Annotated in this window: 99 protein-coding genes (1 of these 99 running past the window's edge); 41 read left to right on the top strand and 58 right to left on the bottom strand. The window is 53.0% G+C overall.

Translation table 11 applies throughout. The features are described from left to right. A protein-coding gene (locus tag PsW64_RS05150; RefSeq protein ID WP_063293416.1) for a nuclear transport factor 2 family protein crosses the window boundary here: on the bottom strand, positions 1-256 show its 5' portion. 170 nt of this gene lie to the left of the window's left edge; only the first 256 of its 426 coding nucleotides appear in the window; it begins with the start codon at positions 254-256; the stop codon falls past the left edge of the window. 358 nt (positions 257-614) lie between these two features. On the opposite strand from PsW64_RS05150, the gene PsW64_RS05145 reads away from it, so the two are divergent. Then, entirely contained in the window at positions 615-2,003 is a 1,389-nt protein-coding gene (locus PsW64_RS05145; RefSeq protein ID WP_063293415.1) for a cytochrome P450, read from the top strand. Positions 2,004-2,096: 93 nt separating this feature from the next. After that, positions 2,097-3,818, top strand: coding sequence for an amidohydrolase (locus tag PsW64_RS05140; protein WP_063302918.1), 1,722 nt, complete (start codon positions 2,097-2,099; stop codon positions 3,816-3,818). 58 nt (positions 3,819-3,876) lie between these two features. On the opposite strand, the gene PsW64_RS05135 is transcribed toward PsW64_RS05140, so the two are convergent. Together PsW64_RS05135 and PsW64_RS05130 are read right to left on the bottom strand one after the other, a co-directional pair. Beyond that, a complete protein-coding gene (locus tag PsW64_RS05135) occupies positions 3,877-4,653 on the bottom strand; it encodes an alpha/beta hydrolase (protein ID WP_063302917.1) in 777 nt (258 codons plus the stop codon). Between the two features lie 188 nt (positions 4,654-4,841). Further along, positions 4,842-5,351 (bottom strand): hypothetical protein, encoded by a 510-nt coding sequence (locus PsW64_RS05130; RefSeq protein WP_063302916.1) that lies wholly within the window; start codon positions 5,349-5,351, stop codon positions 4,842-4,844. Positions 5,352-5,388: 37 nt separating this feature from the next. Here PsW64_RS05130 and PsW64_RS27545 point away from each other — a divergent pair, with 37 nt between their 5' ends. The 5 genes from PsW64_RS27545 (at position 5,389) to PsW64_RS05110 (ending at position 10,450) form a co-directional block, all read left to right on the top strand. Continuing rightward, a complete protein-coding gene (locus tag PsW64_RS27545) occupies positions 5,389-5,559 on the top strand; it encodes a hypothetical protein (protein ID WP_193757750.1) in 171 nt (56 codons plus the stop codon). A gap of 70 nt (positions 5,560-5,629) precedes the next feature. Further along, positions 5,630-6,721 (top strand): patatin-like phospholipase family protein, encoded by a 1,092-nt coding sequence (locus PsW64_RS05125; RefSeq protein WP_208980581.1) that lies wholly within the window; start codon positions 5,630-5,632, stop codon positions 6,719-6,721. Further along, a complete protein-coding gene (locus tag PsW64_RS05120) occupies positions 6,718-7,617 on the top strand; it encodes an alpha/beta fold hydrolase (RefSeq protein WP_063302915.1) in 900 nt (299 codons plus the stop codon). Before PsW64_RS05125 ends, PsW64_RS05120 begins: the two co-directional genes overlap by 4 nt. A 23-nt stretch (positions 7,618-7,640) precedes the next feature. Continuing rightward, positions 7,641-9,194: an MFS transporter gene (locus PsW64_RS05115; RefSeq protein WP_063302914.1), complete on the top strand. Its 1,554-nt coding sequence runs from the start codon at positions 7,641-7,643 to the stop codon at positions 9,192-9,194. Positions 9,195-9,493: 299 nt separating this feature from the next. Then, a complete protein-coding gene (locus tag PsW64_RS05110; RefSeq protein WP_208980580.1) occupies positions 9,494-10,450 on the top strand; it encodes a serine hydrolase domain-containing protein in 957 nt (318 codons plus the stop codon). Positions 10,451-10,459: 9 nt separating this feature from the next. Here PsW64_RS05110 and PsW64_RS05105 read toward each other — a convergent pair whose 3' ends face one another. From PsW64_RS05105 to PsW64_RS05060, 10 genes are all read right to left on the bottom strand, one after another. After that, complete coding sequence (locus tag PsW64_RS05105) at positions 10,460-11,641, bottom strand: pyridoxal phosphate-dependent aminotransferase (RefSeq protein ID WP_063302912.1); 1,182 nt, start codon at positions 11,639-11,641, stop codon at positions 10,460-10,462. 371 nt (positions 11,642-12,012) lie between these two features. Further along, a complete protein-coding gene (locus tag PsW64_RS05100; protein ID WP_063302911.1) occupies positions 12,013-13,329 on the bottom strand; it encodes an HlyD family type I secretion periplasmic adaptor subunit in 1,317 nt (438 codons plus the stop codon). After that, a complete protein-coding gene (locus PsW64_RS05095; protein ID WP_063303111.1) occupies positions 13,322-15,046 on the bottom strand; it encodes a type I secretion system permease/ATPase in 1,725 nt (574 codons plus the stop codon). The genes PsW64_RS05100 and PsW64_RS05095 overlap by 8 nt, the downstream gene beginning before the upstream one ends. Before the next feature lie 79 nt (positions 15,047-15,125). After that, positions 15,126-15,479 (bottom strand): hypothetical protein, encoded by a 354-nt coding sequence (locus tag PsW64_RS05090; protein WP_057461372.1) that lies wholly within the window; start codon positions 15,477-15,479, stop codon positions 15,126-15,128. A gap of 1,032 nt (positions 15,480-16,511) precedes the next feature. Further along, positions 16,512-17,825, bottom strand: coding sequence for a TRAP transporter large permease (locus PsW64_RS05085; RefSeq protein WP_057461373.1), 1,314 nt, complete (start codon positions 17,823-17,825; stop codon positions 16,512-16,514). A gap of 5 nt (positions 17,826-17,830) precedes the next feature. Continuing rightward, positions 17,831-18,364 carry a TRAP transporter small permease gene (locus PsW64_RS05080; protein WP_057461374.1) on the bottom strand — a complete coding sequence of 178 codons (534 nt, stop codon included), beginning with the start codon at positions 18,362-18,364 and terminating at the stop codon, positions 17,831-17,833. A gap of 62 nt (positions 18,365-18,426) precedes the next feature. Continuing rightward, positions 18,427-19,407, bottom strand: a complete 981-nt coding sequence (locus tag PsW64_RS05075; RefSeq protein ID WP_063287563.1) for a TRAP transporter substrate-binding protein — start codon at positions 19,405-19,407, stop codon at positions 18,427-18,429. A 33-nt stretch (positions 19,408-19,440) separates the two neighbouring features. Continuing rightward, positions 19,441-20,682 carry an NAD(P)/FAD-dependent oxidoreductase gene (locus tag PsW64_RS05070; protein ID WP_063302910.1) on the bottom strand — a complete coding sequence of 414 codons (1,242 nt, stop codon included), beginning with the start codon at positions 20,680-20,682 and terminating at the stop codon, positions 19,441-19,443. Next, on the bottom strand, positions 20,679-21,833 hold the full coding sequence (locus tag PsW64_RS05065; RefSeq protein ID WP_063302909.1) for an enolase C-terminal domain-like protein: 1,155 nt from the start codon (positions 21,831-21,833) through the stop codon (positions 20,679-20,681). The genes PsW64_RS05070 and PsW64_RS05065 overlap by 4 nt, the downstream gene beginning before the upstream one ends. A 5-nt stretch (positions 21,834-21,838) precedes the next feature. Next, positions 21,839-23,530, bottom strand: a complete 1,692-nt coding sequence (locus tag PsW64_RS05060) for a thiamine pyrophosphate-binding protein (RefSeq protein WP_063302908.1) — start codon at positions 23,528-23,530, stop codon at positions 21,839-21,841. Between the two features lie 206 nt (positions 23,531-23,736). Between PsW64_RS05060 and PsW64_RS05055 the strand changes: the two genes are divergently transcribed. The 7 genes from PsW64_RS05055 to PsW64_RS05025 all read left to right on the top strand — a co-directional run bounded on the left by PsW64_RS05055 (position 23,737) and on the right by PsW64_RS05025 (position 30,290). Further along, the gene (locus tag PsW64_RS05055; RefSeq protein ID WP_063303110.1) at positions 23,737-24,435 is read left to right on the top strand and encodes a GntR family transcriptional regulator; all 699 of its coding nucleotides are present in this window, start codon (positions 23,737-23,739) and stop codon (positions 24,433-24,435) included. 85 nt (positions 24,436-24,520) lie between these two features. Further along, complete coding sequence (locus PsW64_RS05050) at positions 24,521-25,282, top strand: aspartate/glutamate racemase family protein (protein ID WP_057461379.1); 762 nt, start codon at positions 24,521-24,523, stop codon at positions 25,280-25,282. Positions 25,283-25,285: 3 nt separating this feature from the next. Further along, positions 25,286-26,116, top strand: coding sequence for a pyrroline-5-carboxylate reductase (proC, locus tag PsW64_RS05045; RefSeq protein ID WP_063301290.1), 831 nt, complete (start codon positions 25,286-25,288; stop codon positions 26,114-26,116). Between the two features lie 125 nt (positions 26,117-26,241). After that, positions 26,242-26,595, top strand: coding sequence for an ArsR/SmtB family transcription factor (locus tag PsW64_RS05040; protein WP_057461380.1), 354 nt, complete (start codon positions 26,242-26,244; stop codon positions 26,593-26,595). 13 nt (positions 26,596-26,608) lie between these two features. After that, positions 26,609-27,115 carry an SRPBCC family protein gene (locus tag PsW64_RS05035; protein ID WP_063302907.1) on the top strand — a complete coding sequence of 169 codons (507 nt, stop codon included), beginning with the start codon at positions 26,609-26,611 and terminating at the stop codon, positions 27,113-27,115. Positions 27,116-27,397: 282 nt separating this feature from the next. Then, complete coding sequence (locus PsW64_RS05030) at positions 27,398-29,107, top strand: methyl-accepting chemotaxis protein (protein WP_063302906.1); 1,710 nt, start codon at positions 27,398-27,400, stop codon at positions 29,105-29,107. A gap of 148 nt (positions 29,108-29,255) precedes the next feature. Further along, positions 29,256-30,290 carry an agmatine deiminase family protein gene (locus PsW64_RS05025; protein WP_063302905.1) on the top strand — a complete coding sequence of 345 codons (1,035 nt, stop codon included), beginning with the start codon at positions 29,256-29,258 and terminating at the stop codon, positions 30,288-30,290. A gap of 32 nt (positions 30,291-30,322) precedes the next feature. Here the strand turns inward: PsW64_RS05025 and PsW64_RS05020 are convergent, their stop codons facing one another. The 6 genes from PsW64_RS05020 to PsW64_RS05000 form a co-directional block, all read right to left on the bottom strand. Then, positions 30,323-30,964, bottom strand: coding sequence for a LysE family translocator (locus PsW64_RS05020; RefSeq protein ID WP_063302904.1), 642 nt, complete (start codon positions 30,962-30,964; stop codon positions 30,323-30,325). Further along, positions 30,965-31,123, bottom strand: a complete 159-nt coding sequence (locus PsW64_RS27540) for a hypothetical protein (RefSeq protein ID WP_193757749.1) — start codon at positions 31,121-31,123, stop codon at positions 30,965-30,967. 252 nt (positions 31,124-31,375) lie between these two features. Beyond that, the gene (locus PsW64_RS05015) at positions 31,376-32,230 is read right to left on the bottom strand and encodes a class I SAM-dependent DNA methyltransferase (protein WP_063302903.1); all 855 of its coding nucleotides are present in this window, start codon (positions 32,228-32,230) and stop codon (positions 31,376-31,378) included. 270 nt (positions 32,231-32,500) lie between these two features. Beyond that, a complete protein-coding gene (locus PsW64_RS05010; RefSeq protein WP_057461386.1) occupies positions 32,501-32,791 on the bottom strand; it encodes an SCP2 sterol-binding domain-containing protein in 291 nt (96 codons plus the stop codon). A 116-nt stretch (positions 32,792-32,907) separates the two neighbouring features. Continuing rightward, a complete protein-coding gene (fghA, locus tag PsW64_RS05005) occupies positions 32,908-33,744 on the bottom strand; it encodes an S-formylglutathione hydrolase (RefSeq protein ID WP_063302902.1) in 837 nt (278 codons plus the stop codon). A 129-nt stretch (positions 33,745-33,873) separates the two neighbouring features. Next, the gene (locus tag PsW64_RS05000) at positions 33,874-34,983 is read right to left on the bottom strand and encodes an S-(hydroxymethyl)glutathione dehydrogenase/class III alcohol dehydrogenase (protein ID WP_057461388.1); all 1,110 of its coding nucleotides are present in this window, start codon (positions 34,981-34,983) and stop codon (positions 33,874-33,876) included. Positions 34,984-35,243: 260 nt separating this feature from the next. Here PsW64_RS05000 and PsW64_RS04990 point away from each other — a divergent pair, with 260 nt between their 5' ends. Beyond that, the gene (locus tag PsW64_RS04990) at positions 35,244-35,690 is read left to right on the top strand and encodes a hypothetical protein (protein WP_063302901.1); all 447 of its coding nucleotides are present in this window, start codon (positions 35,244-35,246) and stop codon (positions 35,688-35,690) included. Here the strand turns inward: PsW64_RS04990 and PsW64_RS04985 are convergent. The 3 genes from PsW64_RS04985 to PsW64_RS04975 all read right to left on the bottom strand — a co-directional run bounded on the left by PsW64_RS04985 (position 35,674) and on the right by PsW64_RS04975 (position 38,547). After that, positions 35,674-36,738: a YeiH family protein gene (locus PsW64_RS04985; RefSeq protein WP_063302900.1), complete on the bottom strand. Its 1,065-nt coding sequence runs from the start codon at positions 36,736-36,738 to the stop codon at positions 35,674-35,676. The two genes, PsW64_RS04990 and PsW64_RS04985, sit on opposite strands and share 17 nt — an antisense overlap. Before the next feature lie 158 nt (positions 36,739-36,896). Next, positions 36,897-38,099, bottom strand: a complete 1,203-nt coding sequence (locus PsW64_RS04980) for an MFS transporter (RefSeq protein ID WP_063302899.1) — start codon at positions 38,097-38,099, stop codon at positions 36,897-36,899. Positions 38,100-38,232: 133 nt separating this feature from the next. Further along, positions 38,233-38,547: an ArsR/SmtB family transcription factor gene (locus PsW64_RS04975; protein WP_063302898.1), complete on the bottom strand. Its 315-nt coding sequence runs from the start codon at positions 38,545-38,547 to the stop codon at positions 38,233-38,235. Between the two features lie 192 nt (positions 38,548-38,739). On the opposite strand from PsW64_RS04975, the gene PsW64_RS04970 reads away from it, so the two are divergent. Continuing rightward, positions 38,740-39,534 carry an alpha/beta fold hydrolase gene (locus PsW64_RS04970; RefSeq protein WP_208980579.1) on the top strand — a complete coding sequence of 265 codons (795 nt, stop codon included), beginning with the start codon at positions 38,740-38,742 and terminating at the stop codon, positions 39,532-39,534. 7 nt (positions 39,535-39,541) lie between these two features. Beyond that, a complete protein-coding gene (locus PsW64_RS04965) occupies positions 39,542-39,991 on the top strand; it encodes a VOC family protein (RefSeq protein WP_063302897.1) in 450 nt (149 codons plus the stop codon). 51 nt (positions 39,992-40,042) lie between these two features. On the opposite strand, the gene PsW64_RS04960 is transcribed toward PsW64_RS04965, so the two are convergent. Beyond that, positions 40,043-40,834, bottom strand: coding sequence for a cyclase family protein (locus tag PsW64_RS04960; RefSeq protein WP_063302896.1), 792 nt, complete (start codon positions 40,832-40,834; stop codon positions 40,043-40,045). Between the two features lie 220 nt (positions 40,835-41,054). Then, positions 41,055-41,615 carry a TetR/AcrR family transcriptional regulator gene (locus tag PsW64_RS04955; RefSeq protein WP_057461396.1) on the bottom strand — a complete coding sequence of 187 codons (561 nt, stop codon included), beginning with the start codon at positions 41,613-41,615 and terminating at the stop codon, positions 41,055-41,057. Positions 41,616-41,824: 209 nt separating this feature from the next. On the opposite strand from PsW64_RS04955, the gene PsW64_RS04950 reads away from it, so the two are divergent. The 3 genes from PsW64_RS04950 to PsW64_RS04940 all read left to right on the top strand — a co-directional run bounded on the left by PsW64_RS04950 (position 41,825) and on the right by PsW64_RS04940 (position 43,315). After that, positions 41,825-42,289 (top strand): DUF1348 family protein, encoded by a 465-nt coding sequence (locus PsW64_RS04950; RefSeq protein WP_063287541.1) that lies wholly within the window; start codon positions 41,825-41,827, stop codon positions 42,287-42,289. A gap of 205 nt (positions 42,290-42,494) precedes the next feature. Beyond that, positions 42,495-43,034, top strand: coding sequence for a pyridoxamine 5'-phosphate oxidase family protein (locus PsW64_RS04945; RefSeq protein WP_063302895.1), 540 nt, complete (start codon positions 42,495-42,497; stop codon positions 43,032-43,034). Positions 43,035-43,084: 50 nt separating this feature from the next. Further along, positions 43,085-43,315: a tautomerase family protein gene (locus PsW64_RS04940; protein WP_057461399.1), complete on the top strand. Its 231-nt coding sequence runs from the start codon at positions 43,085-43,087 to the stop codon at positions 43,313-43,315. 93 nt (positions 43,316-43,408) lie between these two features. Here PsW64_RS04940 and PsW64_RS04935 read toward each other — a convergent pair whose 3' ends face one another. The 4 genes from PsW64_RS04935 to PsW64_RS04920 form a co-directional block, all read right to left on the bottom strand. Further along, positions 43,409-44,620 (bottom strand): mandelate racemase/muconate lactonizing enzyme family protein, encoded by a 1,212-nt coding sequence (locus tag PsW64_RS04935; RefSeq protein ID WP_063302894.1) that lies wholly within the window; start codon positions 44,618-44,620, stop codon positions 43,409-43,411. 41 nt (positions 44,621-44,661) lie between these two features. Next, positions 44,662-45,456, bottom strand: coding sequence for a FadR/GntR family transcriptional regulator (locus PsW64_RS04930; RefSeq protein WP_063302893.1), 795 nt, complete (start codon positions 45,454-45,456; stop codon positions 44,662-44,664). A 306-nt stretch (positions 45,457-45,762) separates the two neighbouring features. Next, positions 45,763-48,246 (bottom strand): GcvT family protein, encoded by a 2,484-nt coding sequence (locus tag PsW64_RS04925; RefSeq protein ID WP_063302892.1) that lies wholly within the window; start codon positions 48,244-48,246, stop codon positions 45,763-45,765. Between the two features lie 105 nt (positions 48,247-48,351). Beyond that, a complete protein-coding gene (locus PsW64_RS04920; protein ID WP_063287536.1) occupies positions 48,352-48,909 on the bottom strand; it encodes a helix-turn-helix domain-containing protein in 558 nt (185 codons plus the stop codon). A gap of 326 nt (positions 48,910-49,235) precedes the next feature. On the opposite strand from PsW64_RS04920, the gene PsW64_RS04915 reads away from it, so the two are divergent. Beyond that, positions 49,236-50,297: an NAD(P)/FAD-dependent oxidoreductase gene (locus PsW64_RS04915; RefSeq protein WP_063293386.1), complete on the top strand. Its 1,062-nt coding sequence runs from the start codon at positions 49,236-49,238 to the stop codon at positions 50,295-50,297. 63 nt (positions 50,298-50,360) lie between these two features. Here the strand turns inward: PsW64_RS04915 and PsW64_RS04910 are convergent, their stop codons facing one another. Together PsW64_RS04910 and PsW64_RS04905 are read right to left on the bottom strand one after the other, a co-directional pair. Beyond that, positions 50,361-50,816, bottom strand: a complete 456-nt coding sequence (locus tag PsW64_RS04910; RefSeq protein WP_063302891.1) for a type III secretion system chaperone — start codon at positions 50,814-50,816, stop codon at positions 50,361-50,363. Between the two features lie 26 nt (positions 50,817-50,842). Next, positions 50,843-52,876 (bottom strand): hypothetical protein, encoded by a 2,034-nt coding sequence (locus tag PsW64_RS04905; protein ID WP_063302890.1) that lies wholly within the window; start codon positions 52,874-52,876, stop codon positions 50,843-50,845. 381 nt (positions 52,877-53,257) lie between these two features. Here PsW64_RS04905 and fabI point away from each other — a divergent pair, with 381 nt between their 5' ends. The 5 genes from fabI to PsW64_RS04880 all read left to right on the top strand — a co-directional run bounded on the left by fabI (position 53,258) and on the right by PsW64_RS04880 (position 59,431). Beyond that, positions 53,258-54,022 carry an enoyl-ACP reductase FabI gene (gene fabI / locus PsW64_RS04900; protein WP_057461408.1) on the top strand — a complete coding sequence of 255 codons (765 nt, stop codon included), beginning with the start codon at positions 53,258-53,260 and terminating at the stop codon, positions 54,020-54,022. A 19-nt stretch (positions 54,023-54,041) separates the two neighbouring features. Further along, positions 54,042-56,321, top strand: coding sequence for a DUF3141 domain-containing protein (locus PsW64_RS04895; RefSeq protein ID WP_063302889.1), 2,280 nt, complete (start codon positions 54,042-54,044; stop codon positions 56,319-56,321). Between the two features lie 9 nt (positions 56,322-56,330). Then, a complete protein-coding gene (locus PsW64_RS04890) occupies positions 56,331-57,713 on the top strand; it encodes a bifunctional enoyl-CoA hydratase/phosphate acetyltransferase (RefSeq protein ID WP_063302888.1) in 1,383 nt (460 codons plus the stop codon). Continuing rightward, positions 57,710-58,870: an acetate/propionate family kinase gene (locus PsW64_RS04885; RefSeq protein ID WP_063302887.1), complete on the top strand. Its 1,161-nt coding sequence runs from the start codon at positions 57,710-57,712 to the stop codon at positions 58,868-58,870. The genes PsW64_RS04890 and PsW64_RS04885 overlap by 4 nt, the downstream gene beginning before the upstream one ends. Positions 58,871-58,948: 78 nt before the next feature. Next, positions 58,949-59,431: a GNAT family N-acetyltransferase gene (locus PsW64_RS04880; RefSeq protein WP_063302886.1), complete on the top strand. Its 483-nt coding sequence runs from the start codon at positions 58,949-58,951 to the stop codon at positions 59,429-59,431. A gap of 9 nt (positions 59,432-59,440) precedes the next feature. Here PsW64_RS04880 and PsW64_RS04875 read toward each other — a convergent pair whose 3' ends face one another. Then, the gene (locus PsW64_RS04875; RefSeq protein ID WP_063302885.1) at positions 59,441-60,340 is read right to left on the bottom strand and encodes a LysR family transcriptional regulator; all 900 of its coding nucleotides are present in this window, start codon (positions 60,338-60,340) and stop codon (positions 59,441-59,443) included. Positions 60,341-60,443: 103 nt separating this feature from the next. Between PsW64_RS04875 and PsW64_RS04870 the strand changes: the two genes are divergently transcribed. The 4 genes from PsW64_RS04870 to PsW64_RS04855 all read left to right on the top strand — a co-directional run bounded on the left by PsW64_RS04870 (position 60,444) and on the right by PsW64_RS04855 (position 64,850). Continuing rightward, entirely contained in the window at positions 60,444-61,049 is a 606-nt protein-coding gene (locus tag PsW64_RS04870; protein WP_063302884.1) for an NAD(P)H-dependent oxidoreductase, read from the top strand. Positions 61,050-61,731: 682 nt separating this feature from the next. Next, positions 61,732-62,769: a helix-turn-helix domain-containing protein gene (locus tag PsW64_RS04865; protein WP_082831031.1), complete on the top strand. Its 1,038-nt coding sequence runs from the start codon at positions 61,732-61,734 to the stop codon at positions 62,767-62,769. A gap of 405 nt (positions 62,770-63,174) precedes the next feature. Beyond that, entirely contained in the window at positions 63,175-64,128 is a 954-nt protein-coding gene (locus PsW64_RS04860) for a N(4)-(beta-N-acetylglucosaminyl)-L-asparaginase (RefSeq protein WP_063302882.1), read from the top strand. Next, entirely contained in the window at positions 64,125-64,850 is a 726-nt protein-coding gene (locus PsW64_RS04855) for a copper homeostasis protein CutC (protein ID WP_063302881.1), read from the top strand. The genes PsW64_RS04860 and PsW64_RS04855 overlap by 4 nt, the downstream gene beginning before the upstream one ends. A gap of 65 nt (positions 64,851-64,915) precedes the next feature. Here PsW64_RS04855 and PsW64_RS04850 read toward each other — a convergent pair whose 3' ends face one another. The 5 genes from PsW64_RS04850 to PsW64_RS04830 form a co-directional block, all read right to left on the bottom strand. Continuing rightward, a complete protein-coding gene (locus PsW64_RS04850; protein WP_208980577.1) occupies positions 64,916-66,037 on the bottom strand; it encodes a polysaccharide biosynthesis/export family protein in 1,122 nt (373 codons plus the stop codon). A gap of 263 nt (positions 66,038-66,300) precedes the next feature. After that, positions 66,301-66,681 (bottom strand): RidA family protein, encoded by a 381-nt coding sequence (locus tag PsW64_RS04845; protein WP_057461419.1) that lies wholly within the window; start codon positions 66,679-66,681, stop codon positions 66,301-66,303. Between the two features lie 13 nt (positions 66,682-66,694). After that, positions 66,695-67,549: a pyridoxal kinase PdxY gene (gene pdxY, locus PsW64_RS04840; protein ID WP_063302880.1), complete on the bottom strand. Its 855-nt coding sequence runs from the start codon at positions 67,547-67,549 to the stop codon at positions 66,695-66,697. A gap of 72 nt (positions 67,550-67,621) precedes the next feature. Further along, a complete protein-coding gene (gene mtr, locus PsW64_RS04835) occupies positions 67,622-68,899 on the bottom strand; it encodes a tryptophan permease (protein ID WP_063302879.1) in 1,278 nt (425 codons plus the stop codon). Positions 68,900-68,981: 82 nt separating this feature from the next. Next, the gene (locus PsW64_RS04830) at positions 68,982-70,382 is read right to left on the bottom strand and encodes a tryptophanase (RefSeq protein WP_057461422.1); all 1,401 of its coding nucleotides are present in this window, start codon (positions 70,380-70,382) and stop codon (positions 68,982-68,984) included. 1,236 nt (positions 70,383-71,618) lie between these two features. Between PsW64_RS04830 and PsW64_RS04825 the strand changes: the two genes are divergently transcribed. After that, entirely contained in the window at positions 71,619-74,345 is a 2,727-nt protein-coding gene (locus PsW64_RS04825) for a TrlF family AAA-like ATPase (RefSeq protein WP_063302878.1), read from the top strand. A gap of 697 nt (positions 74,346-75,042) precedes the next feature. Here the strand turns inward: PsW64_RS04825 and PsW64_RS04815 are convergent. Continuing rightward, entirely contained in the window at positions 75,043-76,146 is a 1,104-nt protein-coding gene (locus PsW64_RS04815) for a helix-turn-helix transcriptional regulator (RefSeq protein WP_063302876.1), read from the bottom strand. 760 nt (positions 76,147-76,906) lie between these two features. Here PsW64_RS04815 and PsW64_RS04810 point away from each other — a divergent pair. Next, entirely contained in the window at positions 76,907-78,517 is a 1,611-nt protein-coding gene (locus PsW64_RS04810) for a virulence protein (RefSeq protein ID WP_063302875.1), read from the top strand. On the opposite strand, the gene PsW64_RS04805 is transcribed toward PsW64_RS04810, so the two are convergent. The 6 genes from PsW64_RS04805 to PsW64_RS04780 form a co-directional block, all read right to left on the bottom strand. After that, positions 78,478-80,010 carry a glycosyltransferase family 39 protein gene (locus PsW64_RS04805; protein ID WP_063302874.1) on the bottom strand — a complete coding sequence of 511 codons (1,533 nt, stop codon included), beginning with the start codon at positions 80,008-80,010 and terminating at the stop codon, positions 78,478-78,480. The two genes, PsW64_RS04810 and PsW64_RS04805, sit on opposite strands and share 40 nt — an antisense overlap. A 290-nt stretch (positions 80,011-80,300) precedes the next feature. After that, positions 80,301-82,448 carry a 3-hydroxyacyl-CoA dehydrogenase NAD-binding domain-containing protein gene (locus PsW64_RS04800; protein WP_063302873.1) on the bottom strand — a complete coding sequence of 716 codons (2,148 nt, stop codon included), beginning with the start codon at positions 82,446-82,448 and terminating at the stop codon, positions 80,301-80,303. An 11-nt stretch (positions 82,449-82,459) separates the two neighbouring features. Then, the gene (locus PsW64_RS04795) at positions 82,460-83,668 is read right to left on the bottom strand and encodes an acetyl-CoA C-acetyltransferase (RefSeq protein ID WP_063302872.1); all 1,209 of its coding nucleotides are present in this window, start codon (positions 83,666-83,668) and stop codon (positions 82,460-82,462) included. 70 nt (positions 83,669-83,738) lie between these two features. Further along, positions 83,739-85,322, bottom strand: coding sequence for an AMP-binding protein (locus PsW64_RS04790; protein WP_063302871.1), 1,584 nt, complete (start codon positions 85,320-85,322; stop codon positions 83,739-83,741). A 96-nt stretch (positions 85,323-85,418) separates the two neighbouring features. Further along, a complete protein-coding gene (locus PsW64_RS04785) occupies positions 85,419-86,036 on the bottom strand; it encodes a TetR/AcrR family transcriptional regulator (protein WP_208980576.1) in 618 nt (205 codons plus the stop codon). 556 nt (positions 86,037-86,592) lie between these two features. Then, positions 86,593-87,612, bottom strand: coding sequence for a LacI family DNA-binding transcriptional regulator (locus PsW64_RS04780; RefSeq protein WP_208980575.1), 1,020 nt, complete (start codon positions 87,610-87,612; stop codon positions 86,593-86,595). A gap of 263 nt (positions 87,613-87,875) precedes the next feature. Here PsW64_RS04780 and PsW64_RS04775 point away from each other — a divergent pair, with 263 nt between their 5' ends. The 4 genes from PsW64_RS04775 (at position 87,876) to PsW64_RS04760 (ending at position 92,479) form a co-directional block, all read left to right on the top strand. Continuing rightward, a complete protein-coding gene (locus tag PsW64_RS04775; protein WP_063302870.1) occupies positions 87,876-88,679 on the top strand; it encodes a TIM barrel protein in 804 nt (267 codons plus the stop codon). A gap of 103 nt (positions 88,680-88,782) precedes the next feature. Beyond that, positions 88,783-89,700, top strand: a complete 918-nt coding sequence (locus tag PsW64_RS04770) for a sugar ABC transporter substrate-binding protein (RefSeq protein ID WP_063287514.1) — start codon at positions 88,783-88,785, stop codon at positions 89,698-89,700. A gap of 168 nt (positions 89,701-89,868) precedes the next feature. Then, entirely contained in the window at positions 89,869-91,407 is a 1,539-nt protein-coding gene (locus PsW64_RS04765) for a sugar ABC transporter ATP-binding protein (RefSeq protein WP_063293359.1), read from the top strand. 58 nt (positions 91,408-91,465) lie between these two features. Beyond that, entirely contained in the window at positions 91,466-92,479 is a 1,014-nt protein-coding gene (locus PsW64_RS04760) for an ABC transporter permease (protein ID WP_063287512.1), read from the top strand. A gap of 124 nt (positions 92,480-92,603) precedes the next feature. On the opposite strand, the gene PsW64_RS04755 is transcribed toward PsW64_RS04760, so the two are convergent. From PsW64_RS04755 to PsW64_RS04685, 15 genes are all read right to left on the bottom strand, one after another. Then, complete coding sequence (locus PsW64_RS04755; protein ID WP_063302869.1) at positions 92,604-93,665, bottom strand: Gfo/Idh/MocA family protein; 1,062 nt, start codon at positions 93,663-93,665, stop codon at positions 92,604-92,606. Between the two features lie 132 nt (positions 93,666-93,797). Beyond that, positions 93,798-94,883, bottom strand: a complete 1,086-nt coding sequence (locus PsW64_RS04750; RefSeq protein ID WP_063302868.1) for an ABC transporter ATP-binding protein — start codon at positions 94,881-94,883, stop codon at positions 93,798-93,800. A gap of 11 nt (positions 94,884-94,894) precedes the next feature. Then, positions 94,895-95,746: a carbohydrate ABC transporter permease gene (locus PsW64_RS04745; RefSeq protein ID WP_206599540.1), complete on the bottom strand. Its 852-nt coding sequence runs from the start codon at positions 95,744-95,746 to the stop codon at positions 94,895-94,897. 9 nt (positions 95,747-95,755) lie between these two features. Next, on the bottom strand, positions 95,756-96,694 hold the full coding sequence (locus PsW64_RS04740) for a carbohydrate ABC transporter permease (protein WP_063293356.1): 939 nt from the start codon (positions 96,692-96,694) through the stop codon (positions 95,756-95,758). Then, entirely contained in the window at positions 96,694-97,953 is a 1,260-nt protein-coding gene (locus PsW64_RS04735; protein ID WP_063303106.1) for an ABC transporter substrate-binding protein, read from the bottom strand. Before PsW64_RS04735 ends, PsW64_RS04740 begins: the two co-directional genes overlap by 1 nt. 28 nt (positions 97,954-97,981) lie before the next feature. Then, complete coding sequence (locus PsW64_RS04730; RefSeq protein ID WP_063293355.1) at positions 97,982-99,145, bottom strand: PLP-dependent transferase; 1,164 nt, start codon at positions 99,143-99,145, stop codon at positions 97,982-97,984. Beyond that, positions 99,142-99,867: a FadR/GntR family transcriptional regulator gene (locus tag PsW64_RS04725; RefSeq protein WP_057461439.1), complete on the bottom strand. Its 726-nt coding sequence runs from the start codon at positions 99,865-99,867 to the stop codon at positions 99,142-99,144. Before PsW64_RS04725 ends, PsW64_RS04730 begins: the two co-directional genes overlap by 4 nt. A gap of 328 nt (positions 99,868-100,195) precedes the next feature. Then, positions 100,196-100,681, bottom strand: a complete 486-nt coding sequence (locus tag PsW64_RS04720; protein WP_063293354.1) for a hypothetical protein — start codon at positions 100,679-100,681, stop codon at positions 100,196-100,198. A gap of 214 nt (positions 100,682-100,895) precedes the next feature. Next, positions 100,896-101,333: a glyoxalase superfamily protein gene (locus tag PsW64_RS04715; protein WP_057461441.1), complete on the bottom strand. Its 438-nt coding sequence runs from the start codon at positions 101,331-101,333 to the stop codon at positions 100,896-100,898. A gap of 192 nt (positions 101,334-101,525) precedes the next feature. Beyond that, entirely contained in the window at positions 101,526-102,677 is a 1,152-nt protein-coding gene (locus PsW64_RS04710) for a DSD1 family PLP-dependent enzyme (protein WP_063302867.1), read from the bottom strand. A 96-nt stretch (positions 102,678-102,773) separates the two neighbouring features. Beyond that, entirely contained in the window at positions 102,774-105,173 is a 2,400-nt protein-coding gene (locus PsW64_RS04705) for a transketolase (protein WP_063302866.1), read from the bottom strand. 192 nt (positions 105,174-105,365) lie between these two features. Further along, positions 105,366-106,421, bottom strand: a complete 1,056-nt coding sequence (locus PsW64_RS04700) for an AbrB family transcriptional regulator (protein ID WP_063302865.1) — start codon at positions 106,419-106,421, stop codon at positions 105,366-105,368. A gap of 26 nt (positions 106,422-106,447) precedes the next feature. Beyond that, positions 106,448-107,965: a tripartite tricarboxylate transporter permease gene (locus PsW64_RS04695; RefSeq protein WP_063287503.1), complete on the bottom strand. Its 1,518-nt coding sequence runs from the start codon at positions 107,963-107,965 to the stop codon at positions 106,448-106,450. 9 nt (positions 107,966-107,974) lie between these two features. Beyond that, entirely contained in the window at positions 107,975-108,460 is a 486-nt protein-coding gene (locus tag PsW64_RS04690; RefSeq protein ID WP_063302864.1) for a tripartite tricarboxylate transporter TctB family protein, read from the bottom strand. Between the two features lie 66 nt (positions 108,461-108,526). Next, a complete protein-coding gene (locus PsW64_RS04685) occupies positions 108,527-109,510 on the bottom strand; it encodes a tripartite tricarboxylate transporter substrate binding protein (protein ID WP_063302863.1) in 984 nt (327 codons plus the stop codon). 108 nt (positions 109,511-109,618) lie between these two features. Between PsW64_RS04685 and PsW64_RS04680 the strand changes: the two genes are divergently transcribed. The 5 genes from PsW64_RS04680 to PsW64_RS04660 all read left to right on the top strand — a co-directional run bounded on the left by PsW64_RS04680 (position 109,619) and on the right by PsW64_RS04660 (position 114,700). Beyond that, positions 109,619-110,284: a response regulator transcription factor gene (locus PsW64_RS04680; protein WP_057461447.1), complete on the top strand. Its 666-nt coding sequence runs from the start codon at positions 109,619-109,621 to the stop codon at positions 110,282-110,284. Beyond that, positions 110,281-111,666, top strand: a complete 1,386-nt coding sequence (locus PsW64_RS04675) for a sensor histidine kinase (RefSeq protein ID WP_063302862.1) — start codon at positions 110,281-110,283, stop codon at positions 111,664-111,666. Before PsW64_RS04680 ends, PsW64_RS04675 begins: the two co-directional genes overlap by 4 nt. Continuing rightward, complete coding sequence (locus tag PsW64_RS04670; protein WP_063302861.1) at positions 111,636-112,673, top strand: ABC transporter substrate-binding protein; 1,038 nt, start codon at positions 111,636-111,638, stop codon at positions 112,671-112,673. The genes PsW64_RS04675 and PsW64_RS04670 overlap by 31 nt, the downstream gene beginning before the upstream one ends. A gap of 107 nt (positions 112,674-112,780) precedes the next feature. Next, complete coding sequence (locus tag PsW64_RS04665) at positions 112,781-113,254, top strand: GNAT family N-acetyltransferase (RefSeq protein WP_063302860.1); 474 nt, start codon at positions 112,781-112,783, stop codon at positions 113,252-113,254. A gap of 213 nt (positions 113,255-113,467) precedes the next feature. Further along, positions 113,468-114,700, top strand: a complete 1,233-nt coding sequence (locus tag PsW64_RS04660) for an MFS transporter (protein WP_063302859.1) — start codon at positions 113,468-113,470, stop codon at positions 114,698-114,700. Positions 114,701-115,343 lie beyond the last annotated feature (643 nt).

Raw genomic sequence — 115,343 nt, 5'->3', positions numbered from 1 at the left:
CTGTTTCAAACTCCAGCACTGCGTTGTCGCCACAATCCAGAATGCGTACGTATTTGAAGGTGTTGTTGACGCCCAGCACTTGCGCTGCACCGTAAAGGTACATGACTGTGATCTGCTGTCCGCGTTGCGGCGTGTGCACCACGGGGCTGTAAAACACGCAGTCCTTGGCAATCAAAGCCGACAACTTCGCCAGATCTTTGCCGCCCTCCAGCATATCCAGCCACTTTTGCAACTTCTCAGAATATGGTGTCGACATCATCTTATCCTCCCCGGTGTCTCTTTTTGTTCTCCTAAAACACAGGCAGGAGAGTCAGAGCCCCTCCAGTCAAACTTATATTGACGTAATGGTCAAGCTAGTCAGAAGAGACGGGAACAAGTGCACGCTTGCTTGAGGATTTATGAAGAGAAACTCAGATTTTTGCGTGGTTTCCTTAGGGCAGCATTAGCGAGCTAAGTGCTAGAAATATAACAGGAAGTTTTAGTTGCGTGGATTTTGAAAGGTTTATGCATTTTTTGCGTTATCTGGCGTTTTTTTGTTTTTCATGGTCCAGAGCAGAAAATGAGCAAACACAGTTGTCACGCGATCGATATGTACCGCGGAGAAGCAGCAACACATGCCTGACTCCATCCTCTATCGGCCACCGGCTCCCACGCCTTGCAAGCCACTTCGTGGTCTGCGTCTGTTTCGCGTGTTCTGGGCACGCAACGTTTTAACGTTGATCCCCGGAGAATTCTTCAACAGCCCGATGGAGAGGATCTATTTTACCAAGCGCCCTTGTTTCCTTGTCAACGCGCCTGATCTGGTCAACGAGGTTCTGGTCGAGAAACGACTGTCCTTTCCCAAATCCGATGTGATGGTGGATACGCTCAAGCCGGTGATTGGTGAGAGCACCATTCTTGTCAGTGGTCCCAAATGGGAAGAGCAGCGGGAAATGATTGCTCCGGTATTTTCCCATGTCAGCATTCGTGGTGCGTACAAGCATGTTCAAAGTGCCTGCACGCAGTTTCTGTCTTTTCTGGATCAAATGGCGCAACTCGGTAAGACCATCAGCTTGCGCGATGAAATGAACCGATTGACCGCAGATATCATCTTCCGCACTATCTTTTCGCATCCGGTTGACAATGATCGCGCACGCATGGTGTTTTCGCTGTCTTCACGTTACCAATCCATCACGACCACATGGGCGCGCAAAATGATTTTGCGCGGAACGCCAGACGCCCCCAAAACTCCGATGCCAAAGGAAGCGGAGCTTCTCCGCAATGAGTTGCGCCTCTTGCTGCGTGATCTGGTAGAGGAACATACCGCCAACCGGTTTGGCCAGCACGATGATATGTGCCAGAGGCTGCTTGATGCCCGGCACCCACAAACGGGCCAGCCCCTGAGCAAGGAACAGCTGGTCGATCACATTGCAACTTTCTTCCTTGCTGGACATGAGACAACCTCGGCAATCCTCAACTGGGCTTTTTTCATTCTTTCCCAGCGGCCTGATTATTCGGAGCGCATCAGGAGAGAGACCGACAATGTCACCAACGGTGAGAACATTGAGTACCGGCATATCTCCAAACTAAAATTCACGCGGGATGTCTTCCGCGAAACCATGCGATTGTATCCACCAATCGCTTTCATGACCCGTATGGCAGAAGAGGACAGCGCCATAGGCGGTCACAAGATTCCTCGCGGGGCTCTTATCATTATATCACCATGGATCGTGCATCGGCACAGATCCTATTGGAACAATCCGGACCACTTTGACCCGGACCGGTTTGAACGCGCTGACGACCCCGTGACCAGCGCTTTCATACCATTTGGTGTTGGCCCGCGCGTGTGTGCAGGCGCCAGTTTTGCAACGGTGCAGGCAATCGTCTTGCTGGCCCGTCTGACACGCTTTTACAGTTTCAAAGTTATGAAGCCTGACGAGGTCTTTCCGGAATCCGGTGTCGCCTTGCGGGCGGGTTCAGAAATCAGATGCAAACTCATCAAACGCCATCATATGGCACAATAGCAGGTCAAAACCTGCGAATAGCCCGAAACTATCGGGTGGCATCACCGCCAATTATATGCATCATTCCGTAAGGGTAAGAACTGGGAGGTTGGTATGCGCTGGATTGCTGGGTTGGTAATTATCATCGTCGGAGCTGCTGCGGGCTACTATTGGTACTCTCTTCCACCGACCTATCCCGGCAAATACATCGTCACCGCAGACCGCGTCTTGACCATGGACCCGGACCTGCCACAGGTGCAGGCCGTGCTGGTTGATGACAACGAGATCATGGCCGTTGGTGATGTGCGGGAGTTGGAAGGCCTTGCCGACGTGGAGATCATACGCCTCAAAGGCACATTGATCCCGGGCTTGATTGAACCCCACACCCACCCGATTGCAGCTGCCCTGCTGGGCTCAGCCACGGACATCAGCGCCTTTAAATACGACAACCGCATGCAAATCATGCAGGCCCTGCAGGATTCCGCCGATGAGTTCAGCGTAACCCCGTGGGTACTGGCCTACGGTTGGGATCCGATTGCGATCAGAGACCTTTCTCCGCCAACACTGGCGGAGCTGGACGCCATTTCTCCTGATAAACCCATGCTCGTTCTGACCCAGATGATGCACGAGGCTTACGCCAATACCGCTGCGCTGAAAGAAGCTGGTGTTGACCCGCGCCGCGGCCCAATGCTGAGAGAGCTGGAAGAGATCAACCGTGTTGTCTCTGCCATTCCCGCCCCTTCGGATGAAGCCGTCGAATTGCTGGTGCGCAAGACCTATACTGACTATGCCAAGGCAGGTTACACCACCATTGGCGTGACAGGGGCTGTAGGTCGCCATCCCAACCCTGTTGGTTTGTTGCAGCGTGTTGGGCTGGAAGACAATCCACCAGTGCGAACCTACGTTTATCTGACAGAGGATCAGCTTCCCAACTGGCGCTTTGGCGGGGATGACCGGTTCACCATCCTGGGTGCAAAGTTCTGGCTGGACGGATCACCGTTTACGGGTGGGGCCGCAATCCATGAGCCCTATGAAGATTCCGAATTGGTGCTGGAACGACTAGGCCTGTCTACGGGTCACCGGGGTGACCTCAGCATGAGTGATACAGACCTGTTGGAGAAACTCCGTGACGTACACAAACGCAGCGGGCAAGTGGCAATGCATGCGCAGGGAGAGCGCGCCATTGATCAGGCGTTGATGGCGATTGCCGCCATTCAGGCCGAAGACCCGCGCGATGACATTGAACATCGGCTTGAGCACAACGCACTTATAACCAACGAGCAAATTCAGAAAGCAGCTGATCTGGGCGTATCTCTTGGTTTCTTTGTCGATCATATCAGCCATTACGGTGATCAGCTGGAAAGCTTGTTTGGCAAAGTACGGCTGGATCGCTACATGCCTGTGCGCGATGCCAAGGATGCCGGTGCTGTCGTAACCTTCCATGGGGACCACCCTGCAACGCCTATGAACCCGATGGGAACTGTTGAGACTGCCATGTCCCGCACATCCACCAGTGGTAACACGGTGGTTGGCGCAGATCAGGCTGTGACGCTTGAAGAAGCGTTGCAGGCCATGACAGTCAACGCCGCTCGCCAGCTGGGGCAGGAAGATACGCTTGGAATGATTGCTGTCGGCATGAAGGCCGACTTCACTCTGCTCAACGGCAACCCTCAGGTTATGATGCCGCAGGGCTTGCGCCTGATCCGCCCCGCCATGACGATCCGCAATGGCCAACCCGTAGATACCCGCTTTGTGAGCTGGTTTGACCCGGAACTGGCCATCAAAGCCATTTGGAAAATGATGATGGGTGACGACAGCGAGCCCACCAGCACATAGAAAGCTCGTCGGTTTAGCTATCCTCTTGCTTCTGGCTCAACTGAAACGAGCAGTCTACTCACAGTTTCTGTCTCAACCAGTCGAGCACCTTGGCAGCTGTCTCTGGCCACTGGTCCTCAAACTGGATGTAGTGGCAGGCCCCGTTGACCGCGAGGAAATCCGATTTTTCGTAGCGCTCCGCCATCAATCGCGCGGTGCTTGGCGTCACAGCCTTGTCCTCGGTTCCTGAGACGAAAAGCAAGGGGCAAGAGACCTTGTTCGGGTCAACAAACGTGGTTTGGCGAACGTCATACATCCAGAAGACAAACTCGAAAAGCACCCGCCCAGATTCGGAGCAGAGACGCGCATGGATGTCCCGTTGCAAATTGGGCGGCAGCGTGTTGAACCCATACGTCGTCAGAAGCTCGAAATCCTGCTCCAGGGCCTGCTCCCAAAATGCGCCGGCAGAAATGAGCAGCTTGCCAAGTTCGCGCTCCCCGTCCGTCGTCGGCAAAATGCCGTTCACAATGCTGCTGTTGAGAAGAACCCCTGCTTTTATGGCGCCCTCGGCTGCCAAAAGCTGCGCGATAACCCCGCCAATCGAGTGCCCGACAACAATCGGCGCCTCGCCAATCTTTTCAATTGCTTGCCGGGCATCCTCCACATAATCCGCGATGCTCACCCCGACAAGCTTGGCATCGCGTTCCGGCCCGGGTGGCAGGTTATGATACCGATAGGTGAGGCTGTGACAGACATACCCGGAAGCCTCGAAGGACATACGAACAGTGTCCATCGTCCAGGCCGCAGCGTTGGTGCCGGTCAAAAGCAGGACTGGAGGTAAAGAGCTGTTTGGCATCTGAAGCTCCTAAGAAAGGAAGGGGCCAAACAATGCCCCCACCATAGTTGCTTTATCAGGTCAGGCTCAACGAATTGTAAGCGTTGCGTAAGATGTTACCGGTCCACCTCATCAGCAGGTTTGAGCCAGAGAGGGCTAACAAACAGCAGCATGCCGCTGCACGGAGCAACGGCTGCTATTTGAAGTCACTAGGGCTTCTTTGTCGATCGCAAAATCTTAGCCATGACCTGTTCAGCAAATACTTCAGGATTTGCCACCGCAGTGCCTACCCACTCGTCTTTAATAATGATCTTACCTGTCCTTGCCTCGATAACCGTTACTATGCCAGCCATAGAGGATGCCCCAGTACCGAAGAGAACATCATACCCCATGTTGGAAATGAAGAAGCTCCGCACCGTGACTTCAACGTTGACGCGTGTCGGGCCATGCAAGTCATTCAACTTGGTCTTTAAGGCCCTCTTTGTGGCTTTAACGATGATGTCTTTATCGTAGTCTTTGCCCAAAACGTTGTGGAGCCCTTGGTATTTCCAATCTCCAGTCACAGTCAGCTTTGCAACATTCACGCGCGCTGCTTCAATGTCTTTCGCCGTAATGGTCGTTTGGCACGCTGCCAGTGAAAGCCCAACCAGAGCGAGCACCGCTACGTTTCGCAGGTTCTTCAGCTTCTGGGCGAAGCTATATAATAGTTTGTTTTTCATTGAGTTATGACTTCATTGCATCGAGGCAGAAATTGTAATGAGCCATAGTGTCAGCGAAGGCTTGCGCCTGAGTGATTTCTCTCGCCTTTCAAAAGCACGATTTTCTGAAAGGCTTTATGTTTTCTTTGGAGGTTCGCGCCTAAGCTTCATCCGTGAGGTGGGCTTTTTCGGGCCGCTCATCATCACGTCTGTTCTCTGGGTTGGGTGAGAAAGAGGTCTTTCTCTAACAGCTGGAGTGCGCCGGGGGAATGCAGGAAACCCTGTCGGAAGGACGGTAGATGACACAAGGAGTTGGCCTTGTCATGCAAGGCGGTGGAGCTCTTGGAGCCTATGAGGTCGGTGCGCTCACCCGCATTTATCAGGCAGGCTTTGAGCCGGAAATCATCACTGGCACCTCCATTGGTGCGTTGAATGCGGCTGTCATTGCGGCCCCAAAGCTCGGCGACCCTATCGAGACCCTCCACGCCCTGTGGGAGCATCTGAGCCACGCGCCCGGTTTTATATGGCATTCCAGCCAGAAGCTGCTGCGTGCCAGCATGGGTCACCCTCGCTTTTTCAAGCTGCACCCGCCGTCTTTCATGAGTGAAAATCGCCCCAGCATCTACGACATCACCCCAGCGCTTGAGACCATGGAAAAGTTCATCGACTTTGAGCGCCTCAACAGCGAGGAGGCACCACGGTTGGTGATCACAGCAACCAACGTGGCAACGGGGCAGATTGAGCGGTTCTCCAACCGGGATCACTACCTCACCTCCAAGCACATCATGGCCAGTGGTTCTCTGCCTCCGGGCTTCCCACCAATTGAGCTGGACGGACATTATTACTGGGATGGCGGACTTTACGACAACACGCCGATCCGGTCACTTCTGCGTATACTGGATGACTACCAGGTCTCCCATATGCCAATCTTCCTGATCGAGTTGTTCTGTCCGGAAGGCATCATTCCCACCACAGTAGAAGAAGCGGTCTATCGCATGACGGAGCTCATGTTTGAGGACAAGTTCTGGCTCATGCTGGACGGCGACAAGTGCGCTCAGCATTACTCGCATATGCTCTACGATCTGGACAAACTGGTGCCTCAGGATTCTCCCATCAGAGACTGTGATCACTACCGTTCGCTCATGAAAATGCGCGCGATCTCCCACATCATCACAGTAAAGGCTGAGCACAATGCACTGACCGGTGTGGTGGATTTTGAACCCAAGAGCATCAACGAGCGCATCAAGACCGGATATCTGGCTGCGGATCAGGCGTTGATCAATTACGCCGACCGTATTGAGGCCATCATATCGGCGACGTACGAAGGCCATATGACCGACAACACCCATTCAGAGCACAAACCGCACCCGGACGAAAAGAGGTGCCAATGAGTGAGATTGACGAAAGCAAATATGACAGCGGCGCCTATGAGAGCAAATGGTTCGAGGCTTCCGACGGCATCAAGCTCAATTACCGTGTGTATGGCAATGACACCTCCCGAAAACCCGCAATCATCGCCTTGCCGGGCCTGACCCGCTGCGCGCGCGATCTGGACCCCATGGCCGTCCAACTGAGCCAGTCCTACAAGATCTACGCGCTGAACCTGCGCGGGCGGGACTTATCCGACTATGACCCGGATTACCGCAACTACAACACCACCGTTTACATCCGCGATATCTACGAGTTCTGGAAGTCTATCGGAGAACAGCCCGTAGTGCTGCTCGGCTCCTCCCTTGGCGCTTTGCTTGCCATGCTGATGGTAGAGGATCACCCGGATATGCTGGCTGGCACAGTGCTCAATGACCTTGGCGCCACAATCGAGTTCGCTGGCATGTCGCGCATTTTTGGGTATGCCGGACAGCTGGAGGACGAAGAAGAGCTGAGTGCAGTGGTCAGCACCATCAAAGAGCACGTAGGCAACCAATTTATAAACTTACCGGAGGACCAGTGGGAGCGCATGGCGCTGTCCATGTATGGTCGCAAAAACGGCAAATGGCACCATCGCTACGACGACAATCTCGGCGTTGCACTCTGCGAGAACAAAGAGAACTTCCGTGATCTGTGGCAGGCTCACCAGCGCGCCGCCGACCTTGAGCTTCCTGTCCTATCCATTCGCGGTGAGCTGTCGGATGTCACCACTGCCGTTACCATCCGCTCTATGAAGAACATGGCCCCTTACATGCAATCGGTGGATATTCCCAATCGCGGGCACTGTCCCTTGTTGGATGAACCGCAATCCATAGAAGCGCTGATGGGCTTCTTGGCTCAAATTGAAAACCGTGCCTGAACCGTAAACGAGTGGAGGCAAGCATGGCCCGCAAACATCTGGTTTTGTTGAATATGATCGGGGCACTCGCTCTAGTCATGATCGATCAGACTGTGCTGGGCATTATTCTGCCATCCCTTCAGCGAACCTATGCCTTTGGTCCGGTGCACCTGCAATGGGCGGTCAATGCCTACCTGATCGCGTTGGCCTCCATGTTGATGTGTGGTGGCTGGTTGGGTGATAAATTCGGCTACTTCACCTCCCTTCGCATCGGTGTGGCACTGTTCACAGCCGCCTCGCTCGCTTGTGCCTATGCTCCGACGGGTGACATATTCATAACCTCCCGCGTGTTTCAGGGGCTCGGCGCCGCATTGATGCAGCCTGCGGCGACGGCTCTCGTGTTTTCCTCTTATCCGGCGGATGAAAGGGGCAAGGCTCTGGCACATTATGTTGGCGCTGGCCTGGTCTTTATGGCAGCAGGGCCACTGGTGGGCGGCACGCTGGTGCAGCTGTTCTCGTGGCGGCTGGTGTTCTTGTTCAACGTACCCATTGGAGCTGCCGTCCTGATCATGGCCTTTGCCATCGGTAAGGGCAAAACCTCCAGAGAAACCGGCAATTTTGATTTTCTGGGCGCAGCCCTTTTTGTCATGGCATTGCTGGTGTTCACCGTTGCAGTTCAACGCTTGGGCGACTATCGCCTCACATTGGGGGAAGGGGTCGTCTCGCTTGGGTTCATAGCTCTGATTTGTTACCTGCTATTTGCCCGCAGGCACCGTGTCGCACAGCCATTCATCCAGTTCTCCCTCTTTGAAAACAAGGTCTATCTGGGTTGCTGTCTACTGCTCTTCTGCATTCCGTTTGGCTTGTTGGCACAGGTGGTGTTTGGCGCTGTTTTCCTGCAAAACGTCTTGAGTCTGACGCCCTTTCAAGCCGGCCTTTCCATGTTGCCCGTGGTGCTGACAATCATCATTTGCGCTCAGTTCGGGGGGCGTTTGGTGGGCAAAATCAATTTCCGCAATCTTGCAGTTTGCGGCAGTCTGGCCATGGGGGCAGGTTTCTTGATGCAGGCCCTGGTGATCCACTACAACAATCTCTGGATGCTGTTTCCCGGAATGATGCTGATGGGGGCCGGACTGGGGTTTCTCATCAGCTCCGTTTCCACGGAAGCACTTTCTCACGTTTCTCTGCTCGCCCGTGCCCGCGCCACGGCCTTGCTGCAAACCTGCCGGCAAGTGGGGGGCGTTTTTGGCATTGCCTGTGTGGGGGCGCTCATCAACTGGCGGGAAAAGACGATGATTTCCGCTGCAGCTGAGCTGATGGAGCCTAATGACAAAGACCGTGAACTGCTACAATTGCTGCTCTACAAGTTCATGGGGGATCAACCTGCCGCTGCCGCCTTGCTGCACGAGCGCTGGCCGCAATCGCTTTACATCCTCAAAGCAATCAGCAGCCGAGCACTTGCAGATGGCTTTTTCTTCAGCGCTCTGGTTTTGGCTGGTGCCGCTGTCATGTCTCTTTGGGCCTTTAAAGGCCACACACCAAGACAAAGACCACCAGCCTCAAAGACACCAGCACCGGAAAAGCCAGCAGATGATTAGTGCGAAAGTCCCCGTGTAAGGGTCGTAAGCCACAACCTGACGCATTAGCGCCATTTTACTTGCTTACAGGTTTGGCCAAAATTAACTGCTCAGACCAATCTCTCCTTCATCTTCTTAGGCGTATGCTCTCAGGGTAACCGGAGCGATGCCCCGGCGATTTGCATAAACACCTTGGCACCACCTGATTTTAAGACGGCTTCTTGATGCATCTACGGACACTAACAGTTTTGGCAGGACTTCTGGCGCTCAGTGGCTGCAATGAATCCACGCCCCTCCAAAAAACAGCCCCACAAGCAGATATGATTGCAAAGTTGGACGAGCACGCAAAAGGTATCCAGCGCGGCAATCCGGATGCAAGCCTGAGTGTGGCGGTGGTTCGTGAGGGGAAGGTGGAGTTTATCCGTCTCTACGACAAATCCAGCAGAGGCAAAACTGTGGTTGGGGCGCAAGAACCTATTTTTGAAGTTGCCTCCCTCGGTAAGCCCGTCTTCGCCTATCTGACGCTGAAACTGGTGGATTTAGATATCCTCTCGCTGGAACGCCCGCTCTACCAGTACGCCCCGGATCTGTTTGAAGGCTCTGACCCACGATTGAAGCGCATCACCGCTCGCATGCTGCTCTCTCATACCTCCGGCCTTGCCAACTTTGATGAGAAAGACCCGCTGAAGCTGCAGTTTGATCCGGGAACGGAGTTTACCTATTCCGGTTCCGGCTATGCCTTGTTGCAGCAGGTGCTGGAACGACGAACGGGGCTGAACCTTGAGACGCTGGCGCGCATTCATGTGTTCGAGCCGCTTGGCATGTCATCCACCAGCTATCTCTGGCAACGCGCCTACGATTACCGCATACGCTTTGGGTATGATGCAGAGGGGGACCGGATAAAAGACAAGCGGAAACCCACCATCGGAAATGCGGCATGGAGCCTGCACACTACAGCTGGAGACTACGCCCGCTTTCTGGTTGCCATGATGGATGAGGCGGCAGAGCCCGAGCTGAAAGAGCGCATGTTGCAAACCCACAAAACTGTGACAGGCAAGATCGGCTGGTCAATGGGGTGGGGGCTTCAGGCGACCAAGCCAAACAGCTCCATCTGGCACTGGGGCAGCAATCCGGGTTATCGCTCTTACACAGTTGGTTATCCGCAGGAGGATATGGGGATTGTTGTGCTTTCCAACAATGAGAAGCTCTTTGAGAAGATCGAACCGCTTATTCTCCATACAATAGGAGGGACACTGCCCTCCTATCATTGGTTCTAACTTACAGGGTCACACTGTTTCCCGCGCATTGGCAAGGAACGGAGACAGCCGCGCCATGGCTTCATTGAGCTGCTCATCCGTTTGCGCAAAGCAAAGGCGGAACCAACCCGGTTCCCCGACAAGGAATGCATCTCCCGGCGCGAGCCCCACCTTGGCCTTTTCAATGAGCATGCGGGCATAAGCGACGGAATCCGTCACGCCGTCCACCTTGAAATAAGCATAAAAAGCACTTTCTGGCACAGGGCAGGTCACGCCCTCATGGGCGAGCAGGCGTGAGCACACCAGATCGCGTGCGTGCTGATAGTTCTTTGCCATTTGCGCAACAAACTCCTCGCCCTGCTGAAGTGCAACCACCGCTGCGCGCTGAGAGAACGGCGGGGCACTGGCGATGGAGAACTCGGCGATCTTTTCGACAACAGGCGTCAGGCTTGGTGGCAAGGTGAGCCAGCCTAAACGCCAACCAGTCATGGCCCACGATTTGGAAAAGGAATTCACCACGATCAGGCGATCTTCCGGCTCGGACACCTCAAGAAACGATGGAGCAGCCTTGCCGGAATAAACTGTACGGGCATAAACCTCATCAGAGATCAGCCAGGTACCACGTTCGCGCAGAACTTCCATAATCCGCGCAATCTCATGTTTGGTCAGCATAAAGCCCGTCGGGTTGGAAGGTGAGTTGAGCAACACCACCTTTGCGCCCCTGGCGGTTTCCAGAAACCCCTCCACATCCAGAGACCACTTGCCGTCCTTGACCTCAAGGGAGTGGGTGACCGTGCGGGCACCTTGCAGCTTGGGAATGGAGAGCAGGTTTGGGAAGGCGGGCGTCAGCGTGACAACGGTATCGCCTTCTTCCAGCACACACTGAAAGGCCAGATTGAGCGCATTGCCGCCGGAGACGGTAACCGCAACACGGTCCACGCCGATGGGCTTGTTGTAAAGCTCGCTCATATAGCCTGAGATCGCCTCTCGCAAATAAGGCCGTCCGAGCCCTTCTGCGTAAAACGTTTCTCCCGCAGACAAGGATCGTGCCGCCTCATCACAAATGAATTTGGGGGTGGGGATGTTTGGCTCCCCAAACCACAAAGGAATAAGGCCCTCCACGCTCATGGCAGTATTTGCCAGCTCTCGCGTGATGGATGGAGGAACCTGAATTGCACGGCTTTCCAGCCCTTGTTTTGCTAAACTCGTCAATATGTTGCCCGTCCGCCCGGATTTCAAACAATGATCAACCTCGTGAGCCTCGGGGGCGAAATAAGACCCAAGGCATCACCGTCCTGAAGTCTATTCATATATCAGCAAATAGCATTTTCCAGGATAGAGATTTCGTCAAGCGTTTGCGAGGGAAAGAGCCCGTGCAGTGCTCGCACAGGGCGGCGGCATAGCACCACACGGGCCTTCACATACCCGGAATTAGGGTTCCGGGCTCTCGGGAGGAGGTTGCTGAAGCAACAGGAGCGGCCATTGCTTCAACTTCTCACAACACACTGGGGCTATGGCTTTTGGGTATATCTTTGCCTGAAAACCCATCTTTCAGAGATATGCCCGGATCAACCCCAGGAGCATCAAGTCTCTCTCATCGCATGTGCGATCTGGTCCATCATTGGCTTGATCAGATAAGACAGAACAGACCGGTCTTCTGTCTTGATAAACGCCTCAACCGGCATGCCCGGAATAAGAGATTTGCCGTCCAAACGCTCCAGTTCCTCTTCAGGAATAGCCAGCTCGGCCAGATAATAAGTGCTGCCTGTGCGCGGGTCCTCCACCAGATCGGGCGAGATGGTTTTCAGCCGCGCCTTGAGTTCCGGGGTGGTGCGCTTGTCAAACGCGGGCAGGCGAATGGTTGCTTCCTGATTGGGGTTGATCTGATCCACATCCACCGGCTGCACTTTAGCTTCCACGATGAGCTGGTCTTCTTCCGGCACAATCTTCATCACCACTTCGCCGCCCATGATGACGCCGCCGATGGTGTGAATGGCCAGATCAAACACCTTGCCGTTTTGGGGTGCTCTGATTTCCGTCCGGCGAAGCTCGTCCTGCGCTGCAATGCGTCGTTCTTCGAGCTCAGAGATCTGGGCGCGGGTTTGTTGCAGTTGTTCCAGATTGTTGGAGCGCAGTTCTTCATCTGATTGTATGATCATGACCCGGCGTTCGCTGATCGCTTCTCCAGAGCGGGCGATCTGGGCAATGATGCCGCCAAGCTCGCCTTCCAGAGAGCTGCGCTCACGCTGGAACGCCATGACACGGGACTCGGTCACCAGTTTCTTTTTACGCAAAGATTCCAAGCCACCCAATTCGGTGTTGATCAGGTCCACTTCGTTCTGTTTTGCATCCCGTTGCAGCTCTAGGCCGTCGATCTGCTTTTCGAACTGACCGATCTGGGTTTCCAGCTGCTCTTTCTTGCTCAGATGATTTTTCTGCCGCGCTTCCATCATGTTGCGCTGGGTTTCTTCAATCATCATCAGATGCGCACGGTGCAAAGGAGATTTCGCCCGTTGCTTGAACGTAATCTCAGTGCGGCCCTGTATCTCAGAGGTCAGCCGGGATTCCTGCGCATAAAGCTCATCCAGCTGATTGGTCAGCACAGCCAGATTGGAGCGGGTGAGAGTATCATCCAACCGTAGGACAAGTTCTCCGGCCTTCACCGGATCGCCGTTTTTAACCAGGATCTGGTTGACGATGCCGCCATCGCGGTGCTGCACACTCTTGGTGCTGGTTTCAACAACGATGGTTGCCGGCGCAACAACCGCGCCGGAAATTTCCGTCACAACTGTCCAGGTACCTGCACCGAAGATGAGGAGTGCTGCCAGAGCGCCGCCCCATTTGAGGTGATGGGTGATGCTTGCGCCGATATCGTAGGAATTGTCGGTATTTCTAGCCATTTAACACCACCTCCTGCGGCTTGCGAAGCGGAGCTATCACCTGCTTCATGATCTTGTCTTTTGCACCAATGGCTTCCGCTTCACCCTCATTCATCACAAGGATCTGATCGACTGCTGACGTTGCTGCCGGACGGTGTGCCACCACGATGACGATGGAACCGCGCTCACGCATGTCGTGGATTGCGTTGGTCAGCGCTGCTTCGCCTTGCGCATCCAGATTGGAGTTTGGCTCATCCAGCACGATCAGGAACGGGTTGCCATAAAGCGCACGCGCCAGTGCAATCCGCTGCCGCTGACCACCAGAAAGGCCGTTGCCAGTTGCACCGATGACGGTGTTGTAGCCTTCCGGCAAGCTCACAATCAGATCGTGTACGTTGGCCATGCGAGCGGCTTCAATCAGCTTGTCGCTGTTTTCATCCGGCTTAAAACGCTGGATGTTCTCGGCAATGGTGCCATCAAAGAGCTGAATGTCCTGTGGCAGATAGCCGATGAAGTCACCGCGATCCATCGCGCTCCATTGGTCGAGCTCCGCGCCATCAAAACGGATCGAGCCCTTCAGCGGATTGGTGATGCCAACCATCGCTCTCGTCAGCGTTGACTTGCCGGACCCGGAGTGCCCGATGATGCCCAGACCATCGCCAGCTTTCAGTTCCAAAGAAACGTTTTTGACGAAGGCTTCTTTGGCTGCGATTGGTCCACAGGACAAGCCTTCAACAACAACCGACTCCTGCGGGAACGGAATGGACACCCGTTCCTTTGGCTTTGCCTGTGAGGCGAAGATTTCCTGAAGGCGCGAAATGCCAACTCTGGCGGCAACAAAACCACGCCAGTTGACGATTGCCATCTCAACCGGAGCCAGCGCACGGGCCGTCATAATGGAGGACGCGATCATAACACCAGCAGAGACTTCCTGTTGAATGACCAGCCACGCCCCAAGGGCAAGAATACCGGACTGCAGCATGAACCGCAGGGTCTTGATCATGGTGGTGAAGATGTTGGACCGGTCAGAGGCTGCCCGCTGGCGACCAAGGAAGACATCATTGTTATCCTCCCACCGGTCACGCAAGTGGTCGATCATGCCCATGGCCTCAATGCTCTCGGCATTGCGGCGGCACGCTTCAATCAACGTAGTCCGCTTGTTGGCTTCAACAGCTGTGTTTGCAGCCGGGCGACGAGAGGACAACTCGTTCAGCGCAATCAAGGCACAGATGAACAAGGCGCCAATGAGAGCCGTGGTGCCCAAAAGCGGGTGAAACAGAAACACGATGCCCAAGTAGAGCGGCATCCATGGCATATCGAAGATCGCGGAAGGACCGGAGCCGGACAGGAACTGCCGGATGGAGTCCAGATCACTGACAGGTCTGGAGCGTTCGCCCTCAGCGCCCATAACCAACGGGACACGGGTCGATGTTTCAAAGGCCAGACCGGTGAGCTGCTCATCCACGTGTTGACCAACACGCAGCAACAGCCGGTTCCGCAGGCCATCCAGAATTCCGTAGAAGATATAAAGCACAGCCACAAACAGGCTGAGAACAACAAGCGTTGGCACAGAGCTGCTGGACAAGACGCGATCATAGATCTGCAGCATGAACAAAGGGCCAGTCAACATAAGCAGGTTGATTAACATGCTGATGCCACCAATGCCCCAAAACGCCCGATAGAGTTTGCGAAAGGCGTTGGAAATGTAGGATGTGTGCTCTTGTAACGGCTTACCCAAAATACCCTCCAGCTTGTTGTTTTTATGCTGGGTTGGTTCGGGCGCCACACCCAAGCTCGTGGCGCCCGAACCGTTCTGATTACATCAACATGTCATCAGAACCGTAGTCTGCATTGCCTTCCAGCACTGGTGCATCTGCTGCAGCAACTTCTACAGTTTCAGATGCAGGGTTGAGAGCGTCATAAACGTCCTTTACCCCTTCAGCGATGTTGGTGATGACGCTGACAACGGCCGTAACTGGGTTTGATGTTGCAACCCCCACGGCTATGTCCACGACAACGTCAACAACAGTGTCGACCACAGCTTCAAATACGCCTGCAATCTTCTGACCAAGCTCATGCTGACCAAATGCATCGGAGACGGTTTCAATCACTGCGCTAACAGCTTTGGTTACGACGTTTGCGATTGCTTTGAATGGATTCCACCAGCCCATGTCTTTATCCCTTTCAGACAAAAGTTAGATAAGTTTCACCGCTCCCGAAGCGCACTCCGAGGTACAGTGATGTTAAATTGTTGGTGTGATACCGCTGGCAGGAGGTCCTTCAGATGGCTACACGTTACGTGTTGGCTTCAAAGGGTCCCAATCCAAGTCGGTTCTCTATTTCGAAGAAGTCCCTGGACGCACCCGAACACTGCTAATGCCGCATTCAGAATGCAAGTCTACACTACGAATATATGTCATAGCCTAGCCTCCCAGCTTCGCTAAATGCTCACAATGAGCATGCCTCATAGCGACAAACGTTTTGAGTAACGTTTAGTGTCACCCAACCAACTTCAGTTACCTGAAGTTCTAATCAAATCCCCTATGCATAACTTGCATTAATCTCATCATACCACTTTGAGTACACATTACAGATACGATGCAATCCGCCAGTTACACATCCCCGTTTTGGGAGGTGACCTGATCTGAGTTCAATATTTGGCCGCAATTAGGGCGGAAATGTGGCGAACAATTTTATACTTTTAGATCTAGAATAAATGTTATCCAAATGTTTAATGCAAATACAACTCTAGGTATTATTGAAATATCAGTATTTTTATACTTAGGGTATATTAAATTTATCTTACATAAAAATTTATCGATAAAAAGTACCTTACGTTTGAGTAAGTTACCCCGTATGACGTGATGCATGTCACACTCATACGTCTGTCAACATAAAAAATATGAGGGTGACACTCATTTTATAGTGAAAATATATCACCAAGGTGCCGTTTAGGTCATATATTTACCTTAAAAGTGACCACACAACGGCAAATCAGGGCAATCAAAGTGGATAATAGTGTCAGTTGAAGAGGACAAATCCGGAAATTTAGAAATGAGGAATCCAGCGTCTGTGCGCACTTAATGGTTTAATCAAACTAATCTGATGAACCTTAGATTGCTTACTCTAAGTAAATACCCCGACCTACTTTCGTAGATCGGGGCATTAAGAGATCGGCACTTACGGCAGGTGGTTCAGAGGCGCTAACCTCCGGGCCTGCTGCGAATGTTCTCAGGCAGCCATGTGGCGATCTCAGGGAACGCGATCAGGACAAAGACCATCGCGACCATGATCAGGAACATCGGGAACGCTGCCCGCGCAATGAACCCCATCTGATAGTTGGTCATGCCTTGCAGCACGAACAGGTTAAACCCGATCGGCGGCGTGATCTGCGCCATCTCAACCACCACCACGATGAAGATACCAAACCAGATCAAGTCGATACCCGCCTGACGGATCATAGGCTCCACCACAGCCATGGTCAGCACCACAGAAGAAATGCCATCCAGGAACATGCCGAGGATCACGTAGAACACCAGCAGCACCATCAGCAGCTCAAAGCGGCTGAGCTCCAGCGTTGCGATCATGTCAGCCAGACCGCGCGGCAGACCTGTAAAGCCCATGGAAAGAGACAGGAACGCAGCACCGGCAAGGATCAGTGCAATCATGGAGGAGGTATAGGTCGCCCCCATCAAACTGCTCGTGAAGCTCTTCCAGGACAGTGAGCCCTGTGACGCAGCAAGGATCAGACTTCCAATCACACCAAAGGCTGCAGCTTCTGTCGCCGTTGCGTAGCCCAGATACATGGAGCCAATCACAACGAGGATCAGCAGGATCACTGGCAGCAGGAAGCGGGTGTTCTTGACCTTCTCAGCAAAGCTCATCTCAGGTTCCGCTTTCGGATCCCATTTAGAAGAGACTTTAGAGGTGATCGCCACATAGGCCATGAACATGCCAGCCAGCACGATGCCCGGCATAATGCCTGCAAAGAACAGCTTGGAGATGCTCTCGTTAATGGTCACGCCATAAACGATCAGCGTCAGGGACGGCGGGATCATCAGACCCAGCGTTGCTGCACCAGCCAACGTGCCAATGATCATCTTTTCCGGATAATCACGTTTACGCAGCTCGGGGATAGACATCTTGCCAACGGTGGTCAGTGTCGCGGCAGAAGAACCAGAGACCGCTGCAAAGACTGTACAGCCCACAATATTAGTGTGAACCAGACCACCTGGAAGGCGGGCCATCCAAGGGGCAAGGCCGCGGAACATATCTTCCGATAATCGGGTTCGATACAGGATTTCACCCATCCAGATGAACAGCGGCAGCGCCGTCAGTGTCCAGGAGGAGGATGCCGACCAAATGGTCGTCAACATCACGTCGCCAACAGGGCGGGTGGTGAACAGTTCCATGCCAACCCATGCCACACCCATAAGTGCCAGACCGACCCAGACGCCGGTGCCAAGCAAGGTGAACATGACAAACAGGAACAGAATGATAATGCTTATATTTTCCATTGCTCTTATTCTCCGGCAACTGCTTCTTCAAGTTCAGGCGCAATACGGTGCTTGCCAGTGAATATGAGTTGAAGGAGGTGGTCTGTGAGAGCAATCGCAAGGATCAAGGCACCAAGGAACATAAAGCCCTGTGGGATCCAAAGCGGTGTGCGGTCCTGTCCCTGACTGATGTCGTTGAACTTGTGAGACCAGTAGACGAAACGGTAGGCGTAGTACACGAAGTACCAGATCGTGGCGGAGCCAATGGCAAAACACCAGATTTCCAGAATGCGCTGTGCGGTCTTGCCCAGCATTTGGTGCAGGATGGATACGCGAATATGGATGCCCTTGTTCAAGGCATTGGCAAATGCAAGGAAACTGGCGGCGGCCATGGCATAGCCTGCATATTCTGCGGCGCCCGGAAAGACCTCTCCCGTCCAACGTGCCAGCATCTGCACGACAATCAGTCCGAGGATGGCAATCAGACAAAGCGCGGAAAGAACTCCAGCTGTCTTGTAGATCCCATCCAGCCCTAAGCGCAGTGCGCGTGTCAGCTTCATTGTTCTCCCCCTCGAAAAAAGAAAAAGCCGGAGTTCCAAAAGGTTCTCCGGCTTTTGCGTGCTTATTTCATTGCTTTGAAGGTGCTGACAACAGCCTTGCCATCGTCACCAGCAGCTTCAAGCCATTCTGCAGTCATGGTTGCACCAATTTCCTGCAGGTCAGCTTTCATCTGGTCGCTACCCTTTTCAACCTTCATGCCGCCTTCACGCAGGCCATCAAGGGTGAAGTTTGTGTAGTCGATAGAACGCTTGAGGCCAGCTGCTTCTGCCGTTGCCGCGCAGCCCTGAATGATGCCTTTGTTCTTTTCAGAAACACCAGACCACACATCAGAGTTTACAAGCATGTAGTTGCGTGGCAGCCATGCATCCACTTCGTAGAAGTAGTTGAGGCTTTCCCAAACTTTACGATCGTAACCAGTTGCACCGGAGGAGACCATGGAGTCAGCAACACCGGTTGCAAACGCCTGAGAGATTTCAGCGGCTTCAATGGAAACTGGTAGCATGCCTGTCAGCTCAGCAAGACGCGCAGTTGCGGTGTTGTAAGAGCGGAACTTGATGCCTTCCATGTCAGCAACAGAGTTGACTGCATTTTTGAAGTACAGACCCTGTGGAGGCCATGGCACGGAATACAGCAGGGTCAGGTTCTGTTCGCCAAGAACCTTTTCAAGCGCTGGCTTTGCAGCAGTCCAAAGCTTTGCCGCATCATCAAAAGATGTCGCGAGGAATGGAACGGAATCCACACCGAACAGGGCATTTTCGTTCTGGTGACCGGAAAGCAGACGCTCACCGATTGGCACCTGACCGGTCTGAACTGCGCGCTTGATGTCGCCGCCCTTAAACAGGGAGCCGCCCGGGTGAGTGGTTACTTCGATTTCACCGCCAGTGCCAGACGTAATACAAGCTGCAAATTCTGCACCCGTTACAGAATGGAAGTTGGACCCTGAGTATGCCATTGGCAGGTCCCACTTTTCCGCAGAAGCAGCAGTTGCCCCCAACGCCATAGCGGAAACACTCAAGGTGACCAGTAGACTAGACTTCTTCATATGTTCTCTCCTCCAAGAAAATTAGTGATGCCCTCAATTAAATCTTTGCGGATCGTAAGGGCTTATATCGTTATTGGGGCGTTTACCGCTGATCAGATCAGAGACCAGCCGCCCGGTTTTTGGACCGCCCGTCAGGCCGATGTGGTGGTGCCCAAACGCCGCATACACGCCGCTTTTGCCCACTTCACCGATGAGGGGGAGACTGTCCGATGGCGCAGGGCGGAAGCCCAACCATTCTTCTTCGCTTGATGCTTCCAGATGCGGGAAGCTCTCGTGAACCTTTTTCCGTAGTAGAGCCAGAGGGGCCTTGGAAGCACCTGCTTCCAGCCCGCCAAACTCAACAACACCTGCACAGCGCAATCCCTGTGCCATTGGTGTTGCCACGAACTTGCCGGAAGCGACCATGATTGGCTGGCTCGGCTGCTCGCTCGGGTTCTTGAATAAAATATGGTAACCGCGCTCGGCTTCCAGCGGTACGCTGATGCCAAGCTTATTCATCAAAGGCTTGGACCAGACGCCAGTTGCCAAAACGGCACGATCACACTCAAAACGTCCTCTGTCAGTCATAACAGCTGAAATCGAGCCGCCTGACAGATCGAAATCCTTCACTTCGGCCTGCACAAATGTGCCGCCCATCTCTTTGAAAATCTGCACCAGATCCTGAACATACGCACCCGGATCCTGAATGAACCCGTGATCACGCATCAACGCCAGCAGTTTGATGTTCCTGGCAAGGATTGGCTCCATCTCGTGAACGGCGTCGCCTTCAATCAATTCCGGCACAAATCCAGCTTTGCGTCGCAGTTCCCAGGTGTATGCGTCTGCTTCAAAGGCGGCTCTGTCGTTGTAGGCAAAGCTGTAGGTGCTTTCCTGCAGCCATTTAGCCGCGCTGGTTCCGTCCACCAATGCATGGTGCTGGTCCACACTGTCACCAACAATCGGTGTCAGCCCCTGCGCGATGCGGCGGGTTTCCTTATCCGTTGCGTGTGACAGGTAACGTGCCAGCCAGCCCGCCAGCTTCGGCAAGTAGCTCCAACGCAGGAACAGCGGAAAGTTTGGATCCAGCAGAAGCTTTGGGCCTTTCAGGATCAGACCCGGCGCTGTGACTGGAGCCACGGAGCAGCTGGCCAGAACACATGCATTGCCAAAGGATGCGCCCATGCCGGGCTCACCCTTGTCGATGAGGGTCACATCATGACCCTCACGCTTCAACCATAAAGCTGCTGATACACCAACGATCCCTGCACCGATGACGACGACATTATTTTTATTCATGCAGCCCCCAGCACCGCACTCTTGGAAATCGCATAGTGCTCAACTTTCTCCAGATCCGGCCGGCCTCCCAAGCCTGCCGTTTGCGGAACGATCACATCGCCGCCTCTGGTTTCAAATGGCGTTTCCATAAGGTCTTCTACTAGGAAGTATTTTGCCTGATAAAACTCACAAGCTAAAGTGATTTCTGGCGTTGCAGCAATCATATGCGTTCCGCCAAGGTGGGCGAGGCCGGATTCAAACATGTCGCCACCATAAGCACTCATACCAGCGGTAGCGGCCATGCGGGCTACAGTTTGGGCCCGAGTCAAGCCTCCACTCTTCATTATTTTGACTGAAACACCGTCAGCTATCCCCATGTTAATCGCGGTCAGCATATCCTCTGGCCCAAAGATGCTTTCGTCCGCAAGAAGCGGCACATCGATGGAATTTCGGATAGTTGCCATAAGTTCCCGAAGGTTATGCGCAACCGGCTGTTCAATAAAATCTGGTTGAAAACTCGCGATGTCGCGAACGCACGCTAGGGCACTGTCGTGGTGCAAACCCTGATTGTAGTCCACGCGAATGGAAAACTCAGGATAGCTCATGCGTAGGCGCTCCATACGCATCATATCAAACTCATGACCTTTGAAGCCGGTTTTGAGCTTGATGATGCGCACACCATCCTCTTTCAAACGTTCCATCAATGCCAAATCACGATCGAAATCAGGATCAGCAATAGAACAGGAAAGAGGGATCGTATCGCGGCATTTGCCACCCAGCAGCGCCCAGACCGGCAAATCAGAGATTCGGCCCTGCAGATCGAGCAGTGCTGTTTCCAGAGCAGCTTTCGCCTCGGTACAATGAGCAACCGCCTTTTGGGCGTTCTTCATGATCGTGGCGCGTTCACCAATGGTGCGGCCAACAACAAGCGGACGGATGTAGCGGTCGAGCGCCGCAAAGGTGGCTTCTGCAGAACCGGTGAAGACAGACCACGGCGAGGCTTCCCCCCAACCGGTTTCGCCCCCCTCCGCCGTTAAGCGGAGGATGACAATATCAACGGCGTGTTCAACAGAACCAATGCCATGGTCGCGGCGGGCGTTCACTGGCAACTGTACGTGCCAGACATCCATCCCAACGATCTTTTGGCCGGTAATTTTTTGTGCAGCGTTCATGGCTCTTATCCCATCCAGCGACGTACAGGGGCGTTTGCTTCTTCAAGAGGCTGCGTCACAACATCAATCAGTGTTGGGCCGTCATGTTCGATTGCCTCTTTGAGTACACGCTCCAGATCATCAGGATTTTCAACGCGCCAACTCTTCACACCATAAGCAGCGGCAACAGCGGCTTGATCAGTGCGGTTAAAGTCTACATTGTAGTAACGCGCATCTGTGTCCGCATACTGGCTCGCTTTAATCCAGCCGTAGCTGGAGTTGGAAAACACGACGTACGTGATTGGCGCACGGGAGCGGCACACAGTCTCCAGCTCACCACAAGTGAAGCCGAAGGAGCCATCACCCATCATGGCAACCACTTTGCTGGTTGGCCGGCCATACCATGCACCCAGCGCTGCAGAGAGCGAGTAACCCAATGCGCCATGCGCGCGGTTGGTGATGAAGTAACGACCAGACTGCGGCAGCTGGTAATAAGCAGAGAAGTACGGACAGGAGGTGCCTGGATCGGAGATCACTGTGGCATCAACTGGCAACACCTTCATCATCGCGTCAATCACCCGTTCAGGACGAATTGGCGCTTCACCGCTTTGAGCCATTTTGTTGAAGATTTCAAACTTGCGTTTCTTGATGTCTGCAACAGCAGCAGCACCGCCGAAAGTGTCAGCGCCCTGATCGCGTTTATCCAGAACAGCGTTGACCTGCGCAAGGGAAAGCTTGAGGTCACCAACAACGCCAACTTCCACTTCGTAGTTCGCACCGATCACCATCGGGTCGTTGTCGAAGTGAACAACACGGGTCTTAGCAGATGGCGCTTCCCAGCGGGAGGTGGTGGTGGAGCCGGCACGAGCCCCCATGAACACCACAAGGTCTGCATTGGCCATGGCTTCCCATGTCTCGTCTGTTCCGCCATTGGACCCGACTACACCCACACAGTTTGGATGGGTTTCAGCCAGTGAACCCTGACCGGAGATAGACGTTGCAACCGGAATATCGAGACGGGACGCCAGACGCTCCAGCTCTTCCATAGCACCGGCGATCACAACACCGCCGCCACACACAATAAGCGGTTTCTTGGCGGAAAGGATTGCATCAACCGCAGCTTCAGCAGCACCTGGTGCAGGGGCCTGAGGGTAAGCTGGATATGACGTCAGCTGCTGATCTGCCCAGATGTCAGAGGCATCCACCGCATCATACTGAATGTCGTAGGGCAGGCCGAGATGAGCAGCACCGGAGCGACCGGTTGTCATGGCACGGAAGGCTTTACGAACCATCCGCGGAATGTGGTCAGCGCGCTTGATCACGGTGTTCCACTTGGTCAGCGGACGCATCAGCGCTTCCTGATCCACTTCAGTCAATGGGTACTTGCCGTAGGACCCAACAGAAATGTCTGTCGTAATGCCAAGCACAGCATAAGAGCTTTCAGAGGCTTCGATCAGACCCGGCAAAATGTAGGTCGCGCCACCACCAGACGGCCCCTCACACACACCCGGACGTCCGGTCACTCGTGAATACGCATCGGCCATGTAAGTGGCGCAGCGCTCATCACGGGTCAAAACGTGGGTCATCTTGTGATCAAGCTTATACATCGCGTCATAAAACGGCAGTGTTGTATCGCCGCAAAGACCGAAAATGTGCTGGACGCCCTGCGCCTCCAGCATTTTTACCATGGCTTCTGCACCATTCATCTTATTCGTCACAGTGTCACCTATCAGACCCGTCCCACCCGTTAAGCAGGCAATTTACTAAACCCGAAGAATGCAGAATCGATTGCACTCAAAATTGTATACAGCACAATATTCAATATTGAGCGCAGGTCAAATGGAATGTACAGTTCACCTATGACATGGTAAGTGCTGAGCCGATTTTTGGGGCCTGCAACGGCAGGATTGAGAGCGATTTTGGAATGACAAAAGCTGATAGCAACGTGGACCGCATCTACGAAAAACTACGGAAAATGGCGGCCGATTTTGAATTTAAGCCGGATGCCCGTATCAACGAGAGCGCATTATCCACAGAGTTGGGCGCAAGCCGCACACCCTTGCGCGAGGCATTGAATCGTCTCGTGGCAGAAGGCTTCCTCACATTCCAGAGTGGCCGCGGCTTCTTTTGCCGCCCTTTGAGCCCGAAACTTATTCTTGATCTGTATGAAGCGCGTGTCGCCATTGAAACGGAGATTGTCCGCCTTGTTTGTCGCCGGGCCAGCGAGGAAGACCTTCAGGATCTTATGGGGTTCCTGAAATCCACGGAGCCGGACTACGACAGCAGCGACGACCCGATGGAGCTTTTGAGCATGGATGAGGCCTATCACATGCGCATCGCCGCCCTGTCTCAAAGCAACGAGCTGGTCCGCATTCTGGAAAACCTGAATGACCGCGTGCGTTACATCCGTCTTGTCGACTTGAAATACCTACGCGGCAAGACACCTGTTTCTACGCAGGAGGAAGCCCAGCTTTCGGCCCACCGTGTGGTGTTGACCGCCCTGATCAACCGGGATGAAGACAAAGCCGTTTCCACTATGCGTCACCATATTGAACGACGCCGCGATGAAGCAACAGAGGCGGTGCGCATCGCCTATTCGCAGCTCTACGTTCCAGCAGATTAACGCGAGTACCAAAAGCAAAGCAGGTCGCAGGTCCCCAACACTTAACCTGCTTTGCCCCCCAATTTTATAGAAGAGGTTTTGAATTATGTCCGTTGAGTATGGAGGCAAGACCGTATTTGGTGCCTCAGTCGGCATTCTCATGCTGGAAACCAAGTTCCCGCGTATTTACGGCGACATCGGCAATGCCCAGACATGGCCGTTTCCAGTGCATTATCGCGTGGTCCGCGGTGCGACCCCAAACAAGGTGGTGCGCAATGATCCACGTGAGCTGGTGGACCTGTTTGTTGAAGCTGGCCGCGATCTGGTGCGGACCGGCTGTGACGGCATCACCACCAACTGCGGTTTTCTGGCTCTCATTCAGGACGAGGTGAAGGAAGCGCTTGGCGTACCCGTCGCAACATCTTCCTTGATGCAGATCCCAAGCGTGCAGCAGCTTCTGCCGAAGAACAAGCGCGTCGGCGTCATCACCATTTCCAAAGAAACATTGACCAAGGAGCACCTGAAAGCAGCAGGCGCACCCGAAGATACGGTGATTGTGGGCACAGATGGTCTGCGCAACTTCACCCGCGAAGTGCTGGATGACTATGACGCCATCAACTTTGAAGATGCCCGTCTGGATCTGTTGGACGCTGCCGCAGAATTGGTGACCAAAAACGAAGGCATTGGTGCGATCGTGCTGGAGTGCACCAATATGGTGCCCTATGCCAACGACATCCGCAAACTCACCGGATTGCCCGTCTATTCCATCTACACCTTCGTGAACTGGTTCCAATCCGGTCTGGTTCCGCGTAAGTTCCCGCTGGAACTGGATGACCCGCGTTTGAATTTAGCGACTTACGGAAATTAATCGATGTCGAAGCCTAGTCAGATTGAACAGATAAACACAAACGGCCTCGTTTTGCTTGGCTGCGGAAAGATGGGCTCAGCCATGCTGAAGGGCTGGCTGGAAGCAGGCGTTTTGCCTTCCAGCACAACTGTGATTGATCCTTATCCATCTGACTGGTTGCGGTCGCTGGAAGATCACGGCCTAAGCCTGAACAGGCAACTGCCGGAAGCTCCCGCAGTGTGCATTCTGGCTGTGAAGCCACAGATGATGGGGGATGCAACCCCTCAGGTCGTCGCGCTAGGCGGTGGCAGCACCGTTTTCATTTCCGTTGCAGCAGGCACAAACCTGACCACACTTCTTTCTCTGGTAGGTGAGGGCAGTCCGATCATCCGCGCCATGCCAAACACACCGGCAGCTATTGGACGCGGCATTACCGCACTCATTCCAAACAGCCATTGCTCGGAAAGCAATCTGGCTATGGCACAGGAACTGCTCGCCGCTGTCGGGCAGACCGTTGTGCTGGAAAACGAAAGTCAGATGGATGCTGTGACGGCAGTCTCCGGCTCTGGACCTGCCTATGTGTTCCACCTGATCGAGTGCCTCGCCAAAGCAGGCGCAGAGCAAGGGCTGCCGGAAGAACTGGCGATGCAGCTGGCTAAAGCCACCGTTGGCGGAGCAGGACAGCTGGCAGAAGATGCCAGCGACGACCCTACCCAGCTGCGCATCAATGTGACATCTCCAAATGGCACCACAGCCGCGGCGCTCGATGTGCTTATGAACGAAGAGGACGGTATGCCGCCACTCCTTTCCCGCGCTGTTGCAGCTGCCAAAAAACGCAGTGAAGAGCTGGCCTAGTCTCCTGCGTTATCACGAGATATGAAACCCCGCTTTCCATCAGGACGGCGGGGTTTTCTTTTGCTCTGACACACTCTCAAGACTTTGGGCTTGACCAATTTCAATTATTATATAACCATACGGTTATGCAACAGGTGAACCAGACACCCCAACCAGAAAACCTTGATGCCGTGTTTGCAGCACTGGCCGATCCTACGCGCCGTGCAATCCTGACCCGGCTCGCCAATGGAGACGCATCGGTCAACGAGCTGGCTGAGCCATTTTGCATGAGCCAGCCTGCCGTCTCAAAGCATCTGAAGGTTCTGGAACGGGCAGGGTTGGTTGAACGCGCCATAGACAAGCAACGTCGCCCGGCACGGCTCAAAGCTGAGCCCATGCGTGAGGCGGTAAAATGGCTGGAAGAGTTTAGCAAGTTCTGGTCATCCAGCTTCGATCAGCTGGATGATCTTCTGGAGGAATTGAAGAAATCCGAGAGTTGAGGAGGGAATTGGAATGAGTGAACTACCAACCTATGTACTGGAACGCACCTTTAACGCCCCGCGCGAGCTGGTTTGGCGTACATGGACCGAGCCGGATCTTATTTCGCGCTGGTACGGTCCCAACGTGGAAAGCATCGTCCACCAGCTGGATGTCAAACAAGGCGGCCTTTGGCTGCATGAGATGAAGTGGGGAGACAATTCCAACTTCCAACGCGTTGAATATACAGAGGTCTCAAAACCTTCAAAACTGGTATGGCTGCACGCAACGTCTGACGCTGACTGGAATGTGATTGCCAGCCCGATGATGCAGGACTGGCCTCGTGTTTTGCTGACCACCGTCACCTTCGAGCAAGACGGCGACCAGACCAAAATGCGCCTCACATGGGTTCCCCATGACGCCACAGAGGCCGAGATAGCCTGCTTCGAGGCAGCCATCGGCGGCATGAACCAAGGCTGGAATGCCGGTATGGGCCTACTGGAAGAACTGCTCGCCGAGCTTCAGGCAAGTTTGGCGACGTAAGTTGTAGTGGAGACCTCTCCTCAGCCCCGACCTCTCCCTTGGAGGCGGGGTTTTTTCTTGCGCGGATTGTCGCATTCTCCCCCTCAGGCAACAGCTTATGCGCAGAAATGTACCCTATCGGAAATAATATAAGTATTTGCTCTCATTATATTTTTGCATATTACCGAGCGGAATAGTTCAAAATTTAATTTGTTATTAGTAAGTGCACCATACCCCTAAAACTAACAGTGGTATTCTCAGAAAATACCCGCAGCGGAAAATAAGAATAGCAACGGGGCACTTATGCACTTTTCGGGAATTAACCTGACCACCAAAATAGCTTCAACCGTTTCATTTGCCATTGTCGTAACAATCGGTGTTCTTGTGCTGGCCGCAGACCTGTTACTCTGGGGTACGCTGAGCGATGAGGTGGACAAACGTCACAATATCAATCTTCGCATCGCGGCTGCACAGTTCCAGCAGGAACTCCCATCAGCAACCGTGAAGCTGGATCACAATTCTAATGTTGCCAAAATCATCACAAATGATCCTCTGAGCTTTTCAGGAAACGATCTTGTTGACCAGATTGGGCATCTGACTGGCGAGACCGCAACTGTTTTTGTGTGGGATGACGCGACCCAGGATTACTGGCGCAAAACCACCAACATCAAAAACAAGAAGGGCGAACGCGCCGTCGATACACCACTCGGCAAGACTGGCAGTGTTTATCCAATTATCAAGTCCGGCAAGACCTTCCGCGGTGAAGCCGACATCCTCGGCATGGCCTATTACACCCTGTACCAACCAATCTTTGACAGCAACAATCGCGTGATTGGTATTCTTTATGTAGGCGTTGAAAAATCCCACATTGAAGCGCAGGTTGATAACGTCACCTGGAACCTGCTTTACGCCGCACTTGGACTGGGGCTTGTTCTTGTTCTGATGGCCTACTTCGGCTTCAAGTTCATGCTGAAGCCGATTCCTGTGATGACGAAGGCCCTGCGTGATTTGTCCGAAAACAAGATGGACATCAAGATTGCGTATTCCACTCGCACCGATGAGATTGGTGAGATGGCGCAAGCGATCGAAGTTCTGCGCCAGAACAACGTAGAGCGTATTCGCCTGCAAGAGCAAAGCGATGAGGAATCCGGCGCCCGCGAAGAACGTCAGAGCCGCATCGAGAACCTGTTGAGCCAGTTTGGTGCCGAAGTCACGCAAGCACTGCAGAGTGTGGATCAGCGTTCTGCGGAAATGGAACACACTGCCACCCGCCTGACCGGCATTGCAGAGGATTCTGCTTTACGTTCCAACACCGCTCGTGATGCCTCCGAAGAAGCCTCTGCCAATGTGCAGACGGTTGCGACCGCGGCTGAAGAGCTGAGCGCCTCCATTGAAGAGATCAGCCGCCAGTTGGGTGAGACCAACCGTGTGGTGGGCGCCGCAACCAGTGGAGCAGAAGAAAGCAGCCAGAAGGTTCAGGCGCTTGACTGTGCTGCGCAAAAGATCGGCGAAGTCGTCAACCTCATCCGCGATATTGCAGAGCAGACCAACTTGCTGGCGCTCAACGCAACCATTGAAGCAGCACGTGCTGGTGAGATGGGCAAAGGCTTTGCAGTTGTGGCCTCCGAGGTGAAGGAGCTGGCAACCCAGACCTCCAAGGCAACCGAGGAAATCTCAGCACAGATCTCAGGCATCCAGAACTCTTCCAAGGAGACCGTGGAAGCCATTGTTGGCATCAGCGACACAATGAGCGAAGTGAACAAACACGCCACTTCCATCGCCAATGCTGTTGAACAGCAGGGATCCGCGACGATGGAGATCAGTGAGAACGTTCAGATGGCAGCGCAGGGCACCCGCAGCGCAGCACACAACGTGAGCGAAGTGTCTGTGAAAGTGACGGAAACGCAGGAAGCCGCCTCTCAGGTGCTTGACGCATCGCAGGCAGTTGCATCCAACGCTGCGCTCCTGCGCAAAACCATCAACTCCTTTATGGATGATATTCGCGCCGCCTGAACACTATGCCTCTTAGGAGCGAAATGACTTGAAGAGGCCCTGCATTCCATTGGTGATGCAGGGCCTTTTACATTCAAACGAAATGATCATCGCCCGTTCACTCACCTGTTTTTACAAGTGAGGCACTGACAGACCAGCTGGAGTACACATGAAAAACCTCAAATCGAAACTCCAGCTAATGGCCTGTACGTTGCTTGCGAGCGTGAGCTTATCACTGACGAGCGGTCATTTCACAGCGGCCTTAGCGTCTGATCAGGACCTGATCCTCATTGCTGCGCCATCCATTGCTGATACCTACGATGATCCCGAGTATGCAGCGCTGTTTCAGGATATCGTGGATTTCGACATCGCCTACGCAAATGCTGTTTATGGCAACGACGAGGTCCGGATCGTTGTGGATGCACAGACTCGGTCTTACTTCAAAGGCAAGGTGCCGGACGAGGTCCTTATCAATGACTATCTCCCGCATATTTGGGCGCGGGACTACACCGTCATCAACCCAGGCAAACCGGTTCAGTTCCGCTATACCCCTGTCACCTTTGAAGGTGATCAGGCGGTCGCAGATGAAATGCAGGGCGGCTTCAACGCCTTTGCCAATGCAAAGGGGCTGACATTTGCTCAAACCGACTACCTGTTGGATGGCGGCAACATCGTTGATAACCACGCAGGCCGCGTGATCACCACAACGCGCTTTCTGGAAGACAATGACCTGTCCTATGAAGACGGCAAGGCAGTTTTGAAGGAGCTGCTGAACGCTAAGGAAGTCGCGATCTTGCCTCCAGATGAAGAGGTGATGGCCCACAGCGATGGCATGGCGATGTTTGCGGAAGACAACACCATCATCCTCAACCGCTATGACGCCCCCATGAGGACCGAGATCACCGAGGAACTGGAGGCATCTTTTCCTGGCATCAAGATTGTTGAAGTGGACGCCATGTGGGATGAGGAGGATCTGTCCAGCGCCTGCGGGGTAAACGTCAACGCGACGATGACCGGCCAATTCATCTACATGCCGCATTTTGGCGACCAGAACAGCGATGATGTCTTAGAGACCATCCAAGTCAACACCAGCAAGACGGTTATTCCGGTACCAGCCAACAAGGTTTGTAAGCTGGGCGGCTCAGTGCGTTGCCTCACCCTTCAGCTGAAAGGCAAAGCAGCGCAGGCAGTTCTGAGAGACTAGGTCAGCCCACACGGGGCACTGCTCTGCTGCACTCAGAAAATCTGGTTGATTGCATCCAGAAGGCCCAGTGTCGCTGTTAGCAGCAAAAAGCCACCTAACCCTGGCACAATCCAGTTGAACACCTTGCTTTCATCAAAGACCTGAAGGGACAGCTGTCCCAGAAACCCGTAGGCCAGAAAGCAGATGAGCGCGATCAGGCCGATCGGCAGAAAAACAGAGCTCAACGCACCAACGCTTGCTACAATTTCGCTGTTAACGAACTGCGGAAACAGCGCCACAAAAAACAGGATCGCTTTTGGGTTGAAAAAGGCAATCAGAAAACCAGTCTGAAATCCCTCTGTCGCTTTGGAAAGCTGTTTTTCCGGTCCCGCAGTATCCAACCGAAAGCTGCTGCCGTGGCGAATAAAGATGTAGCCGATATAGGCGATATACAGCGCTCCAACCGCCTGCACTGTGAGCAGAACCCGAGGCTCCAGCGACACCACGGAGCGGAAGGCGAAAAAGGCAATTAACGCTTGCCCTAAAGAGGCGGTGACATTCCCCAGTGCGAGCGGAACAACCCTGTTCACGCCTCCCCGGGCGCCCTCAGCAAACGCAAGCGCCATGCTGGGGCCGGGGATAATCGACACAGAGAAAATAGCTATGCAATACAAGATGAGTTGGTCTGCACTCATTTAAATTCTTTCAATAACATTCTGGCGATTGTTCGCGGTGTTGTCGTGACTGATCACACCTGTTTGAATCGCCTCTCCAATTTTAAAACCTTCATGGATGTAGTCATCAATAACTTTCTGGCCTTCTTCCTTTTTCAGGTGTCTGACAATATGGCCCATGAATACTTCTCCCAAAATGGAAAGACACTATTCATGTTCACCCTCAATAATCAGGGTGTCATCTACTAAATCTTGTAATGTCGAAATCTGAGCAGCATCCATGTCTCCTGCGTCGAGCATGGCTTGGAGACGGCCTTTTTTCAAGCCTTCATAGAACAGCGGAAGGGAGGCTTAGAGTATCCTTATCTACTCTTGCCTGAATAATACTCTTTGGTTTCCGCACTACTGTTCACTGCTAAAGAGTTTTCGCGGCTATTCCGGGTCTTTTTTCTTTGCAATCACCAGCTGACCGGCGATTGGATGTCCTTGTTCCAAACGTAGGACCATTTCAGTGCGATCAAGGAGTTCGAGATTGTTCTGCTTCAGCAGGTTCTGAAGGTAATCCTGCGAGTGGGCATAGCGACAATATTTTCCCATGAGATAAGGCTGGCCGCCAAACGCCTCTTCCGGCTGGGTCTCCGTTGAAAAGAGGAAAATACCACCGGGAGCCATGTTTCGGGCGATATTTAAAAACATCTCATCCAAAGTCCCATTGTATGGAATGACATCTGTAGAGATCACAAGGTCCCAGGGCTCATGGCGGCTTTGCTTCAGAAACTGAGTGATCTCGCCTTCATGCAAGACATCATAAATCTCTTTCTCTCTTGCTTTCTCAAGCATCTCCGCAGAAAGGTCTAAACCGATTTTGTGAGTGACCTGATCCTTGAGCACCTCACAGCAAAGTCCTGTTCCACACCCAAGGTCCAGCATTCGCTTGAAAGGCCCAACCTCAAGCGCAGCCATTCTCTCCTTAACTTTTTCGGGGAGGGCGTACTTCAGGCCGTCCAGCAGCCTTTTGTCATAGGTCTCAGACATTTGGCCAAACAACATCAGCACATGTGCCTCGGGCATGCAGCTGGGTACATTACCTTTGCCAATAGCTGCCAGATGAAGTGAAGCACCAACACTATCATCTGGATCATTGCGCAGAATGTGCTCAAAAGCCTCTGCTGCTTCGTCATACTTGCCTGCAGCTTCCAAGTCTAAAGCGTTGTTGAGCTCAAAAAAACTGGAAAGAATATCTGCAACCGGATCAAACTGATTTTCGTCGTCAATACCGTTTTTCATGACTACAGCTCTCTGGTTTAATTAGAGCGCAGTGAGCCATAAAACACTTAATTACCTATCCGCACAGTCCAGTTGATCTTTCGAAAACTGTAATCAGTGCGCGATTGGCTGCTAAAGTTTCATGCTCTTGATCTCACGAGGAAACTTGGCCATATCGCAATTTTAAAATGGAATTTGAAGAGGCTCTAAGAGCCTTGAGGAGGCGGGAATGTATTCGCGTTGAGGTGGAAGGCGTCAGTCCACAGTACCGCGGACTGACGCTATATTTGCTTAGCCGAGGATTTTGCCAAGGCTCATGGCGACCATCTTGTCGCCGCCGATTTTGATCTTGCCCATCATCACAGCTGTCATCGGGTTGACGGAACCATCCACCAAGCCTTTGAAGGTCTTCGCAGAGCAAGAGATTGTGCAATCAGCCTCTGCTTCTTCTGCGCGCGCGCCGTTCTCGTCGACGATGATGAAGCCCTCATCCTTGATGTTGAGCGCAATCGATTTTGACATATCGACGCCATCAAGTTTGCCGTTGATCCCGGTTACGATCTTCTGGATGAATTCGGACATCTGTTCCTCTGGCTATTTTCTGTTCAGGGAGGGCAGGACCCTCCCAATTGTTGCAGCTACCTAACCTTATTGCCTGCAAACTACAAGCGCCTCAATGGTCTAGTATAGGTTAACCGCTAAACCAATTCGTCATAGTGCCAGGCGATATGGTCTTGCATAAAGGAGGCAATGCAATAGTAGCTGTGATCGTAGCCACCATGCATGCGCAGAGTCAGGTCAACGCCTTCGTCACGGCAAACCTTTTCAAAGACCCAAGGCTTCAGTTGCTCTTCCAGGAACCCATCGGCAGAGCCCTGATCGATCAGGATGCGGCCTTTCCAGCCGCGAGACTTGACCAGCTCACAGGCATCATAATTTGCCCATGTGGAGCGATCTTCACCGAGGTAACCTGAGAAGGCTTTCTCACCCCACGGGCAGTTGATTGGGTTCACAATTGGCGCGAATGCAGACACGCTCTTGAACAGGCCCGGGTTCTTCAACGCAAGAGTCAACGCGCCATGACCACCCATGGAGTGCCCCGTCAGGCCCAGAGCGCTCAGATCGATCGGGAAGTGTTCCTCCAAGATCTCCGGCAGCTCCTGTGTGATGTACTCTTCCATGCGGTAATGCCTGGCCCATGGCTCCTGCGTGGCGTTCAGGTAAAAGCCCGCGCTTTTGCCCATATCCCAGCCTTCATCATCCGCCACATCGTCACCACGTGGAGACGTATCCGGTGCAACGATGATCATGCCCATCTCTGCGGCTGCACGCTGGCTGCCTGCTTTAGAGACCATGTTTTCCCAGGTACAGGTCAGACCGGAGAGGAACATCAGGGTTGGACACTCTTCGCCATTCAGCGCACGGCGCGGTAGAAACACCGCAAATTCCATTGGCGTACCGGTGGCTTTACTATTGTGGCGATAAACGCGCTGCTCGCCATCAAAACAGCGCCAGCTTTGGATCAGCTCAATCATAATAGCTCTCTCACAGCGTACTTCCGAAAAGCGGTTCCGGTTTTCGGATAAGAATACGCATTAAAATGAAGGCCTAAGCAGAGCAGATGTCCGCTTAGACCTTATCAATACGAAAACCCAGAGTATGGCTTAGAACGTCACAACCGAACGGATGGACTTGCCTTCATGCATCAGATCAAACGCAGTGTTGATCTCATCCAGCGGCATGGTGTGGGTGATCATGTGGTCAATGTCGATCTTGCCATCCATGTACCAGTCCACGATCTTCGGCACATCCGTACGACCACGCGCGCCACCGAAGGCAGTGCCTCTCCAGGAACGACCAGTCACCAGCTGGAATGGACGGGTGGAGATTTCCTGACCTGCGCCAGCAACACCGATGATGATGCTTTCGCCCCAGCCTTTGTGGCTGCACTCAAGCGCCTGACGCATGGTGGTTGGGTGGCCAATACACTCAAAGGTGTAATCCGCACCGCCGCCTGTCAGGTCAACAAGGTAAGGAACCAGATCGCCTTCAACTTCCTTCGGGTTGACGAAGTCAGTCATGCCGTACTGCTCTGCAAGCGCCTTTTTGCCTGGGTTGAGGTCAACACCAACAATCTGGTCAGCACCGATCAGACGCAGGCCCTGCACAACGTTAAGACCAATACCGCCAAGACCAAACACAATAGCCTTACAGCCTGGCTCAGCCTTTGCTGTGTTGATCACGGCGCCAACACCTGTGGTCACACCACAACCGATGTAGCAAACCTTATCAAACGGTGCGTCCTTGCGGATCTTCGCCAGAGAAATCTCAGGCAGAACGGTGAAGTTGGAGAAGGTGCTGGTGCCCATGTAGTGGTGAATTTTTTCACCATTGATGGAGAAGCGGCTGGACCCGTCTGGCATTACGCCTGCGCCCTGTGTGGAGCGGATGGACTGACACAGGTTGGTCTTCGGGTTAAGGCAGTACTCACACTCGCGGCATTCCGGTGTGTAAAGCGGGATCACATGATCGCCCGGCTTCAGCGAGGTAACGCCTTTGCCCACTTCACGCACAATGCCTGCGCCTTCGTGGCCTAAAATGGCCGGGAACAGACCTTCCGGGTCATCTCCGGACAGGGTGAAGGCGTCTGTGTGACAGATACCTGTTGCCATGATTTCAACCAGAACCTCAAAAGGCTTCGGGCCGTCCAGCTGAACTGTCTCGATGGAAAGAGGGGCTCCGGCTTTATAAGCAACAGCGGCGCGTGTATCCATATTGTGAACCTATACGTCTTGTTATAGACCCGCCGGATGTGGCGGGACCTCCCCAAAATTGATTAAAGCGGCGCACACCTCCCGCGTGTCACCCCTAAACTTGCACCAGTAACTTATAACGCGCAGAACCACGAATTGCATCAGCGAATTCAGGAGTTTTGCGTAGAGACTAAAGTTAGTAACAAACAACATATTTGAGTGCACAGAGTGGACGTCATTGCGCAATTCAATCATTGCTTTGTTGTCTTCAGGAGAAAAATATGAGTGGCATGACAAAGAGCAAGATTCTCGAGTTTTTGCAGGCCTATCCGGCTTATCTCTTCGCGCTGACACTCGCAGGTATCACGGCCTGTCTCACCTTCTACCTGCTTGCAATCTTCCCACCAATCGGCTTTGTGATCTTGTATATCCTGCAAGACAGGATCCCGCTCACAACGATCATCCCATTCATCGTTGGCCCCGCCATACCAGCGGCCATTGTCTTTCACCTCTTCCTCAGAAGAACACGGCTCAGACTCCCCGTTGGCGCCACCCTAATCAGCTATTTGGCTGGCACGAGCACAGCCATTTTGCTCATGCCCGTCATCGCAACGCCGTCAGTTACAATCCTCGAAGGTTTCCTCATCTTCATGGGTATTGCCTGCACAATAGGTTACGCGTTCGTCTATTGGCAGCGCATTCCAAAACGCTCTAAAGCAGATACTTGATCGCCAGAACGATACCGCCAAGCAGCAGTAGTGTTTCCGCTACGATAACAAACAGGTGTTGATGGCCGAGGCTGACGAGGGTTTTCAAGGTGGTCATGACGCCGAGTGCCGAGATCGCGATGACGAGGCACCAGGTGGAGGCATCCACGAGGATCAGTCGCGGTGTCTCAGGTATCCAGCCCAGTGAGTTCACCACGACCAGTGCTGCGAACCCGAAGGCGAAATAAGGGACAGGGGCTTTGGTCTGCAGAGCAGTTGTTGCGGCGTTGCTTTTGGTGTGCAACCACTTGGCGGACCACACAGAGATGATGAAAATCACCGGCAGCAACATCATCACCCGCATCAGCTTGACCACGGTGCCGATCTCACCTGCGCTGTCTGACACCGCAAACCCAGCACCCACCACCTGCGCCACATCATGAATGGTCGCACCAAAGAAGATGCCGAGCTGCACATCAGAGAGGCCGAACATCTGTCCGATACTGGGGTAAAGGATCATCGCGAGGGTTGAGAGGGCTGTTACGGCAATGACTGTGAACAGCGTGTTTTGCTCGTTTTCCTTTGAGTTTGGCAATACCGAGGAAATTGCCAGCGCTGCAGATGCTCCGCAAATGCCAACAGCGCCTCCGGTCAGCAATCCAAAACTGGCGGAACGACCCAGTAACCGAGCCACCACAAGGCCAACAAACAGCATGGCCAGCACCGAGAGGATCACCAGAGCCAGTGTTTGCCAACCGAGCGCAAGGATCTGTGCAAAGGAGACGCGCAGGCCAAGCAGGATCACGCCCAGTCGCAACACCTTTTTAGCCGCAAAACTCAGGCCTGCCTGACAGTTTCCATCCTCATAAATAGAATGCACAGCCATACCAATGAGCAGGGCGTAAAGCATCACCGGCCCGCCCTGATGCTCGGAGATATAACGCGCAGCAATGGCGATCACCGTTGCAATGATAAGGCCGGGTATGATCTCACGGCCCTCTTTCATCCACTTGGGGAAGAACGGGCCAGAGCTTTCCGGTTGATCTGGCAGGCTGGAGTCGGCTGGCATGAAACTCACCCTTGCAAGTGCCTTTGGTCCCCAGTGCCTCTGTTAAGAAGCACTTCAGACATCATAAGGATGCTGCATGGTGAAGTGGTTACGCCAGCCAAAGAAACCGCCACCCCCCCTGGCAATTCAGGGGTGTGGCGCGATTATGTGGCTCGGGTCTATTGTGTCTCGCTGGCCTCTGCGGGCTGCGCAACACCACCAACAAGGCTGAGTGCCAATCCCGTACACGCAATGAATGCTGTGAGGGCAAGCACCAGCCATCCCGTATATTCAACGGAAGTAACCAGACCAACAAACAAGCCGGAGAGTGGCAGAGTGAAGTTGTTGAACAGGATGATCACACCAACCGTCTTACCGTAATCTTCCGGCGGAATGATCTTCTGCCGTGCACTGCGGATGTAGACGTTAAACATGCTGTCAAAGCCAAGGATCACGCAGTACCCCAACAGGTAAATCCAGTAGTTGCTCGTGAACCCTGTGATCACACCACCAACAACCAACCCGCTGTATGAGATGATGCCGATGTGGGTCAGCTTCAGGCGGCTCGCACCTGTAACCAGCAAAACCGCGAAGGTGGCAATCGCCCCAACGGATTGCAGCAGCGCGTAGAACTCCTCGGACTGCTCATAAAGACCAGTGACCATACTGGCGGAGGTTGCCAGTGTGACACCGAAGACCAGATTGACCAGAGCTGTGAGCGCCACAATGCGCTTCAATCCCGGCAGGTAAAACAGATGGTTGAGCGCAATGCGGAATGGCTTGCTCCAGTGCCCGTCCAACGGCTTGGCCTCTTTCAACTCCACATCACTGAGGCGGCGCCAGATAGAAATAAGCGCATCAGCGCTGACAAACAGCGCACCTGACATGACCACGACAATTTCCCAGCCGAACACGTTGAACAGAGCCGCGGCAATAACCGGCCCCAACACGATGCAAATCTGGTCAACACTCTGCGCGTAGGACTGCACTTTAGTGAAGGTCACGTCTTTGAAGATTTGCGGTAACATCACTTCGCGAGCCATGAACCCTTGCGTGGTAAGCACGCCTGAGAGGGCCGCAATGGCAACAATCCAGCCCACATGGGGCATAAAATATTGGCCAACAAGGCCAAGGGCACAGACCAGTGAGCGGCCTGCCTGAGAAATGCGGATCAATGTGACGGGAGAAAAACGGTCTGCCAGAATTCCGCAGACGGGAAAGCACAGAATGCGTGGCAGCGTTTCAGCCGCAAAGGCAAGGCCGGAAAGCGACACACTGCCAGTGGTTTGGAAGACAACAAGAGGAACGACGAAAAGCAGCAGTTGGTCTCCTAAACGAGAACCAAACATGGAGCCAAAGAACACAAAAACGGAGCTTTTCACTCTGTATTCCAGTCATAATTGGATGAGGAACGAATAGTAGGGCTCGCGGCACAAGAGCAATCCGCTGAAGATCAGGGAAGGTGGGGTAAGGCCATCAGCCTTAGAAGATCAGCTTGCAGGTTGCGTCGGCGAGTTATTTTTGTGTGGCGACCTTGTTTTGAAGGTCATCAAGGAAAAGAGAAACAGCCTCCTTGTTCAGGCGAAAATACACCCAGTTGCTGTTGCGTGTGGGCGTCACCAATCCGGCATTCACCAGCACCTTCATATGATTGGTCGCAGTGGGCTGAGAAATGCCGAGTTTTCGAGCGATTGCTCCCAAACAAACCCCATGCTCAATCAGGTCGCCATGCTTCTGCGGCGGAAAATGCGCCTCAGGGTCCTGAAGCCACTCCAAAATGGTCAACCTGTTCTCATTGGCGAGAGTTTTAAGGATTTCAATCAAGCTCATGTAAATAACATATAGGCAGCAAGCTATATAGCAACATTGCAATATAGCTTATCAACTATATTCAAGGATCCGCGTTTGAGAAGAGCAAGCGTTCTCCTTGCATCAAGCCTTCACAACACCATTGAAACCACCCGGAAAATGAGATGTTATTGACGTATTGCTCTAAGATTTTCCAGTCATGAAAGTTGTGTTGTGCTGATACTCCGTCGATTTCTATCCTACGTCTTCTGCTGTTTCCTCGCAGCTCTCTTCTCAACCGCAGCTTTGTCGGCTCCGTTATGGCTGGAAGCTAAAGGGGAGGGTAGCCCAACCATCATCTTCATCAGTGGGAATGGAAATGATGCCTCGGTTTGGAAAGACATTGAACCAGTCCTGCGTGAACATGGTATCCAAACAGTCGTCTATGACCGCGCAGGCTTAGGCAACAGCCCGCTATGGGAAGGGCCGTACACCATTGAAGGCGAAGCTGAAGATTTGCAAGCAGCATTGACGGCACACGGTGTAAGCGGCCCTGTAATCCTCGTTGCCCACTCCTATGGTGGATATATCGCAAGCCTACTGGCCGAGGATAGGGAGCAGGTGAAAGGCCTTGTTTTTGTAGATGCAGGCATCCCGACGGATATGAGCCAGCAGCTGGTCAATTACGTCCTTGCAGAGTACACACCGCGCTTCGAGGCACTCAAAAAAGCAGCACCTGAACTGGCAAAAGCAATCATTCCCGTGGTGAAAGCCTACCCAACCACAGCGAAACGGATGCGCACGGTGAGCATTCCTGAGCATCTGGCTGTCATCGACATCCTCGCGGAAACGTCATGGGTACAGGACGAGAGGATCGTCAGCCAAATGCGCAAGGCCCACGCAAATTTCGTCGCGGCCTCCCCAAACCGCAGCAGCCTGTTCGCCAAAGGCAGCGGACATAACGTGATGAAAGACAAGCCGCACTATGTGATCAACGCCGTCACACGCATGGTGGAACAACTACGGTAATTGCGATATGAAACTGACGCACATCAACCTTGTCGCAAAGGACGCAAAGGCGCTTGCCGCATTTTACCAACGGGTCTTCAACTGCGCGTACCTGCGGCCTCCAAAGGTGTTATCTGGTAAGAAAGTCTCCTGCGGCACCGGGTTGCCAAACTCCGAAATTCTCTCGATATGGCTGAAGTTTCCAGAGTGCGACATGCCTTTTCTGGAACTTCATCAGCATAAGGTCATGCTGGATCGGGACACACCACAAGTAAACGAACCCGGCTTCGGTCATCTTTCGTTTCAGGTGCCAGACATCCACTCAACTCGCGCTGAAACCATCGCAGCTGGTGGGAGCCAGTTGGGCGAGATTACAGATTTCGGCACACCTAACAAACCACACCTGATCATCTACCTGCGAGACCCCGAGGGCAATATTCTCGAGCTGGAACAACCTTTTTCTCAATATGCAAACTGACCGGCAGCAGCCTTCAAACCACTGCCGATCAGCGCGTTTCACAGTATTTCGCTAGCTCGCAGAAACCAGTGCGAGTGCACGGATGGGACTGCCGGTTCCATCGGCGATCTTGAGTGGAGCGGCAATCAGGATGGCGCCTTTCGGGGGTAGCTTGTCCAGATTAGCGAGGCTGGCGAGGCCGTAGCGGTTGGCAGCGTGCAGCAAGTTGTGCGCAGGGTAGGGCGGTTCCATCCCTCCGGCACATCCCGCATCCGTGCCGATGCATTCGTTGCCCCAACCCAGAATACCTTTGGAGAGGATATACTCGATGCAATCAACGGTTGGCCCCGGTGAATGCGGCCCATACTCATCTACATTGAGAAACTTCGCTTCATCGGTGTTGCGGTGATACCAATCGCTGCGCATGACAACCCATTCGCCAGCATTGATCGATCCATGCTCAGCTTCCCACTCTTTCACACGGTCAGCCGTCAGCAGGAAGTCCGGGTTTGCAGCAGTCTCGGCGGAGCAATCAATCACGTTGACAGGCGCCACAAAATTCTGCGGTGAGATGGTGTCGGTATATCCATCTGCATAGTCTTTTCCCGTGATCCAGTGATGCGGGGCATCAAAGTGAGTGCCGGAGTGTTCACCCAGTTTCATCCAGTTCCACGCAAAGAACGGACCGTCCGCATCATACTCGGAGATCTTATGAATCTCCACTTTCGGCGTGTTTTTAGCAAAGTCTGGTGGCAGTTGTAAAATGGGAGTTTCTGGCCCCAATCGACCAGAAAGGTCAATCACCTCCACATCTCCAGTAATCAGTTTCGTGCCAAGGTCTTCCAATATGCTTTTGGTCAGCATCCCTCTTTCTCCCTCCCAGAAAGTGGACGTTTTTAATATGAGAAACCAACCGTCCCGTAAGATTTCTCAGGGACCACGCTAAACATATTCATATGTATACGCAAATATTTTCCGCAGAGTAAGCCTTGCAGGTGCAAGGTTGCATGTCTGAGACCGCACAGTACTCAAACCGTCTTTTACATCCTGGGAGGACACTATTATTTTTCGCAGGTAGAGGCTGTCAGGAAGCAGCGTCAATCAACGCTTTGGCTGCGATTTTAGCTTCGCCTGCCGGGTCTTTGCTGTTGCCAAAATGCGCGGTAATGATCGCGCCTTCCTGCAGCATAAGCAGTTGCCGCGCCAACGCTTCCGGATTTTTCAGAGCAGCCGCTTCAACCAGTGTCAGCACACCCTCATACATGGCATTTCGCTGCTCCACGGTTTGCTGGTGAATGGGGTGGTCAGGTTCCGGGTATTCCGAACTGGCTTTGATGAACATACAGCTCTTGAAGGTGTCTTCCTTGAACCACTCATCCAGCACATCAAACAGCGCAAGCAGTTGATCTCTGGGTTCGCTCGCCAGCTCAGCAACCCGCTGTGCAGACCAGTTGTGAAACTGCTCCTCACGCAGCTTCAGCGCAGCAAGGATCAGTTCATCCTTGCTTTTGAAATGCTTGTACATGGAGGTTTTGGAGATGCCGGATTCTGCCACCAGCATATCCATACCAGTTGCGTGAAATCCGTTTCTGTAGAAGGTTTCCATCGCCTGTTGTACGAGTTCATCTCGTTTATTTTTGCGCATACCAACCTCTGGGTTTACTGATCAGTACATATAACGAAAAAAATATGGCCGAACAAGGGAATTCATTTTAGCCGCAAAATCAAAGGGCTTTGCTAAGTCTCGTGACGGGCATCACACACCTCGCGATTTGGTGAATTGACCAAATGAACAGATCGGTACACCTTAGCAATCAGCACTGTACCGATCAGTAAATAATAAGAGGTAACAATATGCTCAACTTATCTATGCGCCCCCTGACGGAAGATGCGGCACTCGCAAAGGTAAGAGCTGCGGAGGATGCGTGGAACTCACGCTGCCCGACAATTGTTATCCGAAACCTGTCTCGCGATTGCATGTGGCATGACCGGAACCAGACGATCGAAGGCCGACCACAGATTATGGGGTTCCTTTCCGCCAAATGGAAAACCCAGCTCCACTACCGCCACATCAAAGAGCTTTGGAGTTATAACCAAAACCGTTTCTCAATTCGCATTGTCAGCGAATGGCGCACCATACACAACAAGTGGTTCCGCTCCTGCGGCAACGAGAACTGGGAATTTGACACCAAAGGTTTGATGAAAAAACGGATCACCTGCATCACCGACACGGAGATCAACGAAAACGAACGCCTGTTTGCCTGGCCCTTTGGCCGCCGTCCAGATCACCACCCGGGTTTGTCCGAAATGAACTTATAACGAACTCCACCGGAGGAATGCGTCCATCCGCTTAGAGTGCCAAGCACGGCCCCATCGACTTGGCCTTTTTAGAACACTGCGGACTTGCCCAGTTCCTCCCGCTCCCCCAGAGCAATGCGACGGCTCCTTCTACCCAAAGGACCGTCGCATTTTCTGTTCCAGCTCCCATATTCAGAGATATTCATTAGACCTCTCGGGAGTTTTCATGCCCAAAGCCTTTGCCCAGATTGCCTTTACGCCTGCTGCTCAATCTTTTCAGGACCGCTATGGCACCAAAGAAGCCTACGCTACATTTCTGGAAGGGGAGGAGTTGACGGGCCATCAAATTGAACCAGACCACGCCGCATTCATCAGTCGCATGGATGGGTTCTACCTCTCAACACTCTCACAGACTGGTTGGCCGTATGTGCAGTTTAAAGGCGGGCCAAGAGGTTTTCTGAGGGTGCTGGATGACCAGCATTTTGCGTATGCCGACTATCGCGGTAACCGGCAATATCTCAGTGCTGGAAACATCTCTCAAAACGCCCGCGTGTCTCTCATACTGGTGGACTATGAAACACAGCAGAGGCTCAAAATCTGGGGTGAGGCGCAGATAACTTCCCTGGAGGAAGACCGGGAGTTTGTCATGGATCTCATGCCTGAAAGCTATAAGGCTGATCCTGAGCGCGCTATTACTATTAAAACAAAAGCACTTGAGTGGGATTGCCCAAGACATATTCCCAAGCGCGCTTCTGTAGCACTTTAAAATTGGCTGCCTTATACTTCAAAGTGCCTTGATTTTAAGGAGTACAAGCCATGCCTCATATTGTTGTTTATTCCCCTCGTCTTAGCCGTGAAAAGAAAGCTGCCTGTGTTGCAGCTTTAACCGAAGCATTTTGCACCACAACAGGTTTAGCCAGAGACCACCTCGTGATTCATCTTGAGGAACATTCATATGATAATATTGCAGTGGCTGGAAAACTGCTGACAGATACTATGCCTGAGATTGCAGTGGGTGAGAAACCACTTCAGGAAGTCAACGAGTAAGCTCACAGACCAGCGTGTAACAAGCACAACGGGTGAAGGCCCGCAGGATAGAGTTCATATCCAGCGGGCGCTCACAGTCATGCCATGTGCAGTCTAACTGTTATTTGAACCCGTCATCTGGATTGTTGCGTCGCTGCGCTCAAAGACCTTTGGGGAGAGCGAGATGCCAAGGCCCGGTGCGGTTGGGGCAAGCAGGTAGCCATTTTCGAATACTGGCAGGCCTTCCATCAACTCGCTGTACCAACCGAAGTAGAATGCCCGCACCATTTCCTGAACCAGCGCATTGGGCAGGTTGATGGAAAGGTGCACAGCTGCGGTCAGCAGCCCCGGCCCAGTGCAATCATGTGGCGCGACGGGCAGCTCGTAGGTTTCCGCCATGGTGGCGATCTTCTTGGCTTCCGTCAGGCCGCCGCACCAGCCAATGTCCAGCATGCAAACATCCGTGGCGCGCTTTTCAAACAACTCACGGAAGGACCAGCGGGTGGCAAGGTTCTCGCTGGCGGTGACCCATGTGTCAGCACGGCGAGCGTATTCTGCCAGTGCGTCCACGTTGGTCATCTTGATCGGGTCTTCCAGCCAGAACACGTTGTAAGGCTTGAGCGCACGGGCAATCTTTTCTGCCATTGGCAGGTTCCAGACACTGTGAAGCTCCACGTGAATGTCCATAGCATCACCAACCGCCTCACGGATCTGTTTGAAGGGGCGCAAGCCAGCTTCCAGATCTTCCGGCGAGATGTATGTGCCGTTGGTTTTGACAGCGAACTGGTCAAACGGCCAGATTTTCATGCCGCGGAAGCCCATATCCAGCAGGCTTTTCGCCAGAGTGCCCGCATCAGAGAGAAAGGCCTCCAGATCCTCGTAGGGGCCTTGAGCGACAGAGTCCGTGCTCCAGTCTTCTGTGGTGTTGACCTGCTTGTCCTTCACGTACTCGTAGCCTGCACAGGTGTTGTAAGCGCGGATCTTGTCGCGGCTTCTACCTCCCAGCAGCTGATGCACCGGCACGCCGAGGGTTTTGCCTGCAAGGTCCCACAGGGCAATATCAATGGCGGACGCGGCTCGCATTTCCGCACCCGTAGAGTTGAAACCGCAGATGGGGTTGAGCAGCAGGCGGGAGATGGCATCAATCTGGGTTGGATCACGGCCAATCAGTTCATTTCCCAGTGTTTCGTGAATGAACCCGCACACGGCATCTGAGCCATAGAAGGTCTCGCCCAGACCAAAACTGCCCGCATCCGTATGCACGCGCACCCAGGTGACATTGCGAAATTCTTTGAGATTGATGGTTTCGATACCGGTGATTTGCATGTGGTGTCTCGGAGAAAGGGTTTGGGGGAGGGGATGACAGCTCAGTCAGAGGAGAGGCGGTCGCGTTCGTTTTGCAGCACAACATTGGCCAGCGAGTTTTCGCGGATCTCTTCGTTCAAATCACTCAGATCAAGATCATAGGCTGCGCGGTCAATAATGCGGACAGACGCTTTTCGAGCCGCCTCCGCATCCCGCAGGCGAATGGCTTCCAGAAGGTGGCGGTGGCGTTCCAGACTGTCACTGAGTTCGCTGGCAGCTTCCGTGGTTTTCTTGATCAGGACAAACACCGCAGGCATGGTGCTGCGACCAATCTGCACCCAGACCAGATTATGGGTCGCCTGATAAATCGCCTCATGAAACTGAATGTCATATTGCTGGAAGTGCTTGCCGCGATAGGTCAGGTCGTCCTTCTGCATGGCCGCATACATGCCGTTCCACGCCGCTTCTATCTTCATCAGATCTTTTGCCGTGGCCCGGCGCGCGGCTTCCATGGCGATGAACGGTTCAACAGACGTGCGGAACCGGAAGATCTCCCGGGCAAAGATCAATGTGTTGCCGCCATACTGCGCGATCCACGTGGCCACTTGCGGGGAAAGGATGTTCCATTCCTGATAGTCTTTGACGCGTGTGCCAAAGCCGGAAATGCGCTCAATGATGCCGTGATTGGTGAAGGTTGCCAAAGCGCTGCGCATGGTGGCGCGGCTCACACCAAACTGGTCCGTGAGCTCAAGTTCCTTGGGCAGAAAGTCACCGGGCTTGAGCTCAGCAGAAAACAACTGCCGAGCCAATTCCTCGGTGATCTGATCTCGCAGATCCTGAGTGTATGTCGATACCATCACGCATCAGCCTCATCAAAAGAGCAGAAAGATAAGACGAGCCTATCCATGTCTGACATACAATTAAATATGACTGACTACTTAGATGTCAACACGCAAATACAACCACTAAACTCATCACGTAAAGCTATATTATGTCACGATACGAAGTACACACAAATACAAGTAGAGATTAATCAATACATAAGCTTGGAGAATTATAAGTATAGATCGCACACCCAACTATTACGGCATCCATATTTTTCTGCTTCAGTCGTGTGGAGCAGGAGAGATATGGATGCCGCAGATCATGGCAGATGAACGGGGTTACACCATGTGCCCTTCCAAAACGACAATCTCAGGCGTGCTTTGATCTTTGAGACGCTCATTCTCCGGGTCCCAAAGTGGCTCATCCGGCTGTACAATTGCCTTGTAGGGCTTGCCGTAGATTTTGATGGTCAGCTCAGTTCCCGGTTTTGCCAGATCAGCCTGCACGACACCAAGCGCGATGGAGGCATTGACGCGGTAGCCCCACCCGCCGGAGGTGACTTCCCCCACCATGCGATCCCCATGCCAAATGGTGGACATGTAAGGAGCGTCATACTCGCCCGCCTCCACGATCATCGTCACGAAGCGGCGGTTCACGCCTTCTGCCTGTTCTTTCAGCAGTGCGGCTTTGCCGGGGAAGCTCTGCGGCTTATCAAGCTTCACAAATCGGTCCAGACCAGCCTCCAGCAAGGTGTAGTCGGTTGAGAGGTCTCCCTTCCAGCTGCGATAGCCTTTCTCCAACCGCAAGGCATTGAGCGCATACATGCCAAACGGTTTGGCCCCAGCAGCAAGGATCGCCTGATAAATCTCCGGCATATCCTCATTGCTCGCATGGATTTCCCAACCCAGCTCCCCCGCAAAAGAGACGCGCACCAACATCACAGCCTTACTAAGCATGGTGGCTTGTTGCAGGCTCAGCCAACTGCGAGAAAGGTCCGCTTTGAGCATGGGAGCAAGCAGCTGACGGGCCTTTGGGCCGGTGACGATCAGTGTTGTTGCCTCCGTTGTCTGGTCTTCCAGACTCAATCCTTCTGGCAGGCGGGCTGTCAGCAGCTCAAAGTCATGCCACTGGGCCAACGCGGCGGTGATCAGCGTGAACTCGTTTGCACCATGACGAAGGATCGACATTTCCGTTAGGACGCGGCCACGATTATCGGGGAAGTAGCCAAGGGTCATGCGGCCAACTTTGGGGAGACCTCCGGCGATCTGTCCTCGCAGCCAGTCAGCAGCGCCTGTACCCGAGAGTTTGAACCGCGAGAAGCCGGGGAGGTCCAGCACGCCAACATGCTCACGCACAGCCTCGCATTCTTCCCGCACCCGCGGCTGCCACGGGCCAGAGCGGCTCCATGTTTGCGTCGCCTCGTAAGAGATATCGTCGCCCGTTTTCGCAAACCAATTAGCCCGTTCCCAACCATTGTATGCCCCCATCTGTCCACCCAGTTCCAGCAGTCTGGTGTGGTTGGGGGAGAGCTTGCGGTCCCGACCAGCTGGCCATTCGTGATGGGGAAAGTGCAAGGCGTATTCGTGACCGTAGACTTCCTTCGCTTTATCGATGCAGTACTGCTTGTCGGTGTAATCGGTGTAACGTCTTGGATCGACGGCCCACATGTCCCACTCGGTCTGGCCGTGTACAATCCACTCTGCGGCCACCTTGCCAGCGCCGCCGCCCTGCGCGATGCCAAAGGTGAAGGAGTGCGCCTCAAACGCGTTGGACACACCGGGCATGGGGCCAATCACGGGCAGGCCATCAGGTGCGTAAGGAATTGGCCCGTTGATGTTGCGTTTCACCCCTTGCGTTCCGAGCAAGGGCACGCGGGCCATCGCGTCTTCAATGTAAAACTCAAGCCGCTCCAGATCATCCGGATACAGCTGGAAACTGAAGTCATCCGGCATCGGGTCATCTGATGAGGTCCATGCCGTCCGGCAGGCTCGCTCATAGGGGCCAAGGTTGAACCCGCCCGTTTCCTGCCGCAGATAATAGGAGGTATCAGGGTCACGCAGCATAGGCAGCTTGCGGCCCTGTGCCTTGGTCCATGCCTCCACCTCTGGAACAGCCTCAGTCATGAAATACTGATGGCTCATGGTAACGGAAGGCACAGCGCGCCCGCCATACGGCTCAAACCATTCACCAACGCGCGCAGCATAGTAGCCAGCTGCATTCACCACATATTCGCAGCGGATTTCACCTGCCTCAGTACAGACAATCCATTCCCTGCCTTCACGGCGCACGCCTGTGGCAGGTGTAAACCGCAGGATGCGGGCGCCCAGCTCCCGCGCGCCTTTCGCCAGCGCCTGTGTCACCTGCGCCGGATCGATATCGCCGTCCAACGGATCCCAAAGACCGCCTTCCAGATCGTGCGTTTCCATAAAGGGGAAGTGTTTTTGCAGCTGGTCAGGCGTGCACATTTCCATAGTCAGGCCCATGTGCTCAGCCATGGCTGCCACATGCTCAAACTCCATCATCCGGTTGTGGCTGTGGGCCAGTCGGACCGCGCCGGTGACATGATAGTTGATGGGATAGTCCACCTCATCAGCCAACCTGCGATACAGCTCCAAGCCGTAGCGCTGCATGTTCATTACGGCATAGCTGGTGGCAAAGTTGGGGCAGTTGCCTGCCGCATGCCATGTGGAGCCTGCCGTCAGCTCATTCTTTTCCAGAAGCACGCAGTCGCTCCAGCCCAGCTTTGCCAGATGGTATAGCGTGGAAACGCCGACAACGCCGCCGCCAATAATGACAACCCGCGCGGTGGTTGGGATAGACATGCGCACCTCCTCCAAAATCTATTCGTTTGTCATGTAGTCCTCTCCCGCTTTTCTCTGTGAGACGGGTATCATTCTTGTCTGCAAACATTTCTGTGAGCGGCAGCTCTAGTAAACCGGCGGTGAGATCACCCAGATAGCAATGGCAGGTTCAGCATATGGGTTGGACCAGCGGTAAGACGCCTCCTTGATGCGGAAACTGTCGCCTGCCTCCACCGTGAACATCTCTTCCCCAATCCACACATCCAGCTTGCCCGAGACCATGTAGGCCACCTCTTGCGTCGGGCGTGTAATCGCAGCGCTGCGGTGAGAGCCAGGTTGAAAGGTGGAGTGGATCATCTCAAAGCTGTCGGTCAGGTCTGGTGACACCAGTGTTTCAAGCAGGCCCTTATCCCGCTCCCCAATCACGCGGCGGTTGCCATCGCGCACTACGCGGCCTCTCTCATTTTCCGGCGCCTCTGCATTGCCGAAAAACAGGGAGAGCTGAACACCAAACACCTCGGCAAACTGCTTCAGGTCCGTATGGCGCGGCGTGGATTTATCCCGCTCTACCTGAGAGAGCCACCCCACTGAGCGGCCCAGTAGTTTTGCCAGATCTTCCAGCGTCATACCGCGCGCGATGCGAAGCGCCTTCAGATCTTCCCCCAATGTACTTGTGATAGTCATGTGGCGTGATTCCGTGAAATATTTCGCGATATTTTCACTAATCGTCGTGAAATTTTCAAGGATTATTTCACGCAGGCCCTGCAATTCAGGCTACCAAAAGCCATGCAACCGGTTGTTTATCTCACTGTATCAATTGGTTACCGAAATCATCCCGCTAACTATATTAGTCGCGACAAATATATCACTACCCTCTTATTTTTCAGGATGCCGGTTCCACCGTGCAGGAGGGTTCGTTAGGGTCTGCGCATAGCCATTCCTTTGAATTCTTCAGCTGATCAGCGATATTCGTCGCTGGCCGGTATCTTTTTCTTTGAACTGAGGCATCTATGCAGAATTTAAGCGTTAACGTGATCGGGGCCGGAATTACGGGAGCCATGATTGCGTATAAGCTCGCGCGTCAAGGTTTCAAAGTCACCCTGTTTGATGCAAACCACAGTGTGGGCGGAGATGTCTCACGTGTTTCCTTTGGCTGGATCTGCCATATCGCCAATGATCCGATTGACCAACCGGATTTGTTCCCGTTGTTGGTTGATGGCATCCAGCGTTACAAAGCCCTGAACGCGGAGTTTGACGGCACGCTGTTTGATGCAGAAGGCGGCGCCATTGTCTGGCGCGCCACACCGGAAAAAACCCAGGACCTGATCGACCGGCAGCAACAGGCGGGCACACAAACCCGCACCATGAGCAAACAAGAACTTCAGCAGCATCTGCCAGCTCTCGCCAACCCGCCAGAGTTTGCAGCTCATTCGACGCAGGATGTGTCTTGGTACCCGCCCAAAGTTATCGGCAAACTGGTCAACGCCTTTGAGCGCCTTGGCGGCAGGGTGGTTTTGAACAGCACCACCAGCGGGCTCGACGCTTCTGACCACCATTGTAAAGGGGTGATGATGGGAGGGGAGCTGCAAGCCAGCGACTTTACCGTGCTTGCTTCCGGTGGCGGCAATGGCGCGTTGATCGCTCCATTCGAGCCGGAGCACGATCTTTATACCTCGCCCTGCACCTACATCGAAGTGAGTGCAGAGGTGCCGGACTTCCTTCCGGTGCTGCAAACACCGGATGTGGAGATGCGTAGCCTTGGAACAGGCAACTTTGCCATTGCTGAATGCCCGCCAAAGACCGAAGACCCGGCAGAGCTGGCACACATCGGAGAGACAGTTGTGCAGGCGGTCAAAGATACGTTTGCCAATGCGGGCCGTGTGGAGCTGCTTTCCATTCAGGTCGGCCAACGCCCGGCAACCCGATCCTCCGAACCACTCGCTCGTCCCATCAACGGTTTCACCAACGCTTTCGTGGCAGGCAGCCACCCCGGCGTCATCCTCGCCCCGTTGATTGCCGAGCGGATCAGCAACCAGATCTGCGAGCAAGCTCTGTCTGCCCCTACGCTTTAAGAGGCTGACAAAGGACCGTTGGGCTGCCTGCGAACAGCCCAACAGGATGACAAGCGCTCAAGCTTAAGCGCGAAGCCACTCATCGTTTGTGGAATGAAGCTGCGTTGTGCCCTCATTTTGTGAGGCATTGAGGGACTGGATGGTCACGCGCCACAGTTTGACGAGCTTGATGAATGTATCCAGCTTCTCTTCAAGCTGCGCGATACCAAGGCTTTTGGCAGAAAACCTTGAGTTCAGCGCTGGCTGGTTGTCGCCTTCCGTCATGGCAAGAACTGCATCTCCGGTGCCTTTGCCAAGCAGGTTGGCTTGCAGCAACAACCGATATCCTGCCTCGCGTTTGTCTTTCTGGATGTCAGGCAGTAGGGCGAACAGGATCACCTCATCCTGATTGTTCGCACCCAAGGTGAGCGTAAACTCCTCTTCAACGTCAAAAGAGCAGAGCCCTTCCTCATCCAGTTGAAGGTTTGGCAGCCCGATTTTCTCGCCAAGCTCGGCAATGAGTGTTTCAGCGTGTTTCATTTTCTATTTCCAAATTGGCTTGAGGCTCAGGCGTCGCTCACGGTTTTACCGGCAGCGTAGCTGTGCTCATCAAAGTAATCCAGTGTCGCATCCCAGGCGTTTTCCTTGGCTCGTGCCAAAGCGTCACCAGTCTCCGTGCCATCGTAAAGGTCGATGAACTCATTGAGGTCGGAGACATAGCTTGAGGACTCAATCTGCGTTCCATCTGGCTTCCCTTGCGCCAGTCCAAGATCCAGCCCCAACGTACCGTCCAGCTCCTGCCCAACCCAAAGCGCTTCATGGATTGAGTGACCGCCGTCGTAGTTCAGGAACATGGTGTTTGCGACCATATAATCTTTTGAATCCGGAATCTGGTCCGGGTTAGGGGAGGTGTGCCTCAGATAATGCAGGAAATGCAGGTTCAGGTTGGTCGAACCGGAAACGCCAGAGGCAAACGGCATACCACGAGACAGCGCTTCAACCTGAGACTTGCTCGGTTCCTGCAGCTTTGGCAGGTTCACATCCGCAGGGTGCGTGCTCGGGATCTTGCCTGCATCTCCTTCAAACGTCACACTGCCGGGCTGGTAGCCAAGGGTGATCCCGGCATGCGCACTCTTTGGCGTGTCCGTACGCCCAACTTTGGATCTGTCTGCTTTTTGCAAATCAGGATCTTCCGGAGCATTCGTTCGATTGGCTTCCTGACAGATCCCCTGATAGGCCCTGTTTGCAACCTTTACATAAGCAGGCAAGTCGGCGACCTTCTTGCCGTTGACGACCAGTGGCTGGCGGTCTGCAGGCACCGTTTTGGTCAGCAATGCATGCAAGGCAACAGTGGACTTCACAACCAGCATGGGAACAGCAATGGCGTCATATCCGTTGCGGGTTGGTGCGGACAAGAACTTGTCCAGATTCATCAGCGCATCGTCACGCGGCCCTTGTACAAACTCCATCAGCTCCGGGCATTCCGGCATCCAGAACCGCTCGTTGCCCGCCATCATCCTGTGCATGGTCATGGCTGTCTGGTTTTGGACCCGCGGGGTCTGGATGGAAATCACATCGCGAATGCCATCTTTCACCAGCTGTGCAGAGTTCATCACGGACTGCGGTGTGTCGTGAACCATATCCGCAATAAAGGTACTGTCGAGCACGCGGGAGTAGATCGCATCGTGCAGGCGCGTCAGTGGCGGGTTATCGCTCTTGCCCAGTTGTCCCAGCAGCGTTTTGGTCTCATCGGCAAGGCCATTCAGGCCGATTTCCTCAAATCGCTCTGCAACAGCACTCAACAGCTCGCGGGTTTCCGGCACGGAGATCTTATGGCCCAGCACCTGATCCTTCACATACCCGTCAACCTCAGCCAGATTGCCAGCTGTTTCCGGGTCCAGACCCGGGGTTTGCGCTTCATTTCTGATGAGTGCAAGCAGATGGGTTGTCACCTCACCCGGCACGCGGGCAACGTCTCCCCCCTGCGCTGCATTCTGTGTCCGGACACTCTCGGGATAGACAAGCGTGGAATGGACGGCCTTCAGTGCGATCGGCACGGCCTCTTTCAACACTGCGTTGTCTGAGCCGCCAAGAAAGCTCAGCGACCGCGTGATGCTGGAAATACCATCTGCATCTGCTGTTTTTGCCAGCTCAACAATGCGGGCCGTGAGAACTTCAGCGGCTTTTTTGGGGTCATCCGGAATTGCGGCGCCTTCAAAAAAGGTTTCCATCGTCAGCCTGCTGCCATAGGCATGGGCCTCTTCAAAGAGCGCTGTCACTTTTTCCTGCGCTTGCTGCGAAGCTTTGCTTGGCACATGAAGGAGCATGGCGAGCACGCTGGACTTTGGCAGATGTGGCTTTGTGGAGAGGAAGTGATCAACCACCTTCTCCGTGACTTCAGTGCTGAAATAAGAATTGAGCTCGCGCTTTATTTCACCCAGAACCGCTTCATGCTGCGCCGTTTTCTTCGTCACATAGTTGAGCGAATACTCAACAATCCGCTCACTTGGCTTAGGAGGAACCACATCCTGATACTGCGCAAGATCCGGTTGAGGGACAGTTGGCTGAGTGGTCGAAACAGATAAAGTTGATCCGGTCATGAAAGCACCATCGCTTGGTAATATCTTCTTTCCCGAAAACTACAGAAACACTCCGGGATCACGTTTTAATCAAACTATTAGAATCCCCTGGCGGACGTGTCTGTGCTGACAGGCACTCAGCCCCGGTCGCCAACCGAAAAAAGTAAACAACGGACACATTTGTCTTGGAAAACTAGGTTACTCAACACCCACTGAGAAATGGCTTAAAATTAATTACAAAATTACTTAGTTACATAAATAGTCACTCTTTGAACATTTCGATCGCCCAATTCATTTACTAGATTTCGCACCTTGGTTTTCCTTATTTCTCCTGTATAGCTATTTCTAGTCTTGTTGTTTTCCTTCCAAATGACAGGTTTCAACCAACAGGGTAATGACCGCATGTTTTCATTGAAGGGCAAAAAAGCCCTTATTGTTGGGGTGGCGAACAGCCAGTCCATTGCATGGGGATGCGCCAAAGCCATGAAGGCACAAGGCGCAGAACTGGCTCTTACATACCTGAATGACAAAGCGAAAAAGCATGTGGCCCCACTGGCAGAAGAAGCCGATGCAGCCATTTTTGCGCCGCTGGATGTGACAAAACCTGATGAGGTGGATGCTCTTTACCAGCAAATCGAGCAGGTCTGGGGGTCGCTGGACATTCTGCTGCATTCCATCGCCTTTTGCCCGCAGGCTGACCTGCATGGCCGCGTGGTGGATTGCTCGGCAGAGGGGTTTGGCGTGGCCATGGACATCTCCGTGCACTCCTTCCTGCGCCTCATCCGCAAATCAGAACCGCTGATGCCCTCCGGGTCCAGCGTCATGACCGTGACGTTCCATGGCTCGGAAAAGGTGATCAGCCACTACAACATCATGGGTCCGGTGAAAGCCGCGCTGGAAAGCACCACGCGCTATGTGGCTGCCGAACTGGGCCAGAAGGGCATCTCTGTCAACGCGCTGTCCCCCGGCCCGCTGGCAACACGCGCCGCCAGCGGCATTGCCAGCTTTGACGAGATGCTGGCCGACGCGACCGAGCGTGCCCCCACCCGAAAACTCGCAAGTATTGAAGACATTGGCGCATATGCCGCCTTTCTGGCCAGTGATGAAGCCCGAAACATCACCGGCGTGGTTCACCCCATTGACGGTGGTTACCGCATCATTGGTTAGGCCGGCACCGAGGTAGATTATGCAAGTAGAACTCTTTAGCAAGCGAACCGCCCAGTACTTTGAGGCTCTCGCTGAACAAAACCAGTTTTTGCAGGTCGCCAACTCACGACGCTCCACGCGCCTGATGAACGACCTTCAGAAGAAACAGGCCAAATCAAAAACCAAAAGCGACGCACTGGCCGCCTCCTGGGGCCCGTACGACACACCCAAGAAGCTGCTGGATGCGTGGTCGCATTATCTCAAGGAATCCAGCGAACGCGCCATCCTGACCATGGATGCCCTGCGCGAAGCCAGTGACACATACTTTGACCACATGGCCAAGGGCTGTCCTCCGGTTCTCATTTATGATTACGAGGTGGTTGTTGAGGGCCGCAACCTGCCGCGCCCCTGCAACTACATGCTTTTGAAGGTCATTCCACCTGACGGCGTGGAGGTGCTGGACTGGAAGCGCCCCTATGTGATCATCGATCCGCGTGCAGGCCACGGCGCAGGCATTGGCGGGTTCAAGAATGACAGTCAGGTGGGGGTTGCCCTGCGTGACGGGCACCCCGTGTACTTTGTCGCTTTTCACCCCATGCCAGAGCCCAATCAGGAGCTGTCGCACGTCACCCATGCCGAAGCGGCCTTCCTGCGCGAGATCATCTCTCGCCACCCAGATAGCCCCAAGCCCATCGTGGTTGGTAACTGTCAGGGCGGGTGGGCAACAGCTATTCTGGCAGCGGTCTATCCGGATCTGGTGGGGCCGATTGTGCTCAACGGTGCGCCCATGTCTTACTGGAGCGGCAAGATGGGGCAGGACCCCATGCGCTACTCCGCTGGCCTGACAGGCGGCATCGTACCTGCCTTGCTCTCCGCAGACCTTGGCAACGGCGTCTTTGATGGTGCCAATCTGGTGCAGAACTTCGAGATGCTGAACCCGGGCCGCAACTGGTTCCGCAAGTACTATGACCTTTACACCAACATCGACAAGGACGAAGAGCGCTATCTGGAATTCCAGAAATGGTGGAGCGGCTTCTACTACATGACAGAGGAAGAATTCCGCTGGATTCTGGACAACCTTTTCATCGGCAACAAGCTGGCGAAGAATGAAGCCTTTCTGGAACCGGGACGCCCCATTGACTTAAAGACCATCAAGTCCCCGATCATCGTGTTTTCCTCCTACGGCGATAACATCACCCCGCCCGATCAGGCGCTCAACTGGATTGCGGACACCTACACGGATGAAGCGGAAATCGAGATCCTCGGCCAGCGTATCCTCTATATGCTTCATGATCAGGTCGGGCATCTGGGCATCTTTGTCTCCTCCAGCGTTGCCAAGCGCGAACATACGCAGGTGGCTTCCACGCTGAAGACCATCGAGGCCATGCCTCCTGGGCTCTACAAACTGCAGATTGAAGAGCAGAAGGGCAAAGGCTGCGATGCCAAATTCAAGGTGAGTTTTGCCCGCAAGACCATTGATGAAATGCTGCTGGAAACTGGTGAACGCGACGAGGAAAAAGCGTTTGCCGGTGTCGCCCGCTTTTCCGAGAGCTGGGAGGATGTGTATGACAGCACCATTGGCCCTGTTCTAAAAACCATGAACAGCACGCAGGCAGCGGATGCAACGCGCGATATGCATCCCATGCGGCTAGCAAATGGCGCCTTTGCCTCCACCAATCCCTTGATGTTCTGGCCCACCATGGCCGCCGCCGCGGTGAAGGAAAACCACACACCCAACATGGCCAAAACGCCCTTCCATTATTGGGAGGAGCTGATGGCAGACAGCATTGAATATGGCTGGGATGCGCTGAAGGACATGCGCGAGGCCTTCATTGAAAACAGCTTCCTCACCTTCTGGGCCTCACCGCCTGCCGTGGAATACGGCAAGGCCTTGTCCTTCCGCCGGCCAAAAGTGCCAATGCAGGACCTGCACAGTCTGACCAGCATCCAGAACGCGCTCAAGAAGATCGAGAAGGGCGGGGCAGCTGCAGCCATCGTACGCATTGTGCTGATGATTGCCGACACCCGTACCGAAGTCCGCGGCGAAAAGCTGGAGCGGTTCAACGAAGTGTTGACCACATGGGCACCGTTCAAATCCATGGATCCGAAAGAGCGCAACTTCCTCATTCACGATCAGACTCTCATTTCCCGTTTCGAAATGGAAGCAGGTTACAATGCCCTGCCGGGCTTGCTGAAAAGCGAGAAGGACAAGACCTTTGCGTATAAGGCCGTGTCCTACATTATTGGCAAGGAAGAGAATATGGCGCCCAATTCTCTGGAACTGTGGCACTGTCTGAAGAAGTCGCTCAAATGGGGTTAGGAAGGTTTGATGACAACAACCTACAAGAATACTCCGTACGATCAGATCGAAGTTGGCATGGAAGCCATTTACGAGCGGACCTGCTCTGCGGATGATTTTTACGTCTCCGCCCATGCCTCCGGCGACCTCAACCCCATCCATCTGCCCAAGGAAGATCGCGAGGGCGAAGGCGACTTTGAAGGCGTCGCCCCCTCCCTCTGGGTCGCCAGTCTGATCTCTGCCGTGCTGGGCAATCAAATGCCCGGACCGGGCACGCTCTACAAAAGCCAGAGCCTGCGCTTTCTGGGTCGTGCCTATGAAGGGGACCATCTGACAGCCCGCGTGAAGGTGACGGAAAAGCTGCCCGATTACGTCGTGACACTGCAAACCACCGTGGAACGTGCGGACGGTCAGGTGATCGTAGAAGGCGAGGCCGAGGTTATCGCCCCGCGCACCAGCAAAATCGCCAAGGCTGTCAGCTTGCCGGGTCTGACCGTGCGCAGTCATGAGCACTTTGATAGATTGCTGGATCAAGCCCGCCCACTCCCACCTCTCATCACCGCGGTTGTGGCGCCAGAAGACCGCAAGTCACTAGGCGGCGCTTTGCTGGCAGCCGAAAACACGCTGATTGAGCCGGTCCTGATTGGCTCTCGCGAAAAGATCGAGGATGCCGCAGAGCGTCTTGGCAAAGATCTGGCTCACTGCGATATCATTGATGTTGCAAGCCACAGTCAGGCGGCAGCACAGGCCGTGGCCATGGTGCGCGAAGGTAAGGCGCAGGCGATCATGAAAGGCCAACTCCACACCGACGTGTTGTTGGCGGAGATCGTGAAACGGGATGTGGGCCTGCGCACTGACAATCGCCTCAGCCATGTGTTTGTGATGGATGTGCCGGGATTGGACCATTTGCTGTTTATCACCGATGCGGCCATCAACATCTCACCGGATCTGGAAACCAAGGTGGATATTGTCCAAAACGCCATCAATCTGGCACTGGCCCTTGGACAGCAACAGCCCAAGGTGGGCATCCTTTCAGCCGTGGAAACGGTGAACACCAAAATCCCCTCGACCATGGATGCAGCGATCCTTTCCAAAATGGCAGAACGCGGCCAGATCAAGGGCGGCATCGTGGATGGCCCGCTGGCCATGGACAACGCTATCGACATTGATGCTGCGGTAACAAAAGGCATCACCTCCTTGGTTGCTGGTAGGGCAGATGTACTGGTTGTGCCCAATCTGGAATCTGGCAATATGCTAGCCAAGGAACTGGCCTTTGTTGCCCATGCAGAAGTGTGCGGAGTGGTTATGGGCGCCCGCTGTCCGGTGATCCTCACCAGCCGTGCAGATGACGACAAGGCCCGGTTAATGTCTTGCGCTGTTGCGCTTCTTTACGCTGCGAGCCAAAAAACATGAGTTTTTATTTTACGCTCAATACCGGATCGTCCTCCGTCAAGTTCGCACTTTACAAAGCGCAGGCTGAGCCTGACCTTTTCATCTCCGGCATTGTTGAGCGTCTGGGCCCTTCTGCCCGCTTGAAGATGCAGACACCCGGCGAGGACATCGTGCGGGAGCTGGGCACAGTTGACCATGCCAGCGCCGTCGTCGCCATCTTCGCCAAGGTGGAGCCCTACTTGCAAGGGCAGCCTGTCGTTGGCATAGGGCACCGCATCGTTCATGGCGGCAATGCCTTTTTCAAACCAACAGAGTTGACCTCTGAGGTGGTGCAGAAGCTGGAGCAGATGGTTCCGCTGGCCCCGCTACACCAGCCATACAGTCTGGCAACCATCCGCGCAGCCAAACAGGTGTTTCCGGGCGTGCTGCAGATCGGCTGTTTTGATACGGCCTTCCATGCCGGTCACACCTTCCCCAATGACGCCTTCGCCATTCCACGGCATTTTTATGAGGAAGGTGTGCGCCGCTATGGCTTCCACGGGCTTTCCTTTGATTACATCTGCAGTGAAATGCGCCGGGAACATCCCGATGTCGCCAACGGACGCCTCGTCATCGCCCATCTGGGCAACGGCGCTTCCATGTGCGCCGTAGAAGATGGCCGCTCCATCAACGCAAGTACCAGCTTTTCTGCCGTAGATGGCCTGCCCATGGGCACACGGTGCGGACGGTTGGACCCGGGCGTCATGCTCTATCTGATGCAGGAAAAAGAACTATCGGCAGCAGAAATCGAGAGCATCATCTATCGTCGCAGCGGGCTCTTGGGATTGTCAGAGGAATCTTCTGACATGCGCGTGCTGGAACATTCAGAAGAACTGTTTTCCAAGCAAGCCATCAACTACTATTGCTACCAGATCCGCCGCGAGGTGGGTGCCATGGCCGCCACTCTGGAAGGCATCGACGCCCTGATCTTCAGCGCTGGCATTGGCGAGAATTCAGCCCGGGTGCGCTCCAGCGTGTGCGAACCACTGGAGTTTCTCGGCATCACCATCGATCAGGAAAAGAACATGGCCAACGCACCGGAAATCGGGACCGGACCGGTACGCGTCTTCATCATGCCCACCAACGAAGAACAGGTGATCGCACGGGCCGTCGCAAAAGCTGCCATGAAAACTCAATAGTGAGCGACTGGAGCACAGAGCAACCTCGCGGTAAACGTGTTTCATATTCAATGCCGCACGTTTTCAGTGAGTCCCCTTATGACTGTCCTCTCGCCAACCGTCACCATCCGCCGCCTTTCCATTGATGATTATGAGGATGTCGTCATGCTCCTGAATGAGCTGACAGATGGCATTCCGCTTGTTTATGGCAAAGACGGGCCAGCGCAATTCGCCAAGCTTTTGCAACATGACGGCACCTCTCTGTTTGGTGTGGAGATTTACGACCAGATCGTCTCCTGCGCCACGCTCCATATTCTACCCAACATGACCTATGGTGGCCGCTCGTATTGCCTTGCCGAGAACGTGGTGACGCTGAAAGCTTATCGGGGCAGAGGCTTTGGCCGCATGGTCATGGATGCTCTGCGAGATGCCGCCTGGCAAGCCAACGCCTACAAAATCATGCTGCTGACCGGACAAGACCGCGGCGCAAGAGGCTTTTACGAAAGCCTCGGTTACAAAGCCGACCAAAAACACGGCATGGTCCTGCGGCAAGTGCCACCGTATAAAGCGCCTGCTGCTTAACCCTGCTTGTTACGCCAACTGCCGGTGGGCCTTGATGTGGTCGATGAATAGGCGCAGGGCCTGCAGGTTTTTGTATTCACGCGGGTAAAACAGATAGATCGGCTCTGTTGGTTTCAGGTAATCCTCCAGCAGGCATTGCACCTTTGTCAGGTCGCACTGCATCAGCGCATACTCGCGGAAAGTGAGCACCAATCCCATGCCTTGCTCCATCAGCTGCAACTGAGAGGGCAGGGTGTTGAGGATCAACCCTCCTTTGATATCAATCTCCACGGTGTTGCCATCCACCTCAAACACCCATGGCGCCAGCCGTCCTGATGTTTGAAACCGGTAGTGAAGGCAGTTGTGCACGAGGAGGTCTTCAGGTTTTTCCGGCGTGCCATGCTCAGCCAGATATGCCTTGCTGCCAAGGACGGTCAGGGGTTGCGGGTCAGAGATACGGATCGCAATCATATCCTGCGCAATCTTTCCCCCCAGACGAAGCCCGCCGTGCAAACCATCTGCAACGATGTCGACAATGGCGTCCGTCAGAGAAAGCTCCAGCTGTATCTCCGGATAAGCAGCCTGAAAGCTGGGCAGAAGATCTGCAAGGAAGGAGTGAAACACAAACTCAGGCAAGGTCAGTTTTAAACTGCCACGGGCGCTGCTGCCGTGTTCCTTTGCATCATTTACCGCTTGCCCCAGCAGGTCAAACGCCGCGCCCGCCCCACTTTGCAACGCACGACCCGCATCCGTCAGGGCTACCGACCGGGTGGTGCGCACAAACAGGGCCGTCCCGAGCTGTTCTTCCAGCGATTTCAACTGATGAGACACCGTGGACGGTTTGATGCCAAGCGCCTGAGCGGCTCCTTTGAGACTGCCGTTCTGTGCAATGGCGTTAAACACTTCCAGCATGGCAAGAGGCAAACGCATTATTTGATACCATACATCTATTGGATTGATATGGAGGCAATTAATAGCATGTATGCATCCTGTTATAAAGCAGAGATCAGATATTCTAAGAGGCCTTCCTGCGATGAAAACCCTTGTGCTCACTGCCCATCCCGACCTTTCAAAATCCCGTATCAACCGCTCCTGGTTTGAAGCATTTGCCGCAACAGATGACATCACCGTGCTTGATCTGGCCCGTGTTGGCGGCCCAACTCTGAGCTTTAACGTTGAAGAACAACAGCAACTCCTGCTCTCTCACGATCGCATCGTCTTCCAGTTTCCGTTTTATTGGTATTCCGCCCCGCCAGCGCTGAAAGCATGGCAAGATCAGGTCCTGTCCTACGGCTTTGCCTATGGCCCGGGTGGCACCAAACTGGCTGGCCGGGAACTGCTGCTGGCTATCTCTACCGGCGGACCGGAGGACAGCTATCACGCAGGCGGCTATAACAATTTCAGCATGGATGAGTTGCTCAAACCCTTTCAACAGACTGCCCTGCTGACTGGAATGGTTTACCTGCGCCCCTTCGTCTTGCACGGCCTTGCAGTTGTTGATGACGCCGCGATCGAAGCTTCCAATACAGCATTGCTCGCACATGTTCTGGACCCTGAACTCAACCCAGTCATCAAAAAAGCACGGCTGGACAAACTGCTGGAAAACAACGCCAAGCTCGCTGCCCGCGTCAGCGCCTGACCTCTTTCAACGTTCCATTTTTCAAAAAGGCGGGCCCTTGTGCTCGCCTTTTTTTGCTCATCCAAAACTGTAGATTATGGGCAAACCGAGAACTCAAACAGCTCATTCATTAAAAATCGATTCGATCTTTACCAACCTCTTCTTCTTTCCGCTGCTCAGGTCTCTTAGCCTGTCGTTTCAAAGCACAGCTTTGTTTTAGCAATTTGTTTCACGCCCTTGTTTTCATTGCGATCCTTTAGAAGAATAAACCTATTGTGGTATTATGGATGGGACGACATGGTGGTGACTTTGTTTTCGGTGCCTTGATCTGATGGTCAGCACTGCATTCATTTTCAGAATTCTTTTTTTATGGCCGAGGCTCGGGGGTCGCTTCCTGAAATTTGGTCATCTGAAGGCTGGAGGGACACCATTCCTGTCAGACTTAGCGTAGGACACATTGCTCAACACCGCCTTGCCTCCAACCATAAGCAGGACCACGGTATCAATGCCCGTTTTGAATCTTTTTCAACGGGAGGGGACGCAAAACTGACAGAACGATGTGGCCTCGCAGGTCCCTTTCTCAATCGGGACTGTAGCTCCTTCGTTCTCCAGCCTTCAGGAATATTTTAAGCGCAGATTGGAATTACCACGCACAAGTTGCAGCATAGTACCGGGTAGAATGTCTGTTGAATCGAACAACTCAATGAATGAGCCGAGACCTGAGGTGATTTACCGGCCCAGCATCAACTGGGATGAATGGCGCGAGGGGGTCGCCGAAGCGACGGGAGAGGCTTGTCTGGCTTCCAACACCGCTTCACCGGAGGCCTTTGGCGCGGGCGTGCGCGGATTTCGCTATAAAAGTGGCTTTGTGGCAACCATCAACGCGACCCCGCACAGGTTCATCCGCTCCAGCCAGCGCATTGCCCGCGACGGCATGGATGCTGTGTTTGTGCAATTTTATGATCACACCCACAATTGCGTCACCCACATGGGTCAGGAGAGTGTGGAACTCCAGCCCGGTCATCTGATCGTGCAGGATATGGCCGAGCCGTTTGTGGTAGACCACAGCTCCTACAAGCTGATGACACTGGCTTTGCCGCGAACGGCACTGGCACCGTTCCTCCATGGGGATCGCACCTACCCAACCCTGTGCCTTCCCGCAACAGGCGGCTCGACCAATGCAGTGATCAGCATGATGCAGCTGCTTCGCGGTCAACTGGGTCACCTGTCAGATGAGGATGTCACCTCAATCGTGGAATGCATCGCCAAGCTGGTCGCCAACCAGATGAACAACGGCCCGAGAATCTCATTTGCACTGGATGAAAACAATCAGACTGCAGCGCGGTTTTTACAAGCCGCCGAGTACATCAGCCGAACCTATACCAACCCACGCCTGAACAGCACAGAAGTGGCGCATCACCTCAACGTGTCTCGCACCACCCTCTACCGCCTGTTTGAGCCCATGGGCGGCTTCATGGCCTTCCTGCGTTACATCCGCATGAAACACGCCATGCGCAAGCTGCTGCGCTCCGGAAGCAATACAATCAAAATCCAGCAGATCGCCGAGAGCTGTGGTTTTTCGCACGCCTCCAGCTTCACCCGCAGCTTCAAAGAACACTACGGCGTTTCTCCCCGCGACATCCTGATGGACATCGCCGCCGGGCAAGACCACAAAACCCGCATCTCCAGCGGCATCTTCTCCAACTGGCTCACTTCGCTAAAAGAGGCGAAGCTGAACTGAGGGGAGCTTGATCCTCTGAGATCAAGTCGACCCTCGGTATCACAGCGACACAGTACCTGCGTACCTTCACAAATTGCCTGATATCCATTTCATAGAGCGGTCCAAAGTGACCAACCGAGAGGTCCGTATCGTTAGGATCTGGCATGATTTATGGGTAAAAACATAGCAACGCAGAAAAACACAAAAGCTTTCAAACGAACGCACAAAACAACGCAAACGCTCACAGCTTTTGGATGCTACCAATTTTCAACGTGAATATCATCTATATATCAGAATGTTAGATCACCGCCGTTGAAGGCATAGACACGACATTTCCGGCTAAAGCCGGATTGGTAGCATTGACAGGGCGAGGGCATCATCAAAGAGTTACCGTGATTTATTCTCTGATAAGTTTTGAGCGGCGCAATGATCGTACTTGGTAATTCTGAAAGCTGGCCCGGCATTGGCACCACCGCCAGTCACTTGCAAAATGGAGCACATGGGCTTGATGCCTTGGTGCCCGGACTGTCTTTGGTGGAAGCTGAAACCAAGGTGCGCAGTGTAGGCTATGGCGGTTGGCCAAACCTGTTGGGTAACATGGAATTTGATGCCAGCGTAATGGACGGCACCACGCGAGACTACGGCGCGGTTGCAGGCGTGCCGATGACGCTGGAGGTCACCCGTCTGGCAAAGGCGGTGCTGGATAACTTGCCACACACCATGCTTGTGGGTGAGGGGGCCCGCCGTTACGCAGATGAGCTTGGGTTTGCAAAGGATCCAGCTTTGCTGGAACACAGCAAACAGGTGTGGTGGCGCAAGCTGGAAGAGGTGATGAGCGACGAGCAGAAAGCCGCCTTTCCCAACACGGATCTGGCACCGTTGACCAAAGCAATCACCGACCCTGAAAAGGTGCGAGACACCACCGTTTTCCTTTGTAAAGACAGCCAGAAAAACATCTGCACCGCCACCTCTACATCAGGTTGGGCCTGGAAGTATCCGGGGCGTGTGGGCGACTCTCCCATTCCCGGTGCTGGCTTTTATGCTGACAGCCGCTATGGCGCGGCCGCATGCACTCATACAGGTGAAATGACCATGCGCTGCGGTACCGCCCGCACCGTTGTACTGGCCATGAAGCTCGGCATTTCGCTGGATGATGCGTTACGACTGGCGGTCTCTGAGTTGCAGGAGCTGGAGAGCGGTTACATCGGCGGTGTTGTGATCCATGCCATTGATGCAGCAGGCAAACACCGCGTGGTCAATGTGGGGTGTGACGAGGAGATTGTCTATTGGGTCTGGACGCCAGAGCTCGGCCAACCTGAAAAACGCAAGGCCATTCGGGCAGAGGATTTGATGGCGGGTCAAATGGAGGTTCAGTCATGAAGCTGGAAGTGTGTGTTGACACCGTCGCTGGATTGAATGCTGCTGTTGCTGGCGGAGCTGACCGGATTGAGCTGTGTTCCTGCCTCGCCATGGGCGGCCTGGCGCCGTCCGTTGGCCTGATGGAACTGGCGGCCAAAGCGCCCATCCCGGTCTACGCCATGATCCGCCCTCGCGGGGGTAACTTCATCTTCTCCCCGCAAGAGGTGGACCAGATGAAGCGCGAAATCGATGCTGCTCGTAATACCAATTTGGCTGGTGTTGTTCTGGGCGCAAACCAACATAACAACGCACTCGACGCTAACCTATTGAATACACTAGTGGATCACGCTGATGGCCTTGGTGTAACGCTCCATCGCGTCATTGACCTTGCCCCAGATTTGAACGAAGCCACACACACTGCTGCTGAACTCGGCTTCGAACGCATCCTCAGTTCCGGCGGAGCTTACAAAGCTATTGATGGGATTGAGAACCTAACCGCCATGCACAAAGCCGCAGCTGGCAGACTCTCTGTGATGCCGGGGTCAGGTGTTAACACTCAGACGGCGCTCGATATCTTACAAGCTGCTGATTTCACTGAGATTCATGCAGGCTGCGGTAAAACTTATCCGCAAGACCAACGTCTGCTGGATTTTGGTTTTGAAAGCGCCGGAGAAAAACGGACCGATGAAGAATTGGTGAGATCGCTCAAAGAAGTAATTCAGGGAAATGCATACAACAAATAACACCGCAGGCCATTTTACAGAATATTACTTATCTTTATTTCTCAACTACAAGCAAACTAAGTAAATCAAGGAACTCCCGCAAGTGCAACACCAGACCGCAATGTACCCGTTACAGGAGAAATGAGGATGCTGATGAACTTGTTGACCTCAGAGACTGATGAATTCGCCACATAGATCACATCTTTATCTCTGATTTCAAACGCTTGCGTCAAAAACATACCACTTGGCTCTCTCAAATTGAGACGGTAGACAACAGGCACTGTCCCGAATTCCTCATGTTGCTCATGTGGAGGAAGCAACGGCATCATCTTTTGCCGGTCCTCAAATCGGAACAGGAAAACCCCCGTCGCATCCGCAGTCCCATCATGCAAACCACCTGACATTCCAATGGCTTCCGAGAGATTCACCCGCGAGGAAGGGAAGTCATATTTGCGCCGGGCAACAACGGCACCAAACACGGTGAAGGATTTAGGCTGGTGCGTAATGGAGACAATGTCCTTCGGCCGAAGCCAGATATTGTTAGCTGGTTGCTCCGAAATATCGTCTAGACTAAACCGGAACTTCTTGTCATCTCTCATGACAGTAACAAACGACTCATAGTCTGGATTCCGCGTTCCACCAGCTTCTGAGATTGCCTCAACCAGACTCAGACCATCTTCATGCACACGGAACTGGCCCGGACGCATCACATCACCAATAACAATGACCTTGTGCGATCCATTTGCCTGAAGGTTCACAACCACTTGTGGATCGACAGCCTTACCTTCCAACCCACTGAGAATCTGTTCGCGAACCTCAGAGATACTCTTGTTCTCGACTTTGAGTTCCCCAACATAAGGCACGTAAATATTGCCTTGGTCGTCAACCACAAGGCCAAGCTCAGTCCGTTTTTGACCTTGTGTTGAGAAAAGCCCGTTTGGAATGGACTCCCAAATCCCAACAGAGAGCTGATCGCCAACACCGACGCGGATCGTACTTCTCTTGCCCTTGCCAACGCGGAATTCTTTGGGAGGTAAGTTGCTGGCGTAATTGGATAAATGCTGAACTGTCGGAACATCAACATCCAGCATGACATAGCTCAGCGACTGCGCATTACGTTGAGAAGTTGCATTCTCCACCTGATAAGCGCTTGGGCCATGTCCTGGAATTTCCGAGCACCCAACCACTGCAAGCAGCAGCGCAGGCACAACGAGCAACTCCAACCAGCGAGATATGTGCAAACATGTTTTCACATGCGAACACTGACCTATTCGCAGGCCTTCGAGTAGCCGCTGGATTTGGCCATTGCCTGTTTAACGCACTTCAATTTCGGGGTTTTTTCATATGCTTGTTAGCTGCTCTGATCAGAGAAAATCTTACTAAGGCACTGCAAACAAACATTTTTGTAACTCAACATATTGAGGGCAATGCTCGTGTTGGACCACGAGCATTGCAGGGGAAATCCTACCCGTTATGGGCAGGCAATCACTTCAATCTCTACGAGAGCGTCTTTTGGCAGACGCGCAACTTCCACACAGGACCGTGCTGGGAACGGTGCATTGTTGTCTTCAAAGAACTTGCCGTAAACTTCGTTCACTCGCGCAAAGTCATTGAGATCTTTCACGAAAACCGTTGTCTTCTTGATGTTCTTTGCTGCAAGACCTGCTTCTTCAACAATCGCCAGACCGTTCTTCAAAGACTGAAGGGTCTGCTCAGCAACATCTGCAGGCATCTCACCGGTTTCCGGATTGATCGGTAACTGGCCGGACGTGATGATCATCTGACCAAGGTTCACGCCCTGAACATACGGGCCAATTGCTGCAGGAGCTTTGGAGGTATCGATAGCTGTCATTGTTTTTCCAGTTTTATAGGCTTGTTAAGTGGAACTGTTCAGATGGTGAGACGAATTCCTGTTGCGCCGCAATAGTTTGCAGCTCCCACTCGTCTTTTTCCTGCGTGGATTTAAGCACGCCATACACCGCGTTATTACAGTGCTGGAATGCTTCTACTTCAGAAAGACCATTCAGATAACCAGCGGCAAATACAGATGTGATTAGATCTCCGACGCCAACCGGTTGGCGTTCAAACTGCAAATGCGGGCGCTGAGCCAGATAGCTGCCTTGCTCGCTTGCAAACATCATGGTGAAGGCATCATCAGAAACGCTGTGCAAGTGCTTGGCCAGAACCATTTTAGGTCCAATTCCCATAGCCTTAGCGCATGCTTGTTTGGCTTGTTCCAGCGTTTCAATTGGCTCACCAATGAACTGTGAAAGTTCAAACTGGTTGGGCACGATCACATCCGCAATCGGCATCACCTTGCTCACCAGCAACTCGGCAACACCTTCACTGACAATGCAGCCTTTATCAGGCGCACCCATCACCGGATCACAGAAATAGAGACACTCAGGATTGTGCCGCCGAACTTCCTTCACGATGTCAACAATGACGTCACAGTGAGAAGGGCCACCAAGGTAACCTGTTACAATACCTTTGATTTGAGAGAGGACATTCAGTTTTGCCAGTCCCTCAAAGATTTCAGAGATCTGCTTGGCATCATGAGCCTGTCCGGTCCAACCTTGCGGATGTTGGGTGTGGTTTGAAAACTGGACGGTATTGATAGCCCAGACCTCATGCCCCATACGTTGCATCGGAAATACAGCACAGCCGTTGCCAGCATGGCCATATGTCACGTGGGATTGGATGGAGAGTATGCCTTTCATTTCAAATACCTCGTTTCGGAACTGAGGCTCACAACCGCGAGCCCCAGCAGAGCGTCATGCCATTCTCGGCGCTTATGGATAGACTGGAAGTGCGTTGAACATCCCCAGAATGTGACTAACGGCAACCAAAATGCCGAAGCCGAAGATCACCCAGACAAGGGCCTCGCCGCCCCAAACGCGGAACTGAGGATTGCCGAATTTCTTGCGGCTGACACGCACCATCAGAGCAGGGACGATCGCCGTCCAGACTGTTGCTGCAAGACCAGCGTAGCCAATCGCGATGATGAAACCATCTGGAAAGAAGATGCCACCGATCAACGGAGGAACGAAGGTCACAGCTGCGGTTTTCGCACGACCTGCAGGGCTGTCATCAAACTTCAGGAAGTCTGCCAAAAAGTCGAACAGACCAAGCGCAACACCCAGGAAGGAGCTGGCCACAGCCATGTTACCGAATGCGGACAACATGTTGGATGCAGAAGTGTTTTCTACTGCACGGCCAAGAGCTTCCACCAGTACGCCGATGTTACCGCCCTGTTCGATGATTGGGCCAAAATCAGCTCGTGAGATGTTGCCCAATGTGGCAAACAGCCAGACAATGTAAAGTACCAGTGCAAGGAAAGTGCCTGTACCAAGGCAGAGCAAAATCTTCTTCGGCTCCTTGCCATAGTACTTCATCAGGCTTGGTACGTTGTGGTGATACCCGAAAGATGCCAGGCAGAACGGCATTGCTGCGAACAAATACGGGAAGTAACTCCCCATTCCCATACCATTATCGCTATCAAAGAAGACTGCGGCCTTCATGTTGAAGGTGTAACCAGTCACAGACATGAAGAATGTGATGATCATGCCACCAAGAAGGATGGTTGTGATGCGATCAACTGCCTTGGTAGACCACCAAACGAAGAACGCCAGACCCAGCGCAAAGATCAGACCAGCCAACATCTGCGGAGGTGCAACACCCAATGTTGCATCCAGTGTGTGAACCACAATGGACCCGCCACCGGAGATGTAAGCGTAGCAGAGAATGTAGCCGACAAACGCAACGGCGATGTTGTTTACGGTGTTCCATCCAGTCCCAAGGGTGTCTTTCACCATGGTATCAAAACTGGAACCCACCGGATAATTCAGGTTTGTTTCCAATATCATAAGGCCGGAATGCAGCATACAGAACCAGGTAAAGGCCAGAGCCAGAATGGCCCAGATGCTCCACATACCAGCACTAACGGTTGGAACGGAAAACATACCAGCGCCGACTGCTGTGCCGGCGATGATCATAGCCCCGCCTAGGAAGGATGGACTGACTGTTGCAGTGGATTTTCCCAAACCACTGACTTGTGTGCCCTCAGACATTTACTTCTCTCCCGTGAAGTAGTTTTGTTATATCCGTGAGGAAAGAAGGGAGGCACAGAGCAGCGCCTCCCAAGTTGCCAAATTATTTGATTGGCTTCAGACGTGCAGTGAAGTGACGAAGCACAGGTGGTTCATATTCAAAGTCGAAGCCTTTGATGTCCTTCGCGTTTTTCGCAACGTTGATCAAAGCATCCGCGATGTAATCCATGTGGTCATTGGTGTATACACGGCGTGGGATTGTTAGGCGCATGAGTTCGAGTGGTGACTCTTTTTGCAGGCCGGTGGCTGGATCGCGGCCAAGTAAGAATGAGCCAATTTCAACTGGGCGTACACCGGATTCCAGATAGAGCGCGTTACACAAAGCCTGCGCAGGGAACTGGTCTCCCGGGATGTGCGGAACGATCTTCTTCGCGTCTACGAACACCGCGTGACCACCGGTTGGGTACTGAATTGGCACGCCGCCTTCAACGAGACGATCGCCTAAATACTTAACCTGGCCAATACGATAGTGCAGGAAGCTCTCGTCCGCACCTTCATGCATACCCCGTGCCAGCGCTTCCATGTCGCGACCGGCTAATCCCCCGTATGTTACGAAGCCTTCCATTGGGACGCAGAGGGTCTGGACGGCCTGGAACAGCTCTTTCTTCTCGCGGATGGCGCACATGCCGCCGATGTTGACCAGCGGGTCTTTCTTGGCGGACATGGTGAGCATATCGCCGTAGGAGTACATTTCGCGGATGATGTCGGTGATGGACTTATCCGCGTAGCCTTCCTCGCGCTGCTTGATGAAATACGCGTTTTCGCAATAGCGGGCGGAGTCGATCACAACCGGAATATCGTATTTCTGGCCGATCTCGTAAACTGCCCGCATGTTGGCCATGGAAACTGGCTGACCGCCGGAGCTGTTACAGGTCACTGTGGTGATGATCGCGGTGATGTTCTTCGCACCATTTTCCTTGATCGACGCTTCCAGCTTCTCTAGATCGAAGTCACCCTTCCAGTCGTAGTAAGTGGTTGTGTCATAAGCCCGTTCATCCACCACGTTGACGACTTCACCGCCGTTCAGCTCTACATGTGCGGCTGTGGTGTCGAAGTGGTAGTTGGAGATGAACACGTGCTTGTCTGCATCACGCACTTCCTTGGCGCGACGGATCAGTGCCGGGAACAGGATCTGCTCTGCACCACGCCCTTGGTGGGTTGGCACCATGTATTCATAACGGAAGAAGTGATGGACAGCTTCTTTGAGGTTGTAGAAGTTGCGGGATCCGGCATAGGCTTCATCGCCCATCATCATGCCCGCCCACTGGTAGTCAGACATGGCGCCCGTGCCGGAGTCTGTCAGCAGATCGATGTAAACGTCATCACTTGCGAGCAAGAATGGGTTGTAACCTGCTTCAGCCAATGCCTTTTCGCGGTCTGCGAAAGTGGTCATCTTGATTGGCTCAACCATTTTGATGCGGAACGGCTCAGGGATACGTTTCATTGTTCTAGTCCTTACGTCATGTTTTTACTGCGCATTCTTTATCCAAATACTGGCTCCCACCTTTGGGAACACGCAGCGGCGCACGAGTTGGGTCGCTCTCCAACCATTGGGCGCGAAAGTTTTCAAGCACCTGAAATTACAGGCGTCTATCTTGGAATTTGTGTTTTGCGGCAGCAGTCACCAGATTTGAAAGTAAGACGCAGCTCACCCGTTCACTGTCAGAAACGATGTGAGTAGTTTTGCCCGATAAAGCGCAAGGGTAGATGTAGTTTTCCCGTTGCTCCAAGTAGATTGGGCGTCAAACATTCAAATTTTTAAAGGGACTGATGGGCCTGTAGGCTTATACGCACACATTTGGGAAGTCGTAGGCAAGACGAACATCTTGCGTAAACCATGCCAAACTCTTTTTATTGCGATACTGAAGAACCAGTACTGACCGGCTCATGGCCTATTCCTCATCTTTACTGCATATCATGTGATAGCAAAGGCATATGAAACCACATTTACCCATGTGTCAAGCAGCTATTCTACGTCTTTCCTACGGGGTTGCCCCTAGAACAAGTATAAAGGTCAGTATAGACTTCATAAGGCATTAACAGGCGCTGTAATATTCGACGTCACACAGTAAATAATTTTGTAAATTCTTATATTCCCCTTCAAGGCAAGATTTTTTGCGGGGCTTTAAGGCAAAACCGCCTGAAGACACCCAAGAGTGAAGCGCATAAATCAATAGCAGATACACGGGCACCGCCACGAACTCTTGATATCTCAGAGATTTCTTTCCTGTTAAATTTCACAGAGGGCAATTATTCCAAGTTATTTGCAGTGGAACCTCTCTTTGCGACACTTTTTGGCGGACACCTCGTTATCCACGTAAGAAAATTGCGCACTCTCGCACTTATCCTCCCAACCGCGTTTTTCTGCCCTGCACAGAGGCAGTTGTTAACTTTTCCGCGCACCGGGCATAAACCTCTCCCAGCGCCCAAAACCAGAACGCCACCTCCATGAAGCCCGCTCAGCAATCAGCCTCACATAGCAACGCGTTCGTTTGCGTTCTTTCGTGTTTTCCTGCGTTTTTTAAGGATTTCATTGTGCAGTGCAGCATGAACTTCACTTTTGGAGTGGTGGATCCAAGTTTTAAAAACCAACCATTCAGATTGTATTACATATTTTCACAACTTTAAAATGTGTTTATTTATAGTTTTATGAATATTGCAAAATTGGAAAGCTATCGAAATGAATACCGCAGCTTGGCCGGGCTCAAAATGGTGGAAGGTTGACTTTCATAGTCATACACCAGCATCTCATGACTACGGAAAAGGGACTAATGATCAGAACCTGAAGAGGCTTGATCCTCAGCAATGGCTTCTTTCGTACATGAAAGCCGGTATCGATTGCGTCGTCGTTTCTGATCATAACTCAGGAGAGTGGATTGATCGCCTAAAGCGAGCTAACACCGAATTAAAAGAGACACCTCCAGCAGATTATCGACCTCTCACAGTTTTCCCGGGCGTCGAGATAAGTGTCAATGGTGGTGTGCACTTACTAGCCATATTGCCGGACGAAAAGGGCACAGGTGATGTTGATCGACTACTAGGACAAGTTGGATATAACGGAGTTCCTGGAGAGAGCAATGTTGTAACAACAGAGAGTTTTGTTAAAGTAGTTTCACGAATTGTCGAGATGGGAGGCATCGCTATTCCGGCCCACGTTGACAAGCCTTCCGGTTTATTCAAAGAACTCACAGGATCATCATTAGATCAAGTCTTGTGTATCGACGATATATTTGCTGCAGAGTTCATAGACAAAGATTATTGCACTCCGCAACTATACATCGACAAAAACTTATCTTGGACCAAAATACTTGGCTCAGATTCTCACCACCCAACCGGAGAAGATGGCGGCCAGTTCCCCGGTAGTCATTACACTTGGGTCAAGATGGAGCATCCATCCATTGAAGGGCTAAGACTTGCCCTGTTAGATGGAGATACATCTATTCAGCGATCAGATAGTACCACCGTGTCTCCCAACAAAAGCGCTGGTTATTGGCTACATGAAATCTCAGTCGAGAACGCTAAATATATGGGACGAAATGGCGTTTTCCAAATAAATCTCAACCCTTGGCTGAACACAATTATTGGCGGTCGTGGAACTGGTAAATCATCAACCTTGGAGTTTCTGAGGTTAGCACTTGGGAGACAACACGAAGTTCCCACCTCACTATCTGCAGACTTCGAAAAATATAGTTCTTCATACAGTAAAACCAAAAAAAACGATGGCTTGCTGACTGATGGCGCAAAAATTCATGCAACATATGAAAAAAACGGAATACCTCATCGGATTGAGTGGTCGAATACCAATCAAAGCTCTGCAGTTTTTGAGCTTGTTGATCAAGATAAGTGGGAGCAAATTGGAGGGGATCCTAAGGTTCTGTTTCCTTTAAGAATTTATAGTCAAAAGCAAATATTTGAGTTAGCGAAACATCCGCAAGGTCTACTAAATATTATCGATGAAGCTGATGAGATCAATAAACGACCTTGGCAAGAGACCCTTGATCAACTCATCAATGATTTCATGTCTCAACGTGCGGAAGCCAGAGCATTGCTTCCAGTGTCAAAAGACAATGAAACCGACATTCAGTTGCTTAAAGATTTAAATAATCGCATTAGTATTCTGGAAAATGACAGCTCAGCTAACACTCTAAAAGCTTTTGAAAAATCTGATAGAAAAAAAAGAGCTCTAGACACATGGGAACGAAATTTGGAGGAGCTATTTTCTCCTCTTCAGAAGTATCTAGAAGCTTCACAAATGCCAGAACTAGATCTGACTGCTTTCGATGAAGAATGCGAGGAAGATACTGAACTTCTTCTCCAACTTGAGGAAGTTAGAAAACAACAGAGCCAAATTTTTGAGCAACTTGCAAATTTGCATTCTAAATCTCAAGAAATACTAGGCGAGTGGCATACAACGCGACAACAGTCGGCGTTTGAAAAAAGTTCCAAAAGAATTCAGGAGAGCTACGAAAGCTTAACTAGTCAGTTTGGTGGATCAATAACAAACGATTACTCCCAACTTTTAGAAAAAAGAGCAAATCTGGAATATAACATTGAAAAGCACAACATAAAACTTGGTCAATCAAAAGAAAAACAGACGCAATCATTAAAGACGTTAAAAGATATTATAGAACATCGCTCGAAGCTATCGTCTGCACGAAAGCTTTTCCTTGAGCAGGTCTTAGAAGGTAATCAGTTTGTCAAAATTGAACTTAAAGAACTAGCTGATAACAGCAATCTTGATAGCCAGTTGAGAAGCCTACTTTCGAAAGAAAACGCTTTTGGAAATGACTTCGAAAAACTCTCGAACTTAATCCAATCGAATGAAGACAAAAATGTAGGCTTAGAATGTCTGAAAAGTACCCTCACATCTCAAGACCGCAGGGCTAAGTTTCTATCCGATAACAGATTTAAGAACCATCTAAATACTTTACCACCAGAGACGTTTGATAGAATTGAAACTTGGTTCCCTGAAGACAAAGTTGAAGTATCATTCTGCCCATCTCGCGGTAAAAGGTTCACTCCAATCGATCAAGGATCCCCGGGGCAAAAGACTGCAGCACTGTTAGCCTTCATTCTTTCTAACGGCGACGAACCATTGTTGCTAGACCAACCAGAAGATGATCTCGATAATAGTCTAATCTACAGCCTTATTGTTTCTCAGCTTCGAGAGGCAAAATCTCAAAGACAAATTATCGTAGTTACGCATAACGCCAATATTGTGGTTAATGGCGATGCCGAAAACGTAGTCTGCCTTCACAGCCCACGCGGACAAACTGTTACCAAAACAGCTGGGGGACTACAGTGCTCCAAAATTCGAGCTGAAGTTTGCAATGTCATGGAAGGAGGCAAAACAGCTTTTGAGAACCGCTACAGGAGGATTCAACCGTTTGCAGACCCGCACGACTAATAGCAAACCAACTGTATCCCAGTGCTCGGATCAACTCTGAAGTACCAGCTATACTCTGATTGGTCATCTTTCACATTTGCGCCTGTAAGCAGTCTTCGCAGGCGCAAATGGATGCCATCAGCATGGCAGAAGCACTCAAAGCAATAGTTTTCATGGGTCTTGTCCTTACGAAAGCTCAGTGAAATCGATGGCTTCACTGTGCCCCAAGGCAACCCCTCAAACAGGCGCGTTTCCTGTCATTCCTTATGCGTTTCTTGGGGTATTCTTATCGTAAGTTATTGAGATATGCACAATGCACTCTAAGATAGTCAAATTGCTGTGGTCTTATGCAGTCTTCTATCTCTAACTCGCGAGCCAATATGGATACGATTATCCGTTACATGATAGCATTTATGTTCATTTCCGTACTTGGTGGTGGTCTCATATTTCTTTGGTTGCTGGGTGGGACTGTGATCGATCAGAAAATAGAAACAGGTAAGTACTTTTTCGAGTTCAAGAACCAAAAAAATGTTTGGGTTGAAACGACTGCCTTCTGGTACTGGACCGAGAGCATTCTTAGCTTCATACACATTTTTGGTACAATCATCGTGCTATGCTTTGCCGGCTGGCGATACTTTACAGACACGACGTAGATGCCTTCACCTATAGGGATCGACAAGCTGATTTTATGGATCTTCGGAACGCTTTGAAACTCAACTCACCGCGAGAACGAGCGAAACACTTCGTAGAGCTGGAAGAGTTGTTTTTGGGAGTTGATGTTCATTTTGTAAAGGGCACTTCTGAGTTGTTTGCGGACGGTGTCGAGCCGGACGGAGCGGCTTTTTGAGTAAGCTTGTAGGGACTGGTTGGAGAGGACGGCGCAGATCACATTTGTCTCAGCTTTTGAGAGCCGGAAGGCATCTGCCATGTTCTCCAGCACAGCACGATCTGCCTGCTCCGTGGTACCTGTCATCATGATCTTCACCGCCAGATACTGCGCGGCCTCAACAGCTCCGCCTGCCGCCTGTGGTTTTGGGTTAAACATCTGGATCAAATAGGTTATGCCGGATCGCTCATCCGTCAGCTTCAACAGGGGCAGGCCACCGTGAAGGGCGCTGACATGCGCCTCTGCCAGTTTTCTGTTGTGCTTACGATCAGCACAGGCAAGGCCTGCTTTCTTCAGCTTCAAAAACCCGTGCTCCAGAATCTCAAGAGCCTCTGGATTGATGGAACTGATGGTATGCTGTGAAAAGACGATGAGGCCAAATGGCAGCTCTGCGGCAACGCGGTCTTGCAACGACAGCTTCATCTCAAGGCTCTTGACCCTTTGCCGATAATGCAGAGCTCGGCTGGCATGCGGTATCATGCGCTCGAACATCTTCCGTTGCAAAGGTGTGAAGCCATCTCCGGCCCTGAGGGAAGACACACCAAACCAGCCGAAGTTATCGCCCTTGGTCAGGTTCGTCCCCATAAGGTCATAGACCTCATATTTGGGGAGCAACTGGTGGACCGGGTTGGTTTTCAACCCATGCTCCGTCGTTATCTCCGCATCGGTTATCACCTGTCCATAGGGAGATTTGTGAACCCGCTCTATTCGGTAATCATGGGGAAAGTAGTCTGTGGTGTATTCAAGCTCGAATGCGGTATCAATCCGCGCCACATAGTTGAGACGCTCCTCAGGTTTTGCAGCATCATACGTGTAAAGGTGAACGCCAGATGTTCCCAGCATGTCACTGGCCGTGGTGAGGGCGTCCTCAAACAGATCGGGGTGCTCTACAGACTCATACAACTGAGTGAGAAAGAGTTCAAAATTCTTTTCCATGCCTCTAAATGTGTAAACAGCAATGATTCCTTAAATATTCGATGCAGTTACCGTAGCGTAGTGCCAATAAATATCAAACAGGATTTAGTTGGTATATAGCTTTTGCAGAGTAACACAGGTGAGGCAGGCCTATTAATCGACGGATCAGAACACGCCGGGTACCTGTCGGAGGTGCGCTCGTTTTCTTCTGCAAGCCCCCATTTGGGGAATGGTTGGAGGCCCGCGTTTCTCTTAATCTTGTAGGTAAGCTGATCGCATTTCAAAACAAACACTGTGTTTTTCGTGGCCCCATGGCGAGATTATTTATCTCAGCTGACGGGTCATTGAGCAGATGGTTTGAGCAAGCCGAAATGAGATCTTGCTATGTTTTAACTGTTATGGGGGGAAGAGAATATTAGAATGGATATTGCATAACTTATTGTATTTATACTTGAAATCTATATCAAGCAGAGATGAACCTTAGACTGGACTATATTCTAAGTCACTTGCTTCAAAACAGCTCGCCAAGCCTCCAGCGCGGGCTGTTTTTTTGCTGTTATGCCGGGGTTTGCCTAGGGCACACATCACGGCCAGAGCCTGGGCCGATGTGCTAAAGCCGTGTGCAAGCAGGAATTGCCAGCTCAATCCAGACAATCAGATACCCCAATATTTTATCGGTTCCGTTGACTTTTCATTCGCTCTGAAACCACTGCGATAGTTGGTTTACCTGCGGGATACTCCAAAATAGCGGTGTTCTCCCGGTGCGAAACGGAGCCTATGGATGCCCAAAAATAACCCTGAAACAGACAACACTGCCGGTGATCAGAAAGCAGAGGAGTGGATCCATTCTGTCTCTGAAATTCTTCATATCAACATGGATGGTGTGCAGGGCACCACGGTTGAAGAGCCCAGCCCGCAAGGCGTTCCCAATGGAGAGCCGACAGAGCACGTTGACGGCCCGGCCGGGAACCATATGCCACCAGAGCCCCAAATCCCGGACCTGTCGCCGGAAATCAAAAAAGTCCGTGCCAAGTTTGAGGCCTACAAGAAGCGCCGGAATATCTTCAAGGATGTCCGTGATCTTGAAATCTTCGACAATTACGTAAAGAAAACAGCGGGTCTTCTGGACAAAGCGACTGATCTGAACAAGTTGCAAAATGTCCCTGCTGCAGAGGATGTATTGGACAATGCAAACCTTACTCTGCAGGAGATCGAGGAGACTTATGCCCGCGGTGTTGATTCCGCGTGTGTGCTGCTGCACCGCAAGCAGGAACTGGCAGATATCAGAGCCCGTTTGAAGTTCCTTGCGAGTTTTGACCTGGAGGGCTTTTCACAGGGCCGTCAGGAGGAGGCTCCTCGACTGGCCGGGCTGATCAAAACCAATGCAGATAAAGCAGAGGCACAGCTGAAAGCTGGCGAAATCAAGGACAGCCGGGATACCTTTCTAGCATTGCAAACCTATCTGGAAATGCTGGAGCTGACGCTCAAGGAAGTACCGTCAAAGGAAACACAAAAACCGCGCAAGGAAACTTCCGTACGGGCTTATATCGGCGGTAACTCAGTGGCTGCGGCTCAGGAAGTACTCACTGAACTGAATAGATTGTATGAAGAGCAGCACAAGATCCCATTCACGGATAGAGAAGAGTACGCACGGAGCAGGGAGAAGATATCGGCCCAAAGAGAGTTGCTCAAAAACCCCGATCACCGGATCAACAATGCCGACCATGATGGAATCTTTACCCAGTTTGAGCCTTTAGGAGAGGACGGCAGGTCCGTTCTTGATAGCGGCGAATACGAGAAAGCCGGTAACAAGATTCATTTGAGTGTCCAAATGGATCAACTGGCACAAGCTGGAAACATTCTGACGCCACTTTTGCTCTCACCGGATAACCCCTTCCTTTCTTTCAAAGTCACCAATATGGACGGAGCGGTGGCAGCGATTAAAGATGATCAGGAGAAGTATTCCGCTGATACGCCTGAGGCCAAAGCAAAAATAGCAGAGCAAAAAGCATATTTCGATCGGGTCACCCAGGGCGCACAGATCACGCTTTATCCTTATGCTAAGGACACCAACTATCCTGATGGCGCTGAGGACTTTGGCTTTTTCCTGAAACTGCTGGAACAGGAACTGGCAGCCGCTGGGATTCAACCGGGCAAGAACCCGGATTCCGATGCCGGCCTCGAAGGCTTAAGCTTTGCGACCTTCCGCAATGAAGAAGGCTCGCGCGGTGTTGGTGTGGACGACGAAGACCAGCTCGAAGAGAACCGAAAGATGCTGAGGAGCAAGCCGTTTTATCAAGCCCTCACCAACAAGGATTACAAACCAGAGGCCCCTGAAAAGAGCCCAGCCTCTCAGCAGGAAGAGACTGAGAGCAAGAAGAGTGCCCGATAAGGTGAACCGCCCCGGTTAATCGTAATCTGCTCATCGGGGGTGATCGAGCAATACGATCCAGCCAGCGCTGCATGAACTCTGCGCAGTCTCTCTTCCCAATCATCAAAGGGGAGAAGCCCCGCGACGAGCACTTTGCGCTCTGGTTCATTCGCTGCCTTTGGCAGCAGGCCGAAATGACGCTGATCACTGCCCAGCACTCTGACATGCGCTTGATCGCCAAGTGCGTAAGCAATCTTAGCGCCGTCAATCCAGTTCAGCGTATAAATCAGTCTGGGCTCATCCTCCTGCAAGAAACCGCGGCGGCGGAGAGTATCCTTCACATCAAACCAGTCCATTGCGCGGATGGTATCATCCCAACGGGCAGCAGACGCCAGCGAACGTGTCAGAACTCCCGTTTTAAAATGCAGTCCGCCCAGCACCACGACAGTGAGGATCACCCCTGCGGATGCCGCAAACGCGCGTTTTGCGGTCGCTGCACCAGCTGGTTTGAGGCTGGCGAACCAACTCCCCAAAAGAGGGAAGAGGAACAGATATCCAGCCATAGGCCAGTGGGGAAGCGTGTTTCTGGAAAGCAAAGCCACTACGTTGAAAACCACGATCGGAACAATCGCAAGGCACAGGAGATATCGATCAGCTCTTGTTTTCTCAGCTGACCTGATGTGCCTCAGCAGGAGCCATAGGAACACAATCAGCGTAACCGGTTGAAGATAGGCCAGTTGTCCCAACAGCATGCGTCCGGAATTGATGAGATGCACCACAGGTTCAAAATCACTGGAAGAGACTGAACGTGAGAGCTGAAATCCGAAGGATTGCCAGCCGTTCACTGCATTCCAATAGATAACCGGGCTGACGACCAGCAGCGCGATCGTGACGGCAATGTATAGGCCTGAGCTGCGGAGCAGGGGCCGTGTTGCTCTGTTGGAAAGCAGGAAAAGCAAGACACCAAGTCCGCTCAAAACCGCCATGTATTTAGAAAGCAGCGCCAACCCGAATGCCAGTCCGGCAATTCCCCAACGCATCTTGCTTATGCGTGGTGTTGAGGTCTCCAACAGCGGAGCCAGAAGACTGGCTGCAACCAGCAGGAAGAGCATCATCGGCCCATCCGGTACAATCCAGCTTCCAGCAGACAGTAAGAAAAACGGGGAGATGGAGAACCATGCAATCGCCCATGCCCCAGCTTTCGCACCGTAAAAGCGGGCGGTCAGCTGGTACAACAGCAGGGTGGAGACAACCGACATGGCGATGAAGGGCGTGCGGAGCACAAAGCCTGCCTCAGAGCCTGTCAGCCAAGCCGTCACATGGACAATCCAGAAGGTCAGCGGAGGATGGTCAAAATAGCTGAGAGACAGATCTCGGGCCATGACGACCATATAGCTTTCATCAACGCCCAGACCCAACATGGCAGCCCCGTAAAATCGGGCGAGCACTGCAGAAAAAATTATAATGAAAACAACAATGGCAACACGGGCTGGTGTGACGGTTCTGTCAATCATCAGCTGCCTCATGATCAGGTTACATCGCTTATTCTTAGGATAGGGAACAGAGGGTCGGGCACCGTCAGGTCAACCGGAGTGCCAACAGGCAGTCTCACGGCAACTCAACAACACTCAGACAATCTCTCCACCTCCAATGCCCTTCTTCCTTGCGAGCCTGAAACTAACCTGAAGAGTATGTCGTATTTTTATCAGTGCAGAGATGAAGCGTGGCGCAACGGCAGGCAACCGCACACAAAAAAGCCCGCGAAACGATGGCTTCGCGGGCTTGTTGTTAAGTCGGCTTAAGCTCAGGCAGCTGCGAGTTTTTCGCTGCGCAGTTTATCAAGAGCCGTTTCTGTGACTTTAAAGCGTGGGCCATAAGCTGCTGCCAGCTCGTCAGCACGTTTTTTGAAGGCCTCAAGGCCGATGCCGTGGATGAATTGGAGAGCACCGCCAGTGTGTGCCGGAAAGCCGATGGCGAAGATAGAGCCGATGTTGGCTTCCACCTCGGTACGCAACACGCCTTCATCCAGACAGCGCAGGGTCTCAATGGCCTGACGGTACATCATGCGATCTTCCGCATCCTGCATGGAAACATTCAGATCCCGCTCTTTGAACTGGGAAACACCATCCCACAACTTCTTGGAACCATCGCCAGCGTACTCGTAGAAGCCACCACCGTAATGACGACCACCACGGCCCATGTTCACCATGGACTGGCCAACCTTTACGTTGGAGCTGTCATCTGCCGGGAAGCCGTCTTCAACACCAAGTCGTTTGTCCAATGCAATGTGGGTCTCGTGGATCTTCTTGGTAAGAACCATGGAGACTTCATCATGCACGGCCAGCGGACCAACCGGCATGCCGATTTTCCACGCAGCACGCTCAATAGCGACCGGGCTCATGCCATCACGCATCAGAGCCAGACCTTCATCCAGATAAGTGCCGAACACACGGCTGGTGAAGAAGCCACGTTTGTCGTTGACCACGATTGGCAAGTAGCCGATCTGCTGCACGTAATCATAGGCTTTGCGCAGGGTATCAATGCTGGTTTTGTCGCCAACAATGATCTCGACGATCTTCATTTTATCAACCGGCGAGAAGAAGTGCAGGCCGATGAAACGGGTCGGATCAGGACAGCTTTCCGCGAGAATGGAGATCGGCAGGGTCGAGGTGTTCGAGCCATAGATACCGGCATCAGAAAGCTGCTTGTAAGTTTCAGGGATAACTTTCTCTTTCAAAGAGATATCCTCAAAGACCGCCTCGATGATGATGTCGGTGCCAGCAAAGGTGTCATCGCTATCGGTTGGAGTGATGCAGCCAAGAAGGGCTTCCTTCTTCGCCTCATCCATGCGGCCCCGTTTGATGGCTTTGTCTGCTAGTTTTACGGAGTAGCCTTTGCCTTTTTCAGCATTCTCCAGGCTCATGTCCTTGAGTGTGGTTGGCAGACCACGGCTTGCATGTGCCCATGCAATGCCCGAGCCCATCATGCCAGCGCCGAGGATGGCAGAGCTGCCTGCTTTCCAGGCATCCCCTTGCGGGCGAACTTTGCCGGACTTGATGGCCTGCATGCCGAAGAAGAACGTGGTGATCGCGGCACGGGCCTCAGTAGAGCGCAGCAGAGCAGCAAAGCCACGGCTTTCATTGCGCAGCGCGCTGTCAAAGCCCATGCGCATGGAATTGACAGCAATATCCATCACCTTTTCAGGTGCGGGCATCAGACCGCGGGTTTTGTTGTAAAGCATGGTTGGTGCCATCGCGGCCACCATGCGCACATTGGCGCTTTCCGCATTACCACCTGGATAGCGGAAGCCTTTTTGATCCCATGGCTGAACAGCAGCCTCAGGGTTGGCTTTGATCCATGCCTTTGCAGCCGGGATCAGCTTTTCCGGCATATCAACCAGCTCGTCCACCAAACCGGCTTTCAGCGCTTTTTCCTGACGCAGCTGCTTGCCTTCTGCCAGCAGTGGCAGGGCTGCTTCCAGTCCCAGCTTTGCGGTGAGGCGGACAACGCCGCCAGCGCCCGGCAACAGGCCAAGTGTCGCTTCCGGCAGGCCAACAACGGCCTTTGGAGAGTTGAGCAAAATGCGGTGGTTACAGGCGAGGCAAATCTCGAAGCCCCCGCCAAGCGCAGCACCGTTGATGGCCGCAACCACAGGCACTGGCAGCTTTTCCAGCTGGCGCAGCGGGGCTTTCATCTCTTCCACGTAGGTGAAGATGTCTTCCGGGTCCATACTGCCGTGAAGCATCTCTTCCAGATCACCGCCTGCAAAGAAGGTCTTTTTGGCAGAGGCGATGATAACACCGGAAAGCCCCTCTTCAGCGGAGAGCTTGGTCATCAGCTCTTTCATGCCTTCAAACCAGGCACGGGTCATGGTGTTTGCAGATTTGCCAGCTGAGTCAAACGTGATTGTAACAATGCCGCTGGCGTCTTTTTCGTAAGTGTATTCAGACATGGTCTTCCCCGTTATACGCGCTCAACGATGGACGCGATGCCCATGCCGCCGCCAACACACATGGTGATCAAGGCACGCTTCTGGTTCCGGCGTTCCAGCTCATCAATCATGGTGGACACCAGCATGCCGCCGGTTGCGCCCAGTGGGTGACCCATAGCAATCGCACCGCCAACCACGTTCAGCTTCTCGTCCGGTACGTTAAGGTCCTTCTGCAGACGCATCATGACAGAGGCAAAAGCCTCATTGATCTCAACCAGATCAATATCGTCGATGGTCAGGCCAGCCTTGGCGAGTGCCTTCTTGGAAGCTGGTCCCGGTCCGGTGAGCATGATGGTTGGGTCAGATGCCGTCACAGCAACTGACAGCACGCGGGCGCGAGGTGTCAGACCCATGTCCTTGCCGGCCTGTTCGCTGCCGAGTAGGATCAGCGACGCTCCATCCACGATGCCGGAGGAGTTGCCTGGAGTGTGGACGTGATTGATTTTTTCAACTTCCGGATAGCGCGCCAGTGCAACTGCATCAAAGCCCATAGCACCGTGCTTTTCAAAGCTTGCACGCAAAGAGCCGAGGGTCTGCATGTCTGTTTTCGGCTTGATGAAGTCGTCTTTTTCTAAAACGATGATGCCGTTCTCGTCTTTGACCGGCACAACGGACTTGTCAAACCAACCGCTATCGCGTGCGTGCGCTGCCCGCTGCTGGCTGGCAACGGCAGCTGCATCCACATCATCGCGGCTCCAGCCCTCAATAGTGGCAATCAAGTCTGCACCAATGCCTTGCGGCACGAAGCCTGTGGCGAGCACGGTTTCAGGGTCTTCGCTGAACGGTCCACCATCAGTGCCCATAGGCACGCGGCTCATACTTTCATAACCGCCCGCGCAGATCATATCTTCCCAGCCGGATGCAATACGCGCTGCGGCGGTGTTGAAGGTATCCAAGCCAGAGGCGCAGAAACGGTTGACCTGAGCGCCAGCCACGGTCTGGTCCCAGCCCGCTTTCTGCAGAGCGATCTTTGGCAGAACAGCGCCCTGTTCACGTACCGGGGTTACGCAGCCCATCACGACATCATCCACCCGGGAGGTATCGAGGTCGTGTCGGCCCTGCATCTCGGAGAGCAGGGTGGTCACCAGATTGATTGGTTTGACTTCGTTGAGGGATCCATCCGGCTTTCCTTTGGAACGCGGAGTGCGGATCGCATCATAAACGTATGCTGTCGTCGCCATGTGTTTCTACCGTGTCTTGTGATCTTCAAACAGATTAAGGACCGGGGCAACCAGGTCGCCCCGATTGGACTCATGCAATTTCGCGGTTCTGATCTTCCCAGAACGGTTCGCGAAGTTTGTTCTTCAAAACTTTGTTCATGGCAGAGAGTGGCAGCTCCTCTACCAGAGACATGGAGCGCGGGCATTTGTAGCCAGCAATGCGCTCTTTTGTGTGGGCGCGGATCTCTTCAAAAGTCGGGGTCTTGCCTTCCTTTGGTACAATCACCGCATGAACAGCCTCACCGTAGGTCTCGTCAGGAATGCCGATCACCGCCACCATGGACACATCCGGGTGCGTGGAGATCGCGCTTTCCACCTCGGCGGTGTACACGTTCTCTGCACCTGTAATGATCATGTCCTTGAGCCGGTCTTTCAGCGAGAGGATACCCATGTCATCCACCATGCCGACATCACCTGTGCGGTAGCCGCCATTGCGCAGCACGGCGGCTGTCTGGTCCGGAGCATTGTAGTAGCGTTTCATGACAGCTGGAGAATACAGCACCACCTCACCAATCGTGTTGGAAGGCAGTTCATTGCCGTCCTCATCTTCAATGCGCAGTTGGATAAGCGGCGAGGCGGCCTGCCCCGCGGCACCAAAGCGCATGAGTTCGCCTTCGTGAAATTGCCTTGCAAGGAACGTCGCCGCCCCAGCTTCTGTCATGCCGTAAACCTGCATGAGATCGGTCTTTGGGAATTTCTCCTGAATCAGCTTCAGGAGGGCCTCAGAAATAGGCGAGGCGCCGTAATAAAGCTGTGACACACGCAAGAAGTCTTCAGAGTTAAACTCCGGAGCGTGCATCAGCATCTGGAACATGGCCGGTGCCATGAGGAAGGACGAGACGTCGAAGTTCTTAACCGCAGCCACCACGATATCCGGACGGAACATCGGCACGATCAGTGACGGCTTGTTCTGGATGAGGCGAGCCAGCAGCAGGCCATAACCAGAAAGATGGAACAGCGGCATGACCAGAAGCGCAGGCCGGTCATGGTAAGGAACGCCATTGGCAGCAACAATGTTGGCACTGGCGAGCATGGAACTATGGGTGTGAACGACACCTTTCGGGAATCCGGTGGTGCCGCCGGTGTAGCTCATGAAGCATTCGGTCTCCACATCACGGCCCAGCTCCAGCGCAATCGGCACACTCAGACAGTCCGCGTAGGCTTTGGTGCCTTCCGGTTGCTCCTTCTCTCCCACATGGATGAAATGCTTCAGGCTATCCGCACGCTCTTTGATGGCTGCCACCATAGGCGAGAACGTGTCGTCATAAACGATGGCCTCCATGCTGGAGTGGCCGATCGCATAAAGCATCTCTTCCGCAGACCAGCGGATGTTGAGCGGAACGGAGATCATGCCCGCAATCATGGTGCCGATCATCGCTTCTACATACTCTGCGGAGTTGAGACTGAGAATGGCAACGCGGGCGCCCGGCTCATGGCCAAGGTCTTGCAGACCCTTTGCGAACTGGCGAGTGCGCTTCGCAAACTGCGGATTGCTGAAGGCACGACCGCCAAGGTCTTTAAACAACGGAATGCCGGTGTCCACCTTCTGCAGATGGTTCACGAGCATATCAAAATTCATGGCACCTGCCGGTACCCCAGTATGTGTTCCAACCATAATCCCCTCCCAAGTCATAGGTTGAACAGCGCAGATGTGCGCTGTGCGTTTTAAAATGTGACGCCTGTTCTCCTCGTGGTGCGCTGGTTTTGGCGCTTATTGTTTTTCAGGCAATGATGGTATCAGTGAATACGCTGCCGGTTTCAGCAGAGTGATATCGAGGGTTGGATGCAGTTTTTGCTGCAGTGCTACCCCAAGCAAATAACTTCCGATGGAAACGGCCTGAATGGCTGAATCCAGATCCTGCGGGAACACGCCCTCCGCTTTGCCGCGCTCCAGATAAGAGACAAGCAGCCGCTTTACGAACTCGTGTGCGCGTTTCACCGCATCTCCTAAAAGAGCATAATCTGTAACGCTGCCAGCCATCAGTGCGAAATAAGCCTGATAGCTGGGCTTGTTCTGCAAATCCTCAAAGTGAATGTCGATATACTGCCGGATCGCCTCCCTCGCGTTTGTCTCCGGTGGAATCTGCCGGATAACGTGTGCCTCGGTCTCGCTCACCATGCGGTCGATCAGCTTGACGAACATCTCGTCTTTTTTGCCAAGCCGTTGAATGGTGAGACCGCGGCTGTAGCCCGCTTTCAGGCCGATGCTCTCGCAGGTCGCCATCTGAACACCTTCCGCGTTGATGATGCTCACCAGCGCGTCAAAAAGCTTGCGTTCAGATTCCTCCCGCCGTTCTGCCTGTGTCTTCTTTTTTTCCAAATCAGCCAACATTCACTCAATTTAATTGTTGAACGTTTAGCAAATAAACTGAGGTGAGTCCATGACGCAAACGTCAGATCATCAATGAATGAGCCTAAGGAATAAGAGGAGGCGATTGCAACTGACAGGAATTGAGGGTCACTCTTGCATCTCTGCTTTGCATATGATGAGCGCGGACGATGCCCTGCACCCAGCAGCAGGAAAGAGCGAGCATCAACTCATTAAAGCGACTGTTACTCTTGCAGCCCCATTCATCCCATCAGGGAACGAGACCGGTAGGCCCGCATACTATTCACAGCACAAACACAAACTGCCTGAGGGGGCACCTCAATTTTGATGTAAATAACATCAGAACTAGTACGTATAGCGATACTACGGATCGAACTTATCCGATCACCCTGCCATGATGCCACTCTGCACACGGGCACAATATGAATGCCAAATGCCGGATATGCGTTGTTTTTCCTGAAATTTGAGATGATTCAAACGCACAATTTCATGGAAAATATATTCCATTTCTTAGAATGACAGTCTAATTCATCCAAATATTTGCATCATAAATACATCAGATGTTGAAGCGCGTCTTCAAAACGGGCGGTAAAGCCCCGTATTCTGGTTGAATCCCATCAGGAAAATCCTTTTGCCACCTAATGAGTTTGACGCACCGTTTCAACTCGGTTTCCATATCGTGTGTAATTACGAAATCCATCTGATCATTCTCAAGCAGCTTGCGTGAGTTTTCGTTCAACTCATGGCCGACAAAGGTGATCGGCGAACCCAGCTCACCAATTGCTTTTGCGATACCCGTATTTCCGCCTGCAACATTGTAAATACCAAGTGGCCTTGCACCTTCATCCAATCGTTTTTTAAACAACTGATAGACGGTCTCCGCATCATCGTTTGAATTGATGATCTCAGAAATGGTGATATTGGGGTAATCCTTGCGCAGCAACCGCCGGAAACCAGTCTCCCTCCCTTCCTGGCAGTGATAATGAGCGCTGGTTGCAAGGAAGACTTCGCCTGTTTTGCCGCCAGAGAGTTTCCCCAGCAACTGGGCCGCACACAGGCCTGCTGCGATCTGATCCATCCCAACGTAACCAAGGTGTTTCGAGCTTTGCTGGTCTGTTGTCAGGCAGATCACCGGCGTTCCGGTTTCGCTAATTTCTTCAATAGCGCGGGTGATGGCGGGATGCTCACGCACGGCAATAATGATACCGTCATATTTGCTTGCCCAGGAGATCATCCGCTCTGAAAACACACTCGGCTCAAAGTCTTTAGTGTGCGAAGAAAAGCACTTGAACCGCACATTGGGATCATCCCCGTAGCGCTGATCAACCAGTCCCATAAGCTCTTCAATGAAACTCGTTCCAGAATCCACCAGCAACCCAACGGTTATTGGAGAAACTTTTTCCAAGGCAACCTCTTCGGGCTCTTTCAGCTCCACCAGTGCCTTGTGAACCAGCCCCACTTTGACCTTGGAAACACCACCCCGTTTATTGAGGACACGGTCAACTGTAGCGGTCGAAACACCTGCCTTGTTTGCAATGTCCAACACACTCGGATTCTGCCAGCTGCCACGCCTCATATATATCACCTTTGATTGTTAAGCCATCAAAATGATCAATCTTGACACCGAAATTCACATTTTGACTTCACGGGAGCAAACCTTCCAAAATATTGAAATTATGGAATATTCGTTCTCTCATCCCGATTTTACATGTAATTTCAGACTCTAAATTGACAGGTACCAGTACTTACATATGATCTTTAGCAGATCAAATTGATGTTTATACATCGGACATTGGGAGAAGTCGTTTGTCGGGAAACATCAACTTCGCGTTGAACCATATGCTTGCACCTCAAATGACGCTGGACGCGTTCTTTGGCATGGCTGCCTCCATGGGGATCAATGCCGTAGAAATCCGCAATGACATTGCTGGCAATCCGTTTGAGCAGAAAACACCAGCAGAAGACGTCAAAGCACTCGCTGAAAAGCATAGCGTCGAAATCATCAGCATCAATGCCCTTCAGCGTTTTAACGAGTGGTCAGATACTCGTCTTGCTGAGGCAAACGAACTCATCGGCTTTGCTGAGCGGTGTGGTTCCAAAGCTCTCGTCATGTGCCCGGTCAATGACCATGACTATGGCAAGAGCGATGATGAACTGGCGGCAAACTTGCGTCAGTCTCTGAAAGAACTCAAGCCTCTGCTGGAAACCGCCGGTGTTATCGGTCTGGTTGAGCCTCTCGGCTTTCCGCAGTGCTCTTTGCGCCTCAAGGCAGACGCTGTTGCCGCAATCCGCGATGTGGACGGTGAGGACGTGTTCAAGCTGGTGCATGATACGTTCCATCATCACCTGGCTGAAGAAACCGAGTTCTTTGCGGACCAGACAGGTCTCATGCACATTTCCGGCGTGGAAGATCCAGACCTTTCCATCGCGCAAATGTTGGATGACCACCGCCTGTTGGTGGGCAAAGCCGACCGTTTGGGCAACGCAGCGCAGATCAAAACCATGCTTGCCAACGGGTACACAGGCCACGTGTCTCTGGAGCCATTTTCTCCAGTTGTGCATGCCCTTGAAAACGTGGAGGACGTCACGCAGGCAAGCTTTGATTTCCTGAAAAAAGAATTGCAGGCGGCAGCTGCTGCCTGATCATACCAGGCGACTGATTTCGCTAAATAATTTGGCGTAGATGGGGATCCGCGCCAGCATAATCTTGGGAGAAGTGCCAATTTTCGGCACGGAGGAGGAACTAATGAAACGTACTCTATTGGCTTTAGCTGCATCGGCAATGATGACAACCAGCGTCATGGCTGAGAACATCGGCGTTTCAATGGCTTATTTTGATGATAACTTCTTGACCATCCTGCGCAACGCGATGGGCGACGAAGCAGCCAAAGCTGACGGCGTTGAAATTCAGTTTGAAGACGCACGCGGCGACATCGGTAAACAGATCGACCAGGTACAAAACTTTGTTGCACAGGGCGTTGACGCAATCATCGTGAACCCGGCTGATACATCCGCAACACCGCGCATCACCAAACTGGCCAACAGTGCCGGTATCCCACTTGTTTACGTAAACCGTAAGCCAGAAGACAAAGAACTGCCTGAAAAGGTTGTGTTCGTGGGCTCTGACGAAGTTGTTGCTGGCCGTTTGCAGATGGAAGAACTGGCCAAGCAGATGGGTGGCAAGGGTAATGTTGCCATCATGCTCGGCGAACTGGCGTCCAACGGCACACGTGGCCGTACACAGGGCGTTAAAGAAGTTCTTGGCAGCTACCCGGACATCAAGGTTGTTGAAGAGCAGACCGCTGACTTCCAGCGTTCTGAAGCAATCGACCTGATGAACAACTGGATCGTGTCCGGCACCAAAATCGACGCTGTTGCTGCAAACAACGACGAAATGGCTCTGGGCGCTCTGATCGCCATGAAGCAGGCTGGCATTGCGTCCAGCGACATCGCAGTTGCTGGTGTTGATGCTACTCCAGATGCACTCGTTTCCATGGACCGTGGCGAAATGTTCGCAACTGTATTCCAGGACGCTAAAGGCCAGGGCGCTGGCTCTGTGAAAGCTGCTCTGAAGCTGGCTCGCGGCGAAAAAGTGGATACCATCGTTTGGATCCCATTCAAGCTGGTAAACAAAGCAAACCTTGGCGAGTTCCTCAACAAGTAAGCAGCTGAGCGGAAGGCTTTAGAGCCTTTCGCGTTGCTCTGGCGCGCGTTCCATTCCCTTGGCTTTATCCAATGACAGGAATGCGCCCAGCCTCCAAGTGATCAAGCTTCCGGGCCAGGCACCCGGAAGCCCCTCACACTGCCAGCAGAAAAATGGAGTTCACGGACTGTGAGTTTAAGCACACAAGAGGCGGTACGTGAGAATAAGGGTGCCGCAGCCCCACAAAAATACCTGCTAGAAGTCGATAGTGTGCGCAAGGAGTTCCCCGGTGTTGTTGCACTGGATGATGTGAACCTGCGCATCCGACCCGGCACAGTTCATGCCCTCATGGGAGAAAACGGGGCGGGCAAATCCACCCTGATGAAGATTATTGCAGGCATCTATCAACCAGACCGCGGAGAAGTTCGTCTGGGTGGCAAACAGGTCCACATGACCACGCCGCTGGATGCGCTGGAACAGGGCGTTGCCATGATCCATCAGGAACTCAACCTGATGCCGTTCATGACAATTGCCGAGAACATCTGGATCCGCAGAGAACCACTGACAAAGCTCGGGTTTGTTGATCATAAAGCGCTGCGTGACAATACTAAAAAGCTGTTCGACCGGCTGAACATCAATCTGGATCCGGAAACTGAAGTTCGTGACCTGTCCATCGCCAACCGTCAGATGGTCGAGATTGCAAAAGCGATTTCCTATGAATCTGATGTGCTGATCATGGACGAGCCAACCTCGGCTCTGACAGACCGCGAAGTTGAGCACCTGTTCCAGATCATCGCGAGCCTGAAGGCAGAGGGAAAAGGCATCGTCTACATCACTCATAAGATGGACGAGGTTTTCGAGATCGCTGATGATGTGTCCGTCTTCCGCGATGGCAAATACATCGGCACCGACCTTGCCAGCAATCTGGACAGTGATCAGCTCATCCGCATGATGGTGGGCCGCGAGATCACCCAGATGTTCCCGAAAGAGGAAGTGCCAATCGGTGATGTGGTCCTTTCCGTGAAGGATCTGTGTCTGGACGGCGTGTTCGAGAACGTGAACTTCGATCTGCGTGCAGGTGAAATTCTCGGCGTTGCAGGTCTGGTGGGCTCAGGCCGCACCAACGTGGCAGAGACCATCTACGGCGTGACCCCGGCAACGGGGGGCAGCATCAGCGTGTTCGGCGAGACGGTTGAGATCAAAACGCCAGCAGAGGCCATGGGTCACGGTATGGCGTTGCTGACCGAGGACCGCAAGGACACCGGTCTTTTCATGATGCTCGACATTCAGGAGAACATGCAGATCGCGCTTCTCAGTCAGGATCATGTGAAGGCCGGTTTTGTGGCCGAAAGCGCTGTCTCCAAGCTGTGCACGGAAATGAGCGAAGCCCTTCGCGTTAAAACACCGGGCATGAACGAGCGCATCGAGAACTTGTCTGGGGGCAACCAGCAGAAGGTTCTGATCGGTCGCTGGCTGCTGACCAAACCTCGCATCCTCATTCTGGATGAGCCAACCCGCGGCATCGACGTGGGCGCAAAGGCTGAAATCCATAAGCTCATTACCAAACTGGCCGGTGAGGGCGTTGCTGTTCTCATGATCTCCTCCGAGATGCCGGAGGTGCTGGGCATGAGTGACCGCGTGATGGTGATGCATGAGGGACATGTCACCGGAATTCTGGATCGAGCTGAAGCAGATCAGGTCAGCGTTATGCGCCTTGCTTCTAACTAAGAGTTTTCATGCGCGGCAGCTTTAAGCGCCCGACGCAGAGATTGAAAGGACTTGCCAGATGGCAAATGCAACTGATGTAGCTGAGACAAATGCTCCAGCTCGAAAACTGCCGGTAGAGGCCAACATCTTCCTCGTACTGATCGGCATTGCAGTCTTTTTTGAAATTTTGGGCTGGATTGTGAAGGGTGACACCTTCCTGTTTAACCCACAACGCCTGCTGATCATGGTTCTGCAGGTTTCCATCATCGGCCTTCTGGCTATTGGTGTGACGCAGGTGATTATTACCGGCGGTATTGACCTGTCCTCAGGCTCAGTGCTTGCGCTTTCGGCCATGGTTGCCGCCAGTTTTGCGCAAACCTCTGACTATACCCGTGCCGTCTTTCCAATGTTCACGGACATGCCGTTCCTCGTACCAGTATTGGCTGGTATCGCCGTCGGGGCCTTAGCCGGGTTCATAAACGGGTCATTGATAGCCTACACGGCCATCCCTCCGTTTATCGCAACTCTGGGCATGATGGTAACAGCGCGCGGTCTGGCACGTTACTACACCAAAGGTCAGCCGATCAGCCTGCTTTCTGAAGAGTACATGTGGCTCGGTTCCGGCACCATTCCGGTGATCATCTTCCTGATGGCTGCGTTTATCTTCCACATTGCCCTGCGTTTCACCCGTTACGGCAAATTCACCTATGCAACTGGTGCAAATGTTCAGGCGGCAAAAGTCTCCGGCATCAACGTCGGCCGTCACCTGATCAAAGTGTACACCCTTGCTGGTTTGCTGGCTGGTCTTGGCGGTGTGGTTGCCGCAGCGCGAGCTGGCAGTGGACAGGCAGGTATGGGCCTTGCATATGAGCTTGACGCCATCGCTGCAGCTGTTATTGGCGGAACAAGTCTTGCAGGCGGCGTTGGTCGCATCACAGGCACCGTCATCGGAACCATTATTCTGGGTACAATGATGAGTGGTTTCACGTTCCTTGGTATTGATGCTTACATCCAGGACATCGTGAAAGGTGGTATCATTGTAGCTGCAGTGGTTGCGGATCAGTATCGCCAGCGCAAGCGGGCCAAGGTCTGATCAAGCCGCGAAAGAATTTAGGCTAAAACCTCCCACGGATTATGCCTAATACCCGAGCAGGAGAGCCCTCGTCCGGCCTCCTGCTCATTTTTTATCTGCAAAGTTTTGGGCGGTGAGCCACCTGTCAGATATAGGCCTTCGACAGTTCCGCCTCACGCACATCAACCTTTGATCCGGTGCGGGAAGAGCCCTCAATCGCCTCAATGAGCGCATGCACCATCAGCGCGTCATGACCGGTTACTTTCGGGTCGCGATGCTCAATGATGCTGAGGGCGAAATCGTCAATGAGATCCCGGTGCCAGTCGCATGGAAACGCCATTGGGTTAGCCCCGCCACCCGTTCCATCCTTGGTCCCACTGCGTTCACCAAACACATCGATAGACCCGTCGCGATCCGTCACCGTCAGCTTGCTGCCTTCCAGATGTGCAGATGCTTTTGACCCATCCAGCACCAGCGTTTCTTTTGTATCCGGATAGGTTGCCGTTGTTGCCATGATGGACCCGACAGCCCCGCTGTGAAACTCAATACCAGCCGTGGCGAAGTCTTCTGCTTCCATCTTATGTGCCGCGGTGGTTGCACACATGGCCTGCACGGATTTTGCCGGGCCGGTCAGGCTCAGCATCAGATCCAGCACATGAATGGCTTGCGTGATCAACACGCCTCCACCGTCCCGCGCATAAGTGCCGCGGCCTGCCTGATCATAATAGGCCTGATCCCGCCACCACGGGATGTTCGCCCGCACCAGGTGAATATCGCCCAAAGCCCCCTCTGAAAGCAACATCCTCAGCTGCTTTGCACCTTCACGGAAGCGGTGTTGAAACACGACACCGTATTTGACGCCTGCATAGTCGCAGAGCTCCACCAGTTCAGCCGCAGCATCATAGGTCCGTTCCAGCGGCTTTTCTGTCAGGATGTGTTTGCCTGCACCGGAGAACAGCTCAACCAGTTCGTGGCGTTGATCGGGTGGGGTCAGCAGAAGGACCGCGTCAATCTCCGGATCACCGGCAATCTGCTCGGGGCTGTCAAAGCATGGCCAGCCGTATTTCTGAGAGACAGCCTCTGCCCTGGCCTTTGTTCGGGTATAGAGACCTGCGACTTCAATGTGATTTCTCAGCAGGTCAAGCGCTTCCAGATGTGGTTTTGCGGCCATTCCCAAACCAACGACGGCCAGACTGATCGAGGGCATTCAGAGGAATTCCTTCTGCGGTAAATATATCAGGCAGTATTTATACCAGTTTAGGTTGCCCCAGAAGAACGTGGAAACCCTGAGTCCAGAAAAACGGTTCGTTGCCGCAGCAACGAACCAGTTCAGGGGAACTTATACAGGAGACTCCAGCCGCATTTCCGTTCGAGCATCAAACATATGCAGCTTTTCTTTAATGTAAGACACGTGAACCTGAGTGCCTTCAGCGATATCAGGCCGGTCGAGTGTGAAGATTTTAAGGCTGTCTTGTCCAACACGCACATGAACCAGCGTGGAAAGACCCATGGGTTCAATCAGATCCACAGTTGCAGGGAGGCTTGCCGGGCCTTCTTCTACAATCATCAGATGCTCTGGTCTCACGCCCAGAATGACGTCCATCCGATCCTTCAAACCCGAGCTTTCCGGCAGAATAATCTGGTGTCCCTGATCTGTCTGAAGGTGATACCCGTCACCAGATGCCGAGGCTGTGCCCTTAATAAAGTTCATGGCTGGAGAGCCGATAAACGAGGCCACAAAAACATTGGCTGGCTTGTCGTAGATTTCCAGCGGCGTACCAACTTGCTGAATATATCCATCATGCATGGCCACGATTCTGTCGGCCATGGTCATCGCTTCAATTTGATCGTGCGTCACGTAAATAGACGTGGCATTGAGCTTGCGATGCAGCTTGCGGATTTCCGAGCGCATTTGCTCGCGAAGGCGCGCATCCAGATTGGAGAGCGGCTCATCGAACAAGAAAGCCTGCGGATCACGCACAATCGCCCGCCCCATGGCTACACGCTGACGTTGACCGCCGGAGAGTGCTTTGGGGCGCCGTTCCAGAAGACCGTTCAGACCAAGAATACTGGAGACACCATTGACGGCGCTGGCGATCTTTTCCTTCGGTGATTTGCGAAGGGTCATCGCATAGCTGATGTTCTCCTCCACACTCATATGCGGATAGAGCGCATAAGACTGGAACACCATGGCAATGTCCCGATCCCGCGGCGGTAGATCATTAATGATCCGCTCGTTAATGGAGATTGAGCCGGATGTCACTTCCTCCAGCCCCGCAATCATACGCAGCAAGGTGGATTTGCCACAGCCAGACGGGCCAACCAGCACAATGAACTCACCATCCTGAATGTTCAGATCGATCCCATGCAAAACAGCGGTGTTTCCGTAGGATTTGGTTGCCTCGGTGATTTGAATAGAAGCCATAGGGTACCTCGTTATCCTTTGACCGCACCGGCGGTAAGACCCTGCACCAGATAACGCTGGATGAGGAAGAAGAAGATTGCCGCTGGAATGAGCGCCAGGAAGCCCGCTGCCATCATCTGCCCGAAATCGACAGAGAACTTGGAGACGAACGTGAGCAACCCAACCGGGAAGGTCACTGCATCCGGACTGCTGACCAGCATGAGCGCAAAGAGCAGCTCGCTCCACGCTGCGGTGAACACAAAGCCAAGCGTGGCTGCAATGCCCGGCAGGGTAAGCGGGAAGATGATCTTCACCAGCGCCCCAAAGCGGGTATTGCCGTCAATCATGGCTGCTTCTTCAAGGTCTTTGGGAATGCCATCAAAAAACGACTGCATCAGAAAGGTCGCAAACGGAACGTTGAAGGCCGTGTAGACCACCACAAGTCCAAGCAGACTGTCCGTCAGCCCCAGCGGCGTGAGAATGCGGAAGATCGGTGCAATCAGCATGACCAGCGGGAACATCTGTGTGACCAGCATCAGCACGATGATGACTGCCTTACCGCGATAATGAAACCGTGAGAATGAATAGCCTGCCGCCGCTGCAATCAGCGTGGAAATGAAAGCGGTTGAGCCTGACACGATAGCCGAGTTGATAAAGAACTGCGGAAAATCCGTATCTGTCATCACCTGTGTGAAGTTGGTCCACGTCATTTCTGAGGGCCACATGCGGATGCCCTCTGAGTAAAGCAGTTTAGTCGGTGTCACCGCGACCTTGAACAGCCAAAAAAGCGGAAACAGCGCAAAGAACAGATAGCAGGCGAGTAGGCCGTAATGGACACTCCAGTCCACCACCCGTTGGCCCTTTGATTTTGCATAGTATGCCATAACAGAGCCTCAGGTTTCGCGCAGCAGACTGCGCCTGATGAAGATGATGGAGACGGCATAGGCCATCAACAGAACCAGCAGCACAGCCGCGATTGCGGAGGCATAGCCAAAGTCCAGACGGCGGAAAGCCTGCGTGAAGATGTAACTGGAGACGATCTGCGTTGAATCTGCCGGTCCGCCATTGGTCATGACGATGATGAGATCCGCAAAGTTCGCGATCCAGATGGTGCGAAGCATCAGCGTAATCGCAATGGTCGGCGCCAGAAACGGCAGTGTGATACTGACAAACTGTTGCTTGCGGCTCGCGCCATCGATGGATGCTGCCTCGTAAATCTCACCTGGAATGGATTGAAGCGCAGCCAGCAAAGTGATCGCAAAAAATGGGATGCCGAACCAGATGTTGGCAACGATCGGTCCCCACATGGCGAGGTCAGGATCTGAGAGAATATTGGTTGGTTCGCTCAGGATGCCGAGCGCAAACAGCCATTGGGGCAGGGGGCTGATGACCGGATTGAACATCCACGCCCAGTTGAGGCCAGACAGGAATGCAGGCACCGCCCAAGGCAGAAAAACAAGCGACTGGATGATACGCCGTCCCGGAAAAGTGCGGTTGAGCAGCAGAGCGAGCGTTAACCCCAGAAAGAACTGAAAGAACAGTGAGCTGACTGTCCACCAGAAGGTATTGTAAAGCGCATTATGGAAGTTCTGGTCGTGCCAGACCGCTTCAAAATGCGCAAAGCCCACATAACCGCCACTGAACGGATTGAGGATGCGGATGTCTCTGACTGTGTAGGTAAGGCCAACCACCAGCGGCACCATCATCACAGTCACCAGTAACACAATGGCAGGGGCAGCATAAAAGTAGGGCTCAAATCGGGATAGGAATCTGCGGGAAGTCACACCCTGCCGACTGGCAGGGTGTGTTCCAAGGTCTGTGGCAGCTGTCATCACTGTTTAGCCAGCCACTTTTTCTGTGCTGTTGTGAGGTACTCCCCCCACTCCTTGCCAAGCTCTTCCGCAGACTTACGCCCCAGCAGAGCCTCCTGACTGGTGCGGATGGAGATGGAATCTTTGAAGAACGCAAATTCTTCAAGATGTGTTGGCATGGTCAGCGGGTGGACGTCCGGATCGGACAGCTCTTCGAACCAGTCAGCAAACTGCGGCGTGTTGTAGTGTGGATCACTTTCTGCATCTTTGTAGATCGGCAGAGTTCCCACACGCTTGGACCACTCAAGGTTCGCATCACGGCTTTGAAGCTTCGCAATCAGCTTCCAGGAGGCGTCTTTGTCTTCGCTGTCAGCAAACATGGACCAGCCCGCATACCCGATGGTTGGGTAGGCCTTGCCATTTGGACCTTTTGGCATGGTGGTCACACCGAAATCATTCGGGTCCATGCGCTGCGAAATGCCAATGAGTGCATCCGGATCCTGATCAAGCATGGCACATGTGCCGGAGTAGAAGCCTGCCACGATCTCGTTGAAGCCCCAGTTCAGGCTGTCTTTTGGTGCAAGACCATCCTGATAGAGGTCCACCATGAACTGTGCACCCTTGATCCACGCATCCGTGGACATGATGCTGTTGCCTTCCTCATCGAAGAACTGATCTGTGCCAGCTGCTGTTGCCCCAAACACGGCCCAGCCATTCAAACCGCCAGAGCCACCGCGCAGACAGAAGCCGTACTTGCCTGGAAGAGCTGATACTTTTTCAGCTGCATCACGGAAGTCATCCAATGTCACAGGTGTTTTTTCAACACCCGCTTCCTTGAAGAGCTTCTTGTTGTAGAACATGGCGCGCAGATAGAAGCCGTAGGGCAGCATGTAAGCTGTACCGGAACCACTGCGTGCCATCTCAATGGTGCGGGCATTCAGCTTGTCAGTGCCATCCCAGCTCTTCAGGTAGGGCTCAAGGCTTTCCAAAGCGCCGTTATTGGCATAAAGCGCAGCCCATGTGTCTGGCATTTCAACCACATCCGGTGTCTGACCAGCAGAAACCATGGTCGCGAATTTCTCGAAAGCCTGCCCCCAGGGCAACGAGATGATTTCGACATTGGTGCCCGGGTTTTCCGCTTCAAACTGCGAAACAATACTCTGCAAAACCTTGGTACGTTCCGGGCTTGTGATCACTTCCACCAGTCGAAGATTGGTTTCAGCAGCTGCCGGACCTGCAATAGCTGTTGCCACAAGACTTGCGGCCAATAATTTCTTCAAACTCATAATTGCCTCTCCTCTAGCAATGTTATTCTGATGCTGCCCCTAACGCTTCTTCGAGGTCCCCCCAGAGATCCTCAGGGTCTTCAAGGCCAACATTCAGGCGAACGACGTGCGGTGACACGCCAAAGAATGCGGTTGAGTTTGGTCCTCCCGATTGAATGAGAGAGGCCTGCGCAGGGCAAATCAGGCTTTCATGCCCGCCCCAACTCACACCCATTTTGAAAATTTTCAGGTGATTACACAGTGCTTCGACGCTGACATTGTCTGCCAGTTCAATTGAAAAGAGACCGGAAGTTCCACGCAGACCCGGATGGGCCTTATTCTGGAACGCCGGATGAAAAACAGTTTTCACGCGAGGATGTTCCGCCAGTCGCTTGGCAATCTCCATCCCAGCCTGCTCATGGGCTTTCATACGGATTGGCAGTGTCCGCAGGCCGCGCAACAACAACCACGCCTCAAACGGTGCGATCTTGCTGCCCAGATACTGGGTCACTTCCCCGCGGATTTGCGCCACACGCGCAGCAGACGTTGCGATCACCCCCGCAACCACATCACTGTGGCCGCTGATGTACTTGGATGCTGAATGGACCACAATATCGCAGCCCAGTTTGATCGGATTCTGGAAGATGGGTGAAGCCCAGCTGTTATCGATGATCGTTGTGACACCGGCTTCCCTGGCCCGCGCGCACAACGCTTTCACATCATGGGCCTCCATGATCCAGCTGGTCGGACTTTCCAGATAAAACAGAGTATGCCCGGGCAAGGCAGCTTCAACCGTCGCCAGATTGCCGCCATCGATGTAATCAACGCTCACACCAAACTTGCGCAGGAAGATTTCAAAGAAACGGAAAGTGTCCGGATAAACATGTTTGACGGACAGGATCCGGTCACCGGGCTTCACCACAGACAGGATTGCGGATGAAATAGCGGCCATACCACTGGAAAGCGCCAGTGCATCTTCAGCACCCTCCAGCTTGGCAATCTTCTCCTCAAAAGCACGGACGGTTGGGTTGATCCCGCGCGTATAAACCGGGCGGTTGATCTTACCCGCGAAGGTTTCACACATCTCCTGATAGGAAGAGAACGTGAAAAGCGAGTTTTGAAAAATCGGTGGCACGACTGCATCCGCAAAGGATGTTTCATCATGCGCCACGATTGTTGCTGTGTCCTCCCCCCACAGGTCGATCATACTGCGTCCGTTTCCTGTGCCATTTGCACAATATCTTCTTCAACCACGCTCAAAATTTCCAAGGTATGTTTGCGGGCCATCTCCGTGTCTCCAGCGGCAATGGCGTCAAATAATTGTCGGTGAAATGGAAAAGACCGCCCGGCAAAATCTTTGCGGTCGAACGGCATATCAAAAAAGCTCTCAAAAGATTCCCGCATCTGCTGCAACAATTGCTCAAACAGTGGATTGCCTGCAGCGCGGTAAATAGACAGGTGAAACTCAAGGTCTTCCGGGCCAGCCGTCCCATTGAGGTGATGGACCGACTCCATGTGCTCTAACTTGGTGCGCATCTCGTCAATCTCTTCCGGTGTCGCCCGCTTGGCTGCCAGAATAGAGGCTTCAACTTCAAGCGCCCGGCGCACTTCCAGCGTTTGCAACAGGCCATCGCGCTTGGTTGCAATGGACAGCGGCAGGTAAACGGTTTTCTCGGAGAGCGGGCGCTTCAAGTATGTCCCCGACCCACGACGGATCTCCACGATCCCCAACGCTTGCAAATGGCGGATCACCTCACGAATGGACGAGCGGCCAACCTTCAGGCCGTTCATCAGCTCTCGTTCCGTGGGCAATCTATCACCGGGCTGCAAGCCTTCCTCCACGATGAAATCTGTCAGCGACTGCAGAATTGCGTCGCTTCTGTCCTCGGTCTTGATTGGCCGAATTTTATTATTGGATGGGCTTGGCACATTAGGCTCCGCACAGATGTCTATTTGATTTCGTCTGCCATCAGACGTCAGACCAATTTTAGAAACAGGAATCTGCGCTTGTAAATACCTACTGTGTACAACCACTGATTTATCGCAGCGCACCCAGAGGGAATGCTGTGAGATATCAGAGAGCTGCGACGGATATATTAAAGTGGTAGGAAGCGGCTGATTTGGAGGGAATTATAGTAGAGATTGGTCTGCACGGACGAAGACTCGTCCATTGCAATTGGTAATAAAATCAATCTGAAGGCTTCAGCTCACAAACACGAGCCGCACAATATTTTAAGAAACGCTTTCTAGTTCAAGCCTAATGCATGCTTCCGCCTGAGCTCTTTTTCAGAATATCAGTCAGCACATGAGACGGTACAGGCAGCATGACCTGACCGAGGGATTTGAGGGTCTCGGCGAAGTTCGCAGCGGCCTGTTCTACTTCTTCGCATCTTTGCGGACAGGTAATGTGCTGCAGGCACAGTTCAACGGTGTCGACATCATGTTGCAAGCCTGCAATCAGTCCCATGGTCAGGCATTCTTCGACACAAAGGTGCTGAGAATCATAAGGGTAGGAGCGTAACGGGCAGGCTGCGCAGCGCTTTAGTGTACGTACGTATTGAGACAGACTGGCGAGCGCTACTCCGGCATTTTGATGCCCGAGAACTTCACTATAAAGGTCCCATGCCATTTCCCAGGGCGTGATGGAACCTGTCTCGAAGCCGGATGACCAGCGGCGATACCCTTCCAGAACCAGTCGTTCCGGTTGGCGTTCCAGATAAACATCATTTGCCCCAACATCCATGGCCAGCGCCTCTTTCGTGCATCTAGCGATTGTATCACACCGCCAGCAATTTAAATATGAGTATCACAGTATAGTTTAATTGAGCACATATATTCAAGCAACAGTTTCACCTCGCCAAGCATTTTGCGGTTGAGATCGCATTGATGCACAGGGTGGTTGTGTCCACTGGGAAACCGGGAGACGCCACGTCTCCCGGTTCTTTTGTAAGGTAAGATCAGAGCCCTGTTAGAACCATGTGCGGTTCACCATCAGAGGTCTTTTCACTGGTCATGCCATCCGCATTTACGGTGCAGGTCACTCGTTGACGATACGCAGAAAAGCTCTTGAAACTCACCACATCAACTGGCTCATCAAAGTGCAGTGTCAGCCGCACCCGGTGGGCCGCGACGGAGCTTTGAACACCAAGAACCTCGGCAGCAAACCGCCGTCCAAGATACTTGCCGGCAACCCTGTCACCTGGCCGCAGAAACGACACAGGTGGACGGTTACCAACGGCAGCATAAAGGGTGTTCCAGTCCTTATAGCCTTGTTGGCGAGCAATAAGCTCCAGTGTCTGGGAGTGCGAAATTGTTTCGCCACGCTTTTCCAGCGCAGCACGCAATTGCTTCGCTTGCGTTTTTAACGCGGAAAGGGAAGGAAGAGATCCGTTCATTTCATAGCCTCAAACTATGCGGGATCAACTTGATGGAGCTCGCATTGCCACCAACCCGCTTGTCTGGGCTGAAGTCGCATCTTTTGTTTCAGGCTTCACCATGAGCATTGCTCTGCGAGCGGCAGGGGCCTGATCCCTTGCCGCGTAACCTACAGAGGATGGATGTTGCTGTCAAACCAAGGTTCTGCACGCCTAGTAAAACTTACCACGGGCTGTCACCTGCCAAAGCGTTTCCACGACACCGTCACGTACACCCACATACCAGTCATGCAGGTTACAGGTCGGGTCGCAATGCCCAGGAACGAGCTTGATCTTATCGTTGATCTTCAACGAGTTTTGCGGATCCTTCAGGACGCCATGCTCATCTGAATAATCAAGACTTTGCAGGTCAGGTCTCTCAAACACAGTCGGCAGCCCGGAATCGATGCTGTGTGCCTTCAGCCCTGCATCGCAAACGGCTTGCCCATCGATGTCAGTGGACATGATCGAAGTCAGCAGGAACAGGGCATGCTCAAAAGCAGGTAAGTGCTTGCCATCTTTGTCTTTCACTTTGCGGTAGTCCGCATCCATGAAGAGATAGGACCCGCATTGCAACTCGTTGAACACACCGGAGGCTGCTTCAAACGGGTATGAGCCACTCCCTGCGCCGCCAACGATATCACAGTGGATCTCTTTGCTTTCCAGCAGGTCTACAGCATCCTTGGTGATCGTGATTGCCGTATCCAGCAGCGCTTTTCGATCAGCATAATCATAGGCATGTTGTGCAGCGCCCTGATAAGACTGAATGCCCGCAAACCGTAAGTTGGCTGCTGCGATGATTGCAGTTGCCAGCTCCAACACAGCAGCGCTATCTGCCACGCCGCACCGGGCACCACCACAATCCAGTTCCACCAGAACTTCCAGCTGTGTTGCGTGTTTGACTGCGGCTTGAGAGAGATCTGCAATATTAGCCAGATTGTCCGTGCAGACTAGTATACGTGCACCAAGCTTGGGAAGCTGTGCCAAACGATCAATCTTGTAGGGATCACAAACCTCGTTGGACACCATAATGTCAGCGAGGCCTGCTCTCGCCAGAGCCTCTGCTTCGCTCGCCTTTTGGCAGCACACGCCGCAAGCATTGCCTCGCTCTATCTGTAGTTTTGCAACTTCAGCAGACTTATGCATTTTGCAGTGAGCGCGATGGCGAACACCATACTTGGCAATCTCATCACGCATTTTCAGCAGGTTATGATCAAAGGCATCAAGATCAACAATCAAAGCAGGCGTTTGCACATCATCCAGCTTCATTCCCGGTAGGGCAGGGATGTCATAGCCAAGCGTGTACTGGGAAAGATCAGAGGTCACAGCGAAGTCCTTGCAGCAGGCATGAGTTCAATAAGAACGAAATTGAACAGTAAAACGGCAGAAGCAATGCACCACACACCGCTTCCGCCTGCAAGTCTAGCCCGCCTTGATGTAGCGAATCTTGCCACCTGTCGAAATCGTTTCAGCCGCCCGCAAAATGGATTGGGTGTCGATGCCGTAATGAGCATAAAGATCGGCAATGGTGCCAGTCTGACCAAAGTGCTCCACACCAAGAGTGCGGATTGTGTTGCCTTTCACCGCACCGAGCCATGCAAGAGTAGCGGGGTGTCCATCCAGCACTGTAATGAGTGAGCAATTGTCCGGCACATCATCAAACAAGCGCTCAATGTGGCTGCGCGCATGCATTGCCCCACGGTCCCGAGCCCGCTGTGCAGCTGTCCACCCTGCATTGAGGCGGTCGGCAGACGTGATTGCCAGCAGACCAACATCACGGCGGTCTTCCGCCATCATCCCAACAGCGTTGATTGCCTCCGGTGCGACGGCACCCGTGTATGCGATTACAACTTCCGCATTTGGTCCCGGCTTGCGCAGCCAATAGGCGCCATCGACAATGTCCTGTTCATCTTCAGGTGAGATCGTCCGTTGAGGCTGCTCCAGCGGGCGGGTGGACAGGCGCAGGTAGATGGAACCTCCTGTCTGATCCCGCAACCATGTGCGCTCATCAGGGTCTCCCTCTCCATCGCGCTGCATGTAGTCGAACCCAAAGCGCATGATGGTTGCCAGCTCATCTACGAAGGCAGGCTCAAACGCGGCAAGCCCATCCTGAGCCATGCCAATCAACGGCGTGCTGATGGACTGGTGTGCCCCACCTTCCGGTGCCAATGTCACACCGGATGGAGTTGCCACCAACATGAAGCGGGCATCCTGATAACAGGCGTAGTTAAGCTGGTCAGCCGCACGAAGAATGAACGGATCATAAACTGTGCCAATGGGCAGCAAGCGCTGACCGTTGATGCTGTGAGACAGCCCAAGTGCAGAAAGGAGGAGGAACAGGTTGGATTCTGCAATGCCCAGCTCGATATGCTGGCCTTGCGGAGAAAACGCCCATTTGAAGGTAGACGGAATCCGTTCTGCTTTAAATGTATCCGCCAGTTCTTCCTTGGCAAACAATCCCCGCTGGTTGACCCATGGGCCAAGATTGGTGGAGACCGTCACGTCTGGCGCAGTGGTCACAATGTGCTTAGCAAGCTCCTCATCTTGCTTGGAAATTTCATGCAGAATCTGACCGAACCCCATCTGCGTGGAAAGCATCTTTTCTGCTGCATTGGGTGCCGGCAATTTTGCTGGTACAGGCACCGTTTTCGCAGAATAGCGACGGCTGCCTTTTGAGAAGAACGGTGCTTCGGTCACGAAAGTCTGAAGGTTTTGAGGGTCAGATGTGCTTTCCCACTTGTCCCACTCATGCCCTTCGCGAATGCCTTCCAGCTTGCGGTATTCTTCCATCTGCCTGGAGGTCATCAGGCCTGCATGATTATCTTTGTGCCCTGCCAGCGGCAAGCCAAAGCCTTTCACGGTGTAGCACAGGAACAAGACAGGGCGATCATGGGTCTTGGCACTCTCAAATGCCTCAATCAGGGACGGCAAATCATGACCTCCCAGATTGCACATGAGCTTGGACAGCTCTGCATCACTGCGCCGATTGATCAGCTCATTGACCTCGCCCTGATCTCCCAAATCATCCAGCAGTCGCTTACGCCATGCTGCGCCGCCTTGATAGGCCAGGGCGCAGTAAAGCTGATTGGGGCACAGATCGATCCAATCGCGCAGTTTGCTGCCACCTGGTTCTTTGAAGGCTTCTTCCTGTAGGCTCCCGTATTTGAGCGTGACGACTTCCCAGCCGAAATTGCGGAAGATGCTCTCAAACTTCTCCCAAAGGCCTTCGCGGATCACTGCATCCAATGACTGGCGGTTATAATCCACGATCCACCAGCAATTGCGCAGGCCATGTTTCCAGCCTTCCAGCAGTGCCTCGTAGATGTTCCCCTCATCCATCTCCGCATCGCCAACCAGCGAGATCATACGACCTTCCGGCGCTTTGTTAAGCCCGCCATGCGCCTTCACATAGTCTTGCACCAGTGACGAAAACAGCGTCTGGGCGACCCCAAGGCCAACAGAGCCAGTTGAAAAATCAACGTCATCAATATCCTTGGTGCGAGAGGGGTAAGATTGAGCGCCATGGAAACCACGGAAGTTCTGCAGCTTCTCCAGCGACTGGTTCCCGGCCAGATACTGGATCGCGTGGAAGATAGGCCCGGCATGCGGCTTCACCGCCACCCGGTCCTGAGGGCTCAGAGTATGGAAGTAGAGCGCAGTCATAATGGTGCTGATAGAGGCACAAGACGCCTGATGGCCGCCAACTTTCACATCGCCAACGTCAGAACCGCGGAGATGGTTGGCATTGTGAATGGTCCAGGAGGCAAGCCATCGCACTCGGCTTTCCAGCGTACCCAAAGTATCCAGTGAAGCTGCGCTCATTAAACTCCCCGTCGGTTTCATTGGAATATTTTTATTCCGCGAGGCTATCAGATTGCCTTGAGAATTAATCTCTTGAGCCAACTGATATACCTTCATGAATAAGGGAAATTTTTGAGCTTTGATCGAATTTAAGGAAAATACTTCCGCCTAACCTATTCGTAATGCACTTTTCAGCTCATATGCTACGTAGATTCACGGCTGACCTTTTGCGGGGAGTGCGGTCTTTGAGCGCCTCAACATCAAAGGCACAACAAAGGTCAGCAACAGCAGGCGGAAGACGTGGTGGGCGGCGACGAAGGTGGGGTCGAGACCGCTTTGCACGGCGATGGCGGCCATAGCTTCAACACCGCCGGGAGCGAACGCGACGAACAACAGGCTTGGGTCCAGTCCAACCAGTGGCATCACCAGCACAACCCCGAGGATTGCCATACCAACAGTGATGAGCGTAACCACAACGCCCGCGCCTATGGCTTTGGCGAAAAGGTCAAGACTGACACCTTTGAAGCGGGTTCCAATCAAAGCTCCCATCACCAGAAATGAGCTGAGCGTTGCCCAGTCTGGCATCTTGCCAGGTGTGAGTGCGCTTACGTGCCCCAGAGACGACACCAGCATCCCACCGAGTAGATAGGCGGCGGGGAGTTTCATCTTTAAGAAGATGGTTCCAACGACAGCTGCCCCGAGCAACAGATAGACAGCTGAGAGCACGCTGATGTTTTGTGCAGGCAGGAAAGAAGCGCCTGTTTCCTCAAAAAGCAGCGAGACAAAGAGGGGAACACAGATGGTGAGGAACAATACCCGCGTGCTTTGTGCAAGCCCGATGCGGGTGACGTCCGCTTTGCTGTCTGCCGCCATGCTGAGGATGTAGCTCAAGTGCCCCGGTGAAGATGCAAGTGAGGCGTTATAGGCATCAAACCCGAAAAACCGTACCAAGATCGCACGGCTGATCAGCATGCTCAGGATAAGACTGATCCCCAGTACCAAGAAGCTCGCAGGCCATGTAATCGCGGCATCGATAACGGCAGGCGACACACCAGAGCCAATGCTCGTACCCAGAACAATGAAGCAGAGCGTGCGCAGCCAGAGCGGAACAGTGACGGGAGCACCCAGCAAGCCACCGAGCGAGACGGCAAGAGCTGAGCCAGTGAGGGGTGCTGCCGGGAACCCGAGGAGGGAAAAAAGACCAGCCCCCGCGCCTGCAATGGCAAGCGTAATGGACAGATTGGACCAGTCTTTCTTCTCAAGTGCCAAAACTCAGTTTCCCAGCTGCGGTTTGATCAGTCGCTTTCAGCGGCTTCCAATTCCTGCTTGCGCACACGACGGGCACGGATGGTTGGCAAAACGACCAGAATAACAGCCAGAGCCAGCAGGCCCATGGTCATCGGGCGTTCCATGATAAAGCTAATCCCATCATAAAGCTGCATAGACCGGGAGAAATTATCTTCCAGCATGCTGCCCAGAATGAAGCCAATCAGTAGTGGCGCGAGCGGATAGTTGGCAAAGCGCAGGAGCGTTGCACATACCCCAAAGCCCACAAGCATCAGCAGTTCCGTTGCATTGTTCTGTCCAATATAGGCACCCATGAGGGTGAAGAACAGAATGAACGGAATGAGGTAGTTGCGCGGCACAGCCAGCACTTTGGCGATGTATGGGATGAGTGGCAGGTTCAGGATCAGCAGGATCACATTGCCCACATACATGGAGATGATCACGGACCAGAAAATCTCTGGCTGATCGATCATCAGGCGTGGCCCCGGTGAAACGTTCAAAGCGATCAGGGCACCGAGCAGGATCGCCGTTGTCCCGGATCCCGGAATGCCGAGTGTCAGCAGAGGAACAAAGGAACCAGTACATGCCGCGTTGTTCGCAGATTCTGGAGCAGCAAGACCTTTGACAGAACCTTTACCGAACTCAGCCTGTTCTTCTTTCGGCGCGATGTTGCGTTCCACTGCATAGCCGAGGAAGGAGGCGATTGTTGCGCCAGCTCCCGGAAGAACCCCAATCAGGAACCCTTGAATAGATTGGCGACCAATTACCGGCGCAATTTTCTTGGCCTCTGCCTTTGTGATGCGCAGGTCCTTGATGTCGCCGCTACTTCCACCAGAATTGGAACGGGATGGATCTAACACGAGGAACAGCGCTTCAGGCAAGGCGAACATGGCCATGGCCAGCGTGATGAAACCGAAGCCCGATTGCAGATCCAGAATACCCATGGTGAAGCGTGGTTGGTTGAACAATGCCCCTTCTCCAACGGTTGCCATCATCAGACCTACCAGTGTCATGAGCAGGGCTTTGCCCACCTGTCCGCTGCCCGCGAAAGCGGCGATTGCGGAAAGGCCGACCACCATCAATGCGAAGTATTCAGCAGAGTGGAAGAGCAGCGCCACGGATGCGAGCGCAGGTGCAAAAATCATCAGCAGGATTGCGCCGATGCTGCCACCTGCGAAAGAAGCAATCGCCGCAACTGTCAGCGCTTTGCCTGCCTTGCCCTGGCGAGCCAAAGGGTATCCATCGAAGCTTGTTGCAACAGTGGATGCCACGCCCGGTGCGTTGATGAGGATTGAGGACGTGGAGCCCCCAAAGATCGCGCCGTAATAAACACCAGCGAGCAGGATCAAGGCTGCGGAAGGATCACCGATAGAGATCGCCACAGGGATCATGATGGCGATGATGGACATGGGTCCAAGACCCGGCAACATGCCGATGAACGTGCCGATCAGACAGCCACCGATCACCATTAAAAGATTAGAAAACGAGAAAGCCGTCGAGAGGCCAACCCAAATACCGTCTAACATCGTGGCCTCCTAATTTAAGAATGTTGGAAGAGGACTGAGATAAATTCCCAGTGTTTGCTGAACCAGATACCAGACACCACCAGCGGCAACAGCTGCAACGGGCACAAGGATCATAAAACGCCGCTCTCCAAGCAGAGCTGCAGAGATCACCAGAAAGAGCAGTGTGGAGAGCAGGAAGCCAGCAGGACGAAGCAACAGAGCGTAGCCCGCCATCAGAACCAGCAGGAACACGGCCTGACCAATGTTGTAGTCCCAAAATCTGCTGAAATCGATCTCGTCTGCATCTGAATCTGCAGGCTTTTTCTCAAACCCGAGCAAAATGGCGAGGCTTGTGATTGCGGCCAGCACCGCAATGACTTTTGGAAACGTGCTCGGCCAGATTGGGTTAAACCGCATAAACGGTGGCAAACCAGCGTCCATCAGAAAAAACGCGGTGTATCCGTAGCTTAAACTCACTGCCAGAATGACAAGTGCAATCCATCGGTCCAGTGCCATCATCCCCTCCCGTTGGCGTGACAAGTGGATGCGCTGCCAAGAGCGCATCCATTTATTCTTATTGATTTAGAGGAAGCCCAGCTTCTTCATGAGATCTCCGATGGCCTTTTCCTGACCTTCAAGGAACGCGTGGAAGTCTTCACCAGAGTTATGGATGTTGACCCAGCCATTGCGTGCCCGCACTTCTTCCCACTCAGGGGTGTCGTACATCTTCGCAAGAGCTTCCTGATAGGCAGCCACCTGTGCCTCTGGCAGGCCCGGTGCACCGAAGAAACCACGCCAGTTGACGAACGTGGTGTCGATGCCCTGTTCCTTCATGGTTGGCGCATCTTTGTAGGCTGCAACGCGCTCATCAGCAGTCACACCGATGATTTTCACTTCACCCGCATTGGCAAGATCAATCGCCTCGGAGAAGCCGGTAGAAAGTGCAGAGATTTCGCCTGAAAGCAGCGCCGCCATAGCCTTACCACCCGCATCATACGGAATGTACTTCACCATGGTCGCATCTTCGCCAGCTGCTTCCATCACCATGGCTGCAACAAGGTGATCCATGCCGCCTGGGACAGAACCACCACCAATTGCAGTGCCGCGCTTGTCAGCTTTGTAGGCTGCCAGCAGATCACTCATGGAGTTGATTGGGCTGTCCTTGCCCACCACGATGGCTGCATAATCACCAATGGTGCCGGCAACCAGTGTCAGATCACGGAAGTTGTGTGGGAATACGCCAGTCAGTGAGCGGATCACGATTGGCGTAGAATTCACCATCAACGTGCCGTGCTGGCTTGCTGCGTTCTCGATGAGATACCCAATGGCCTTACCGCCGCCGCCACCGGACATGTTTTCAAAAGAGGCCGTGCCTGCAAGGCCGGACTTGGTCAGTGCTTCGCCTGTGCCGCGTGCAGTGCCGTCCCAGCCACCGCCAGCACCACCTGGAATGAGGAAGTGAATGCTATCAACCACAGGCTCCGCAATTGAAGCCGTTGGCATGGAAAATGTCATCGCAGCCAAAGCCGCTGCCGCAACCACGCGGCGCGCCCGAATAAAACTCATTGTGTCCTCCCATTTGACAAGGGCAGCATTTGTCACCCATGACTTACGTGAAAACACGGAAACCTGACACAAACCTGTCACCTCCTTGATTTTTTGGGGAAGCAAAAGATGAGATTTCTTCTCGTTGAAGATAACGCTAAGCTGGCGACATCCATTGTCGAAAGATTGACACTGGATGGTCATGTCGTTGATCACGCTGCTGAAATTTCTACTGCCGAGGATTACATCTCGACAGCAGATTACGACATGATTTTGCTCGACATCATGCTTCCGGATGGCGATGGGCGAGATTTCCTAAATGAACATCGAGGCCGCCAGGATGACACTCCGGTGATCGTTTTGACAGCACGTTCAGAGGTCTCAGACAGAGTAGGGGTGCTCGATCTCGGGGCTGATGATTACATCACAAAACCCTTTGATTTCTCAGAGTTAGAGGCAAGATGCCGTGCTGTCATACGGCGGAGATCCGGCGGAGTGACAAATGCCAAGCGATTCGGTGATCTGGTGTTTGATTCACTGGCTGGCACACTCAAAATTGGCAGCAAAACAGTAAGCCTGCGTAACAAAGAGCTGCGTCTTTTGGAGATATTTTTCGGCGCTCCAGACGTTATTTTCTCAAAAACAAAGCTTGTAGACAGATTATTTTCTTACGACGAAGACGTCTCAGAAAATGCCATCGAGGTCTATGTCGCCCGTTTGCGCAGGCATATTTCATCTTCCTCAGTCCAGATTATCACCGTGCGTGGACTGGGGTATCGGTTAAGCCTGACATGAACTCTGGTGCCAACATATCCGGTTCGATCCGCCGCCGCCTGACCCTACAGCTCCTCGGCATCGCTGCCGTGCTTGCAGCCCTGCTGTTTGTGATGGTGATGACCTATGCCAAGCAGGTCGCAGAAGAGTCTCAGGACAACATTCTGTCAGCCTCCGCAACCTCCATTTTGGACAGTGCAGCAATTCAGAGCGGGGAGGTGACTGTCGACATTCCCTATTCCGCACTCTCCATGCTTGGCAATGTGAGTGATGACCGCGTGTTTTACCGCGTTGTCGTCAATGGAAAGTACCTCACCGGATATGAAAGCTTGCCCATTGCCAAAGCATCAAAAGGGCAGGACAGCCATCGGTTCATCACCTCTCATTATCTGGGTGAAAGCATTCGTATGGTCTCCGCCACACGCCGTCTTTCCAACGCATCCGGCCCTGTTGAAGTCACCGTGTCTGTGGCTCAAACACTGAAGCGCCAACGAGAAACCTTGGAGCGCATCTCTGCGAATGCTGCCTATCTGGGTTTCGGGTTCTTTATTGCAGCTGCCGTGCTGGGTGTTCTGACAGCTCAATCTGCCGTGCGCCCTGTGCAGACACTGGCGAACTCGGTTTCTAAAAGAGGGCCGCAGGATCTGAGGGCAGTACAAGCCCCAGTGCCGGGTGAGATGGCACCGCTTGTGGTGGCGCTCAACCGGTTCATGGCACGGCTTAAGAAGTCACTCACGCGCTCCGAAGAGTTCATCGCAGAAGCTGCTCACCGCATCCGCACGCCGCTTGCAGTGCTGCGAACACAAGCGGAAATTGCCTTGCGCCGCGTGGAGCGACCAGAAAACAGAGCGGCTTTGAAAGAGATGATCCGGGCCATTGATGAGAGCTCACGCGCGGCAGGCCAGTTGCTGGATCACGCCATGGTGTCCTTCCGTACCGATCATCTGGAGGTCAAGGACATCAACCTACTGGATCTGGCAGAGGAAACTCTTGAACGGCTGCGTCCACTGGCAGAGATGCAAGACAAAACCCTGAGCTCGCATGGTGAGGAACCCCCGCTGATCTCCGGAGATGCGATCCTTATCCAAAATGCGTTGAGCAACATTTTGGACAATGCGATCAAGTACGCCCCGCAAGGCGAGGACGTACAGGTTATCGTTACCTCCGAAGACAACTGGGTTGTGTTATCGGTTTATGACCAAGGCCCGGGCTTTGCTCCGGAAGACATAGACCAGTTGACGGAACGGTTCTCACGCGGCAAAAACGCCGAAGACACAGTCGGTTCCGGGCTTGGGCTCACAATCGCCGAAGAGGTGACACAAGCTCATGGCGGGCACCTGAAACTTTCGAACAGAAAAAATGTCAGAGGCGCATGCGTATCCTTCTATTTCCCTCAGTGCTGATCGTGTTGCTGGCCTCATTGGTTTCCGCAAGTGCCTACGAGATTGAACAGCACAAAGTGTTTCCCGCTCCGCAAGAGGGCGCGAACCTTCGTATTATCTCCAACTCAGACATCGACATTTTCTCGCCCATGGTGGTAGCGTTTCAACGCAAATATCCGAGTGTTTCTATAGACTACACTGTTGTCAGCAGCACAGAGTTGATGACAGCTCTTTATGATGAGAAGCAGGTTTTTGACGTTGCCATTTCATCTGCCATGGACCTGCAGGTGAAGCTGGCGAACGACGGGTTCACCCTACCGCACAACTCCTCAGTCGCCGGTTTGATGCCGGACTGGGCCCGCTGGCGCAATCATGTATTCGCCTTCACGCAGGAACCAGCTTCGGTGGTCTATTCCAAATCCGCCTTTGCAGGATTGGAAGTACCAACATCACGGCAAAATCTGATTTCAACTCTGCGCAACCATCCAGAACGCTTCCTCGACAAAGTCGGCACCTATGACATCCGTCAGAGCGGCCTTGGCTTTCTGTTTGCCACGCAAGATGCCCGCACATCAGACACTTTCTGGCGTCTAAACGAGGTAATGGGCTCTCTGAACGCCCGTCTCTACTGCTGCTCCGCTGATATGATTTCTGACATCACAAAGGGCAATCTGGCAATTGCCTACAACGTGCTCGGCTCCTACGCCTCTGCACGGGCCGCCAGTGATCCTGATATCGGCATTCTCGAACTGGAAGACTTCACAACACTTATGCTGCGCTCTGCCATCATTCCAGCGGGGGCCGAACAACCCGAAATCGCGGGCGCCTTCATAGATCATCTGATCACTGCATCCTGGAGCGAGGAGGGGGCTGACTACTACCCCTATCCAAAACTCAACCGCAACGAGATTGCCCCAAACTTATCCCTGCGAGCCATCCGCCTTGGACCAGGTCTGTTGGTTTATCAAGACAACCTGAAACGGCAACACTTCCTCCAGGAATGGCAAAACGCGATCATTCAGCAGTGAGATAAACTAAATCAGAAGATGGAGGATTTGGTCGCTCAATCCTCTTTCACCTTGTCAGAGTTTGTGGCAAGAGGCTGCCTCCAAACCCAGCTGAGTGAAAGCCACCAATGCCTGTAGAGATCCGCCCACTGAAGAATTCAGATGCCCCAGACTGCGCACGCGTGTTTTATGAGGCCGTCACGATCGGAGCAAAGGAGCATTACTCCGAGGAGCAGCTCGCCGCATGGGCTGGGCCTGCACCCGCACCAGAGCGTTGGTCTGCCAAACTCCACGATATGACTGGCTTTGTTGCTGTCAAAGACAAGTCAATAGTCGGTTTCATGACCATCGATGCAAAAGGTTACATCGAGTTCGCATTCACCAGCCCCTACCACACCCGCCAAGGTGTCGGCACCGCCATATATGATCAGCTGCAGAACTGGGCAGAACAGCGCAACATCTCGACCCTTTCAGCAGATATTAGCGTGGCTGCAAAAGCTTTCTTCCTTCACCAAGGCTGGCAAGTTGAGCGCGAGCAAGCACCCGTTATTCGAGGAGTCACGCTCACAAACTTTCTCATGACAAAGACCTTGTCCGCGTAACATTTCATGACACCCGCCAAAGTTCCTGCGATATGCACATGGTGTCATGCCCGCAGGCCCTCAACGAATAAATGACCGACTTTGAGTTGCACTCCCAAGTACTCGCTTTTATCAGTATAAGATAAGAATGATATTTGAACTTGTTTCCGATAGCCATGATTGCGCGCACTCAAGCCATTGAATTTATGCTGCATTTCGCGGAGTGGGGTTGTTTTGTCTGATACTACCTTAAAGGCTAAATGGGGACAGATCAGCCTCCTGTTTTCAGCCAACTTTTTGTCTTTGTTGGGGAATGGCCTGTCTGCCATCGCAATACCGTGGTTTGTCTATGACCTGACGGGCAACGCTGTCATCACTGCAACAATCGCCATTGCCGGACAGCTTCCAAACATCGTTGTCGGTCTCTTCAGCGGGCCGTTGATCGACAAGTTCTCTGCCAGAACCACCAGTATTTTCTGCGATACTGTGAACGCCTTCGCCGTACTTTTGATACCACTGCTATACGCTGTTGATCTGCTGGATCTTGCTCTCCTTGGATTTCTCGTCTTCCTCTCGCAGGTCATCGATGTCCCCGGACAAACCGCAAAAAGCGTCATGATCCCGGCGTTGATTGATCGGGAAGGCTTGCCTCGCGAACGGGTGAACGGAATGAACTCGCTTCTTGAGACTGTGGCTGACCTTCTAACCCCATCGATGGCTGGTATTCTGATCGCGGCCTTTGGCGCGACCACTGTCTTGATTTTAGACTCACTGAGTTTCCTGATGGCGCTTATGATCGTATCTTTAGGCATCAAGGCCACTCGTCAGCAAGACGCAGCAAATACAGATAGACAGCCAACAAAAGAAGTCTGGAAGTGGATGCTGTCAACACCGGGCATTTTAAAGCTTGGCCTTTATGACTTGATCATCAATACAGTAGCAGTCTCCTTGCTGTCATTGACCTTGCCAGTTCTGGCAAATTCGAATGACAAGCAAGCAGTCTGGCTTGGAATCTGGCTCACATGCTTTGCCTGCGGAACCACACTCACAACACTGGCCTACACGTTCCTGGGCCACCGAGTATCCTCACTCCGGCTCCTGCAACTCACACCCATCGGACAAGCACTCGGCCTAGCCTTGCTGCTCTGGATGTTCAGTACGGATTGGACAAGCGGCAATGTCGAGACCCCAGCAATCGTCATTTCACTGGGAATGTTTGTGTATGGTGTGAACTTGGGCGTTGGTAGCGTCGTGGATGCGACTGTGCTTCAAAAGCTCGTCCCAGAAGACAAACGCGGCATAGTCTTCTCCGCCTTCTCCTCCCTGCGCTACACCGGCGTCCCCCTAGGCCTCTTCCTCACCGGAATCCTCCTAGAACAAAACAACCCCACCCTCCTCTTCACCACCTTCATCGCCCTCCTAACAATAAACTCACTGCTTTGGGTAAGGGGGACACGCGAGATTTGAAGTGCAAAATTAAGGTTTCATAATAGTAATTATGCGAAATATTGCTATTGCAACAATACCAAATTGTCTCCCTCCCACGAAGTAATATGTCATGTTCCCTTTACGCCTGGTTATGCTGGGGAGCTTGGCATGGATTGGGTGGTTGTCAGCCTTTTCGTAATAACTGGAATAAGAGAAAGAAAAGCGCTGCAGCTAAAGATCGACGAGATTGCTTGTATTTTTCACTTCTAAAATAGTGAGTGTGTTAGAAACATCCATGCCTGCGACGAACACTTTCTGTTGGACTATCTCCTTCCTGATCTTTGATGCTTTCAATGAGCGGTTCTTTAGTAAACCAAGAAAACTTCATTTTCGACCCAATGCTTGGCAGGGTCATATCACAAGATAGAAGATCTATTCTTGGATAACTCCGCCCGAAAGCTCTATTAATATGCTTTATCATTGTGTCCAGATTCTACGTTCATTTTTTACCCATACTCTGAGGATGTCGGTTGTTTTAATAAGCAAAATCTGCAATATCCTGTGCTAACAACTTGGTCTTTGCCACTCTTAAAACTAAAGGTGTCAAACGACTCAACGGAACAGCAGAACTTATGAAAATCGCCGTTATTCTTCCCCCCAAGTTTGTCTTTGATCGCAATAA

This window comes from Pseudovibrio sp. W64, assembly GCF_001623145.1.
GTDB lineage: Bacteria > Pseudomonadota > Alphaproteobacteria > Rhizobiales > Stappiaceae > Pseudovibrio.
This window is presented reverse-complemented; position numbering and strand designations above follow the sequence as displayed.

Excerpts from the sequence above, each read along its gene's own strand:
- PsW64_RS05145 (WP_063293415.1), top strand. The coding sequence starts at position 615 with ATGCCTGACTCCATCCTCTATCGGCCACCGGCTCCCACGCCTTGCAAG.
- PsW64_RS05140 (WP_063302918.1), top strand. The coding sequence starts at position 2,097 with ATGCGCTGGATTGCTGGGTTGGTAATTATCATCGTCGGAGCTGCTGCG.
- PsW64_RS05135 (WP_063302917.1), bottom strand. The coding sequence starts at position 4,653 with ATGCCAAACAGCTCTTTACCTCCAGTCCTGCTTTTGACCGGCACCAAC.
- PsW64_RS05130 (WP_063302916.1), bottom strand. The coding sequence starts at position 5,351 with ATGAAAAACAAACTATTATATAGCTTCGCCCAGAAGCTGAAGAACCTG.
- PsW64_RS27545 (WP_193757750.1), top strand. The coding sequence starts at position 5,389 with ATGAGCCATAGTGTCAGCGAAGGCTTGCGCCTGAGTGATTTCTCTCGC.
- PsW64_RS05125 (WP_208980581.1), top strand. The coding sequence starts at position 5,630 with ATGACACAAGGAGTTGGCCTTGTCATGCAAGGCGGTGGAGCTCTTGGA.
- PsW64_RS05120 (WP_063302915.1), top strand. The coding sequence starts at position 6,718 with ATGAGTGAGATTGACGAAAGCAAATATGACAGCGGCGCCTATGAGAGC.
- PsW64_RS05115 (WP_063302914.1), top strand. The coding sequence starts at position 7,641 with ATGGCCCGCAAACATCTGGTTTTGTTGAATATGATCGGGGCACTCGCT.
- PsW64_RS05110 (WP_208980580.1), top strand. The coding sequence starts at position 9,494 with ATGATTGCAAAGTTGGACGAGCACGCAAAAGGTATCCAGCGCGGCAAT.
- PsW64_RS05100 (WP_063302911.1), bottom strand. The coding sequence starts at position 13,329 with ATGGCTAGAAATACCGACAATTCCTACGATATCGGCGCAAGCATCACC.
- PsW64_RS05090 (WP_057461372.1), bottom strand. The coding sequence starts at position 15,479 with ATGGGCTGGTGGAATCCATTCAAAGCAATCGCAAACGTCGTAACCAAA.
- PsW64_RS05085 (WP_057461373.1), bottom strand. The coding sequence starts at position 17,825 with ATGGAAAATATAAGCATTATCATTCTGTTCCTGTTTGTCATGTTCACC.
- PsW64_RS05080 (WP_057461374.1), bottom strand. The coding sequence starts at position 18,364 with ATGAAGCTGACACGCGCACTGCGCTTAGGGCTGGATGGGATCTACAAG.
- PsW64_RS05075 (WP_063287563.1), bottom strand. The coding sequence starts at position 19,407 with ATGAAGAAGTCTAGTCTACTGGTCACCTTGAGTGTTTCCGCTATGGCG.
- PsW64_RS05070 (WP_063302910.1), bottom strand. The coding sequence starts at position 20,682 with ATGAATAAAAATAATGTCGTCGTCATCGGTGCAGGGATCGTTGGTGTA.
- PsW64_RS05065 (WP_063302909.1), bottom strand. The coding sequence starts at position 21,833 with ATGAACGCTGCACAAAAAATTACCGGCCAAAAGATCGTTGGGATGGAT.
- PsW64_RS05055 (WP_063303110.1), top strand. The coding sequence starts at position 23,737 with ATGACAAAAGCTGATAGCAACGTGGACCGCATCTACGAAAAACTACGG.
- PsW64_RS05050 (WP_057461379.1), top strand. The coding sequence starts at position 24,521 with ATGTCCGTTGAGTATGGAGGCAAGACCGTATTTGGTGCCTCAGTCGGC.
- proC (WP_063301290.1), top strand. The coding sequence starts at position 25,286 with ATGTCGAAGCCTAGTCAGATTGAACAGATAAACACAAACGGCCTCGTT.
- PsW64_RS05040 (WP_057461380.1), top strand. The coding sequence starts at position 26,242 with ATGCAACAGGTGAACCAGACACCCCAACCAGAAAACCTTGATGCCGTG.
- PsW64_RS05035 (WP_063302907.1), top strand. The coding sequence starts at position 26,609 with ATGAGTGAACTACCAACCTATGTACTGGAACGCACCTTTAACGCCCCG.
- PsW64_RS05030 (WP_063302906.1), top strand. The coding sequence starts at position 27,398 with ATGCACTTTTCGGGAATTAACCTGACCACCAAAATAGCTTCAACCGTT.
- PsW64_RS05025 (WP_063302905.1), top strand. The coding sequence starts at position 29,256 with ATGAAAAACCTCAAATCGAAACTCCAGCTAATGGCCTGTACGTTGCTT.
- PsW64_RS05020 (WP_063302904.1), bottom strand. The coding sequence starts at position 30,964 with ATGAGTGCAGACCAACTCATCTTGTATTGCATAGCTATTTTCTCTGTG.
- PsW64_RS27540 (WP_193757749.1), bottom strand. The coding sequence starts at position 31,123 with ATGGGCCATATTGTCAGACACCTGAAAAAGGAAGAAGGCCAGAAAGTT.
- PsW64_RS05015 (WP_063302903.1), bottom strand. The coding sequence starts at position 32,230 with ATGAAAAACGGTATTGACGACGAAAATCAGTTTGATCCGGTTGCAGAT.
- PsW64_RS05010 (WP_057461386.1), bottom strand. The coding sequence starts at position 32,791 with ATGTCCGAATTCATCCAGAAGATCGTAACCGGGATCAACGGCAAACTT.
- fghA (WP_063302902.1), bottom strand. The coding sequence starts at position 33,744 with ATGATTGAGCTGATCCAAAGCTGGCGCTGTTTTGATGGCGAGCAGCGC.
- PsW64_RS05000 (WP_057461388.1), bottom strand. The coding sequence starts at position 34,983 with ATGGATACACGCGCCGCTGTTGCTTATAAAGCCGGAGCCCCTCTTTCC.
- PsW64_RS04990 (WP_063302901.1), top strand. The coding sequence starts at position 35,244 with ATGAGTGGCATGACAAAGAGCAAGATTCTCGAGTTTTTGCAGGCCTAT.
- PsW64_RS04985 (WP_063302900.1), bottom strand. The coding sequence starts at position 36,738 with ATGCCAGCCGACTCCAGCCTGCCAGATCAACCGGAAAGCTCTGGCCCG.
- PsW64_RS04975 (WP_063302898.1), bottom strand. The coding sequence starts at position 38,547 with ATGAGCTTGATTGAAATCCTTAAAACTCTCGCCAATGAGAACAGGTTG.
- PsW64_RS04965 (WP_063302897.1), top strand. The coding sequence starts at position 39,542 with ATGAAACTGACGCACATCAACCTTGTCGCAAAGGACGCAAAGGCGCTT.
- PsW64_RS04960 (WP_063302896.1), bottom strand. The coding sequence starts at position 40,834 with ATGCTGACCAAAAGCATATTGGAAGACCTTGGCACGAAACTGATTACT.
- PsW64_RS04955 (WP_057461396.1), bottom strand. The coding sequence starts at position 41,615 with ATGCGCAAAAATAAACGAGATGAACTCGTACAACAGGCGATGGAAACC.
- PsW64_RS04950 (WP_063287541.1), top strand. The coding sequence starts at position 41,825 with ATGCTCAACTTATCTATGCGCCCCCTGACGGAAGATGCGGCACTCGCA.
- PsW64_RS04945 (WP_063302895.1), top strand. The coding sequence starts at position 42,495 with ATGCCCAAAGCCTTTGCCCAGATTGCCTTTACGCCTGCTGCTCAATCT.
- PsW64_RS04940 (WP_057461399.1), top strand. The coding sequence starts at position 43,085 with ATGCCTCATATTGTTGTTTATTCCCCTCGTCTTAGCCGTGAAAAGAAA.
- PsW64_RS04935 (WP_063302894.1), bottom strand. The coding sequence starts at position 44,620 with ATGCAAATCACCGGTATCGAAACCATCAATCTCAAAGAATTTCGCAAT.
- PsW64_RS04930 (WP_063302893.1), bottom strand. The coding sequence starts at position 45,456 with ATGGTATCGACATACACTCAGGATCTGCGAGATCAGATCACCGAGGAA.
- PsW64_RS04925 (WP_063302892.1), bottom strand. The coding sequence starts at position 48,246 with ATGTCTATCCCAACCACCGCGCGGGTTGTCATTATTGGCGGCGGCGTT.
- PsW64_RS04920 (WP_063287536.1), bottom strand. The coding sequence starts at position 48,909 with ATGACTATCACAAGTACATTGGGGGAAGATCTGAAGGCGCTTCGCATC.
- PsW64_RS04915 (WP_063293386.1), top strand. The coding sequence starts at position 49,236 with ATGCAGAATTTAAGCGTTAACGTGATCGGGGCCGGAATTACGGGAGCC.
- PsW64_RS04910 (WP_063302891.1), bottom strand. The coding sequence starts at position 50,816 with ATGAAACACGCTGAAACACTCATTGCCGAGCTTGGCGAGAAAATCGGG.
- PsW64_RS04905 (WP_063302890.1), bottom strand. The coding sequence starts at position 52,876 with ATGACCGGATCAACTTTATCTGTTTCGACCACTCAGCCAACTGTCCCT.
- fabI (WP_057461408.1), top strand. The coding sequence starts at position 53,258 with ATGTTTTCATTGAAGGGCAAAAAAGCCCTTATTGTTGGGGTGGCGAAC.
- PsW64_RS04895 (WP_063302889.1), top strand. The coding sequence starts at position 54,042 with ATGCAAGTAGAACTCTTTAGCAAGCGAACCGCCCAGTACTTTGAGGCT.
- PsW64_RS04890 (WP_063302888.1), top strand. The coding sequence starts at position 56,331 with ATGACAACAACCTACAAGAATACTCCGTACGATCAGATCGAAGTTGGC.
- PsW64_RS04885 (WP_063302887.1), top strand. The coding sequence starts at position 57,710 with ATGAGTTTTTATTTTACGCTCAATACCGGATCGTCCTCCGTCAAGTTC.
- PsW64_RS04880 (WP_063302886.1), top strand. The coding sequence starts at position 58,949 with ATGACTGTCCTCTCGCCAACCGTCACCATCCGCCGCCTTTCCATTGAT.
- PsW64_RS04875 (WP_063302885.1), bottom strand. The coding sequence starts at position 60,340 with ATGCGTTTGCCTCTTGCCATGCTGGAAGTGTTTAACGCCATTGCACAG.
- PsW64_RS04870 (WP_063302884.1), top strand. The coding sequence starts at position 60,444 with ATGAAAACCCTTGTGCTCACTGCCCATCCCGACCTTTCAAAATCCCGT.
- PsW64_RS04865 (WP_082831031.1), top strand. The coding sequence starts at position 61,732 with ATGAATGAGCCGAGACCTGAGGTGATTTACCGGCCCAGCATCAACTGG.
- PsW64_RS04860 (WP_063302882.1), top strand. The coding sequence starts at position 63,175 with ATGATCGTACTTGGTAATTCTGAAAGCTGGCCCGGCATTGGCACCACC.
- PsW64_RS04855 (WP_063302881.1), top strand. The coding sequence starts at position 64,125 with ATGAAGCTGGAAGTGTGTGTTGACACCGTCGCTGGATTGAATGCTGCT.
- PsW64_RS04845 (WP_057461419.1), bottom strand. The coding sequence starts at position 66,681 with ATGACAGCTATCGATACCTCCAAAGCTCCTGCAGCAATTGGCCCGTAT.
- pdxY (WP_063302880.1), bottom strand. The coding sequence starts at position 67,549 with ATGAAAGGCATACTCTCCATCCAATCCCACGTGACATATGGCCATGCT.
- mtr (WP_063302879.1), bottom strand. The coding sequence starts at position 68,899 with ATGTCTGAGGGCACACAAGTCAGTGGTTTGGGAAAATCCACTGCAACA.
- PsW64_RS04830 (WP_057461422.1), bottom strand. The coding sequence starts at position 70,382 with ATGAAACGTATCCCTGAGCCGTTCCGCATCAAAATGGTTGAGCCAATC.
- PsW64_RS04825 (WP_063302878.1), top strand. The coding sequence starts at position 71,619 with ATGAATACCGCAGCTTGGCCGGGCTCAAAATGGTGGAAGGTTGACTTT.
- PsW64_RS04815 (WP_063302876.1), bottom strand. The coding sequence starts at position 76,146 with ATGGAAAAGAATTTTGAACTCTTTCTCACTCAGTTGTATGAGTCTGTA.
- PsW64_RS04810 (WP_063302875.1), top strand. The coding sequence starts at position 76,907 with ATGCCCAAAAATAACCCTGAAACAGACAACACTGCCGGTGATCAGAAA.
- PsW64_RS04805 (WP_063302874.1), bottom strand. The coding sequence starts at position 80,010 with ATGATTGACAGAACCGTCACACCAGCCCGTGTTGCCATTGTTGTTTTC.
- PsW64_RS04800 (WP_063302873.1), bottom strand. The coding sequence starts at position 82,448 with ATGTCTGAATACACTTACGAAAAAGACGCCAGCGGCATTGTTACAATC.
- PsW64_RS04795 (WP_063302872.1), bottom strand. The coding sequence starts at position 83,668 with ATGGCGACGACAGCATACGTTTATGATGCGATCCGCACTCCGCGTTCC.
- PsW64_RS04790 (WP_063302871.1), bottom strand. The coding sequence starts at position 85,322 with ATGGTTGGAACACATACTGGGGTACCGGCAGGTGCCATGAATTTTGAT.
- PsW64_RS04780 (WP_208980575.1), bottom strand. The coding sequence starts at position 87,612 with ATGAGGCGTGGCAGCTGGCAGAATCCGAGTGTGTTGGACATTGCAAAC.
- PsW64_RS04775 (WP_063302870.1), top strand. The coding sequence starts at position 87,876 with ATGCTTGCACCTCAAATGACGCTGGACGCGTTCTTTGGCATGGCTGCC.
- PsW64_RS04770 (WP_063287514.1), top strand. The coding sequence starts at position 88,783 with ATGAAACGTACTCTATTGGCTTTAGCTGCATCGGCAATGATGACAACC.
- PsW64_RS04760 (WP_063287512.1), top strand. The coding sequence starts at position 91,466 with ATGGCAAATGCAACTGATGTAGCTGAGACAAATGCTCCAGCTCGAAAA.
- PsW64_RS04755 (WP_063302869.1), bottom strand. The coding sequence starts at position 93,665 with ATGCCCTCGATCAGTCTGGCCGTCGTTGGTTTGGGAATGGCCGCAAAA.
- PsW64_RS04750 (WP_063302868.1), bottom strand. The coding sequence starts at position 94,883 with ATGGCTTCTATTCAAATCACCGAGGCAACCAAATCCTACGGAAACACC.
- PsW64_RS04745 (WP_206599540.1), bottom strand. The coding sequence starts at position 95,746 with ATGGCATACTATGCAAAATCAAAGGGCCAACGGGTGGTGGACTGGAGT.
- PsW64_RS04740 (WP_063293356.1), bottom strand. The coding sequence starts at position 96,694 with ATGACAGCTGCCACAGACCTTGGAACACACCCTGCCAGTCGGCAGGGT.
- PsW64_RS04730 (WP_063293355.1), bottom strand. The coding sequence starts at position 99,145 with ATGATCGACCTGTGGGGGGAGGACACAGCAACAATCGTGGCGCATGAT.
- PsW64_RS04720 (WP_063293354.1), bottom strand. The coding sequence starts at position 100,681 with ATGGATGTTGGGGCAAATGATGTTTATCTGGAACGCCAACCGGAACGA.
- PsW64_RS04715 (WP_057461441.1), bottom strand. The coding sequence starts at position 101,333 with ATGAACGGATCTCTTCCTTCCCTTTCCGCGTTAAAAACGCAAGCGAAG.
- PsW64_RS04705 (WP_063302866.1), bottom strand. The coding sequence starts at position 105,173 with ATGAGCGCAGCTTCACTGGATACTTTGGGTACGCTGGAAAGCCGAGTG.
- PsW64_RS04695 (WP_063287503.1), bottom strand. The coding sequence starts at position 107,965 with ATGTTAGACGGTATTTGGGTTGGCCTCTCGACGGCTTTCTCGTTTTCT.
- PsW64_RS04690 (WP_063302864.1), bottom strand. The coding sequence starts at position 108,460 with ATGGCACTGGACCGATGGATTGCACTTGTCATTCTGGCAGTGAGTTTA.
- PsW64_RS04685 (WP_063302863.1), bottom strand. The coding sequence starts at position 109,510 with ATGAGTTTTATTCGGGCGCGCCGCGTGGTTGCGGCAGCGGCTTTGGCT.
- PsW64_RS04680 (WP_057461447.1), top strand. The coding sequence starts at position 109,619 with ATGAGATTTCTTCTCGTTGAAGATAACGCTAAGCTGGCGACATCCATT.
- PsW64_RS04675 (WP_063302862.1), top strand. The coding sequence starts at position 110,281 with ATGAACTCTGGTGCCAACATATCCGGTTCGATCCGCCGCCGCCTGACC.
- PsW64_RS04670 (WP_063302861.1), top strand. The coding sequence starts at position 111,636 with ATGCGTATCCTTCTATTTCCCTCAGTGCTGATCGTGTTGCTGGCCTCA.
- PsW64_RS04665 (WP_063302860.1), top strand. The coding sequence starts at position 112,781 with ATGCCTGTAGAGATCCGCCCACTGAAGAATTCAGATGCCCCAGACTGC.